Raw genomic sequence first — 115,343 nt, forward strand, 5'->3', positions numbered from 1 at the left:
GGTAGAAGAAGCTGAGTGGTTCGCCGTCGGCAATCGGCCGGATCGCCACCACGTGTCCGGCATTGGTGTCGAGGAAGGTGTTGGGAACACACGAGTGGTTCAGGAAGTGAAGGTTGTCAGGGTCGAGATGCTCGTCGCGGGAGACCTGGACGCTGTACACCGTGGGTTCCCCGGTTCTGACGTTGCCGGTCAGCGGGGAGACGATGTCTCCCACGCTCAGGGCGCGTCGGGAGTTGTACCCCTTGCCTCCGGCATGGAACGCCGTTTCCTGTACCAGGATGTCATGCCCCATTTGCTCCACTTGATCCTTCCTGCTCCCAGCGGCGGACGATGAGTACCGCGTTGTGCCCGCCGAATCCGAATGAGTTGCTCATCGCGACGTCGGTGTCCCATTTCTGGGCCACGGCCGGTACGAAGTTCAGCTGGTCGTCTTCTGGAATCTCGCAGTTGAGCGTAGGTGGTACGACACCGTTGTGAATCGTTTTCACGGACGCGATCAGTTCGACCGCACCGGTGCCCGAGATCAGGTGGCCGGTCATGGATTTGGTGGAGCTGATCGGGATCTGCAGGGCACGGTCGCCCAGCACGTCTCGCAGGGCCGCAATCTCACTCGTGTCGTTGAGTGCGGTGCTCGTGCCATGGGCGTTGACGTAGTCGACGTCGTCCGGCTGGAGACCGCCCGACTCCAGGGCGATCCGCATGGCTCGCTTGGTACCCAGCCCCTCGGGGTGAGGGGCCGTGAGGTGGTAGGCGTCGGTGGTGGCTCCGTATCCGACCAGCTCCGCGAGAATGAGGGCGCCTCGCCGTTGGGCGTGCTCGGCCTCCTCCAGGACCAGGACACCCGCCCCGGCCCCCATGACGAACCCGTCCCGGTCCTTGTCGAACGGGCGGCAGGCCCGGTCGGGTTCGTCGTTGCGACGGGACAGCGCCCGACAGGCCGCCGCAGCGGCGATGTTGAGGCGGGTGACGGGTGCCTCGGTGCCACCGGCCACCATCACGTCGGCCACGCCGAACTGGATCAGCCGCATCGCCTCGCCGATGGAGGTGGCGCCCGACGCGCAGGCGGTGGTCAAGCTGGCCGACGGCCCGCAGGCGCCGAGCCACAGCGAGATCTCCCCGGCCGAACTCTCGGAGCTGCTGGTGGCGAAGAAGAACGGGCTCACGGCGCGAGCGCCCCGTTCATGGAGCTTGATGGTGGTGTCGTAGTTCATCGTGGCGGGGCCGGCCGAGGAACCGACGTAGACGCCAACCCGCGGCGCCAACTCCTCGTCGACTTCCAGTTTCGCCTGTTGGACCGCTTGCATCGCCGCCGCCACCGCGTACTGCGTGCTGACGTCGATCCGACGGGACACCTTGTGCGGCATGTACACGCCGGGGTCGAATTCCTTGACCTCTGCACCTATGCGCACCGGTAGATCGGAGGCGTCGAAACCTTCGATGTCCGAGATTCCGCTGCGTCCGTCGACGAGCGACGCCCAGAACTCGTCCACCGTGAGCCCGACCGGAGTAATTGCTCCGTAGCCGGTGATGACTACCCTTCGTCGGTCCTGCGGTTCTGATCTCACCTGGAATCCCATCGGTAAGAACCCTTTCCGTGAAGCACGTTGGTCATATGGGAAGGGCGTCTGCGGCTTCTTCTTTCTCGTCGACGGCGGAGTCCGCCAGCCTCTGGATTCGGCGCGCGTCAGTCTTTCCGTTGTGATTGAGCGGGAATCTTTCGACCACAACAACTCTGTTCGGCTGCTCGTAAATCGGAAGGAGTTCGCAGATGCGCTCGCGCCAGTACTGCGAAGCACGCCCCTCGGGGTCCTCCACCAGGAATACGAGCCGAGTTCCAAGACGTTCGTCGGGCAGCGGGATGACCTTCAGCGGGGCGCCGCACTCGGCTGCCTTGCGCTCGATGATGTCGGGATAGAGGGTGTATCCCATGCGGTGCACCGCGGACTTACGCCCCAGCACGAAGAGATTTCCGTCGCTGTCCATCGAGCCGAGGTCCCCGGGGTTGTACCACTCCGGCATCTCGGGGACGACCTCCCCGCCGGGGCTCAGATATCCGCTGAAGGAGTCGGGTGTACGGATGCGTAGTTCGCCGATCGCGCCCGGCGGCAGCGGTGTGGCATCGTCATCGGTGATCTGCACCTCGATGCCGTGGAACACCTGGCCGACACCGACCGGGTTCCCGGGCGTCGCGGCGGCGATGTTGCCCATCTCGGTGCTGCCGTAGCCGTCGAGCAGTGGCAGTCCGAACGCCTTGGCGAACCGCTCGGCCGCCGAGCGGTCCAGTGGAGCACCGCCCGTGCAGTACATCCGCACCCCGCTCAGGTCCACAGCCAGCTCCGGCCGGCGTTCGACCAGGTTGAGCAGGCTTCTGTGGGTCGCCGGCGTGGCGTCGATGATGGTGACCCCGGCCTGTCCTGCCATCCGCACCGCACGGTCCAGCCGCCGGTACGGGGCGACCACCAGCGAGGCGTCGGCCACCCAGGCGATCAGGAGAAGGGACAGCCCGTACTGGTGGGAGAAGGGGAGCAGCGGTAGCAGCACGTCATCCGTGCGGTAGTTCATGAACTCGATGGTTCGTCGCAGGTTCCGCAGCACCGATTGTCCGGACTTGACTATGCCCTTCGGTTCTCCGGTCGAGCCCGAAGACCAGGTGATCAGCGCGTCCGGCAGCCGTGACCAGGTGTCGAAATGGATCCGTTCGTCCGTGGGCTGCCGTTCTGCCGCTGCGGCAAGCAGTTCATATACGAAAAACTGCCGCGCCCCAGGGACCGGAGGCGCCTCGTCGTCGACCACCGCAAGTCGGCCCCCGGCCTGGGCGGCGGCCCGGCCGCTCTCCTCCGCCCGTTGATGCTGATCGAGCAGGGCGACGGACGCCCCGATGTGCATCAGCCCGAGGAGGACCGCAACGAATCCGGCGGAGTTGCCGGCTTTGAGAATGACCCGGTCTCCGGCGGACACCCCGCGCTCTCTCAACACATCGGCAACACGCAATGCCGTGCATTGCAACTCGGACCGCGTCTGCACGGAGTCCATGGATAAAAGCTTTGCTGGCATGTGCTTATTACTGTCCCTTCCCGTGTGCATGTCGAGTAGGAGCTGGCACGGCCGGGAACGGAAGGATGAGTCCGGAGGCAGCTCTCTGGCCTACCCGAAGCCCATAAGCAAGTCGGACAATTGGCGTGAAATTGCACACTGCGGAGCGAGTTTCTCCACTCGCTCCGACAGAGCGACATGCCCTTGCCTTCGATGAATCCCCGTTGGGCAGCTTGAGCACCCCGTGACGAGGGCTCGAATGGCTGCTCTGGGTGAAACCCTACAAAGTTCAACCCGACTGCGTCAACGCAATTCCCGCTGTGTAGATCTGGAGTGATCCCATCCGGATTTCTGGAGTGATCCCATCCGGATTTCCGGCCGGATGATCATTTTTGCAGTTGCTTGACACACTCTCAGTCCTGTGCTTGGCTCCATGAATTGCATTGCCGACGAGATGAACACGGTCACTGCGCTGGCCGAATCAGTCTCGTCGCAACGGGGAATTCACGGGGTTGAGCGTACCAGGCCGTCTTATGCGAATCCTGGTCCGCAGCGGGGGATTTGCGGCACCACTCGCGACGTGTCTGTCGCCGTCTGCTGGAAAATCAATTGTCTCGGCACGATGCGGAACAGGTGCATCCAAATCGAGCCGATATCACACGGGGGTAGTGTCTTTCATGACGGGACGCACAACTCTGGTCAGCGGAGGGAATCGGGGAATCGGTCTCTCGACCGTGCGGGCGCTGTCCGAAGCCGGCGAGCAGGTGGTGGCCACGTACCGGAAGGATCCCCCACCTGACGGGTTCCACGCGGTGCGGTGCGACATCACCGATCCCGAACAGGTCGAGCGGACATTCAAGCGAGTCGAGGAGGAGTTCGGCCCGGTCGAGGTGCTGGTCGCCAACGCGGGGATCACCCGGGACGGCCTGCTGGTCACCATGTCCGACGACGATCTCAGCGCTGTTGTGGAAACCAACCTGCTGGGAACGGCGCGACTGGTCCGCCGGGCGCTGCGGGGCATGATCCGGCGTCGCCATGGGCGCGTCGTACTGATTTCCTCCGTCTCCGGTCTGTCCGGTTCCGCCGGACAGACCAACTACGCCGCCGCCAAGGCCGGCTTGATCGGCCTGGGACGCTCGCTGGCCCGCGAAGTGGGCGGCCGGGACATCACTGTGAACATCGTGGCGCCGGGCTGGATCGACACGGCCATGACCGCGGCCCTCCCTGAAAAGACGCGGCAGGAAGCCGCCAGTCAGGTCCCTATGCGCCGCTTCGGCTTACCGGACGAGGTGGCGGCTGCCGTCCGCTTCCTGGCCAGCCGCGAGGCCGGCTACATCACCGGGGCAGTCGTCCCGGTGGACGGCGGAATCGGAATGGGGCACTGATGGGGCTGCTGACCGGAAAAACGCTGCTGATCACCGGGGTCATCACCGAGTCCTCGATCGCCTTCCAGGTCGCCCGCGCGGCCCAGGAGCAGGGGGCGCAGGTCGTCCTCACCGGGTTCGGCCGACTGTCCTTGGTCGAACGCATCGCCAAACGGCTGCCGGTGCCGGCTCCGGTGACAGAACTCGACGTCACCGACCAGGAGCAGCTGTGCACCCTCTCCGACCGGGTCGGCGAGCACACCGACAGGGTGGACGGGGTGCTGCACTCGGTCGCTTACGCCCCGCCCGGGGCACTGGACGGCAAGTTCCTGGACACCACCTGGGAGGAGGCAGCCACCGCCTTTCATGTCTCCGCCTACTCCCTACAGGCGCTCACCACCTCGCTCCTACCGATGATGGACCGCGGCGGCTCGGTGGTGGGCCTTGACTTCGACGCGAGCCACACCTGGTCGGGCTACGACTGGATGGGCGTGGCCAAGGCGGGCCTGGAATCGTGCGCCCGCTACCTCGCGTCGCATCTCGGGCAGCGGGGGATCAGGGTGAATCTCGTCGCGGCCGGACCGCTGAGCACCCTGGCGGCGCGCAACATCTCCGCGGGGGACGGCTCCGGCACCTTCGACGGCGGCTGGTCCGAGCGGGCGCCGCTGGGGTGGGATTCCCGGAACTTCCAACCGGTGGCCAGTGCCTGTGTGGCTCTGTTCTCCGACCTGTTCCCGGCCACCACCGGAGAGATCATCCACGTCGACGGCGGAGCCCACGCAGTCGGTGACCGCCCCGCACACATTCCGGCCGTCCGGTGACGCCCTTGTGCCCGACGCTGGACCAGCTCGCCGAACACATCGGCCCGCTGGGGTACAGCGGCTGGCGTCACATCAGCCAGCACCAGGTGGATCTCTTTGCCGAGGCCACCGACGACTACCAGTGGATTCATGTCGATCCGGTCCGGGCCGCCGAGGGCCCGTTCGGGGCCACCATCGCGCACGGCTTCCTGACTCTGTCGCTGCTGTCCGCGCTCACCTCGGAGGTGCTGCAGGTCAGCGGTGTCGTACAGGCCGTCAACCACCGGGTCGAGCGCGTACGGTTCCGAGCCCCCGTACCGGTGGGTGCCAAGCTCCGTGCCTCGGTGAACCTGCTCTCGGTGCGGCCTCGGCCACGCGGCTTCACGGAGGCCGTCGTCGCGGTCGCCATTGAGTTGGAGGACCAGCGCATCGCGTGCACCGCCGAGCAGACCACCCTCTATCTGGACGGGGCGTAGCCGGCGGTGGGCAACTGGGCGGCGGCCGGGCCGGGAAACACGGCCAGGACCGGAGTGTCATCGTTGGTACTCCTCGAAGTGGCAGCCACGGCCTCCACCTGTGCCAACGGGCTGGTGGCCCTTGCCCTGCCCTGGCTGGTCCTGGAGCGGACCGGTAGCCCCGCCGACGCCGGCCTGGTCTCCGCGACGGTCACGTTGCCGCTGCTGGCGGGTGCTCTTTTCGCGGGGACCATCGTCGACCTCTTCGGACGCCGTCGTACGGCTGTCGGCTCCGACCTGCTGTCCGCGATTTCCGTGGCGGCCATACCACTGGCCGATGCGACCCTCGGATTCACGTTGTGGTGGCTTGCCGCACTGGCGGTCCTGGGTTCGGTTTTCGACCTGTCGGGGGTCACCGCCCGCAAGACCATGCTCCCGACCGCCGCCGCCCGAGCCGGGTGGCGGCTGGAGAAGGCGAATGGCGTCCACGAGTCGGCCAAGGGCTTCGCGTTGATGGCCGGCCCCGGACTGGGCGGCTTGCTGATCGGTGTCGGAGGAGCGGTGGCGCCGCTGTGGGCCGCCGCGGTTCTCTCCCTGCTTGCCGCCCTCATCCAGGCCGGGCTGCGCCTGCCGTCGCCCCAGCCGGACGGTGAACTGGTCGAAGGCTCATCCTGGCGTGCCGTCAGGCGCGGCGCGGCGGAGGGCCTGACGACGGTGTGGAACGACAGGCTCCTGCGCGTGGTGGGTCTGCTGGGCAGCGTGCTCTTCATGATCTACCTGCCGATCTCGGGGATCGTCCTGCCCGCCTACTTCCACGAGCAGGGCACCCCCCAGCGCCTCGGCCTGCTCACCGTCGCCATGACCGTCGGCGGTATCGTCGGCGCACTGGTCTACGGATTCCAGGGACATCGGCTGCCGAAGCGGGCCCTGTTCACCGCCGCGATGCTGACCGCTTCAGCAGGACTCTTCGCCATGTCCTGGTTTCCGCCCTATCCCCTGCTGCTGTTCGCCGCTGTGGTCGTCGGCGTCGCCTACGGGCCCATCAGCCCTCTGATGAACCTGGCCACGCAGCTGCGCTCCACGGAACGGACCAGAGGCCGAGTCATGGGGATCATGACCTCGTGCGGATACGTGGCGGGCCCCATCGGGTTCTTGGTCGGCGGGCCGTTGGTCGAACGCCTTGGCCCCGGGCCGTCTTTCGTACTGCTCGCCTCGGTGCTCTGTGTGCTGGTCACGGGTGCGTCATTGCTCCCCGGTCTTCGTGAGTTCGACGGCCTGTCCGACGCACCGCCGCAAGTCGAACGCTCCGGTCACGCCGTTGAAGGCTGAGCACGCCCTGTGGCGCACGTCCCCATCAAACCAAAGCATGTCCAGAAATAGGTTGAAAGGTAAATGAAATGGCTCTTCAGTACGACGAGGTTCTTGCCGCCATCGCCGAGATCGTGAACGAGATAGCCGGCATCCCGACCTCGGACGTCGCCCCCGCCAAGTCCTTCACCGACGAGCTCGACGTGGACTCCCTGTCCATGGTCGAGGTCATCGTCGCCGCGGAGGAGCGCTTCGGGGTCACGATCCCGGACGACGATGCCAGGAACCTCAAGACGGTCGGCGACGCGGTGGAGTTCATTGTGCTGGCCGGTGACGCCTGACCGTGCGGGATTCCGTCTCCCTCCAACCGTCGACCGAAAGAGAGGTCCGCACAAATGGGGTCCGACAACGCCCACCTCGGCCAGGCGCACTACCGGTGCGTCGGGGTCGGGGCGGGGCCCGCGAACCTGAGTCTGGCATCGCTCCTGCACAGCCACCCCGAGATGACCAACCTCTTCTTTGACCGGAAGGCCGCCTTCAGCTGGCACGACAGCCAGCAGATACCCGGTACGACACTCCAGGTGTCCATGTTCAAGGACCTGGTCAGTCTCGCCGACCCGACGAACGCCTTCTCCTTCCTGTCGTACCTTCACCAGCAGGGCCGCGTGTACCACTTCCTCAACGCGCAGTTCTCCGAGGTACCGCGCCAGGAGTTCCGCAACTACCTGGACTGGGCCAGCAGACGCAACGAGAACGTCGTCTTCGGCGAGCAGGTGCAGGAGATCGACTTCGACAGCCGCGGGGACGGCCGCTACGTCGTGCGTACCGACCAGCGCCGGGCGACCGCCGACAACGTGGTGGTCGGGGTCGGCACGCGGCCGTGGGTCCCGCCGCAAGCGCGGGCGAAACTGGGGCAGGACCACTTTCACGTCAGCGAGTTCCTGGAGAAGGCCGGCGATCTGAGCGGCAAAAGGGTCGCCGTGATCGGTGGCGGCCAGTCAGGTGCGGAGGCGTTCCTCGACCTGATCTCGCGTCCCGCCGGTGGGCAACCGGGTTGGATCTCCTGGTTCTCCCGGCGGCGCAATTATCTGCCACTCGACGACTCGCCGTTCACCAACGATTTCTATATGCCGTGCCACTCGGACCACCACTACAACCTGCCGTCCGAGGCCCGGTCCGCCTTCAACGTCGAGCAGCTCCTCAGCAGCGACGGCGTGTCCGAGGCGACGCTCCGTCAGATCTATCAGCAGCTCTACCTCATGTCCTTCGTGACCGGGGCACCCGGCCTGGCCAGGCTCTACCCCAACCGCGAGGTCACCGACGTGACCGGTGGCGGCACCGAACCGTGGCACCTCACGGTCCGGCACAAAGAGGAGCCGGGCGCCGTCGAGCACGAAGGGGCGGACGTCGTCATCTGGGCGACCGGCTTCCGCCCCGCCCCGATGGACTTCCTCGCCCCCATCGCCGACCGTCTGGAGCGCGAGGGCGACGAGCTGCGCGTCGACCAGGACTACGCGGTGCACTGGGACGGTCCGCTGAACCGCAGGATCTTCGTGCAGAACGCCGTACGCGAGCAGCGTGGCCTGGCCGACCCCAACCTCAGCCTCAACGCTTGGCGGAGCCGGCGCATCGTCGACCGACTGCGCGGGGTCCGGACGGAAGAGCAGCTTCCATCCTTCGTCGCGTGGTCGTCGAAGGCGTCCGCCGAGCAGTCCCGGACCGCGTGAACAGGACGGAGACGACCATGAAGAAGAGGTACCGGACGTGATCATCAGTGTCTACGAGGGGAACGCCCAGTACGAAGCGTTCGGCATCGGGCTGACCGGCGTCGAAGGGCTGGGCGTGGGTGCCGACTGGGGCAGGGTCGTCCCGGGCGGCAAGTCTCTCTCCCACCGGCACGACGAGACCGAGATGTTCGTGATCGTTCAGGGACATGGCGAGCTGGTCGTCGACGGAGTGCGTCACCCGGCCGTGCCCGGCACGCTCGCGCTGTTCGAGCCCTTCGAGTCCCACGTACTGGAGAACACCGGGGACACCGACCTGGTCTTCCTGACCCAGTACTGGAGGGACGCGGACCGGGCGCTGGTCTCGGCCCGGTCGACGGACCGCTTGAGCTTCAGCGGCCGTCCGGTCTTCGTGTGTTCGCCGCCGCCGACGCCCAACGGTGATTTGCACCTTGGACACCTGTCGGGTCCGTATCTCGGGGCTGACGCCTATGTGCGCTTCCAGCGCATGAACGGTGCCGAAGCCTGGCACGTCACCGGCAGCGACGACTTCCAGAGCTATGTGCAGGCCGCCGCGCGCGGCGAAAGCCGGGACCCGGCCTCGACGGCGGCCCATTACAGCGCCGAGATCGCCGCCACCCTCGCCTTGATGGACATCCGGGTGGACCAGTACACGGTGCCCCACCAGGACGAGTCGTACCGCATCGGTCTGCGGGAGTTCTTTTCCCGTCTGGTCGACACCGGTGTGGTGGCTCCGCGGGAGAGTGAGGCACTTTTCGACTCCGAGACCGGCGAGTACCTTTACGAGGTCGATGTCACCGGGTGCTGCCCGTCGTGCGCCAGCGCGACCGGCGGCAACATGTGCGAGCAGTGCGGTGAGCCGAACACCGTCGTCGATCTGGCCGAGGCCGTCTCCACGCGGTCGACTGCCGAGCCGCGTCGCGGGCCGATCACCCGGTTCTCCCTGCCGCTGCACGAGTTCCACGAGACCGTGATCGATCACCACCGTCTCGGCCGTGTGCCGGCCCGCCTGCGCGAACTCGCCGCCCGGGTCTTCGACCGTCCGGCCCTGGACCTGCCCGTCAGCCATCCCTCCTCGTGGGGCGTGGCGCCCGCCGAGGGGCACAAGGACACCGATGGCCAGGTGATCTGGGCCTGGCCGGAGCTGTCCTACGGATTCCTGTACGGCATCCAGGCCCTCGGCAGTCGGCTCGGCAGGAACTGGCGCGCGTCCGCGCCGGATCAGGATTGGAAGATCGTCCATTTCCTGGGCTACGACAACAGCTTCTACCACTCGGTGCTCTCCCCTGTGCTCTACAAGTTGGCCTTCCCCGAGTGGGGCCCCGACATCGACTACCACGTCAACGAGTTCTATCTGCTGGAGGGCAGCAAGTTCTCCACCAGCCGTCGCCACGCCATCTGGGGCAAGGAGATCCTCGGCCCGGACAGCGTCGACGCGGTCCGCTACTTCCTGTCGAGCACCCGGCCGGAAGGGCTCCAGACCAACTTCGCGAGCGTGGAGTACGACACGGTGGTGCGTGACACGCTCATCGGGACGTGGCAGGAGTGGCTCAACGACCTCGGCGAACGTCTTGGCAAGGGCTACGACGGCGTGACCCCGGATGCCGGGAACTGGACACCGGAGCATTCGGCCTTCCTGGGCTCTCTGGGAGGCCGGCTGGCCGCGGTGACCGCCGGCCTGAGCCCGGACGGTTTCTCCCTGCGACGGGCTGCGGCCGAGCTGAACGGCATCGTGGAGGACACCGTCAGGTTCTCCCGCCAGGAGAGGCCGCTGGCCGCCACCCAGTGGTCCAACGACAACCGGACCGTCATCGTTCTGGAACTCGCCGCGGCCCGCCTGCTGGCATACGGAGCGGCGCCCCTCATGCCTCGCTTTTCGGCTCGGCTTGGGAAGGCATTGGGCCTGGGTATTCCCTCGCACTGGCCCAAGACGGTCGAACTGCTGCCTCCCGGCACCCAGGTCGACCTTGCCGGCGAGGTGTTCTTCACACCCTCGACGCAGGGACCCGGCCCGTCCTCCCCGCTCCGGTCGTGAGCCCGGTCTCCGTCGACGTCGTGGTGGTCGGCGCGGGGCTGGCGGGGGCGGCCACCGCCTGGCAGCTGGCCGGGCGCGGGCTGGTGGTCGCGGTGGTGGAGGCGTACCGGACCGGGCACCAGCGAGGCAGCTCGCACGGCAGCTCACGGATTTTCCGGCGGTCCTACGCGGACCCGTTCTACGTCGGTCTGACGGGCCGGGCCGCGGAGTACTGGCGGGAGCTGGAGACCGATTCCGGTACAGTCCTGCGGCGCCGGACCGGTGGCCTGGACATGGGTGCCGGGAGCGCACCGGAGAAGCTGGCCGGGGTCCTGGCGGGGGCCGGGGTGCCGCACGAGCTGCTGACGGCAGGGGAGGCGGGTCGGCGCTGGCACGGCCTGTGTTTCGAGGGGCCGGTTCTGTATCACCCGGAGGCCGGGGTGGTGGACCCCGCCGCCACCGTGGCGGCCTGTCTCCGCCGTGCCGCGGAACTGGGGGCAAGGGTGCTCACCGAGACCCGGGTCACCCAGGCCGCGTACCCGGCGTCGGGCGGTGTCCGGCTCCTCACGGATACCGGCGCTGAACTGTCCGCCGGGCGGGTGGTGGTCGCCGCGGGGGCGTGGTTGCCGGAGCTGGCCGGGGTCTTCGACATCCCTGTGCCTCCGCTGGCGGTGACCCAGCAGCAGATTTTCCATTTCCGCCAACATAAGCCTGACGCCGACTGGCCGATCTTCTTACACAAAGGCGAGATCCAGCTGTTCGGCCTGCCTTCCGGCTCCGACGCTGGCCCGACGCCCGCGGTCAAAGTCGCGGAACTCGGCAACGGCACCCCGACTGCCCCCGACACCCGCTCCGGGGTGCCCAACCCGGTCTCGCGCGCCACCGTCACCGAGTTCGTCAGGAAATGGCTGCCCGGACTGCGTGCCGAGCCGGTGGCGGAGGGCACCTGCCTCTACACCTCCACCCCCGATGAGGACTTCGTCCTGGACCGCCACGGCCCTGTGGTGGTGGTCTCGCCCTGTTCCGGCCACGGCGCCAAGTTCGCACCACTGATCGGAGCGATGGCCGCCGACCTGGCCCTGGGCCGGACCAGCCCGCACCCCCGCTTCTCTACGCACCGCTAAGCTTGACTCTGTCGGGGATCTTGGTTGCGCCGTGAGGCGCTGTTGGTTCGAGTGGAGGTGAGAGACCTTCGCCAACGTCCTGTCGCAGCAGGGTTGTTGAAGCTGAGGGCAGTCTGATCCGGGTGGTGCCGGAAAGGGCGGGAAGCGGCCCTGACAAAGCCGGGACGTGCCAGTACTGCCAGATGGTGACGGCGGCCGTGGCAAAGTCCAGGTGTGCGGCCTGGCCGAGTCCAGGCTGATGGCCACCGGAATTGGCTCTTCCAAGATTCTCGTGCAGCCGATCATGTGGCTGTCGCGGTCGTGACCCTGTGTGGTTGTCGGCCGGCGGCGACGAGCAGGACGCTCTTTCTCAGCAGGGGAAGCCCGGCGCGTCCTCCCATCTGCCGCTTGATTGCCTTGATGTCCGTCACGCGGCCCTCAACTACCCCAGAGCTCCAGGACGTACTCAGTCCTCGGATGACAGCCTCCAGATCGTTGCGCAGATTGCGGGCGAAGCAGCCGAGCGATGCAAGCTCGCTGGCCTGCACGGATTCGATCCAGTCCGGCAGGCGCCGGCCTTCGAGCTGGGTGAGCATTTTCGCGAAATCCTCGATGCGGACGGCGGCCTCGGCCATTTCGGGGCAGCAGCCCAGCACCCGTTTGCGGGCGAGTACTTGCTCGGCGTCGAGGGTGTCGGGGTGGCGGGTGAGCAAGTTGGTGGCTTGCCGGACGGTCGGGGTGGCGGGGACCAGCGGCGCTGTGCGGCCGGCGGATCGGAGGGGTTGCAGGTGACGACGGACGGTCCGGGCACTGCCCAGGTAGCCTCGCTCGCGGAGTTCCGCGTGGAGCTGCTTGGCTTCGGTGCAGCCCTCGTTCCAGCGTTTGTGCAGGTAGGAGAGATACGGGCGGATCGCCGTGTCACGATGCCCGTCACCGACGGGGATGTCTTCGACGCAGGCAGCCGCGCGCGTACTTCTGGACCGTCTTATGGTCCAGCTGTAGCTCCTTGACGATGGTGTAGATGCCCACGCCCTTGTCGTAGAGCGCGTGGACCGCGGCATGACGTTCCCGCCGCTGCATCTCACGGCGCCCTACCGGCGCGGCCTCCACCGCTTCGGGATCTGCCTCGGGGACCGAAACGTCAGGCTCGAGTACGGCGTTGAGCAGGCAGGATCGGTGCGCGGAGATGTCCTTCTCGACGGCTTCGCAGAGGTTCTTCCACAAGTGAAAGCGGTCTGCGACCTGCAGGGCTTCGGGTGCAGCGGTGCGGGCCGCGGGTTGGCATAGGCCGTCGCCCTGTCCCGGCAAATGATCTCCGGGTCGGAGCCATCCTCGGCCCCGGCCCCCTGCTCCGGCGCCCCCTGACGCCGGGCTGTCTCCGCCACCCCCGGGGCGGAGACCCCCGAAGACCGACCCTGAGTCGGACTCGGGGTACTACTGGCTCCGCCAGGAGCAGCCCGTCCGAACGCCTGCCGCAAACGCCCCATCAACGTAAGGGACTTCGCCGGCGGCGGCTCATCGGGAGTGTGGTCGGGGCGGTACGGGGCGTGCGTCACGGGCGGTTCTCCAGAAGGGGGCGAGGCAGGGGCGTCGGCAGGCAAGGGCGGGCTGAGTGCTGGTGGTCAGCGCGCCGTCCACGGGTGTGGATGAGCGGCCAACGAGCGGAGCGGCGGCCGGCCGACTGGCCGGGGTGATCGGAAGGGGTTCCGGTCACCCCTGCAGGGATTCCGGTCAGCCGCTGTCGGGACCGGTCTCGGCGGCGGCTTCTATGTCGGGCCGGAGGATCTCCATGACCTCGGTCTGCCGTTCACTGCCGATCGTCAAGTTCCTGTCCTTAACGGCCTTCCGGAGAAGGGAGCGGCTGAGTGTGCCGTGCTCAGCGAGGGAGATCCGGCCGATCTCCACGAGCTCCGCGAGCGTGGCCTTTGGTGGACGGCCACCGCGTGGCTTGCTCTCCGAAACCATGGGCTGCGGTTCCGGCGGCTGGACGGATCCGGCGACCGGAAGTTCAGTGAGCTGGACCGCATCGGCCGGTAGCTCGGCGTGCTTGTCGGTCGACGTGCCCGGACGTATCGGCGTCTGGACGGGTGCGGGGTCCGAGTGGTCGGTGGGTCGGTCGACGAGCTGGTGGATCTGCCGCATCAGGACGCCGAAGGCCAGCAGAGCGGCGGTCGGGGGAACCGCGGCGACCACATAGTCGAGCACAGGCACGGTGCCTGCGTTACCCGTGCCGTTGACCCCGGCCACGTTGAGCGCGATGGAGCCGAACGATCCGGTGGCGGTGAGGGCGATGGCCCATCCGTCGGTGACGCGGCGCAGGCCCGCGCGGAGCATGAGGAGTTCGCCCGCGACGATGAAGGCGTCCAGGGTTGCGGGCCAGGCCCACTGGCGGACCGGGGGGCTCTTGAGGCCGTGCTGTCCGGCGACCTCGGCGAGGTGCGCGTAGGAGAGCCAGAACCCGCCGGCGGTGAGTGCCACGATGACGGTTCCCGCCGCGACGAGCGCGTACCGCTCTGCGGTCTGTTTGGTCGTCATCGGCGGTTCACCCAGGAGAACGGTGAGCTGCTCCACCCCGCCAACGTCACACGGCGGTTCGTCGAGTTGTACGAGGAGATCGGTCTCCCGCCGGTCCGGCTTCACGACCTTCGCCACGGTGCCGGACCCTCGCCCACGCGGCCGGGGCCGATCTGAAGGACATCCAGGAGATGCTCGGCCACTCCTCGATCACGATCACGGCCGACACGTACACGAGCCTGCTCCCCGAGGCGGACCTGGCGATCGCCGAGGCCGCAGCCCGGCTCGTACCGCGCGCCCGCGCCACCTCCGAAAACACCGCCCCCGAAGCGGCGGCCGAGCTCGACGGCGCGGAGGATCCCGGCCCGGAGTATGTGCCGGATGATGCTGATCCATTGGGCGATATTTGGGAGATCAACTCTCCGTCCGCTCACGCACCGCTCACGCAAACGGCCCCGGACGAGGAGTCCGAGGCCGAGTAGAGCGCCTCCCTGGGAGGTAAACCCCAGGTCAGCGGCGCAATGCGTTGTGCCCCCGGCAGGATTCGAACCTGCGACACCCGCTTTAGGAGTTTTCCCTGGGCGGGGCTGTGACCTGCGGAAACGTGAACCGCAGAGCGGTCGGCCTGGGAAAACACCCCTCCGTAGTTCTCGCGTGTTCGCGGGGTTTCCCGTCCTCATGTGTGCTGAATCCGTTCCGGGGAGGCGTCCGTCTGGCGGGGAGTCAGCTGCTTGCGTCGCTGCACAGCAGGCGCAGATCCACTCGGAGCTGTGTCTATGCCCGCGCCGTGAAACTTCCCCCCGAATGGGTTGCAGGAGGCGCGTTGGGCAGCGTCCGGAGCGTTTCCGAAGTCTTCAGCCGTGACAGTGAAAGCGGCTCTGCGGACGCGAAGCCCGAGCCCGCCCAGTTGGGCCCGAAACCTGCATGAGCACGACCTACATGCGCCCCGGGTGACGTTATGAAAAGACCCCGGCAGGCCGAGCGCTTCCGCGTATCGCGCCGCCGTCGACTGTTGCTCTCGGGGCCCGATCCTCGGTGGCCGTGGTCCTGTCGGTGGTGGTCTATTACCTGGTGCCGCTGGACCAGGGGCTCGACATCGGTACAGCGATCGCGCTGGCCGTAAGTCTCGTGCTTTTCGCCGGTGTGGTCGCCTGGCAGGTCCGGACCGTCACGCGATCCGACTATCCCCGGCTACGAGCCATCGAGACCCTGGCCACCGCCGGGCCGATCTTCCTGATCATCTTCTCGGCAGCGTATGTGATCCTTTCCCAGAACCAAGCAGACTCCTTCTCGGAGACGTTCGGGCGCACCGATGCCTTGTACTTCACCGTCACCGTGTTCGCCACGGTCGGCTTCGGGGACATCACCCCGGTCACCAGGACGGCACGGGTTCTGACCATGGTGCAGATGCTGGCCGACGTGGTCCTGGTGGGAATGGTCGCGCGGATCCTTCTCGGCGCTGTCCGGATCGCAGAAGATGCCCGGTCGGCGGGCTCCGGCGAGCCACTGGGCCCGGAAGAATCCGGTTGATCAAGGGTGACGAGTCGGAGTTACCCGCATGGGCGGCGTTGAAATGCCCGTATGGGAACGGCGTGCCAGGCTCGGAACCGCGCCGCCGGCTTCAGGTGGCGGGGCGTTTCAGGTTCGCTGAAAGCGACCGGTGAGACCACCGAAGGGGTCCGCGTAGCGAGGAGACAATGCGCATGCCGGTCGCCGAGGCTGGACCCGAGGCCGCGTCACCCCCAGACCCGCAGACCCTTCTTCGGAGCCGCGAGTACCTGGTGCTCCTGGTACTGGCCGCGCTGATCGGCGTGCCGGTGTCCGCGGCGGCGTTCGGCTTCCTCGCACTGGTCGGCGAACTTCAGCCACTGATCTACACGGATCTGCCCAAGTCGCTGGGGTTCGACGGAACCCCACCGTGGTGGCCGCTGCCGCTGCTCGCCGTAGGGGGACTGCTCGCGGGACTGACGATTCAGTACCTGCCGGGACACGGCGGCCATGAACCGACAGCCGGGTTCAAGGCCGCCGGTGCGCCCACACCCATCGAGCTGCCCGGCATCTTTTTCGCCGCCCTGGCGACGCTCTGCTTCGCGGCTGTCCTCGGGCCCGAGTCCCCTCTCCTGGCGCTCGGCGGCGGACTCGGCGCCGGCGCCGTGCGCATGGTCAAACGCAATCCCCCGGAGCAGGTGAGCGCGGTGTTGGGCGCGGCGGGCAGTTTCGCGGCCGTCAGCTCGCTGCTCGGGTCACCCCTGCTCGGTGCATTCCTCCTGATGGAAGCCTCGGGGTTGGGTGGGCCGATGATGGCGCTGGTGTTGGTGCCCGGCCTGCTGGCCGCGGGCATCGGCGCACTCATCTTCGTCGGACTGGGAAACTGGACCGGGCTGGGAACCTACTCGCTGGCACTGCACGACGTACCCGAGGCCACGCACCCGACAGCGGCGGAATTCGTCTGGGCTCTGGTCATCGGACTGTCAGCCGCGGTCATGGGCGTGGGAATCCGATGGCTCGCCGTCCGGCTCAAGACGCAGGTCGAGCAGCGACGGGTGCCGGCCACCGTGCTCATGGGCCTGGTCGTGGCGGGGCTGGCAATCGCCTACGCGGAGGGCACCGACAAAGAAGCGACCGACGTGTTGTACTCGGGGCAGGCGGCGCTGGACCCACTCCTCACGCACAGCGCCGCGTATTCGGTCGGGGCGTTGTTGTTGCTGGTGTTGTGCAAGAGCCTGGCCTATTGCGCATCGCTCAGCAGCTTCAGGGGAGGCCCGATCTTTCCCGCGATGTTCGTGGGAGCGGCGGGCGGCATCCTGTTCTCCCACCTGCCAGGGCTGAGCCTGGTCGCGGGGTTCGCGATGGGTATCGGAGCGATGAGCGCCGCGATGCTGAGACTTCCGCTGGTCTCCGTCCTGCTCGCCACGTTGCTGATCGGGTCGCAGGGGCTCACCGTCATGCCGTTGGTGATCGTCGCGGTCGTGGTCTCGTACGTCGCGACGGCGAGGCTCACACCTCCTCCTGCCCCGGAGGCGGGGCAGGAACCGGGGCCACGTCGGCAGTAGCCGCGAGCCCGCTGAGAGACCTCGCCCGTCCGCACGCTCGCTGCCGGCCTGGGGTGCCGGCTGGTTCGTCCGCCGGAGCGAGGCGAAGCCGGCGAACCTTACGAGCGGTCGGGGCCTGGACCCGGAAACCAGCCTGCGGTGTGTATCGCCGCGCCGGTTGCCGCACCGGCTCGGCGCTTTTCGCGACCTCGGCGTCAAGGACCCGATCGGCATGCGCGCAGAACGCGCGCAGGGCGCTCTCACGGCGATCGCTCCCGTCGAGCACCGCCCGCATCGCCCCGGCCATGGGCAAGATCCGCGAGGCCGCTCGCCCTGTCCTGGACGGGAGCAGCGATATCTGAGGAGCGGTGTACGGGCGGACGGATTCACCCGCACCGGGTGGTGTGTCCGCCTCGGACCCGGCGCGGGCCGGGAATCCGGAGTGATCATGAGGAACATGATGAATGCCGTGAATCTGGCCTGCGACTATCCGTTGCTAGGCGCATTCTGGACAGTCGCGCTGATCACGCTGGGCGTGATCTGGCTGGTGCTTCCTTTCCGCGTCAGGGGCGATATCTTCCGTGACCGGCACATGCCACGGCGGCACCGGCCGCGGTGAGCACGGCACCGGTCCTGACGAGCCGGGTGTCGATGTCGATCGTCCGAGAAGACTGGTGGTGCTGGTTCATGACTCCACCATCCGACGGGGGAACCACCTCGCGTCCCGACCAGCGGCTCACGACGCCGTACGCGATCGGATGCGAATCGCCTGGATGACCGTCGGCACGCCCTGGACGACGCGGACCGCGGGCCCTGGCTGCTTACCCTGGCTTCGCATGCTCGCGCCAGTCGTGAACCTGACCGCGCCCACCGTGCTCCCTGGGCGCGCGGCGGCGAGGTTGGTCCAAGTCGTCGGGAGCACCGTCCGGAGATAGGTTGCAAGTGGATGCGCCTATTTCATTCGGCGGGGCCGGAGTAGCACCGTCACCGTCCGCTGTGGCAGCGACCCGGCCGGTTCCGCGCTCGACGTCAACGGCGAGGCCCACGGCCTCGGCGACCTCTATGCAGTCGGCGTGAGCTTCCGCCCCGAGCATCGGAGCAGTCGATCCGTTCCTGACGGCCATGGCCAACGCCCTGCGCGTCGGCCACCACATAGTGGAGCGTCCGCGATGAACGACAACCATCTCTCCGGCGACCAGACACGGCACCTCACCCCGCAGGATCGGGTCGCCCGCGGCAAGGCCGCGCGGGCCGACGTACCCCGGTCCAGCCACGCCGAGTTCAGGCCCCCGCCGAAGCGCCCTGACCCGGTGGAGATCATCGAGAAGCAGTCCGCGACGCGGGTGCCAGAACTCGTACCGATCCGCTACGGCAGGATGAGTGAGGCGCCGTTCCGCTTCTACCGCGGGGCCGCCGCCATCATGGCCGCGGACCTCGCGGAGACGCCGCGCAGCGGGATCAGGGTGCAGTGTTGCGGCGACGCGCACATGTTGAACTTCCGGCTGCTGGCCTCACCGGAACGCCGCCTGATGTTCGACATCAACGACTTCGACGAGACCCTGCCCGGACCGTGGGAATGGGACGTCAAACGCCTGTCCGCCAGTCTGGTCATCGCGGGCCGGGCGAACGGCTTCAGCGCCAAGGAACGTGCGTCGGTGGTGCGGGCGGCCGTCGAGTCCTACCGCGAGCGCATGCGGAGCTACGCCGGACTGGGCAATCTCGACGTCTGGTACACCAGCTTCGACGCGGACGAGCTTGCGCAGCAGTTCGCCCCGGTACTGAGCGCCGGGCAGCGCGATCGCTGGGAACAAGCCCGGGAGCGGGCCCGCGCGCACGGCACGCTGCAGGTCTTCGACAAGCTCACGCACGTCATCGACGGGAGGCGCCAGATCGCTCCCGATCCGCCGCTGTTGGTCCGGCTTCAGGATCTGCTGCCGGACGCCGAACGCGGCAGGCTGGAGCAGGAGATCAGCCGGCTGATCGAGCGCTACGGCCAGACCCTGCAGACGGACCGCCGGTTCCTGCTGGAGAGCTATCGCCTCGCCGACATAGCCCGCAAGGTTGTCGGCGTGGGCAGTGTGGGAACCCGCTGCTGGATCATCCTGCTGCTGGGCAAGGACGACGAGGATCCGCTGTTCCTCCAGGCCAAGGAGGCCGACGAGTCGGTTCTGGCGCCTTACGTCGGAGGCAGCGCGTTCGGTACGCAGGGCGAGCGCGTCGTCGCCGGCCAACGCCTCATGCAGGCGACCAGTGACATCTTCCTGGGCTGGGAACGTGTCACGGGCATCGACGGCAAGCGGCGGGACTTCTACATACGCCAGCTGCGGGACTGGAAGGGCATCGCTGTGGCCGAGAACATGTCGCCGAAGAGGATGGGCCTGTTCGGCCGGCTGTGCGGTGCCACGCTGGCACGCGCCCACGCCAGGTCCGGGGACCGGATCGCGATCGCCGCGTACCTGGGCGGCGGCGACGTCTTCGACCGCGCGCTGGCCACGTTCGCCGAGCTGTACGCGGACCAGAACGAGAAGGACCACCAGGCCCTGGTCGATGCCATCCAAGCGGGACGGGTCCCGGCCGAAGCGGCCTGACGGGCAAGGGGAGGACGATCGTGAGGACCAGCCATCCCGTCTTGGCCCAGCCGCTCATGGAGTCGTCGCGGAAGATGTCGACGACGACGCGGAAGAGCAGGAAGATCCACATGATCCAAAGGAAGACCCACATGAGCGTCCAGAAGGCTCCGAGAACCGGGAAGTCGTAAGCCAGGTTCACCTTGGTGTCCATTGGTGGGCCGGGCGTCAGTGCTCTTCGTCCGAGGGGAGTTCCAGCCCGAAGGCGTCGCCGATGGCGCGGGCGGCGGACACGACCCGGGCGCTGCCCACCACGGGGGCGATCGCCACGAGCGTTCCCTGGATCTTCTCCAGCGGCACACCGGCTTCCGCTGCGGTGCCGATGTTGAGCAGATACGAGGGGGCGGAGGCGTCCATGGCCACCAGAGCCGCTATGCGTGCCAGCAGATACGTCTCCTGATCCAGCCCGGACCGCTCGAACGTGTCGAGTGTCATCTGGACGAGCGTCTCGAACACGGGTGCGTTTGCTTCGGCGAGGGCGGCGACGTCGCCCGCCCCTGTCTGTTGCTCAGCCATCTCAGGCTCCTTTTCCGGTGGTTGGGGTGAGGTATGTCTTCGGGGAGAGCCCCGGCACGCGCTGGACGGCATCACCCAGGGCGGATGACCGGCGCGTCGCCTGCGGCCGGGCGTTCGGCTGTGCCGGAGGCCGCGGCGAGGATTCCGAGAAGGACCAGCACGAGAAGGACGATGCCGAGGACGAGCGCCACGGCGCCGGGGGTGGGGTAGTTCCACAGCACCAGGGCGAGCGCGCCGCCGGCGATGGCGATACCGGTGGTCCACTTGCTGCGCGTGCCCAGCCAGCGGCCGGTGGCGCCGGTGCGCAGGCCGTGTCGCGCCATGGTCCGGCCTGTTGCCCCGGTTCCGCTCGACGCCGCCCGTTTGACCCAGCGGGCACCGCGTCCGGGCCCGTACAGATAGGCGGCCAATGCGGTGATCACGGCGATGACCAGGACCGTGCGCGTGCTGTTCTTCAGGAAGCGGAGGAAGGTGTCGAAGATGTCGGCCGCGGTGTTCTGCGGCAGTGCGGTCGTGGGGACGGAGTCCAGATAGACCTGGCGCATCACGGCGAGACCGACGAGCAGCACGATCATCATGACCCCGACGCCGATGGCCGTGCTCATCAGCGCGACGCGGTGCGCGGGCGCGCTCCAGATGGCCAGCGCCGCCAGGACCAGGACCAGGACCGGGAGCCAGGTGCCGATCACCTTCAGCAGTCGCATGGCGTCCTGGGCCTCGTTCAGTTTGTCGGTTTCGAGCAGGGTGACCGTCTTGTCGATGTCGGGGATCTTCGAGGCCTGGTCGAAACCGGCGTCGACCAGCTTCTGCTTGACGTTGTCGACGACGGTGCCGAGGTTCAGGTCGATGCTGCCGTCGCCGGCCTGGACGGTGCTGCTGCCTTCGCCGGTGAGGACCTTGACCACGGCGGCGTGGGCCTGTCGGTTGGCGTCGTCCCAGACTTCGGCGAACTGGTCGCTGGTCACCACCTTGTGCACGATGTCGTGGACGGCCGAGTTGAGCGCGCTCGTCAGCGGGCCGGTCAGTGCCTCGGCGCCCTGGACCACCGGAGGGGGCGCCCCTTCCCGCTGCAACGTCCGGGCGACGGCTGTGGTGAAGGCGGCGACGTCGACGTTGTCGACCACACGCTTGGTGAGCCGGTCGGTCAGGGTGTTCTGCACGGAGGGCTCGGTGGCGATCGGGGCGACGGTCTGGACGTACCGGTCGGTGTCGGAGACCTCGGAGTCGACCCAGGCCGCGACCACGGCGAGCGGAGCCAGGAGGAAGGTCAGCACCAACAGTACGGAGGCGGTCGCATAGCGCAGTCGTCGGTGACGCACCCCGGCCGCGTTGCGCAGCCGTTCGTACTCGGCCCGTTCGGCGGCGCTCAAAGGAGGGCTGTCGGCGACCGGACGGTCAGGACCTTCGGAAGCTGACGACGAACCACCAGACGAACCACCTGAGGAATCCATGGGGGTGTTCCTTCGGCTTGGGGAGAGACGATGTGTGGAACAGGGCGACGCGGGGGCCAACACCACCGCGGTCGGCCGGCTCCGGCAGGAGACGCGTCACTCGTCGGGGTATGGGTGTGAGTTCGCGGCATGCTCGCGGCGGGTCGGCGGTCCGGACGTCACTCGGAGGCAGCACATGGTGGAAAAGACGCGGTATCGCACTTCCCTGAGCGCTTCACCGAACTCGCGGAACGCCCGGCTGTGACGGCTGAGGGTGTCCTGATGTCTGACCACCAAGGCCGGCGCCACCGGATATTCGAAGACCTTGTACGCGCTCAGTACGCCAACGCCGGTGCGGCAGGGAGTCGTTGGGGGAGGGGCGGTCCAACACGCCTTCGCCGGCCGCCTCGGTGTCCGAGACCGGGGCTCCGCACTGCGCGGGGCGGGCCTCCTGCGGTGACGGCTGATGCGGTTACGTTGCCGGCCGCTCCATCACCGACCACGGGCCCGTCAGAGACGCGTTCTTGTGTTCTCCCTTCCTGTCAACCATAACCAGGGGGTCAGGACAGCGCATTGCCAAGCGGTGGGTCGTCCCGCCTGCCACCCAGCCCGTCTCACCGGAAGGCGGGGCGGTGATGACTTCGAGCCGGGCCCCGCGCCCCGTGGCCGCCGCGAGCAGTTCTCCGCGCACCAGTTCCAGCCCCGCTTTCCGGAGGCATGTTCGAGCTGTGTCCGGAGCCGCCCACACGAGAGGGCGCGCGAGGGAGGAGCGGGCGCCCAGGCGGCGGGCAGCGGGTAACCGGCGTCATGCGGTAGGGCGTCACGGTCGCGGCGATCGTCGGGAACGCGGCTGGGAGAATCCGGGAAGCCCCGCAGATGCCCGGATCTCGCCGGTCGTCACCGCTCGCCCTCCTCCCCGACCGTCCCACCGTGGTCATCACCCGGGGAAGCCGTCGGCTTCCCCACCGCACTCGCGAGGTGATGGGACCGCTACGTGGCCCTGCCACGGACTCCCCACCCGTGGCGCCGCGGGGCCTTCGGGTGCCCCTGGCCTGTGGCGGCCTCGGCAGGGGGAGAACCGCCGACCCCGACCAACATGCGCCGCCCCCAGGTTCTCGGCTACGCGGTCAAGTCCCGTCCTCTGGCGCTCAATCCGGCCGTCGGGGTGCCCCCCCGAAGGCGGCCCCGACCGACCACGTCTACCTCGACGACATGCAGGTCGACGCTCTGGCCAATGCAGCAGGCGCCTATCGCGTGTTCATCCTCCTGCTGTCCTACACAGGTCTGCGCTGGGGCGAGGCGTCCGCGCTGAAGGTGGGCCGTGTCGACCTCGACGCCTGCCGGGCGCACATTGTCGAGGCGTACGTCGAGGACAACGGCAAGCTCTACTTCGACACCCCCAAGAACCACGAGCGTCGGTCTGTACCGATCCCGCGGTTCCTGGCCGAGGAGCTGAAGCCCCACGTCCAGGGGCGGGACGACGAGGCACTCCTCTTCACCACCCCGCAAGGCGGACCGCTGCGGGCCCGCAACTTCCGTCAGCGGTTCTTCGCGCCGACGGTCGTGAAGGCCGGACTGGGGCACCTCAAGGTCACCCCGCACAAGCTGCGCCATACGGCGGCCTCGCTCGCCATCGCCAGTGGCGCGGACGTCAACGTCGTACAGACGATGCTGGGCCACAAGTCCGCGACGCTCACCCTGGACACGTACGGGCGCCTCTTCCCGGAGCGTCTGGACGAGGTGTCCAAGAAGATGCACAAGCGGCGTTCCAAGCAGTTGGCCAAGGCGAAGGCCAAGGTGGAGAAGGCGGAGCGGAAGTCCCGCGAGGCCGCCGAGACGGTGGCCGCCCTGGAGGAGGTCGACGCCTCGTTACAGATCTACGCCGACGACCTGGGGCTGTCGCTGGGCACGGTCCGCGGCTATCGGTTCGCCGCCCGGTGCCGACCCGCAGAGCAACGTCGTCACGGCGTCTCCCACAGAGCCGAAGGGGACGATGATCCGGGCGGTCTTCGTCGTGTCGTCCGGCTTCGGGCGCAAGGCCGCCGACCTGCGCGTGTACAGCGACGCCGTCAGAGATTGGCGCGCGTCTCACGCCGAAGCCCGGTGGCGCACACCCCTCTTCCGGGATCTGCGCCACCGGGCTCCGTACAGCAGTAGTCGGATACGGCGTCTGCGGTAAATCAGTCATTCAGCGACTCTGGCTTGATCAATGTGTCCGTTCGCTGTCCGCTGATCAGGACCATGGTGACGAGGGCGGCCGCGAGCGCGCACAGTCCGACGATCAGGTAGCCGAGCGAGTAGGCGCTGCCCAGGGCGTGGAAGGCGGTCTCCTTCAGCGGGTTGAACGGAACCGTCGAACCGTCGGGCAGGGGGACGGTCGCGGGTACGGCGTTGGCGCCGAGCGGGCCGGAGTTGACCGCCCCGATGGCGCCCTCCAGCGCCTCCTGCTGGCCGCTGGGGGCGTTCGCAGCCGAGGAGTTGAAGGCGTCCAGTGCCTGGCTCAGTGCCGGGGTGGACGCGACCTTGTCGCTGATCTCGTGTGCCGCCCGGCTGAGGGCGATCGCTCCGACCACGGCCGGGCCGAGGGTGAATCCGAAGTCACGCAGCAGGCTGGTCCATCCGGCGGCCATGCCGGAGAGGTGGTTGGGCACGGTGTTGATCACGACGGCGGTGACGGCGGACAACGCGAACGCCACGCCGGCGCCGGCTACGACGAGTGGAGGTATGAGGGGAGTGATCGACTGCTGGCCGATCGGGATCGCCGCCATCCAGAAGTCCCCCACCGCGATGAGCAGAAGACCGCCGCCCAGCACCCACTTGGGGTTGTACCGTTCGATGAGGCGGGAGGCGATCGGGACCTGGATCAGTGCCGAAACCCCGTTGAACACGATGAACGCGATGGAGGCCTTGAGCGGGGTGAAGCCCTGGATCGCGGTCAGGCGGATGCTCGTGACATAGCCGGTGCCGAGGTAGGCGAACATGCCGACCACGGTCACCACGGCAGCGATCGTGAAGTTCCGGTCGCTGAACAGGTCCAGGCGCAGCAGCGGGGACGCCGAGCGCCGCTCGACGAGGACGAAGGCCACGAGGAAGACGGCCGCGCACACGAATCCACCAATCACCTCCGTGCTGCCCCAGCCGCTCGTCGGCCCCTGGATCACCGCGAAGAGCAGGCCGAGCACGCAGAGGGCGATCGTGATCTGTCCCGGCCAGTCGAGCGAACGGCCTTCGGGCGACGACGAGTTCTGAGCCAGGAGGAAAGCGAGCACTGCCGACACGCCGGCGAGCACGACGACGACGAGGAAGGCCCACCGCCATCCCGAGTACGGGTTCGAGTCGAACTGCCACTGGGCGGTCAGGCCGGCCGCCAGAGGCGACAGCACGCTTCCCAGGGACAGCGCTGCCGCCCACACCGAGATGGAGCGGGCGCGTGCCCGAGGTGTGTGCGTGCCCGCGGCGATCATGGCCAGGGTGGTCGGAATGACCGCCGCGGCACCGATTCCGGTGATGATCTGGCCGGTCCACATCACGATCAGCCGAGTCGTGTGATCAGTGCCGGATCCGGGTGTGAGGACGCAGATCGCGCACCCGACCGCCACCAGTACGGAGCCGCCGACCAGCAGCCGGCGTCGTCCGAACAGGTCGCCGAGCAGTCCGAAGGTCAGCTCCAGGACGGTGACCGGGACCAGGAAGGCGGCGCTGATCCAGGTCAGCTCCGACGCCGACGTGTTGAAGTCCTGCTGGAACAGACCGTTCAAGCCCGCAGGCACGGTCAGTGCGAACTGGGCCATGAAGACGCACAGCGCAGCCGCTATGAGAGTGCCCCGCGCCAGAGTGTCACGGTCGTGCTGCTGGAGCCCGTGCTCCGCCTTCTTCAGGCTTGAAGCGGAACCGGCGCTGTCTGCGCCGGTGCTGGATCTGGCCATGTGTGGGTTCCTTCCGAAATGCGTGCATGACGTCATGACGTGACCGGTCGATGGCGGTCGTGTGGCAGGCCCCGAGATGGAGGGACGACGAAAAGGCCAGGCGCCCGTTCCGGTGGAGACCGGCCTTGTCGAGCGCCCCGCGGGCAGTCGTGAATCTGTGCGATCACGGCTTCGATCCCAGGAAGGCTGGGTCCTGTTCAGCAGCCGGCGCGAGTCGATAGGCGCGTCACGGACGTCAGCCGACGAACGCGCGTATCGCCGCCATCGGCGGTCGTGTCCCGCAGTTCGCGGGACAGAGGGCCGGTGAACACGTGCTCAAGCGAGGGTTGGCCTCACGACGCCCGTGCGATCAGCGGCCCACCGCGCGGCCGGCGGTGGACTCGCCGACGAGCCGACGAAAAAGATGCGGAGCCTCTGGATGCCCCTCTGAGGTGAGCACCGTTTCCAGGTGCGGACCTGTCGTAGCCCCGCCTGTTCGGTCAAGATGCCGTTGACACCGGCAATGGCCGATTTAACGGGCCACGCCGGAGGCGATCGGGACGGTGGCGAGATTGCTCGGGCAGACCTGACCGGGTCGGCGCTTCTCGACGATCCTCAAGCTCGCTCAGCCGTGGCGGCTGCAGTTGAGATTGTATGAGGTCGAACGGAATCAGGTGATCTATTGCCGGTGTGGGTGTGCTTGCTCCCTGCTTCCGCCATGAGATGAGGGGGCTGCGGCTTACCCGGGTCGCCTTCCGGGTGGTGAAGCCCATGTGACGGCGTCGCGCTCGGCGTGGGAGCGCCGACCGTCGAGGTTTCGCGGCCGTGACGCCCCTCGGCCAGGCGAAGCATGCGATGACCTCATCGAATGCCTGCCAGGGGAGTCGCTCCCGGCGCTGTTCTTCCGAACGGGAACAGGCACAGCTGTGCGGCACGAATCTTGTGGCCTGGAAGGCGGGCCCGCGAACGCAGCCAAGGTCCATCGTTCCTCACAGCTGATGGGGGGCGTCGTTGGCCCTCGAGTGATGCGGAACTGGTCGGAGAGTATTGATTAGAGTTCCGACCGTCAAGGGTCATACGATCTGTTGGAAACAGTCACTTGATTTGATCTTCAACCTCCGTCTGCGCCGTGATCGCAGACGGAGATTCAGACGGCGTTGAACCGGTTGGCGATCTTTCAAGGTTGTGGACGCCTGTCCGATATGGCGTTCTGCTGGGCTCGGGCCAGGACGGTGACGGCCTGGGCGAGGTGGCTGTCGGCGGGCAGGGGGCGGTGTTCGGCGGGGGCGGTGCAGGACGGGCTGGGCCGGGACGTGCTGAGGTGCGTGCTCCACGGGGCCCGGGTCTCCATCCCGCTCGCACTCCCGCCGGTGGCCGTATCGCGGCTGGTCGGCGGGCTGCTCGGGGGCCTGCGCCGGGTTCCTCGGGCGGTGGGTGGACGAGACCGTGATGCGGATCGTGGACCTGGTGTTCGCCTTCCCCGCCATCATCCTGGCGATGGTGGTCGCCGAGCGCGGCCCCGCGCTCGGCGCTGGCCTGTTCACGTTACGTGATGGCGATTGGCTCGCTGGGCCGTTCGTGGTACCGGCACACCACCGTGTGCATGCTCGCCATGACCTTCTCGGTCGCCGACCGGAGCCGGCCAATACCCCCGCAGCCGTCCACACGCGGCCTCCGACCGTGCACGAGATTCGCCGCCTGTACGACCGGATCGTCCTCGCCCCCATCCGCACCGCACGTGGCTGGCAACGCACTGGCACCGCTGGGGCATCCGCAACCAAGTCCGGGCCCGCATCAGCCACCACCGTGCCCGAGCCGCACGTGCTCACTCACCGTGAAACAGCCTGCTGTAGTACTAGGGATGTTGACTCCGCGTGGACTCTAGTGGCACGCGTGTGGCACGCGTGTGGCACGCCTCGAACACAACGAAGGGCCAGCCTGGGAGGAAAACCCTCCCGAGCTGGCCCTTTTCCTGTGCCCCCGGCAGGATTCGAACCTGCGACACCCGCTTTAGGAGTTTCCCTTGGGCGGGTCCTTGACCTGCGGAAATGTCGACTGTGGGGCTTCTGCCTGGGCAAACACCTCTCCGTAGTTCTCACGTGTTCGCGGGGTTTCCCGACCTCATGTGTGCTGAATCCGTTCTGCTAGGCGGCCGAGTCGCCTGGAGATACCCACTCGTACGGCACCGATGCCGAGCTGGCGCGGAGGCTACGGGACAGCACGGCGCTCAGGGTTGTTCCGCAGTTCACCTCGTCCTGCGCCGTAGCGGGCGGAGCGAGTCCCAGAGCCCGGTAGAGCCGAACACGGTGAACAACGAAAAGGCCAGTCACGTGACGGCAGTACGTGTCGACGCCGGCCCGAAGAGAACGATGGGAGGCCCAGACAAGCAGTGCGCACGTCGCCACCCACAGCAGCCGTGGCAGCACGCCCGGGATCACGATCGCCCAGAGGGCGGCGGTAGCCGCACACACCAGACCCTGCACCCGGGCAAACACCCGGGTTGCAGCGGCGGTGAGTTCGTCTCGGACGGGTGTCTCCAGGGCCTTGACGAATGGGTCCCAGCAGACGGCGAGGTCGAGTCCGTACATGCGGCGTACTTCGGCCGACACCGAGACGAGCGCGTTGCCCATAGCCGTAGGGAGCAGGTGCTGGGGGTCGCTCACCCGTGGGTACCGCGCGTACGCGGCCCGCCTTCGTGTGGCGCGCCAACCGTTCTGGCTGTTCCAGGCATCCAGGTCTTCGTCGGCCAGACCAGCTGGTGGGGCATGACGCCAGGCGGCCAGGTCACTGCGGCGGGCGTGATGATGGGCCATGCGGTGCCGGGTGTACGCGAGCGCGATCCGTGAGGTGCCCCATCGGCCAGCGAGCACCTCGAGCACGAAGCCGGCCGACGCCGTCAGCGCCCACGCGGACATCACCACGACCGCGGTTGCCGCCGCCGTGAGGACGACAGGCCCCCACGGTCGCTGCGCGGCGATCGTGCACGGCACGTCGGCGGCGAAGTCAGGTGTGCGGCACAGGCGAGTGCCTGAGCCGCGCATCCACAGCATGATCAGTACGCCCGCCAGCCAGAACAGGAGGAGAGGGCCGCCCATGACTGCGCTCCATCGCTTCGCGATGGGCTCGAGTAGTCCTTTGACCAGGTCGCCCAACATTGCCGCCTAACCCAGGACGAAAGCGTTGCCGGGGTGGACCGGGCAGCAGTCGGCGTCGAAGGGGGAGTCCATGTCACCGTTTGCCTCTTCGGAGCAATCGGCCACCGGGCACGTCCAGACGAGGGCGGATGGATCCGGACCGGGGAGGCTCGCGAAAATCGGCAGCCGAAGCCCTGGGCCGTCGGTTGACGCCTCTGTGTCCGAGCTTGTGCCCCAGCGTTCCGGCAGCGTAGAGACAGCCGAGGACACGGAGTCCTCGGGCGGCGTTGTGTATCCAAGGCCCTGGTGGACAAACGCGGCCCAGTACGAAGGGTCTCCAGCCGGGGCTTTGGCCCTGGTCTTCTTCCCTCGGGTCCCCGCCCGGGCCTCCCTCAGAGCGCGCAGCTGCGCTGTGCGCAGTGCCTCGGCGGGCGGCAGCCCCTCCAAGTTGAGCAGCGTGTGGAAGTCCCGCATTAGTGCGGCGGTCGCGGCATCGTCCACCGCCCACAGCGACCCCACCACGGCCGCCGCGCCCGCCGATCCGAACGCTGTAGCCATACTCAACGCGCCGTCATAGTGAGCGCCAGGTACTGCCGTGGCACAGGCCGACAGGACGACCAGCGGGCCGAGGCTCGGCCCCTGGCTCGCCCAGCGGAGCCGGTCGAGGACCGAGGACACGCTGAGACGTTGTCCGTTTGCCAGCACGAGGTGCGACTCGGCGGCCAGAGCACGACTGCGCGCATGGCAGGCGAAGTGGGCCACGGGGTAGGCGGGCGCGGGGCTACCGACCGGGTCGCTCAGTGCCGACAGCACCGCTCGGGGTGTGGCGGGGACCGATCCGGGCTCGCCGGACCCGCCGAACCGCCGTCCTTTTGAGTAGTACCAGCGGTATAGATCCTCGCCCTCCTGTCGGGCATGCGGCAGATCCATGGTTGGGTCGACGACCACCACGCCGCTTCCCGTGAGCGGCAGGAATGCGCGCAATGTGTACCAGGACAGAGCGTGCGCCGAAGGCGCGTAGCTGAACGCTACTGATTCGATCGCGAAGCGGTGCTCCCACCCTCCGGGCGTCTTCGCACGGTGCCGGGCCGCGTGCCAGGGGACGAGGCCGAGGGTTCCAGACGGAATAACAACGACACGTGGAGTGTCCTCAATCCCCACCGCGGTGAGATGTTCGTAGAGCTCCCTGATTGCTGCCTTCCAGGCCCAATCGCAGACGCCGTGAAGCGCCTTCCGCCAGGACGAATCGGCCGGTGGATTGATAGCTTCGCCAACGCGTAGCTGCTCATTGTGCGCTGCCGTGAAGCTCAGCAACTCGGGTGCGTGCAGCAGAAGGAGGGGCAGCCGCAGCGAGGTGATATGCCCATTCCGGTGGACGATCAGAGCCCATCCGCAGTGCCGACCTGCCAGGAGGTGCACCACGGCATCAATGCCGAGGGAACCGCACCACTCGGAGATGTCTCCCGGGGTCGGTACGGAGGCAACGTCGTTGAAGACATCGCGCAAGGATTCTCGCATGCCTTCAGGCAAGGGCAGGAGGCGCTGTTCCCTGACGATCTCGGCCAGTTGGCGGTAAGGGACGCTGGACCCCGAGGCACTCCCGTCTGAGTAAACCGTTAGTTCGGTGTCTAGCCCTTGCCCGTGCAGTGATCGGAGTCCCAGCCGACTGATACGGGCCCCGAGAACGTCAGCTCCTGCCGCTGCCGCTGTCAGTACGGCTCGCCCCGACTCGACGACTTCCAGAGCGGCGTGGCGCTCACCGGCTTCCAAACACCAGCGAGCCAGTACGTCCGTCTCGGCGGCGACGAGTCGGGCCTGCTCAACGGGTCCGGAGCCGGGATGTCCCATCACCACCTCAACGACGCGGTGGTGCATTTCGTCGCGGATCGCCTCAACGTTGTTCCGAAGTTCGGCTGTCGTCCGCGGTCGACGAGGACGCCCGTGTGACGCGGCCCGCTCGTCGAGTACAGCGCGGGCACGGCGCCACACCTCGGTCTCGGTGCTTTGGCCGTAGTCCCTTTGGCCACGTCGCTCGGCACGAGCCATGCGTTCCGTGGCCAGCGCCACGGCTCGCTCCAAGAAGCTGGCGGCCCGCGTCTTGGCTCTCTCGTGGAAGCGGGGGTCGACCAATACGTCGATGAGAGCCATCGCTGCCGTATCGAGGGCATGGACGCCGTGAGGGTCGTCCTCGTCGTGGGCAGTTGCCGGAAACGTCCGTAGGTCGTGCGCCGTCAGTAGGGCACGTCCGTACTCGACGGTCTGCAGCGCCAGCGTTTCGGAGGGCTGATCGGACCACAGTAAGCAGTGCTTGAGCAGATCGGCGGCGACCGTTGCGTCGGCCGGTGCGCGCAGCACGTCGGCACGGGCGAGCAGGCACTGGGCGAGTTCGAAGGCCGCCGGAAGGTGCGCCCCGTCCGGTCCCACGGCGGCGCGCACCGCTGCGACGGCGGTCAGGACCGCGTCGTCCAGAGCGCGCAGGTCGCTCGCGCGCAGGTACTCGGCGTAGTGTGCGGCGGCTAGCGCCGCGAAAGACCGAGCACGGCCGAGGAAAGCGCGAGCTGTGCGCAAGTCGTATGCGGCGTTGCTTATTTCAAAGCGCCACAGCAACGCCTCACCGAGCGTGCCGAGCCAGGCCATACGGGTCGGGCTCAACTCCGGTAGGGCGGGGGATTCCAGGGCGTGGGTGAGGACAGTGATCAGCCGTTCCAGACGGGTGAGGCTGCCCTGACGCTCGAAGCTGAGCCGAAGGGTCGTGACGAACGCCCCCGTCCACTCCGCCCATTCGGCCGGGTCGAGTTCACCGGAACCGGCCAGGGAGAGGGCATCATCGAGGGCGGCCGCCGCTCTGTCTAGGAAGTCCGGCTCGACCGAGCGTTCGTACATGGCGAGGCAGCTGTAACCGAGACTCGCGTACACCGCCGGTGGGATGGAATCGCCTTGGATGTCGTGCACATCGCGCGATGCCCGTGCGCGCGCGAGGCTGAGATGGGTCTCGTAAGCCCTGTCCAGGTAGGAACTCTCATCTGAGAGCGCGTAGTGATATCGCTGCAGAGCCCCGATCGCACACAACCAGCTTGTCCACACGCCTTGTTCGACGCGTAGTGACGTTGGGTTAGTGGTCTCCCATAGAGAATCGGCTGCGGCTTTGAGATCGCCGACGTCACCTTCAGCTTGGTACCGCATCCGCAGCGCGGCCCCGAGCACGCCCGTCCACACCAGGGACGCGTCGCGCTCACCGGCTCCTTGAGCGAGCCGGATGGCCGCCTGCGCGTTGTCGACCGCCCGGTCGAGGTCCGAAGATCGCCCAATAGCCTCGTAGCGCAGCAGCAGGGACTGAGCCAGATCGCCGAGGGTGAAGGTCCATGCCCAGGGAAGCGGCTCATCGGTGCTGGAATCGATGGCCGTCTGTAGCCTGTCGACTGCCTGGTCCAGTGCTCCGGTGTCGCGGGTGCTGACTGACCGGAGGAGTCGGGTACGGTCGAGGGCGGAGAGCTGGATGTGCTCGGCGGTAGGGGCGTCGTCGACCTCATCTGAGGACGCGTTCAGCGCGTCGCGGATCTGGCAAGTGAGGACTAGCAGAGAGAAACTAGGAATCTCGCTCTCGTAGCCACGGGCGGCTGCCAGGGCAGGCCGAGGAGCTCGATAGGCCGTTCGGTCCCCGCCAGTGTGCACGCGAAGCAGGTCACGCAGCTCGTCCAACCGGTCCCCATCGTGTTCGACTCGTCCCTGAAGTTCGGTGCTTCGGGGCACGGCATATGGGGCGGGCACGTCGGGGAGACGATCGAGCCGCCTCCGTAGGGCCGGAAGGTCCGAGCCGAGGGCACTAGCCGCACCGAGCGCCGCGACGGCGTCGAGGAGCGTGCCCTCCCGCCCCGCGCTCTCGTATGCGTCTAAGGCCCGCTCCCCGATGAGCCCTGCACGTCTCTCGAGCGGCAGCTCCCGCTCGTTCCCCCGGAGCCAACGGGCAGTCAACTGCTCTACGACAGCGACGAAATGCTGATGCTCTACCCGTGCCACTGCTGCCCCTCCCCGTACTGCTCCGGCAACAAGGGCACATTACTCGCGCCGGGGCGTCAGCGATGAGAATCGTCGGGAGACCGGGGCCACCGGCGCGGGCAGACTTGAACTGCCGACACCCGCTTTTCCCTGTGGAGGGTTATGACCTGTGGGGACGCCGGGTCCGTGGTCGTTGGCCTGGGCCGGGGAACCACTCGATTGCCGTGGCGTCAACTGTCTGTGATGCCTTGCTGGCTCTTCCTCTCTACTGCCGAAGAATGCTCATGATCTCGCTTGCCTTAGCGATCGCGGCCCTTGGGCCGTAAACCGCCATCGCCGTCAGCACTGCGGCACTGCCAGCGAGAACGAGATCGACACCTGCCGGAAGCCCCATCAGTACGCTGAGACAGAACGCTCCGGCTGCGGCAACGACGACTGCCGCCAGCCGAAGCCCTTCTCTGCTTGATACGGGAACCGCGCCGCGCAGGCTCTGCTCGGGCAGGAGCGTGCTCACCCTTCCAGCCGCGAACGCGTTTCCGATCTTTGCCAGGAGTGCGGCCAGGGTTCGAATCCCGGCGTCGCCTTTCGCATCCACTTGTGTCTCGGCCTGTTGGAGCTTGGCGACCACAAGTGCCGCGTGATGCTTGGCGTTGAGTTGCCGTGGAGACCCGCGACCGACACTGCTGGCGATTCTGTGAACGCGTAGCAGAGAGCGTCGGACGGTGGAGCATGTGTCGTCTAGGTGGCGGAGCGCTTGGTGCCTGTCACTCGTTCCGGCACTGGCCACAGCATCGCACGCCTCGATTGCGGCCATGATCGCCAGCAGCAGCCGGTAACCCGCGATGGCCTTGCTACGTTGGGCTGCCCACGTCAGGAGGGGCAGTGTCACAGCGGCCAACATGAGAGCTGATGGAGTTAGGCTCGGCTGCAACTGCTGCGTCTCGATCGTTTTGATCACGGCAATCAATAAGTCACCGGTACCGAGTCCGACCACGAAGGTGAGCAGCGAGTATCGGAGCTTCACGGACCCAGCTGTCTTCTGGCCGGCCTCACGGAACGACTGAATCGGCAGACCTGCCAGACCAAGCCGTTGCAGTGCCTCAGTTGTCGGTGTGATGTCTTTCTCGGAAGTTCTTGCATTCCAAGCCAACCACCACGCCTGAAGTGGTGGAATTCGGCGCGCGATCCAGGCGAGGGAGCGGTAGGTCACGACCACGAGGGCGGTAAGTATCACGCCACCGATCACCGACCGTTGAACCGCGGCTACACGCTCCAAGTCAATGTTCATGGAGCGATCCTGGCGTAACGCACTGACACTCACGGGCGATCCGTCCTACGTGGTGACCTTCGCTGAAGGCCAGCCATAGCCGTGGGCATCGACACCATGCGCGAACGTTCGACTTCGGAGGTTTCTCGGGGAACCTCACCGGAACGCGTTCGCATGTCCGGCGCCTGCTAGTCAGGCGCCGTCGGTACCTGCTCAACCGGCCTCGGTATCGCACGTGGCACATCCATCGCCGAACTCAGCCCTGTTCCCGGCGACGTCTACGCCGACTACGAAGAACCCGACGCCGAGTCAAGGACGAAGGACCCGCGCCTGGATGCTTACCGCTGTCGAGGGCCGTGTTCTCCGCCGCGCCCTGCGTCCTCGTCATCCACCTCCTCCGCACCGCCTACGACACCGAAGGACGAGCCGACGCGGGCTACGAGGAGATGGCGCCGCCCAATCCAGGGGACAGCCGTTACCGAGGCACTGTCACCGCCGTAAGTTTGCCGTCCCCAAGGTGGAGCCAGCCCCGGCCAGGAGTGAGAGGGCGGCCGACAACGGAGTCTCCCGTCTTGATGCCGATCCAATCACCAGCATGCCGTTCCTGAGGAGACAGCAGGAGGCCGCGGTGGGCTCTCTTCGCTTTGCCCAGCCAGGGGTAGCTCGGCCCGAGCTTGTCTTCATCGCCTGCCAGGACCAGCGCTGTACCCTCTTCGAAGCCATGCTCTAGCAGGTTCCGCAGCACACGTCGGGCATCGCACTCTCCCAAGACCTCCGCGTCGTCCATCACGACAACTACCGGCTGCTCAGCGGACGCCACTGACAGGGCCTCCTCGAGTTCGTCGTGCCCGATGTCGTCTTGATCGAAGTAAGCAACCACGCCGTCCCGATCGGCCAACTCCCGTAGGGGCGACGGCCTGGGCGTGGCTAAGGCGAGTTGGGCGCCAGATGCGAGGAGAGAGCGTGCGATGTTCACCAGTGCCGTGGAGCGACCTGACTTTGCGGGCCCGGCGACAACGAACGCGGGAGCAGTGCCGGAGGCCAGATCAGGGCCATATGCGGCCAGGTTGTCGCCCCCGACACCCGCCAATGCCCACAACCTCGGTGCCTCCGGATCGCGCTTGGTCCACGCTTCATCGAAGCTGATGTTGGACGGCAAAGAGGCAGAGCGTTTCTGCGCCTCCAACGCGTCATGGGCTGCGTCCCACAGGCCGAGCAACAGGACGTGATCCTCTTGCGTCAGGCTCGCCATGTGGGAGAACGCGACAAGTGCCTCCCGCTCGGGCAGCTCATCGTGGGTGTACCAGCGGATCCACGCATCCGACGAGATCCCCGTCTGCTCCTCCATATCGGTGAAGGACCACTTGCGCTTCAGCCTGTGTTCATCAAGGCGGCGATGCAGCGTGACCAACTCCAGCCGCGCCGGGGAGCGGTCCACCTCGAACTCTCTGCTCTTCACTCCGTAGAACGTCGCGTTCGCCGGCCGTTGCTCCTCCGCGGCGTCAGCCATCCTGACGAAGCCTTCACTACGGCGAACTACACCAAGGAACACTCTCAACGCGTCCTTGTCGTGCCAAAGAGCCTGCGCCGCGTTGAGGATCAGTCCCTTCAATGACTCATGCGCGTAGTTGAACTGCGCAGAGTCTTGGCTGGCGTTGGTCGGTTCCTCCTTGCCGGCTGGTGGCTCTTCTGCTGCCTGCCCACTTGGGGCCCCGGTGTCCTGCTTCGGCAAGCCCTCGGAAGGGGCAGTCGCGTCGTTCACGTCACCGTCTCCGGCGGATGCTGTGGTATCTGCCGGAGGGTGTACGGATGCTTGGGCGACCGTTTCCCTGACGACCTGCTTCCACAGAGCCTTGAAACGATCAACTTGGGCGTCTACGTCGCTGTGTCGAGCGAATTCGGCCAGGACACGGGCGATCAACTCAAGGCGGCCCCACGGCGGTAAGTCTGGCTTCTGGAAAGTGTCCAACACTGCTTGGTGATTCACGATCCAGTAGTCTTGCGCGTCCTTCCCGACGCGGTCGCGAATAGTGCGGGCTGACGGGAGTCCCGCGTCCAGCCTCAGATCGTGGAGCTCGTCGTTCAGCTTCTTCAGGTCAGGCTGGTCAGCTAGGTCGGGCCTCTTCCACGGCTGAGCGACCACTATCTCTGCCTCCTCCTGGTGCTTCTGCATCGTTTCCAAATCAGGCGCGTTGGCGCCTGTACTCACGGGCGTCAGGATCTGTCATGCGTGTCATGCAGCGGCTGTTCTTGGCTGATGCTGTCAGCGATCGTCTTGAGCCGTCAGGGCCGTCCGGGAAGCACCCACGCTGGATGCACAATCCAGTCGGTGCCATTACGGAAGGTAGATCCTCATGGAACAGATCAGCGTGCGCCTCGTAGTCCTCCTGCTGGTCGGAGCCCTCGTCGTCGCCGTGACGCTGCATGCACCCGAAGTCGGCGCAGCCTTGGTGGGAGCCACTGCAGTGGTGGCACTACTCGCCCAACTCATGGGCCGCGAATGACTCTGCCAAGCGGAGAAGCTAGCAGCCATGGGCCACCTGATCTCCCAACCTGTGGGTCGATACCTTGCGGACGGCACCACCGAACCCAGAGCACATCTGCGGCTTCATGGAACCTGTGGTGGTGGGTATCAGCGTCGGTGGCGGTGTTCCTCAATGTCGGCCTGATTCAGCCAGTAGGCGATGTTGTTGCTGATGGTGGTGATGATGGGATGAGCAGGGTCTACGAGGCGTCGTGTGTCTGTGAGCATCCGAGTGAGAATGCGGACGGCTTCCCCGGGGTGGCCAGCGCGTCCGCGCCACATGGCGAGCTTGTCCAGTACCGACAATGTGGCGACGTGATCAGTGCCAAGGTGGCGTTCGATGTGGGTCAGCAGGGCCTGGTAGGTGTCGCTTGCCGTCTGTGCGTCGCCCGTTTCGCCCTGCCAGCGGCCAAGGCTATCGAGGGTCGTCAAAGTTTGGAGGTGGCCAGGGCCCAAGACGCGTTCCTGGTCGGGGAGGAGCTCTTGCAGTGCGGCGATGGCTGCCTGGGGTGCTCCTGCAAAGCCACGCATGACGGCGAGGCTGTGGCGGGTGCTGAGAATCTCTGCGCCTTCAGGCACGAGGCGGCGCTGCTGATCACGGAGGACGTCCTCCAGCGCTTGTACAGCTTTCTGGGGCTCTCCTGCCCGGCCCAAGCACAGGGCGTGGCTGTGTCGGGAGCTGAGTGTGTCGGGGTGGTGAGGGCCGAGGACTCGGGTTCTGTCGGCGACGACGGCGGCGAGGTTCTCGGATGCGGTGGCCGGATCGGTTCTTTCCTGCAAACGGGCGAGGTTGTGGCGCGCTGTGAGCAGCTCGGGATGATCTGGGCCCAGGACCTCACCCATGTCGGGGATCAGCGCCTGATATCCGTCGATGGCCTTATCCGTCTCGCCCGCTGCTCCCTGCCAGCGGGCAAGGCTTTGCCTGGTCGTCAGGACGCGCAGGTGCCGGGGCCCGAGCGCTCGTGTTTGGTCGGGTAGCAGCGCTTCGAGCAAGCTGACGGCCTCGGCAGCGTTGCCTGCTTCGCCCAGCCAGCGGGCCAGATTGTGGCGGGCGGTCAGGGTGCCATCGGCATCGGGACCGAACTCCTCTTCCATGAGGGGGATCAGCCTGCGGTAAGCGGCAGCGGCCTCTACTGCGTCACCCGCGACGCCCTTCCAGTAACAAAGGTTGTGGAGAGTAGCGAGTATCGCCCCACGGCTCGCTCCGTTGCGCTGCCGGACAGCGAGAATTTCATTGAGGGCCGTGATGGCGCCGCTAGTGTCGCCAGCCGCACCTCGCTCGATTGCAAGGTTGTGACGAGTCACGAGCGTCTCGGGGGCCTCGTAGCCGAGCAACTGGATCTGGTCCGTCTCAAGACTTTCCAGGGTCTGGATTGCTCCGGCATGATCTCCGGCTTGGCTTTGCCAGCGGGACAGCTCGCTTCGGGCGACAAGGGCGTGCTGGTGGTCGGCTCCGAGGTGCCGGTGGGCGAGGGAGCAGAGCGCGTCGAAATGGTCGCGTGCCCAGGAAATGTCGCCGGATTCACCCGCGCTGGTGCCCAGTCGGAAGAGGACGGTGTACGCGGTGTCGTCCTGCCACAGGGGGTGGCTCTCGCCGTCCTGGTCGTGAGTGGCCAGCGAGCGGGCGCTGGCCCGCAGCCGTAGTGCGTGGTCCTGGTCGTGCTCGGTGTCGGGCCAGATGTCAAGCAGGGCGTGGGCAGCCGCTGGCAGGACGGTGTCCCTACGCTGTGTCCGGACGTCGTGCGATGAGCCAGAAGGTTGCCGCTCGCGCACGGCACGCTGGATGAGCTGGTGCACGCGGACCAACCATGCGTCGTCACAGCCCTCGCCCGGGGTGTGATCGATGAGATGGAGTCGGTCCAGCGTTGCCAAGGTGTGCTCGGCATCCAGCTCGTCGACGGGTCGGTCTGTTCTGCTGCGCTCGGTCAGCCAAGCGCGGGCTGCGCCGCTGGTAAACAGCGGGGCGGGAATGCCGGTTGTCCCGTCGAGGACGGCGGCCAGTTCCAGCATGGGGCGAGCCAGTGTGCCGGTGTGCTGGTCGGCCTGGTCGACGGAGATGTCCCACAGCGCTGCCAGTGAGCTTGTCGTAGCACTGCCGCGCACAGCAGGGATCAGTCGTTCAAGGGTGAGCCGGCGGTCCGCGAGCAGGCTTCGGTATCGGGCGATGCTGCACGAGGCGTTGTAGTCGAGGTATGCGCCGGCCCGCGACAGCGCCAGGGGAAGATGACCAAGGTCATCGGCGAGCCCCGCCAGATCCGCGTCGGCATCGGCGGACACGGCCCGTTGCAGCGTGTTGCGCAGGTGGGTGAGGGATTCCTCGGCGGTGAAGACGCCAACCGGTAGGAATGGATGTCCACTTGCTGTGACGAGATCTCTTTCGCGGCTGCGCGTGGTGACGATGACCCTCCCACGACCAGCGGTGCGTCGAGGCACCCACAGTCCCTCAAGTGCACCGGGGGAGTGCACGTCATCGAGGACAATGAGCCAGCTGAGTTCGGTGACACAGAGCCAGTTGAGGAATTGCTCAGCGGCATACGTGGTGTTCTCACCGCTGGGTACCAGCTCAAGATCGCGGGCTGCCTGAGCATAGGCACCGGTCACGGCAGGCGTGTTGTTCGCCGTCACCCACATCAGCATGTCCACTCCACCGCCTGCCTCGTCAGCGGCGCGGCGGCAGTAGTCGGCGGCCAGGCTGGTTTTGCCGACGCCTCCGGCTCCTGTGATCACGCGCCCCGTAACAGCTGTGCTTGCTGCGTCCTCGATGTCACTGTCCTCGGGGCCATCCAGAGCGCGTGCCAGGGCATCGCGATGTCCCCGCTCGACGAGCACATCGGCTGGTTCGGGGACCAGACCTATGCGCAGCGGCTTTGCGCTGCGGGGCTTATCGGCAAGCTGCTTCTGCGTGCGGGTCCCGGACGCCGCAGTGTCGCGGCGGGCTGTGGTTCTGCTTTGCTCGGCCGCTCGGCGTAGGTTCTCCCACCGAGCACGGGACTGTGGCCCGGGCCTGCAACCGGCGCGGCTATCGAGGAGTTCGGTCAGGAAGGCGAAAGACGCCCCGGCCCGCGGAACATTCTGAGCGCTGAACCACGTGCTGAGACTGCTCTTGGTCAGGCCGACGGGAGGAGACTGCCGTCTGCCCAGCTGGATGATCTGACCGAACGTGAGCCCAGATGCTTGCCGCCTGGCCCTCAGCTCCTCGGCCAGGCGTGAGGCTGCCGCCGGGACGTCCGCCATGCCATTCCCCGTTCGTTCCGAACCTTCTACGAACCCTATTCCTTGCCTGTCTGACCACCACATACCTGTAGTTCGGCGGGAGTTACTGCTCGCCGAACCCCGATCCGAACAGGTCAGGTGACCTGTGACCGATCGCTTGGTTGGTCAAGTCCACGGATGGGATAGACAATGCGCATTCTCTGTCGTAAAGCGCGGTATGTGTGGCGAACGCCAAGGCTGCGGCGGCGGATCGCCACGCTCGTTGTGCGGTGGATTGTCGGAGCCGCGCTGCGGACACTGGCGGGCCTCTTGTGGGGGTGGTGGACCAGCTAGTGAAGGACTTCGGGGCCGGGTTGGTCGTCGCCGCTAGAGGCGGCGCGGGGTGGGGTCTGATCCAGCTGCGGCCCCGGTGTCCGCCGAATCGCTGAGAAAGGAGCTGGCGATCGACGTGGACAGATCGAGGCTGATACTCGAATCGGTACGGGCGAGCGGCAACGTCAGCGTCCGAGACCCACGTCCTTGATCCCGCGTTGGAGTACGGACTGTCGAGGTATCCACGGTCCGGCCGGGAGGGGGCAAAGAAAACGAGCTGGGCGCTGGAGCTGTGGGCCGGGGGCAAGTCTGAGCAAGTTAGCGGTTGGCGCGGATCATGACGGTGAGGACTGGCGACGCTGGTGAGGGTTGGCTTTGCCCGATGTCTTCGTAACCCCACGATTCGTAGAGCGCGTGGACTTTCCCCTCGCCAGCGGCCGGGTTGACCATGAGCGTGACGTATGGCTCATCGCGTGTGGTGAGGAGAGCGTCGTGGATGCGGCGGGCGGTGCCGGTCTTCCGCCAGGCTGGCCGGACGCCGATCTCCTTCAGGGCCACGGTCGGACGTTCGGTGTACTTGTCCGCCGGCGTCGGGCTGGTGCGCTGCCAGTAGCGGTCGCCGTGTTCGATGGTGTTGCCGTAGGCGTAGCCGACCGGGTGCCCGTCCGTGTACGCGAGGACGGCTGTGAACCCTGGCTCAGTGCTGTGCCGGTCGATGCGTTCGCCGAAGGCGGTGACTGCGTAGTTCGGCAGGTGGAGGAGCGGGGCGCGCACGTCGGCGTACACGTCGAGGAGGTCGCCGCGGGCGGTGTCGAGGGTGGTGAACGTGCGCAGTTCGATGGCGGGCGCCGTGGTCATGCGGCCATCCTCCAGGTGGCGGTGTGCTTGGTCCAGGTCTGCACGATGGAGTTGCCCGGCGCGGTGGCGCGCAGTGCGGCCCCGAACTCCTGCAGCATGCGTGTGACCCGGGCGTGCCGGGTGGCGGCTTCGGCGGGGACCTTTATTGCGGTGGCCGTGGCGGCGTCGGGGGCGCCCTGGGCGAGCTGGGCGTGTGCGAGCCGGGTGGTGGCGATGGCCCGGGAACGGATCATGTGGGGCCGGAGGGCGGACAGGCAGCGGTGGGCGTGGTACTCGGCGGTCGAGTAGTCGCCGAGCGCCAAGTGCGCGGAGAGGGCCAAGGAGTCCAGCTCGGCCTGGTCGTAGAAGGCGAGCATCCACACCGGCCGGTAGTCGGCGGGGTCTGCGCGCAGCATGGCGTCCTGCGACTGCTCGAAGGCACGGCGGGTGCCGGTGCGGTCCTGTGCCGCGCCGTAGATGGCGCCCTGGCGGGCCAGACCGAGGGAGGCGAACAGGGGGTCACGGCGGGTGAGGTGCAGGTTGCGGGCGACGTCGTTGGCGGCGAACGCGTCCGCCGGTCGGCCCATGTGGCGGTACATGGTGCCCGCGTGACTCCAGATGCGGAACTTGATGGCCTGGTCGCCGGACATCTCGGCAAGGGCCTGGGCCTCGCGCATGTGGGCCTTGGCGACGTCGTAGCGGCGGCCGTCGATGGCGGCCCACATCGCGGAGGAGCGGAAGGCGGCTGCGGAGGCGTAGAGGTTGCTGCGTACCCGCTGGGTGGCGCTGCCAGCGTTCTGGAGGTTGAGTGTCTCGTCGGCGAGGGCGGCGGCCCGCTGTTCGATGCCGAGTTGTCCGCCGTGGCGGTGGTCGCTGGCGATGATCTCGGCGAAGCGCTTGTTGAGGCGGTTGACGTCGCTCATGCCGATACGGCGCGGCGACGCGGTGCCGGGAGCGGCTGCTGCGGCGGCAGCCGCCGCGATGCTGCCGACGAGGGTACGGCGCTTCATGTCGGGGTCCTCCTGCTGCGGTGAGGCCGGGGTGGACGAAGGCCGGCTCCGTGGCACGAACCCTAAAGCGACGGCGGGCAGTCCGGTGACCTCCTCAAGTGCCTTGCGGGCGGCTGACTTTGGCCACGTGACCCGGCCCGCTTTCCATGCCCGGACCGATGAGCCGTCGAGTCCTCCAGGGCGCCCGGCCAACCGTTCAATGGCCCTGTTCACGGCCTCGGCGAGGCTGTTGGAGCTGTAGCCGTGTTCGGTCATCCACGCCTCAAGAACGGTGTTGCGGGTGGTGTCCATGCGGGCACGGTAGCCCGCGCGATCCTCACCCGCCAGGTAAAGGAGAGGTCAAAACGTCCTAGGCGGGTCCGTCGGCTGAGTGCCTGAACGTCCTAACCAACCTGCTGGGAAAGGGAGTTGTCTGGGTGCTGGTCGCTCGCCGCGCCCCACCGTGCGGGCGGCTGTTGACGGCCCGGCCCGCCCCTGAGGTTCCCCCGCGGGGGCGGGCCGGGCGCCGAGACGACACGAAGGCTCCACCCCAATGACGAGTCTGAGAACAACAGTTGAGGCCCTCTCCGTCGGCCATCCCACGTACAGCCAGACCTTCCCGTGCGAGCCGTCCACGGCCGAGATCGGCCGCGAACTCGTCCGAGACGTCCTCGGTGTGTGGCACCTCGACGGCCTCGCCGACCGTGCGGCGCTGATCGTCACCGAGCTGATCGCGAACGCCTCCAGGCACACTCCGTGTCCCGAGATCCGCCTCACGGTTGGGCGGCCGAGCGCGACCCGACTGCGTGTCGGGGTCGTGGACCAGGAACCATCGCGTCTGCCCATACTCAGCCAGGCGGCTGACGACGACGAGTCGGGGCGCGGGCTGCTCCTCGTCGATGCTGTCGCCGACCGCTGGGGCTACGACCTGCGCGGCTCGGACAGACGCCCCTGGGGCAAAGAGGTCTGGGCGGAACTCCGCACCGAGGGCGGCAGGTGAGCATCCCGGCCACGGCACCCTCGCCCCTTCCGGACCTCGCCCGGCTCCGGCCCCGCCAGCAGATGGCCATGGACTGCGCCCTCTGCGCCCGCCCACTGGGAGCGAGCGGTCGACGGCTGGGCGATCTACGCCACCGGGGCCTGCTGTTCCAGCTCTGGGCCTGCGCTCCCGACTGCCAGACCGCCAGATCGACCATCCCGACCAGCTGAGAAAGAGGACGTCCTTCCATGGAGTGGCCATGGATCACCGGTGATTGCTGGCTCGGCTGCGGGCGTACCGGAGTCCTGGTGATCTGGCTCGGCCCGGTGCAGTGGGACGGGCAGCACGCCCCCTTCTACGCGTGCGAGCCGTGCCTCGATCGCCTCAAGGCCCAGGCGCTCGCCTACTTCATGGAGCGGCGACCGGCATCCGCTTGATCAGACTCCCGGCACACGACTTCCCGGCGTGAGGCAGGCACTCCGCGAGGACTTCCTACGCGGAGCACGTCCCCTCATGCCGGGCGGCCAGGAGCCGTCCGAGGAGCAGCCCGTCCGGCAACGCTCCCGTGACGGCACCTGGTGGGCGCCCCAGCCCAGTAACACCACAACGATTAAGAGGAGTTGAAGCATGACGCGCAGCACCGTAGTTCCCAGCCGCACCGAAGTACGCCCGCAGATCCCGGGGGCATCGGACGGCTTCGACCTGGACGTCTCCCTCGTCGAGATCGCCGACCCGGCTGGCCTGGTCAACCTGACCGACGACAACTGCGGGTCCACCTGCGGCGCCTGCACCACCAACGTCGCCTGACCCGGCCCTCAGGTCACCCGGGGCTGGTGCCGCCGCGTCTCCGCGCGGCGGCACCAGCCGCCCGCCCCCTCACTTACGGAGGTACTTGGTGGTTGCTTCGCCCGCAGCGTTCCGCACTGGTTCCACTGCTCTCGTGCGCGCCGTGGCCCGGCCCTCGCTGCCGTTTCCTCCATGCCCTGACCTCGATGACCGCTCGCCCAGTGGTTCGTCTGCCCGTGTGGCGTGGCTACGGGCGGTCTGGGCGGACAAGGACGTCGCCGAGGCACTCCAGCACTCCAGCCCGGTCCTGGCCGAGCAGGTACGAGTCCTGTGTACGGCCGATCTCCGCGATGTGCAGCGCGCGACGGCGTCAGTGGCCCGTTACCTGCTGCGGGCTCTGCACCGGGCCACGCCCTTCGGCCTGTTCGCCGGCGTGGCCACCGCGAGGTTCGGCGCACAGGCGCGGGCCGACTGGGGCAAGGAGCACGTGGCCGTCAGCCGTGCGGGGGCAGAGTGGCTGGCTGCCGTGGTCGCACGGTTGGAGGCATGCCCGGACCTCCTCGAACGGCTGCCCGTCGTCATCAACAACACCGTGACGTACCGGGGAGACCGGCTCATCGTGCCGTTCCAGCCCGACGTCCAGGACGACCGGACTCGCGCGGTCGAGGCGTCTCTGGCCCTGACCGGACCGGTGCGCGCGGTCCTCGCCGCGACCCGACTGCCGATCCGGTTCGGCACCCTCGTCGACAAGCTCCAGGCGGAGTTCCCCGAGGCCGGTCCCGAGAAGGCGCGTCAACTGCTGGCGGAGCTGATCCGGCGGCGGGTGCTGATCACGAGCCTGCACGCACCGAGCACCGAGACCGACGCCCTCGGGTATCTGCTGGGCCAACTCGACGCGATCGACGCCGGAAACCTCGCCTCGGTCACGGAGACGGTACATGAGCTGCACGAGGTCCGGGCGGGCCTGGAGGAGTGCGTCACGCACGGGGGCCGGGACAGTGTCGCGGCGCGGATGCGGGCTCTCGTCCCCGGCCTGCGTCGCCATCCCGTCGCGCTTGACCTCCGCCTGGACGCGCAGATCGTTCTGCCGGCCGAAGTCGCCCGAGAGATCGAGCGCGCCGCTATCGCCCTGACGCGGCTGAGCACCCGCCCCTATGGGACCGCCGCGTGGAACGACTACCACCAGCGGTTCTACGAGCGATACGGCATCGGCACGATGGTGCCGCTCCAGGACGTCCTGGCGGACAGCGGCACCGGCTATCCCGACGGCTACCCGAGCGCTCCGGTCGACGCGCGTAGGCCCCGTATCTCCGCTAGGGATGACGTCCTCGTACGGCTCGCACAGGCCGCCGCGCTCGACGGACGCGACGAAGTGGTCCTCACGGAGGAGCTGATCGCGGCCCTGGACGCGGGTCCCGAAGAACCTCGTCTGCCACCGCACTTGGAGGTCGGGGTGCGCGTGCACGCCTCCAGCCTGGGGGAGTTGCAGCGCGGGAGGTTCCGGCTTGAGGTCATGAGTGTCTCCCGTGGCGCCGGAGTCTCAACCGGCAGGTTCCTCAGCGTGCTGGCCCCAGCCGATCGGCAGGTCCTGGCCGCAGAGCTCGCCGACCTCACGGCCGCAGACGGCAACACCGTGCCTGCGCAGCTGTCTTTCCCGCCCCTGCTCTCCGCGAGCGCCCACGTCACCCGCGCCCAGCAGGTCCTCCCCACCGTGATCAGCCTCCAGGAGCATCGCGCCCCGCAAGACGCCGTCCTCGCCCCGGAGGACTTGGCCGTGGGATGCGACGGCCGCCGCATGTACCTGGCCGCCCCGGAGCGAGGCCATCGAGTCGAGGCCGTAGGGATGCACGCCCTGAATCTGCACGCACACACCCCGCCGTTGGTGCGGTTCCTCACCGAGCTGTCCCGCGCGCAGTGCGCCCAAGTCACCGTGTTCGACTGGGGTGCCGCTGCGGCGATGCCGTTCCTGCCACGGCTGCGGTACGGGCGCACGGTGCTGGCCCCGGCCCGCTGGCGGCTGGAGGCTACCGAGCTGCCCGCCCGCGCCCGGCCTCGGGCCGAGTGGGAGGCCGCGCTCGCCGACTGGCGGGCTCGGCGGCGGCTGCCGCGCCGCGTCCAGCTCGTTGAGGACGACCGGCGCCTCTTCCTCGACCTCGACGAGGCCAGTCACCGTGCGCTCCTGCGCCGGCACCTCGACCGCACGCGCCTGGCCGTGCTGGTCGAGGCTCCTGGACCACGGGCGTACGGCTGGTGCGGCGGGCGAGCCCACGAGGTCGTGGTGCCGCTCAAGGCGACCCGACCTCCGAAGTGGCCGCCCCTGCCCGCACCCAGCCGGGCCCGTGCCCTCTCTGCGGCCCAGATGCAAACGCCCGCCGCTTCCTCGGTTCTTCTGGCCGCTCTGTATGGCGACCCTCGGCGTCAAGACGTGCTGCTCTCAAGGCACTTGCCCGTCCTCCTCGAACAGCTGGGCAACCCACCCTGGTGGTTCATCCGCTTCCGCGACCCGGACCAGCACCTCCGCCTTCGCATCGCCCTGCCCGCCCCGGACGCCTTCGCCTACACAGCCCGTACGGTTAGCGCCTGGGCCGACGAGCTGCGCGGCGCCGGCCTGCTGGCCGATCTGCGGTACCCCACCTCCTACCGGGAGATGGGCCGCTGGGGCTCCGACGCCGCGTGGGAGGCGGCCGAAAAGGTGTTCCGGGCGGACTCGCGCGCCGTCCTGGCTCAGCTCGCGCAGCCACAACGACCAAGCCAGCGCGCGCTGGTGGCGGTCCACACGGTGGCCATCGCCTCCGCCTTCCTCGGCACCACCGAGGCCGGCATGCAATGGCTGATCGACCACGTTCCGCCGACCGCGCCTGTGCCCGTTCCACGCACGCAATTCACCGAGGCCGTACAGCTCGCCGACCCGAGCGACGACTGGGCGGCCCTTCGCAGTGTCCCGGGCGGAGACGCCATCGTGTCCGGATGGGCCGACCGGGAGACAGCACTCGCCGCGTACCGGCCGCACCTACCCGGCCCGAACACCCAGGGCATCGCCATCGATGACGTCCTGACCTCCCTACTGCACGTCCACTTCGTGCGCCACGTCGCCGTGAACTTCCCGGAGGAAGAGGTGTGCCTGTACCTGGCGCGCGCCACTGCCCTGGCCTGGACCGCCCGCGCCAGGAGGAGGACCTCGTGACCACCCACCCCGCGCTCGGCTTGGTCGACGCCATCGCCGCCCAGCTCGCCGACCCTGACTCCGCGTCCCTCGGTCCGAGGATGCTGTCCTCGAACAGGCAACACCTTGCTTACGGCCCTCCCGGAATCGCGCTTCTGCACATCGAGTTGGCCGCGAATGGCCTCGGACCGTGGCAGCGCGCCCACGACTGGCTCGCCGCCGCCTCTCGGCAGCCGTTGACCAGCGGTTCGGACAGCCACCCCTTCTACGGGGCGCCGGCTATCGCCCACGCCATGGCCAGCGCCGCCGACAACCTTCCCGGCTCTTACCAGCGGGCCCTCACCACGCTGGACCGACAGGTCGCGGTTGATGTCGGACGCCGTCTCGACGCGGCACATCGCCGCATCGACGCCGGACGGCTGCCGCAGCTCGCCGAGTTCGACACCATCCGGGGGCTAACTGGCTACGGCGCCTACCTCCTGCGCCGGGACCCCGGCAGCCGCACAATGCGTGCCGTCCTCAGCTACTGCGTACGCCTCACCGAACCGATCACCCACCGCGAAGAGAGCCTGCCGGGCTGGTGGGCGCAGACAGGCCCATCGGGGAACCCTGACGACCGATTCCCCGGCGGACACGCCAACAACGGCATGGCACACGGCATCGGCGGCGTACTCGCACTCCTCGCCCTCGCCGCCCGCAACGGCACCCTCGTCGAAGGACACCATGCAGCACTGCGCATGATCCTGGCCTGGCTGGACCGATGGCAGGAGAAGACCGGTCATGGACCGGCCTGGCCGTATTGGGTCACCCGGAGCCACCTGCGTACGGGTCGCCTCGCCCCGTCCACACCCCGGCGGCCCTCCTGGTGCTACGGCACCGTCGGCCTCGCCCGCGCCCAGCAACTCGCCGCGCTCGCCCTCGGCGACACCCGCCGCCAGATCGACGCGGAGAACGCGCTCGTGGCCGCGCTCACCGACCCCGAACAGCTCAAGGCCATCACGGACAACGGCCTGTGCCACGGCTTCGCCGGTCTGGCCCACGTCGCCGCCCGTACGGCCGACGACGCCTACCTCTCGACCGCGAGCCAAGTCCGCGCCGCAATCCCGGCGCTGCTGACTGCGGTCCATCCGGCGGACAACGACCCCGAACTCGCCGTCGGCGGGCTCATCCAGGAGCAGGAATCTGGTCCCGGACTGCTCGACGGCGCCGCTGGCATAGCCCTGGCGCTCCTCGCGCCCAGCACCGCCGTACCGCCCCAAACCGCTTGGGACGCCTGCTTACTCATCGCCTGATCCGCTGACCGAAGGGCCTCCATGTCCCCCGACCGCTGGCAGCAGCACAACATCACCTTCATCGACCGCGAGAGTGCCCGGTGCGCCGCCGAGGAACGCATCGGCCCGGCGCTGCTGGCGGCCGAGAGCAAAGGGCAGTTCACCGGCTGGTGGTTCATGAACAAACAGCCCTGGCCACTGCGGTATCGCGCCGACGAACCCTCGCCCGTCATCGAGTCACTGCTGCGCGAACTCATAGAGGACGGCATGGCCACATCGTGCCTGCCCCATATCTACGAGCCCGAGGTGGACGCCTTCGGCGGGCCAGAGGCCATGGACGTCGCCCACGCACTGTTCCACAGCGACTCCCGCCACCTACTCGCCTCCCAGCCGAGCCGGGAACATCTGGGACGCAAGGAGACTGCCGTCCTGCTGGCGAGCACCATGATGCGCGGTGCCGGACTCGACTGGTTCGAACAGGGCGACGTATGGGCGAAGGTCGCCACTCTTCGGCCGCCCGCCACCCCTCTGCCACCCGAACAAGCCGCCGAACTGGTTCCGGCCATGAGGAAGTTGATGGTCGCCGATGCCCACGGCCTCTGCCGCCCGGACGGACCGCTTCACGGGCAAGACGAGTGGGTGACCGCCTTCGAACGGACCGGGGCCATGCTCGCCGACCTCGCAGGACGCGGCGTCCTCACCCGCGGCCTGCGCGCCGTCATCGCCCACCACGTGATCTTCCACGCCAACCGCGCCGGTCTCCTCCGGGACGACCAAAGCGCCCTGTCCCACATCGCACGAGAGGTAGTCATGGGAACGAGTGACCACACCGCGTCGCCCGACGAGGCAACAACCAGCGCCGATAGCGTCTGCGCGGTGACCACTGACACGATCGCCACGGCGGACGCCAAGCCCCTCCGCAACGCCCTGGTCGACCAGCTCCGCGCGGACGGACACGCCCGCACCCCCGCCGTCGAGACCGCGTTGCGGACCGTGCCACGCCACGTGTTCGTGCCCGACGCGTCGCTCGAAGACGCTTACGCCAACGCACCCGTGCACATCAAGTACGACACCGATGGCACCTCCATCTCCTGCGCCTCCCAGCCGGGCGTTGTCGCCCTCATGCTGGACCAGCTCGAAGCCCAGCCCGGCGAGCGCATCCTCGAACTCGGCGCCGGCACCGGCTACAACGCCGGTCTGCTCGCCCACCTAGTCGGCGAGAGCGGACACGTGACCACCCTCGACGTGGACGAGGACCTCGTGGAGGGTGCCCGCGCGCACCTTGCCGCAGCCAGGATCACCAACGTCCAGGCCGTGACCCGCGACGGAGCCCTCGGCTACGCCGAAGGCGCGCCGTACGACCGGATCATCGCCACGGTCGGCGCGCACGGCGTGCCGCACGCCTGGTTGCAGCAGCTCGCCCCCGGCGGTCGGCTCCTCGTCCCTCAGCGCCTCAAAGGCACGGTGTCCCGATCCATCGCCTACGAGCAGCGTGACAGCCGTTGGGTCTCCCTCGGCAGCAAGATGAACACCTTCATGCCGCTCCGACGGGGCATCGCCGACGATGACCGCCGAGCCATCCCGCTCAGCACGGACGGCACCGTCCGGCTTCAGGCCCCCGCCGGCCAGCACATCGACGCCGACGCCCTCACTGCCGTCCTGGATCAACCGTGCACCGAGGAGTGGACCGGCATGACGGTCCGCGCCATGGAGTCGCCGGAGTGGATGGAACTGTTCCTCACCTGCACCCTCCCCTCCGGTCTAATCCGGATGCTGTTCCCCCAGAGCGCCAAGGGCACTCTGCTCACCGAGGACCCCTACCCCTCATCGACCGCGGCCGTCGACAAGGGCGCCGTCACCTACCTGGCACGGCGCCTGTCGGAGGAAAAGACCCCCGAGGGCGGCAAGCTCTGGGAGTTCGGCGTCATCGGCCACGGCCCCGGCAGCGACGAGCTGACCGCGAAGGTCGCTGACGCCATCCGCGCCTGGGACCGCGACTACCGCGACCGCGAGGCCACGTTCGAGATCCAGCCCCTCGACGCCCCCGCCATCGAGCAGCGCCCGGGCCTCTTCGCCCTCGACACCCCGCTGAACCGCATCGTCGTCGACTGGCACTGACGCCGTACATGGAGGTGACGGTGCCCACCGGCCCACGGTCGGCGGCCACCGTCACCTCGGCAGTCCTCACTCTCGACCTGGGGGATCCATGGACCCGCACGGCCCCGTAGCTCAGCGCTTCCCGCTCGTCGCGCGATTCCGACCCGCCTGTCTACCCCTGCCTCAACGCGTACGCGCACTCGTCGACTTGGCCGACACCGCGGTGAAAGCGACCGACCAGGGGCTCGCATCGGCCGTCTACAACCAGGCCGCGCTTATCGCCTCCGACCTCGACCTCCCCGACCTCGCACGCGCGATGTGCCACAAGCACGCCGCCGCCTACCTCCACGCCTGTCCCCTGTCCGGCATGAGCGCGATCCGCGGACTGGAACCAGTCGTCAACCTGGCCCGCCTCCAGATCCGCGCCGGCCACGCCGATGAGGGCCGTCAGCGACTCCTTAACCTGTACAAGGCCGTCGAGTCGGGCACGGCCGCCCGCTCCGAGGGCGTCAACGTACCCGCGGACCTCACTGCGACTGACGAAGACCGCCAGGAGGTTCGCGCGTGGCTGTGGCGCGTTCTCCTCGCCGACGGCACGCGCACCCTCACCACCGAGGGGCGATGGGCCGAGGCCCTAGCGCACATCGAAGCCCACCATGGCATCGGAAAGCGGATGCTTGACGGACGGCAGGTCGCGGTACTTGCCGCCCTCGTCACGAACGACACGGCAAGGGCTGCTGATCTCCTCGCCGACACGGTGCCCGGCGATCCATGGGAGCAAGCTGTCACGGACTGCCTGACCGTTCTATGCCGCCGCGACGCCGGGCAGCCGATCGACGGCCACCTGGCGGACCTGGTGACGGCCTACTCTGGACGGGAAACCGAACCCGGGATGACCGTCTTCGACATCCGGCTCGGCCTTACGGTCCTCGACGCGATCGGCTCCGCCGAGGCGCCCGTCGCACACGTTGTCGAGGACCTCCACCGCAGGACCACGAACGCCGAAGACGGCTATGCGGCCCGCGAGAACCTGGCGCACCCCGTGTTCACCGCGATCGCCACAGACCGGCAATCAGAGGACTGCCGTGCGCTGGTTCGTGCCTGTTCGCTCAGGGCCGGAACCATCCCGCACAAGCTGCAAGGAGAGCTGACGGAGGCTCTGCGTGCCTGCGGCAGCGTGATCCGGGAAAGCCTCGAGACATCGAGCAACCGCGGGACCAGCTGCACACCTTTTTAGAAGGCGTCCCATTTGGTGAGAGGGCGCTTCAACATGGGCTGTTCAGCCTCACCGTGGGATGATCAAATCGGTGAGCTGCCCTGCAGTTGGCATCCGACCACGATTGAAGACGACCGCGACAAACAGCACCACTACCGGAAGCAGAGGGACGAGTGCAGCCTCGGGCAACCCGAGGACAGCCGCACAAGCCATAACTACCACGACCACGAGCCCCACGACTCCCATCCGCAATCGCTCCCGTGGCGCGGCCGGATCCACGCCGTCGAGTTGATCTGCGTCGAGAAGGTCGTCTATGCGGCCCTCGGCGTAGCGTTCGGCGATTGTCAGCAGCATCACGATCAGGTCCTCAAGGGCCCGACCCGGCTCGGAGTCCTGCCGCGCTTCAGCCCTTCGCAGCGCGCCCACTACCAGTGCGGCGTGCGCCTTGAACTGCCGCTCGTTGTGCCGTCTGGCTCTGGCGCGGCGGGTGCGGTGGGCCATCCAGATCACTTGCTCAACTGGTTGCACGGAAACCCGGGGTATCTGGCATTCCGGCTGGGTCTCCTCCCAGCGACGAAGAACTGTGGCGCACTGGGCTGCGACCGTCAATAGTGCCACGACAGGCCAACAACGGCGATATTCCATTCGCGCACTTTCTTTGTCCCGGGGCCCAACAAGGGTCTCGAGGTCATACGCGGCATGCGTCGCGCCGCTACCAGAGCTGGTCAAGTTTGTGCGCTTGAGAAGCCGTACTTCAGCGATCAAGATCAGGGCCCAGAACAGGAACGGCGCTGCTCTATCGACCAGCGAAAAGTCCCAGGCACGCACCGCCATCGGCACAGCCACGATGTTGCTGAGCAGTGCCTGCACCACGCCTGGCTGCGGTCCCGGATCCGCGCTCAACCGCAGACGGTCCCAGTCGGCCATGTTGCCGACGTTCGCCACGACGACTAGCAGCAAGCCAAACCGGAGCGCCTTGATCGGCATGGCCAGGGGCAGAGCTCGCCACCATCGCACGACATACTGAGGGGCCAATCCGTGGCCGTCGACTCGGTCCAGTATTTGAGGCGGCAGCAACAGTATCTGCATCAGAAGCGGGACAGCTCGACGCAACCCCGAGGCGACGCGGAGTCGCTCGAAGTCCTCCAAATACCCCAAACACCACCGCTGCACTGGTCCAGGAATGAAGAACAGCGCGATCGCGACCCCGAGCGCCAGCTCGCTACCCACAATGAGATAACCGATCAACACATCGGCAGTCTCATGTATCCCACTGCCAGCGATGCCTCGAACGCGATAACCCGACGGCCGCGCTGGCGCTTCGGCACGAACCTGATGCCCATGGCAGATCGCCTGCCCCGGACGCACCCAGGGCGCGTGGACCGCTCCTGCGGTACCTGCACGCGCCCCTTCTTCGGACTCACGGCAGCCTTATGCGCCACAGGCGACTCGTCCGCTTCACCACACAGGACGCGGTCTCATAGCCCGCTGTCCGGTATCAAGCGAAGGGGCTGTCGGCACACCGTGATCAGCGCTGACGTACCTGCGGCGGCTGTGGGGCTATAACAGCTGCGCCCTTGTGGACTTGAGCGTCGATGCGTTGTGCGGCAGCGCTGCGGTCCTGTGCTGCGCGGGCTCCTGCACTGGGGTCCAGCCGTGCGCTGAGGCGCTGGAGGCGCCAGGTCAGGACTCGTGCGGCGGAGTCGGCGTCATCCAGAGCGCGCTGGTCGGCGACCTGCTGGAGGAGCCATACCGGGTCGTGGCCAGCTGCTTCGCCTTGGGCGAGGGTGGTGGTGAGGGCGTCGAAGGCGGGGTCGTCGATGATCTGCTCGGCGTGGTCGGGTACGGCCTGGCGTAGGTGGCGGACGTGTCGGTTCACGGTCTGCTGGGGCGGCCGGCGCTGGGCGAGGGCGGCCAGGGGTGCGGCTGCTGCTTGGTCGTAGGCCACCCGAAGGTGGAGGAGGGTTTGGTGGGCGGCGGCGACCTGCTGGTCGTGATGGCGCAGCTCGTGCCAGCGGGCGGCGGCGATGACGACGAGGATCGCGGCGTCGAGGAACATCGCCAGAACGGCACCGTCCGTGGGGGCGGGCTCGCGGAGCATGGCACGCACGGCGCCGCGCAACGCGAGGGCATGGCGGTGTTCGGCCTGGAAACGAGAACGGGTGGCGCGTTCGAACACGGTCGCCGCGTCTCGGAGTTGGGGTCGGATGTCCTGTGGCGTGAGGATAGGGAGAGCGTCGAGGGCTTCACCGAAGGCCGCTATGTGAGCCTGGGAGGCTTGGTTGTCAGGCTGGTCGAGACGGTGCGGGATGCGTTCGAGTACGGCGGTGGCCTGGTGCCAGAGGGCGGGCCAGCGTCGGCCCGGCTGGGAGGTGGGCTGCAGGTCGATACTCGCCAGACGCTTTTGGATCTTGGGGAAGGACAAGTCCGGGGCGAGTTTGGAGCCGGAGTACCAGATGGGGTCATTGGCGTCGTCCGCGAGAGCGACCTTGTAGCCGCGCACGTCGCCCGAGGGGAAGTGAACGACCTCGGCGAGCACGCCGTCGACGTGGTGGAGCAGGTCGACGAACTCCTCCATGCTGGAGGCGGCAGCCACCGCGGTGCGGACGGTGGCGCGTAGTCGCTCAGGGGCGGTCTTGTCCTGTCCGGCGCGGCGGGCCTTCTCCTGCTCGGCGCGGGTGGGCCTCTTGGCGGCCGTGCGGTCCCCGCGTACGACTTGGAACAGTCCGTATTCCTTCTCGATGGCGGCGAGTTCGCGGTCGGCGGTGAGGTAGTCGTTCCAGTGGCGTGCTGTGCGTAGATCCGCCCGGACCTTGGTGGCGGCGATGTGGATGTGGTCGGGTGCGTGGCGGACGGCCACCCAGCGGCAGCCGTCCGGATCGCCTTCGGGTGCGATGCCGGTGGCCGCCACGACGCGGCGGGCGATGTCGGCCCACTCCTCATCGCCGAGGATGCGGTCACTCTCGGCGGCACGGATCGAGCAGTGCCACGTGTGCTTCTCGGGTGCGCGGCCGAGCCGCCGGGCCTGCTTGACGTGTAGGTCGAGGTCGGCCACCAGGAGCCTCTTCGTGGTGTCGAAGTCGTCGGCGCGTCCGGGGTCGGGGGCGAAACCGTCCCAGGAGGCCACCAGATGCGGGTCGGTGTGGTCCTTGGCCTTCTTCGTGTCGAACAGGTACCGGATCAGGCCGGCGGTGTCCTTCCCGCCGCCGATCTTCGCGATCATCAGGCCGCCTTCCTGTCGACAGCCTGGTTCGCGGCTGCCGCCACGTCCCGGACCGTGGCGCCGACGGCGGTCAGGGTGCGTTCGGCCTGGTCCAGGGCGGCGGAGTCCCCAGGGTGTGGATGGCCGCCGGAGTTGAGCTTCTTGGCGATCTGGTTGATGTTGTGGCCGATCATGGCGACCTGCTTGCGCAGGGCGGTCAGCTCGTCGATGTAGTCGTCGAGTTCGCTGCGTTGGCCGGGCAGGGTGAGGTCGCCGTGGACGTGTGCCATGACGACGGCGCCGACGTAGTGGGCGCCGGCGATGTTCAGCGACCGGGCCATGGCGAGGATTTCCGTCTTCTCGTCGATGCTGTAGCGGGCGTCGACGCGCTGCTTGCGCTGGCCGTTCGGGTCGGGCTTGCGGCGTTGGGCGACACGGTGCAGCGCGGCGGCTTCGGCAGCACGTGGGAGCGGTGCAGCGGTGTCGGCGGGCTGTTCCTGCTCGGGCGCCCCCTGGTGCCCGAGTGCCTCCGCCACTCCCGGGGCGGAGGCATCGCCGATGGGGCCGTCCTTGGACGGTCCAGCGGCATACCTTGCTGCGCGGTTGTCTGGGGCTGAGGTGGTGGGCGTCTGCTGTTGAGCTGTGGGGAGTTCGTGGTGCTGTTCGTGCATGGTGATGCTCCGGCGGTGAGGGGGCGGGGGCTGTGTCACGTGCGTCGCATCCGTCCCATGCCTGGTCAGGACAGGTACGGACACTCGGGAAGGTACGGAGAAGTCCGTCCCGGTGAGGACATCCGTCCCCGCGCTGACCTGCGCGGGGACGGATGCGACGCAGTGATACGGACCCAGCGGGAGGCGGGTCAGTGGGCGCGTTTGGGGCCGACGGGGCCGCTGGGCGGGCCGATGGGCAGCTGGCCCGCCGGGGCGGTGGGCGGCTTGCCCTGGGCCGGGGGCGCGGGTGTGGCGTCGTGCGTGGGGGCGGGCGCGGTCTCGGTGAGGTCGGGGCAGTGTCGGGCCCAGCTGTCGAGGAACCGGTTGCGGGCGTACCCCTTGGCCTGCCTGCCCTTGTCGAAGCGGTAGTTGGCCGGGCGGATGTCGAAGTCCCGGAGCATTCTGCCCAGGTGGTAGGCGTTGAGCCCGTTGGTGCCGTGCTCTGCCCAGGGGGCGTCGGGGTCCTGGAGCAGGGTGGTGACCAGATCCAGGGAGGACAGGGCTTCGGGGTTGCCGTGTGCCTCGAAGATGCGGTGGATGTCGCGCAGCAGCCGTGTCTTCAGGTTGGTCTGCTCGTCTTGGACGGCCTCGTACTGGGTCATCGCGACACAGGCCGCACGGGCACGGGTGGGCCAGTGGCCGCCGGCCAGGTCGGCGATGATGACCAGCGGTTCCCAGGTGTCTGCCGCCCGGTCCTCCACCGGCATGGTCGGCGCCATGCGGCCGGCCGTGCCGCGCAGGGGTCCCAGCCAGGCGGCCAGCTTGTCCCGCAGTGCGTTCAGTTCCGGTGTGGCGTAGCGCGAGCGGAACGGGGTCACCTTCTCGCCCGGCTTGCGCTTTTGCATGCGGAGCACGACCGCCCGGTCTGTGATCGTGTCGGGCAGGTCGCCGATCGAGGCCAGCGCGGCCATGGCGAAGGTCGGATACGGGGTCGGCTTGTGCTCCGGACCGGAGATGCGCCAGGCGGGCCGGTTGCGCTGGTGTCCGGCGTTCAGCAGGCCGCGCAGTTCCTCGTTGTCGCCGGCCTTGCTGAAGATGGTGTCGGCCTCGTCCACCAGGATCGTGCGCGGGTTCTTGCCGATGACGCGGAAGAGCACTGCCGTGGACATGTTCACCGTCATGATCGGCTGGTGGACGGTCTCGTGGAGCACGTCCAGAACCCGGGACTTGCCGCAGCCCTTCGTCGGGCCTACGACCGCCAGACGCGGCGCGTGCTGCAGAACGGTCTGGATGTGCGTGGCCGCCACCCACAGGGTGACCGCTGTCAGTGCCTCGTCACTGGGCAGTACGACGTACTTGCCGATCGCCGCCCGCAACTCATCCAGCAGTTCCGCACCGTCACCGGAACCTCGTTCCTCAGGGTTTGCCGGTCCCCGAGGAGGCCGGGAGCCGGTCCCGTGATCCGGTCCCCGTGCGTCGACGAGACCGGTCCCCTCCTGCTGGGCGGCTCCCGCCACGGGGTTGTCAGTCCCCAGCGACTGGCGGGGCCCGTGATCACGGTCCCCGTTGCGGTCCCCTGGTGCAAGTGCAGCCTCTTGGGGACCGGTCCCCGATTTCCCGCCGTTGACCTGCGAGTTTGCACTGGATGCCGATACGGGGACCGGGACGTGCGGGGAACGAGTACCGGGCACGTCGCGGGGACGGTCCCCAAGCACGTCGCGGGGACGGTCCCCAACAACGGCATCGGCAGGCGGCTGGGGACGGTCCCCGTGTGCTTCCGCCTCCGCCGGGTGTTCGGCGGTCCCCGACGCGGGGGACCGTGTGTCCTGCTGATCCTGGCGGCGCCAGGGGATGCCTTCGCCGGGGACGGCGGGAGTGGGCCAGCCGGTGGGGGAGGTGTTGGTGGTGCTGGGGGACGTAGAGTCCTCCATAGGCGTTCCTCTCCGGGGAGGGGCAGGACGGGCAAGGTCCCGCCCCTCACCAGCTCATTCGTTCAGGGATGGGCGATCAGTTGGGAAGTCTTCGGCCCTCGGCGGTGGCACGCCGGGGGCCGCTTCGTCGTCCGCGTCAGACGCGGGGTCAGGCCGTGAGGTCGTACGACGTCTGGGCATCCAGCCACGCGTCCACCTCCCGCCAGCGGTAGCGCAGGTGACGGCCGACCTTGTGGACGCTGGGGCCGATGCCCCGGTACTTCCACTGGTAGAGGGTCTTCACCGGCACCCCGAGATAGGCGGCGACCTCTGCAGGGGTGGCAAGCGGGCCACGCTGGGCAGCCGCAGCGATGGCAGGGGCGTTGGTGCTACGGGGAGGGGTCTTCGGCATAGGGCTCCTTTTCGGTTTTGAACAACGGGCTGGACAACACAGCCACCGCCCGGAGAAAAGTCCAGAGTTGGTTCTTAAACTCCTCACTACTTCTTTCGGTGTGGCCGGGGAGAGGGAAACAGTAAGGGTGGATCCCCGGTTGCCGAAATCGCTCCCGCCGGGCCCGAAATTTTTTTGCGGCGAAGCAACCGGTCGAGGTGCCGGAATCCGGTACCTCAGCAGCTCAGGGGTGACACCTGGCGGTCAGGGACGACGTGAATGACCCGCCGGGCATCATGGCTGATGTGTGTTTAAATCGCCCATCTCGAAAACGGAGAGGGAAGGTAACACGGCACCTCGGCCGAAACGCCTCGCGATGTTCCGGAATTCGACGAGACGAACACCACTTCGCCCCCGAACGACTTTTGGAGAGTTTTAGAGCTAACTCTTGCCATGCCGTCCGGATGCAAGTTAAAGCTATCTGTCATGCCCAACCGACCTGTCGAAATAGGCCCTGCCGGCCTCCACACCGCCCGCGCCATCGAGCACCTACGTCTCGCGCGCGGCCTGACCCAACACCAGCTCGCCGCCCGCTGCACCGCGCTGGGCCGTCCGATGGCCAACACCGCCCTCAGCCGCACCGAACGCGCCCGCCGCCGATGCGACGTAGACGACCTCGTCGCCCTCGCCGCCGCGCTCGGCGTTTCTCCCACGACCCTGCTCCTGCCGGTCCCATCGGTGTCCGGTGATGACCGGAGGGGGTGCTAGTTGGCGCGGGTCTGGATTGAGGACCGCACAGGGCACGCGGCGTACGTACGTGCCGTGGCGGAAGCCAAGAGTGCGGGGCGTACGCCGCCGGGGCGCTACCGCGTGCGCTGGTACGACCCCGACGGCAAGCCGAAGATGAAGACCTTCGCCCGCAAGGTCGACGCCGAGGCGGAGCGGACAAGGATGGAGTCGCGTCTCAACGACGGCTCCTATCGCGATCCCGCAGCCGCGCGGGTGAAGTTCGCAGAGGTGGCGGAGTCCTGGCTGGCGGCGCAGCTCCACCTCAAGCGCTCAACACGGGCTCGCTACCGCGGTGTTCTCGACGTCCACGTGATCCCCAAGTGGGGCACCACCCCGCTGGACCGCATCCACTTCGAGGACATCGCTGAGTGGCTCGCGGATCTGCTGTCCGGCGAGGCGACCGGCGGCAGGAAGCTCAGCCCCCGGTCGGTCCGCAAGGCGTATGTCGTCCTCAGCCGCGTTCTCGGCTACGCGGTCAAGGCCCGTCGTCTGGCGGCCAACCCGGCTGTCGGCGTGCCCCTGCCGAAGGTGATGCCCGCTGATCACGTGTACCTCGACGACATGCAGGTCGACGCGCTGGCTAACGCGTCAGGCGCCTACAGGGTGTTCATCCTGCTGCTGGCCTACACCGGACTGCGCTGGGGCGAGGCATCCGCGCTCAAGGTGGGCCGCGTCGACCTGGACGCCTGTCGGGCCCACATCGTGGAGGCGTACGCCGAGGACAACGGCAAGCTCTACCTCGACACCCCCAAGAACCACGAGCGCCGGTCCGTACCGATCCCGCGGTTCCTGGCCGAAGAGCTGAAGCCCCACGTCAAGGGGAGGGGAGATGACGACTTGCTCTTCACCGCCCCGCAGGGCGGGCCGCTGCGGGCCCGCAACTTCCGTCAGCGGCTCTTCGCGCCGGCGGTCGTAAAGGCCGGGCTGGGGCATCTCAAGGTCACCCCGCACAAGCTGCGCCACACGGCGGCCTCGCTCGCCATCGCCAGCGGCGCGGACGTCAACGTCGTACAGACGATGCTGGGCCACAAGTCCGCGACGCTGACCCTGGACACCTACGGGCACCTCTTTCCCGACCGCCTGGACGAGGTCTCGAAGAAGATGCACAAGCGCCGCTCCAAGCAACTGGCCAAGGCGAAGGCCAAGCTGGAGAAAGCGGAGCGGAAGGCCCGTGAGGCCGCCGAGACCGTGGCCGCCCTGGAGGAAGACGCCGCGTGATGTGTGCCTAACCCGTGCCGGGGCGCCGTAACCGAAGGGGGCACCCCACCGCGCTGATGCGGTGGGGTGCCCCCTTGCGTCTTCCTCGGATCAGGTCAGACGCGGCCCACGGCTTTCGTCCCAGAACCGGTCCATCGCAGCAGCGGCCGCATCCCCAGCCAACCGCTCGATCCTCTCGGGCACCTCGCGCTCGTCGAGGACGAAGAGCCTCCCGCCGACAAGGCGGGTGGTCGTCTTCCAGCCGAGACGCCGTCCCGCCTCCCTGGCGGCACGCCGGACGTCCTTGAGCTCGCCCATCTCCGCAAGATCGTCAGCGCCAAGGATCAGCTGCCCGTAGTACCCCTCGTATTCCGGCTTCAGCGCGGCCAGCATCATCGACTTAAGTCGGTCGATCAGCCTCTCGTGCCGGCGGCGAGCCAGCTCGTCCTTCGCGGGCATATCGCACAGCTCCCCACCTCCGCCCGCAGCCGCATGTGTGCCATATGTGTGCTGCGAGTACGAAGGCCCTCCCGCCCGTTGGACGGAAGGGCCTCTGACCAGGCGTTTTGCTGTGCCCCCGGCAGGATTCGAACCTGCGACACCCGCTTTAGGAGAGCGGTGCTCTATCCCCTGAGCTACGAAGGCGGGGCTTGTGCGAAACCTTGCACGGAACTCGTGGACAGAACGTGCCCTGGTCTCCCGGTCAAGCCCTGAGCGATCTGGATCATGCCGCTACGGTGATGAGGCGCGCGGTAGACCGCGTGACACGCCGCAGCGCCCGCCAGGAACGCTCGATCCACAGGGTACCGGATCGGGGCTCAGGCGGGCGCTGGTGTCTGGAGGCTGGGCGGGGTCGTCAGGCTGCGGGGGTGAGCAGGGAGGCTCCTTCCTCATGCAGCGCGCGGCTGGTCGAGTTCTGTGCGAAGGCGAAGCCGAAGGTCAGTAGTTGCTGTGCTTCGACTCCGTAGGAGATGAGGCGTCCGTTCCACAGGGAGGCGTCGAGTTGTGCGTGGCCCGATTCTGCGTCGCTGCGGTAGGGGTGGACGAGTTGGTGGGTGCGGGTGAATTCGGGGATCTGCTGCAGGTGCTCGGCGCGGTGGAAGCCGCGTTCCTCGTCGCTGTCACTGGCCGGCCGGCCGTTCGCCTTTGCGGCTGGTGGCGCCGACGTTGACCCGGTATTCGTGGACGCCGTGGCGGCACGGGATGGCCTGACGGAAGGAGGCACACCTTCCCGATGGATCGATCGATGGGTCATCGAGCAAGGCCGACGTTGCACCGTCGGTCGGGAAAGCGCGCCCGTGCTTACGGTAGTCAACGAGGACGGCACCACGCCAAGCGGCAGCTCGCTGCTGGATGAGATCGTCCGGGAAGGCGTCAGGCGGATGCCGGCCGCCGCGCTGGAAGCCGAAGTCAACGCTTATATAGCTGAGTTGTCCCACGAACGGGGCGGTGACGGGCGTCGGCTGGTGGTTCGTGACGGCTACCAGCAGCCCAGAGAGGTCACCGCCTCGGCCGGAGCCGTCCAGGTCAAGGCGCCGCAGGTCAACGACGCCGGCGCTGCTTCGCAGGTGTCCCGGGACCACGTCGAAGGAGAGGAATGCCTGTTGCTTGTCGTGGGCGCTCCTCAGCGCCGTCGCGACATCCTGTTCCGAGAGGCGTGCCGCCGCCGATGGGCACGGTTCCGGGGCCGAGCGGCACCATTGCGGCTGCCCTGGCGGCCGGTGACCATGGCGTTCCGGCCGCCCGGGGCAAACGCTTTCGTGAAGACTCCGCTCCGGCGGTGAGGTCAGGGCCAGTGCCACCGAAACAGCCCGGTTCCCAGGCGCAGGGCAGCGATACGTCTATCCGGAACGGGAGGCGGCGGCAGACCTCCGGGCCTGGGCGCGGCAGGTCGTGTCGCGCCCTTCGGCGCTCCAAGGGCTCTTGGCGCCTCCCACGGTGGCCTTGATGACCACCTCCACCGATACGACGTCCGGGTCTTCGGCGCGGCGGGCGCCGGCGGCCGTACAGACCACCTGGGCGAGGGCGTCCCCGGTCAGCGGCTTGAAGGTGGCGGGGAAATCCGCGGGGTCGTCGAAGCGCAGCTCGATCGACACCTTGGCGCCATCGGCCCGGACCGTCGGATCCTTCTTCAGCTTCCGCAGCAGGCTGCTCGTGCCCACGCTCAGTTCGGATCTGGTCGGGCCCTCGAACAACAGTCGTACGGCCGCTTCGACGCTGGGCCGCTGGGGGATCCTGCGGGGGGCCGCGACCAGGCCGCCCTCGCCCGTGAAGTAGAGCGTGATGGTCGACCGGGCGCCGGTGGCGGGTTCCCCCGAGCCCACCACACCGGTCGTGGGGATGCCGCAGGCGCCGAGCAGGAGCGCCCCCGCGAGAAGAAGCAGCGCGGGCCGGACGGCCCGGTGGACAGGGCTCACTAATGGCTCCCCTCGGCCGGTTCGGCCGGTACTGGTGGTGGCTCGTCCTGTCGCAGCGGGAGCTCTACGGTGAAGACGGCGCCGCCGTGCGGACCGTTCGCCGCCTGGATGGTGCCGCCGTGCAGGTGGACGTTCTCCGCGGTGATGGCGAGACCGAGGCCGCTGCCCTCGGTCCTGGTGCGGGCCGTGTCCGATTTGTAGAAACGGTCGAAGACGTGGGGCAGGACGCTTTCGGGGATGCCCGGTCCGCTGTCCAGCACTTCGATGACCGCCCGCCGCCCGTCGTCGGGGTGTTCCCACTCGAAGAGGCGCAGCCGTACGGGGCGTCCGCCGTGGCGGAGGGCGTTCCCGACCAGGTTGGCGACGATCACGTCGAGGCGGCGCGGGTCGAGGCTGCCGCGGAGTGTGCCCGGCGGTGGAAGCCGGGTCTCGACCGTCTCCAGCCAGGCGCGGGAGGCGAGGGTGCGCCGGATGGAGTCCGCGAGGTCGATCTCGTCCAGGTGCAGACTGGCCGCGCCCGCGTCGAAGCGGGACATCTCCATGAGGTCCTCCACCAGGCGGGCCAGCTTGACGGTTTCCTCGCTGATGAGCCGTACGGCGGTGGCGGTGTCGGGGTCGAGCTGGGCCGCGTCCTCGTCGAGGATGTCGGTGACCGCGGACATGGCGGCCAGCGGAGTGCGCAGTTCGTGGGAGACGTCGGCGGCGAAGCGGCGGGCGCGGGTCTCCATGCGGCGCAGTTCGGCGACCGACTCCTCCAGGGCGGCGGCGGTCTCGTTGAAGGTGTGGGAGAGGTCGGCGAGTTCGTCGGAGCCGTTGACGGTGAGCCGGGTGTCGAGGTGGCCCTCGGCGATGCTGCGGGTGGCCCGGCGCAGCTCGCGTACCGGCCGCAGTACGCCACGGGCGGCCAGCAGTGCGAGCAGGACGGCCAGGATCAGCGCGGGCACCGTGGCGCGCTCGACGGCGGGGACCAGGGCCTGGACGTAGGCCTGTTCGGTGGTCTGCGGCACTGTCAGGAAGACGTCGAGCCCGGACGGGTCGGACGTGGGCCGCTCCGCGGTGCCGAAGGTGACCGGCAGGCCGACGACGAGTGCGGGGCTACCGTGTCTGGTCACCCGCTGGAAGACGGTGTTCTCGCCGGAGGCCACGGCCTTGCGCAGGTCGGGCGTCAGCTGCTCGAACGGGTCCTGCGGTGAGGAGGTGGCGCTCAGGTCGCCGTAAGTGGCCAGCACGCGCCAGTTCTTCAACGGTTCGGAGCGCGCCAACTGCTGTGCGAACAGGTTCAGTTGGTTCTGGTCCGGGGGAAAGTCGAGGTCGGCGGCGAGGGTGTCGACATGGTCGCGGAACTGCCCGATCACCCCGTCCTGGCTCTGCTGGAGCACCCCCGTGCGCGCTTCCCGGAACGTCAGGGCGCCGGTGGTCAGGGTGGAGACGCCGGCGACCAGAAGGAAGGCCACCAGCAGTCGGACGCGCAGGCCGCGCAGCGGCGGGGGCGCCTTCACCGTGACCGGAACTGGTAGCCGAAGCCGCGCACGGTCTGTATGTAGCGCGGCTGTCCCGGGGGCTCGCCCATCTTGGTGCGCAGCCGTTTGACGCAGGCGTCCACGAGCCGTGAGTCGCCGTGGTAGCTGTGTTCCCAGACGGCTTCCAGGAGCTGCTGCCGACTGAACACCTGACCGGGCGAGGCGGAGAGGGTGAGCAGGAGCCGTAGTTCGGAGGGGGCGAGGGCGACCGGTGCGCCCTGGTGTGTGACGGTCAGCGCGGCCCGGTCGATGGTCAGTTCTCCATGGGTTTCTGTCTTCGGCGTGGTTCCGTCGGAGGATGTGCCGCCGACCCGTCGCAGGACGGCACGGATACGGGCTTCGAGCACGCGTGCCTGGACGGGCTTGACGACGTAGTCGTCGGCTCCCGCTTCGAGTCCGACCACGATGTCCACGTCGTCGCCCCGGGCGGTGGCCATGATGATCGGAACCTGGTCGTCGGCCCCGCGGATGCGACGGCACACATCGAGCCCGGACATGCCGGGCAGCATCAGATCGAGGACGACGACGTCCGGCCGGAACGACCGCAGCTGTTCCAGCCCGTCCTCACCCGTCCCGGCGGCGGCGACGTCGTGCCCCTGGCGGCGCAGCGCGAGTCGGACACCCTCACGAACAGCGCGGTCGTCTTCGATGAGCAGGACACGTGGCATGTGCCCAGTATCCGTACAACACCAGGCCAGGCCGGTGCTGTTACCGGACGATCACATACTCGCGGGCGAGCGGACCCGGCGTCCTGTCGCCGCCCATCGGCTGTTGCCGTTTGATCACACTCCGGGCCAGTTCCCATCACACCGCGGGTCCAGCCTCATCCACCATGAACTCCCACACGAACATGCCGAAGAGGGTCCGCGTCTCCGTGGCCACCGTCCTGGCGATCGGCCTGCTGCCGCTCCTGGCCGCCTGCGGCGGTTCGAGCGACAAGACCGGCGCGAGCTCCGATTCCGCGGCCGGCGGCGGAGCGAACGCAGCGAACGACAGTACGACGAACGCCGACGGGGCAGTGCAGCTCACCGTCCCGGACGGCGCGGACGCCGAGACCAAGAAGACGTACATCCAGGAGAACACCATCGCGGCCTGCATGAAGAAGCAGGGCTTCATCTACACGCCGCACGTGGCGGCGGCCGGCGGCGACGCTGCCTACGTAGGGCTGGACGCGGAGGACTACGCGGCGGCGAAGAAGTCCCGCGAGAAGTACGGGTTCGGCAACTACGCCGCCGCCGTCTACCCCGACGACCCCAATGCCCCCTTCAGCAACCCCGGAGGGAAGGCGGGAGCAAAGCGGACCGACGCCGTCGCCGACGACGACGAGAAGGGGTTCACCCCCGCCCAGCAGAAGGCGTACCAGGAGGCGCTGGCGGGCCCCCCGGCCAAGTCCAAGGCGGACGAGAAGATCGGCGGCTGCGAACTCAAGGCGTCGATAGCCGTGAACGGACACGCGCTGAGCGCCGCCGAGCAGAAAAAGGCGGACAACGCCAAGGCGGAGGCGAACCGCGCGAACGGTCTCGAGCTGAACGGTGACACCCAGCTGGTGCAGCTCGCCCAGGGGTACGCCACCTGCCTGAAGGCGCAGGGCATCCCGGTCAGCACCACCCAGCCGACCGGTATGTCCAACATGGTGCGGCTGGAGCAGAACGTGCCGGAGAACCACTTCAGCATGTCCAAGGCGGAGGCGCTGCCGCTGCTCACCAAGGAGATCGACCTCTCCCTGAAGGACCTGGAGTGCGGCAAGAAGTTCCGGGCCGCGTACTTCCCCAAGGAGAAGGCCCACCCGTACTACGGCGACAACGCATGAGCCGGTTCAGCAGCCGTAAGCACCTGGGCGCGCTGGTCGGCGCGGTGGTCCTGGTCGGCGCGGGCGGCTGGATCGCCGGCACGCAGGTGCGCTCGCCCGCCGACGCCGCCGCCGCGCACACCGCGCCGAAGGCCGGCCCGGTGACCGTGGCCGTCCAGCGGCAGTCCCTCACCGCGACCGTGGTGGCGTCGGGGTCCGTCGAGTTCACCTCGCCGCGTCCGCTCGCGCTGGCCGGCGCGGTCGGCACCGGAGCGTCCGCGACCGCCGGCGGCGAGGGCGCGGAGCAGCGGATCACCAAGGCACCGGTCGCCGGTACCAAGGTCAAGGAGGGCGACGTACTGATGGCGGTCAACGGCCGTCCGGTGCTCGCGCTGAGCGGAACCGTACCGATGTACCGGGCGCTGGGCCCAGGTGCCTCCGGCGACGATGTGAAGCAGTTGCAGAAAGCGCTGCGGCGGCTCGGCTTCGATCCCGGGTCGATCAGCGGCACCTACGGTCAGGGCACCGCGTCGGCGGTCACCAGCTGGTACACGAGCAAGGGGTACGAGGCCCAGAAGCCCAGCGCGGAAGACGAGCAGCAACTGGGCCAGCTGCAGCAGGCGGTGTCCGCCGCACAGCAGACGCTGCTCACGACCAACAGCGCGAGCGGCAGCGGCGGCGAGACGGAGACAGGGACGGAGGCAGGGACGGAGTCGGGGACGGCGGCGAGCGCGAGCGGCAGTACGAGTTCGCCGAACCCGCAGTCCAGCACGGACGCACAGATCCACCACCTGCAGCTCGAATCCGCGAAGAAGGCGCTGAACATGGCGAACGCCGCGCTCAGCACCTTCCAGGCCTCCTACGGGACGAAGGTCCCGGCCGGTGAGGTCGTCTTCTTCCCGAAGCTGCCCGTACGGCTGAACAAGGTGACGGTGAAGACGGGGGACACCGCGTCCGGCCCGATCGGCACCGTGACCAGCTCCGACCTGGAGGTGCAGGCGGTCGTCCCCGGCGCGGACGCCGAACTGCTGCGGAAGGGCATGGCCGTCGAGCTGACGACGACGGACGGCAAGAAGGCGGCGGGTACCGTGTCGGCGCTCGGCGCCGACGCCGCGTCCTCGACGACCACGGCGACGGGCTCGGACGGGGACAGCGAGGGATCCACCGGGACGACCTCGGGGGACACCGGGAGCGAATCCGCCGGCACCTCCGCCACCGACTCCTCGGCCCCGGTCCAGCTGCGGATCTCCGTGCCCAACTCCGGCGAACTGGCCGACGAGGCCGAAGCCGCGGTGAAGGTGACCATCAAGATCGGCGCCTCGGACGGCAAGGTGCTGGCCGTACCGCTCGCCGCGATCCGCACCTCGTCCGACGGAGACGTCCGGGTGCAGGTCGAGCGCGGCGGCAGACTGAGCGACGTCCATGTCACCGTCGGGCTCTCCGCGGCCGGTCTCGTCGAGGTCAAGCCGACCAGCGGCACGCTGGAGCAGGGCGACAAGGTGGTGGTGGGCGAATGACCCCGGGCACCGCCCCAGCCGCCATGGTTCCGACGACCGAGGGTGCCGCACCGGAGGACGACGGCGGTGACCCGGACGCCGTCATCGAACTCACCGGTGTGGAGCGGACCTTCGACTCCGAACCCCCGGTGCACGCGCTGCGCGGTGTGAACCTGACCGTTCGGCGCGGCGAGCACCTCTCGATCGTCGGCCCTTCCGGCTCGGGGAAGTCGACGCTGCTCAACACGCTGGGCCTGCTCGACCGTCCCACCTCCGGTACGTACCGGCTCGACGGCGTCGAGACCACCGGGCTCGGCGATCTGGAACGTACCGCGCTGCGCGGCAGTCGTATCGGGTTCGTGTTCCAGTCCTTCCACCTCCTGCCGTACCGCACCGTCGACGAGAACGTCATGCTGGCCGAGGCGTACCGCAGGCCACGCCCGGGGCTCGGCCGCGGTACCCGTCTGGCCCGCGCCCGGGAGGCGCTGGACCGGGTCGGGCTCGGGCACCGGTCGGGCTTCAGGCCCGACCGGCTCTCCGGCGGCGAACGCCAACGCGTCGCCATCGCACGGGCGTTGATCAGCGATCCCGCGCTGCTGCTCTGCGACGAGCCGACCGGCAACCTGGACAGCGAGAACACCCTCTCCGTGCTGGAACTCTTCGACGACCTGTGCGCCCAGGGCATGACCCTGGTGCTCATCACCCACGACGAGACGGTCAGCCGCCGCGCGGGCCAGCGTGTCCGCATCACCGACGGCCGCCTCACCCAGGAGCCCGAGTGAAACTCGCGACGAGGGCGCTGGGGAGGGCACGGACGAAGGCGACACCGGCCGGGACCCGCATCGAACGCCCCTGGATGGACCCCCGGGACCTGTGGACGGAAGCTCTCGCGGGCGTCATGGCCCGCCCCGTACGGTCCGCCCTGACCACACTCGGCACCGTGCTCGGCATCACCACGCTGGTCATCACCATCGGGGTGGCCTCCACGGCCGGCAACCAGATCGTCGGCCGGTTCGACGCGCTCACCGCGACCTCGGTGACCGTGACCGTGCCGCCCGCGCCGGCCGGTTCGGACGACGGGCCACTGGTGGACTGGTCGGGGACCGACGCGGTCCGGCGGCTGGCCGGCGTGGACTCGGCCGCCGCCCTCGCCGACTCCCCACTGACCAACAGCGTCCAGGTGCGGTCCAACGACGTGAAAGCGCCCGGCGACGTCTCCGGCCAGACCCTTGCCGTGGTGGCCGCCTCGGCCGGCCTGCCCGCCGGGGTACGCGGTGCGATGACCTCCGGGCGGTTCTACGACGCCGGCGACATCGCCCGGCACGCCCAGGTGGCGGTCCTCGGCGACCAGGCGGCACGGCTGCTCGGCATCAAGCGGGTGGAGGACTCCCCGGCGATCTTCTTCCAGAACCAGTCGTACACCGTCATCGGCATCCTCGGCGGCATCAGGCGCGAGCAGCGCCTGTCCACCGCGGTGATGCTTCCGCCCACCACCGCGGCGGACCGCCTCGGCCTGGAGGACGTCACCCAGGTACTCATCAACACCGCGCTCGGCGCGGCCCGGCAGGTGGCACGCCAGGCTCCGATCGCCCTGGCCCCCGGGCAGCAGAACTCCCTCGCCGTGGCGGCGCCGGCCGACCTGTCCAAGGCTCGAAACGGTGTCCAGAACGACGTCAACGGCCTTTTCCTCGTCCTCGGCCTGGTCTCGCTGGTGGTGGGCGCGATCGGCATCGCCAACGTCACCCTGGTGACGGTGATGGAGAGGGTCGGCGAAATCGGGCTGCGGCGCGCGCTGGGCGCCTCGCGACGGCAGGTGGCCGGCCAGTTCCTCCTGGAGTCGACGACGATCGGCCTGCTCGGCGGCATCGTCGGCGCGGCTCTGGGCATCGCCGTCGTGGTGGGCGTCTCCGTCGTCAAGGACTGGACCCCGGTCCTGGACCTGAACCTCGCCCTCGGCGCCCCGCTCGCCGGAGCTCTCGTCGGCCTGCTCGCCGGTCTCTACCCGTCGCTGCGTGCCGCCCGGATGGAACCGGTGGACGCGCTCCGGGCACCTTCCTAGACCGGCACCCTCCCCAGGTTTGTCAAAGCCGAATGGCCGAGGCAGAAAAAGAAACACCGTGTTCAGTTCGAGAAAAAGAAAAGAATGAGGAGAATTTCCATGGCTATCAGCAAGATCATCACCCCCGCGGCGGCTGCCAGGCGCGCGGCGGAGGCGCGGCGGAACGCCGTCCTGGAGGGCAAGCAGCGGGCGGCCGCCCGGGCCCGCATGCTGCAGGCCGCTCGCCGTCGCCCCATCGGCGGCTGATGAATTGACACCGGAGGGCGGGCCTTCGGCATTGCGCCGGGGCCCGCCCTTGGTGGTTGCGCGGATTCCGCAGGCAGCGAAATGGAATGAGGGAAGAAGGTTGACCATGCTCGGAGACCAGCCGACCGTGCAGTTCCGCGTGGTCGAACCGGAGCCCGCCCGGTCGACCGGGCGGCGCGGCGGCTCCTCGCGCAGCCGTGTGCACGGCCGTCACCGGCGCCCCGTCATGGACAGCGTCGACCACGGTGGGGGCGACCGTGACGGGACCGAGCACGACGGGGTCGGCCACGGCAGTGCCTACGAGACCGTTCCGGATCAGGAACAGACCCGGGCGGAGCCGGCGGTCCACACCGGCGTCCCGGTCCGCCAGGCGGTCAGCCGTTTCTGGCCGCTGACCAAGGGGGACCGCGCCTGGCTGGTGGTGATCTGCGTCTGTGTGGTGCTTGCGGCCCTCGCCGAGACAGCGTCGATCCTGCTGTTCAGCGAACTGACCGACAACGCGCTCCAGGCCGGTTCGCTCTCCGCGTTCTGGGCCCCGGCCGGCATGTGGTTCGCCGCGGCGCTGTTCGGCGCGTTCGTCGGTTACATCGGCAACTCGCTCGCGGTCTGGACCGCCGAACGCTTTGTGATGCGGCTGCGGGAGAAGGTCTTCGCCCACGTTCAGACGCTCCCGCCCGACTTCTTCAGCCGTCACCGCACCGGCGATCTGGTCGAGCGTCTCACCGGGGACGTCGAGGCGATCGAGCAGATGGTGGTCTCCGGTGCGGTCGGTACCGTCTCAGCCGTCTTCAGCACGGTGTTCTTCTCCGCCGCCGCGCTCTATCTGCGCTGGGATCTCGCGCTGGCCACCTTCACGCTGGCCCCGCTGTTCTGGCTGGCCGCCAAGCGGTTCTCCGGTCGCATCAAGATCGTCGCCCGGCAGGAGCGGGTCGCCGACGGTGCGATCACCTCGGTGGTCGAGGAGTCACTCGGCCACATCGTCCTGACCCAGGCCTACAACCGCGGTCGGGCCGAGGAGAAGCGGCTGCGCCGCGAGGCCCGCGCCTGGATGCGCGCCTCGGTGACCGGCGCCCGCCTCAGCGAGCTCTACGAACAGCTCGTCGAGGTCGTCGAGACGCTCTGCGTGCTCATCGTGATCGGGCTCGGCGCCTGGGAGATCTCCAAGGGCCGGATGACCATCGGTCAACTGCTGGCCTTCGCCGCTTTCCTGGGCTACCTGTACCCGCCGATCCGTTCCCTCGGCCAGCTCGGCCTGACCCTGACCGCCGCCACCGCCGGCGCCGAGCGGCTGCTGGAGATCCTCGACGCCCGGGCCGCCGTCACCGACCCGGCACCCGGCAGCGCGGTCGAGCTGCGCCGGGTACGCGGCGAGATCGAGTTCCACCAGGTCGGCTTCCGCTACCCCGGCGCTGCCAAGGACTCCCTCAGCGCGGTGTCGTTCACGGCCCGTCCCGGTGAACTGGTCCTGATCACCGGCGCGAGCGGGGCCGGCAAGTCCACCGTCTCCAAGCTGCTGCTGCGCTTCTACGACCCGGCTGCCGGGCTGGTCCGGCTGGACGGGGTTCCCCTGGACCGGCTGCCGGTGGAGTTCCTGCGGGAAAACGTCGCCCTGCTGCCTCAGGAGACGCTCATCCTGCACGACTCCATCCACGAGAACATCGCCTGCGGCCGGCCGGGCGCCTCCGACACCGACGTCGTCCAGGCCGCCCGCGACGCCGACGCGCATGAGTTCATCGCCGCCCTCCCCGACGGCTACGGCACGCCGATCGACCCGCACACCGCGGAACTCTCCGGCGGCCAGCTCCAACGCATCGCCATCGCCCGCGCGATGCTCCGCGACGCGCCGGTACTCGTCCTCGACGAGCCCACCACCGGCCTGGACGCGCCGACCGCGCGCCGGGTCGTCGAACCGCTGCGCCGCCTGATGCGGGGCCGTACCACCATCATGATCACTCACGATCTGAACCTCGCCCGGGACGCCGACCGTATTCTCGTCCTGGACCACGGTCGCCTCGTCGAAGCCGGCACCCACCACGAGCTGATGGCCCACGGCGGCTCATACACCTACCTCCACCGCTCGCAGGACAACAGCACCGGGCAGCTCACGGAGTCGCGGTAGCCCTTTCCGTCCGTGGGCGTCCGGTGGCCGGTCGGCTGGGAGGGGAGCCTCCTGCGAGGAAGGACAACGGCGGGTCAACGCCAGTCGGGAGCGCCCGACGCGGGTGACAGGCCGCTCTCGATCTTTGTCCGGATCTCCCGCATGACCGCGACGACCCGGGCCTCGTGTTCCGCGTCGAGCCGGGCCACCGGCACCGAGCAGCTGATGGCGTCCATGGCCGGTGAGTCGTACCGCAGGGCGAAGCCGAAGCCCGCGATGCCGGTCACCGTCTCTTCGCGGTCGACGGAGTGGCCGCGCTCGCGCACCTCCGCCAGGTCGGCGAGCAGGGCGGCGCGATCGGTGTGGGTGTTCTCCGTGAGGGCGGCCAACGGCCCCTCTGGGAGCGGGAGTTCGTCGTCGGGGCGCTCGGCGAGCAGCGCCTTGCCGAGGGCGCCCGCGTGGGCCGGGATCCGGCGGCCGACCCGGCTGATGGTGCGTAGGTACTCGTGGGACTCGCGGGTCGCGAGGTAGACGACGTTCGGGCCGTCCAGCCGGGCCAGGTGGATCGTCTCGCCGAGCGCCTCCGAGGCCTCGTCGAGATAGGGGCGGACCGCGCGGACGTGCGGGTCGCCGTCGAGGTAGCTCGTGCCGGTGAGCAGCGCGCTGATCCCGATGCCGTACAGGGAGCCGGTGGTGTCGGAGCGCACCCAGCCGCGGTCGACGAGGGTCTGCAGCAGCTGGTACATGCTGCTGCGCGGTACGCCCAGCTCCTCGGCGAGCTCGTCCAGGCGGGCGGGCCGGTCGCCGCGCGCGGCGAGCAGTTCGAGCAGTTCGACGGTACGGGCCGCGGACTTCACCTCACGGACGCCCGAGACCCCTGTACGGGTCCGCGGCCCATGGGCCCCTCCGCTCGGCGCACCCTCGCTACGCACCCCTCCGCCGTGCCCGCCGTGCACCTCTTCGCTCTCCGGCATGGGGCTCATCGTAAATCCGAGGTGTCGCACCCATTGACCCATCGCGTTCACCAACTTAACCTCCATCTCCATACGTAAACAGCATCTGCATATGGAGACAGCGTTCATGACAGGGATCAGCGCGGAGGCCGAAGGCACTGTCCAGCGGCTGCGTGACGGCATGGCGGGCGGGGTGCTGTCCTTCCCGCTCACGAGCTTCCACAGCGACGGCGGCCTCGACCTCGACTCGTACCGGACCTACCTGACCGGCCAGTTGGCGGCCTCGCCGGGCCCGGGCGCGGTCTTCCCCGCCTGCGGCACCGGTGAGTTCTTCTCGCTGGACGAGGAGGAGTACCGCGAGGTCGTCCGGGCCACGGTCGAGATCGCCGCCGGCCGGCTGCCGGTGGTCGCGGGCATCGGCTACGGCTGGGCGCAGGCCCGCCGCTTCGCCCGGATCGCCGAGGAGGCGGGCGCCGACGCCCTCCTCGTACTCCCGCACTATCTGGTGGCCGCCCCGCAGGACGGACTCGTCGAGCAACTGCGCCACATCGCCGCAGGCACCTCGCTCCCGCTGATCGCGTACCAGCGCGGCCAGGTCGCCTTCACCGCCGAGGGCCTGCGCCGGATCGCCGAGATCCCGACCGTCGTCGGCCTCAAGGACGGTCACAGCGACCTGGACCGGCTCCAGCGCCTCACGCTCGCCGCGCCCGACGGCTTCCTCTTCTTCAACGGTGCCTCCACCGCCGAGATCCAGGCCCGCGCGTACGCCACCGTCGGCGTCCCCGCCTACTCGTCGGCCGTCCACGCCTTCGCCCCCGAGATCGCGAACGCCTTCTTCAGGGCCCTGCACACCGACGACCACGCGACGACGACCAAGCTCCTGCGCGACTTCTACGTCCCCCTCGTGGAACTCCGGGACCGGGTCCCGGGCTACGCCGTCTCCCTGGTCAAGGCAGCCGCCCGCCTCCGCGACCTCCCGGTGGGCCCGGTCCGCGCCCCCCTGACGGACCCGACCCCGACCGACCTGGCGGCCCTGGAAAAGATCCTCGCCACCGGCCTGGCCCTGACAGGCGCCCGCTGACTGGTGCCTTTAGGGGCGCGAGGAACCGCGCACCCAGCCCCCACCCACCCCCACCCATCAAGCCACCTAAACCGCCCCCCCCGCGGAACCGGCGGAGCCCCCCCACAAGCGCCCAACAGTTCAAAGGGGAACTGTCCATGCCTCTCCTCGTAGTAGGGATCAGCGTCCTGATCCTGCTGCTCCTGATGACCCGCCTGAAACTCAACGGCTTCGCCGCCCTCCTCCTCGTGGCGATAGGCGTAGCCGTGGTCCGCGGGATACCGGTCGCCGAGATCCCGGACGTCCTCTCGGAGGGCATCGGGGGCCAGATCGGCGACACGATGCTCACCATCGGCCTCGGCGCGATGGTCGGCCGGGTCATGGGCGACTCGGGCGCGGCCCAGCGCATCGCGGGCAAGCTCCTCGACGCGTTCGGCCCCCGCTGGGTCCAGGTCGCCATGGTGGTCACGTCGATGCTCATCGGCGTGACCATGTTCTACGAGGTCGCCTTCATCATCATCGTGCCGATCGCGTTCACCCTGGTCAGGGTCACCGGAGCGAACCTGCTCTGGGTCGGCCTGCCGATGTCGATCGCGCTGTCCACGATGCACAGCTTCCTGCCGCCGCACCCCGGCCCCACCGCCGTGGCCGCGACCTTCCACGCGTCCGTCGGCCACACCCTCTTCTACGGCCTCTTCATCGCCGTACCCGCCGGTGCGATCATCGCGCTCGCCTGGCCGCGGCTGCCGTTCATCAAGCGGATGAACCCGGCCATCCCCACGGGCCTGGTCAGCGAGCGGGAGTTCGCCGACGAGGAGATGCCCGGCATGGGCTGGTCGCTGTTCGTGGCCCTCTTTCCGGTGGTGCTGATCGCGGGCGCCGCCGTGACGGACATGGCCACGTCCGGCGAGAGCCCGTTCCTGAACTTCGTCGCGTTCATCGGCTCGGCACCGATCGCGCTCATGCTGACGCTGCTGCTGGCGATCTGGGCGTTCGGACCGCGGATCGGCCGCAGCATGGAGGAGGTCAGCGCCTCCTGCACCTCCGCCGCCAAGGCGATGGCGATGATCCTGCTGGTCATCGGGGCGGGCGGCGCCTTCAAGAACGTCCTCGTCGAGGGCGGCATCTCCGACTACATCAAGGACGCCACCGACGGCTGGTCCATCTCGCCGATCATCCTGGCGTGGCTCATCGCGGTCATCCTCCGCGTGGCCCTCGGCTCGGCGACGGTCGCCGTCGTCACGGCCTCCGGCGTGGTCCTCCCGCTCCTCGCGGGCAGCGGCGTCCACCCCGAGATCATGGTGCTCGCCGTGTCGTGCGGGTCGATCGCCTTCTCCCACGTCAACGACCCGGGATTCTGGCTGTTCAAGGAGTACTTCAACCTCTCCGTCATCGAGGCGATCAAGGTCAGGACCACCTACACGACGGTGCTCGCGATCATCGGCCTGGGCGGCGTCCTGGCGCTGGAGTGGGCCCTGGACGTCCTCAGCCTGTGAAGTCCTCGACCACCGGCCCCGACCACCACCACACACAAGGGACTTCGACCCGTATGAGCCAGCCGACCGTCACCCACCTCGCCGTCTATCCCGTCGCCGGCCGTGACTGCATGGAGCTGAACCTCTCCGGCGCCCACGGCCCGTACTTCACCCGCAACATCGTCGTCCTCAAGGACTCCGAGGGCCGTACGGGACTGGGGGAGGTGCCCGGTGGCGAGAAGATCACCCAGACCCTCCGCGACGCCGAGTCCCTGGTGGTCGGCGCGAAGGTGGGCGACTACAAGCGGGTCCTGCACGAGATCGGCGCCCGCTTCGCCGACCGCGACTCGGGCGGACGCGGCGCTCAGACCTTCGACCTGCGCACCACCGTGCACGCGGTCACGGCCGTCGAGTCGGCGCTGCTCGACCTCCTCGGCCAGCACCTCGACGTCCCGGTCGCGGCCCTGCTCGGCGACGGCCAACAACGCGACTCCGTACGGGTGTTGGGCTACCTCTTCTACGTCGGCGACCCCGACCGCACCGACCTGGAGTACGTCCGCGAGCCCGACTCGGACGTCGACTGGTACCGCGTCAGGCACGAGGAGGCCCTGACGCCGGAGGCGATCGTCCGCCAGGCCGAGGCCGCCTACGACCTGTACGGCTTCCGGGACTTCAAGCTCAAGGGCGGGGTCCTGGCGGGCGCGGAGGAGGTCAAGGCGGTACGCGCGCTCAAGGACCGCTTCCCCGAGGCCCGCATCACCCTCGACCCCAACGGCGCGTGGTCACTGAGCGAGGCGATCGAACTCTGCAAGCCGCTCGTCGGCACCCTCGCCTACGCCGAGGACCCCTGCGGGGCGGAGGGCGGCTACTCGGGGCGCGAGATCCTGGCCGAGTTCCGCCGTGCCACCGGGCTCCCGACCGCGACGAACATGATCGCCACGGACTGGCGTCAGCTGACCCACGCCCTCGCTCTCCAGTCGGTCTCCATCCCGCTGGCCGACCCGCACTTCTGGACCATGCAGGGCTCGGTGCGGGTGGCCCAGCTGTGCAACGCCATGGGGCTGACCTGGGGCTGCCACTCCAACAACCACTTCGACATCTCGCTCGCCATGGTCACCCACTGCGGCGCGGCGGCTCCCGGCGAGTACAACGCCCTCGACACCCACTGGATCTGGCAGGAGGGCCTGGAACGCCTCACGGTCACCCCGCCCCGCATCACCGACGGCGAGATCCGCGTCCCCGACGCTCCCGGCCTGGGCCTCGACCTGGACATGGACCGCCTCCTCGCCGCGCACGAGCTGTACAAGGAGAAGGCCCTCGGCGCGCGGGACGACGCCACCGGGATGCAGTACCTCGTCCCCGACTGGCAGTTCGACCCCAAGCGGCCTTGTCTGGTCCGCTAGGAGGAAGGCGAGGGTCGTCGTACATGTGCGGGCCGGCCCCGACGGGCCCGCAGACGCACAACAACCCGCACCTTCCACCCCTCAACGCGACCCCGCAACCACCACCCCGGCCCTCACCCCCGTCTCCTCCCACTCGACCTCGTCTCCGCCCACCGACCCCCCGCTCGCGATCGGAATGCCCGACAGCACCTCCGCGGGCAGGTCGAAGGCGTCCACCAGGGTCATGAGATGGGGGGCGAGCTCCGCGACCACCGTGTCGACGGCCTTCGGCAGGGCCCGTACGTGATCCGGCGTCAGCCGCCCCTCGGCGAGCAGGTCCCCCGTGTGCTCGCCGAGCTGCCGCAGCAGGAACAGCCGGCACAGGCTCCGCATCAGGAAGCCGGCCCGGGGGTTCCGCGCCCGGGCCGCCGCGGCGAGGAACGCGTCGGCGGCCTGGAGGCGGGCGTGTGCGGAGACCATCTCCAGGGCGGCCTCCGAGGTCACGTTCCAGCGGCCGACCGGGTCGCCCGAGGGGCCCTCGCGCAGGGCCGTGCGGGCCCGGTCCTGCCAGATGCGCTCGGTCTCGGCCAACAGGTCGCGCAGGAAGGGGAGTTCGGTGAGTTCCCGGCCCTCGGGATCGCCGGACTCACCGGCCCGTACGCCCTGGTGGCCGAAAACCATCTCGGAGGCGGCCTTCACCCAGATCACCAGGTTGTCGCCCTCGGCGGTGATGCCGCCCTCGATGTTGAGGGGGAGGTCGGCCAGTCCGTTGGCGGGGAACAGGCCCTGGGCGCCGCAGCGTTCGCGACACTCGGTGGTGATCGCGCGGGCCTGCCAGGTGATCCAGCCCTTGGCCACGGCCACCTCGCGCTCCACCTCGCCCCGCTCCTCGTCCGCGTGCGCGGCGAAACGGCTCACCAGTGAGCGGTGCAGGAACGTCATCGCGTACGCCGTCGCCAGCGCGTGCAGCAGCCGGCCGTGGTGGCTGCGGTGGGCGGCCAGCGGAACGCGCTCGCCCGCCTTCGGTCCGGACAGCAGGCGGCTGTGGGCGTACCGCACGGCGATGGTCAGCGCGGCGCGCGACATGCCCAGGGTGCCGGCGCTCATGCACAGCTTGCCCATGGTGACGCGGTTGATGGAGCGCAGCAGCCGCTTGCGCCGGTTGCCGAGGGTGCTGGCCAGCGTCCCGTCGGCGCCGAGCCGCCCGTGCTCGGCCTCAAGGAGCGCCTCGCGAGGCAGCCACACCCGGTCGAACGAGGTGAGGCAGTGGTCGACCGGGGTGCCGGTGCGCTGGGGGAGCGGCCGGACCCGTACACCGGGCAGGTGGCCGTTCTCGTCGCTGAGCGGGGTCAGGAAGAGGAAGGTGCCCTGGTCCTCGCCGTCGACGACGAGGTGTGCGGCGACCACCGCCGTCTTGGGGCCGCCGGTGAGGCTGGTGTTGGGCATGAACTTCCGCGCGCCCGGCGTCGGGGTGGTGAGGTGGAAGCCGCCCGTCGTGCGGTCGAACACCGCGACCGTCTCCATCGAGGCGACATCGTTTCCGTGCTCCAGCTCCGTGCAGAGAAACGTTCCTGTGCGCCGGAGTGAGGTGAAGGCGGACAGGTCCCTGTCCCGGCCGTCGTCGTGGTCGAGGACGCTGCCGAGGAACAGGTTGTAGTGGATGCTCGCGAGCGTGGTCAGCCCGCCGTCCACCGGCCCCGTCCACTCGTGCAGCCCGGCGAGACGGTACGGATCGGCCGCCAGCTCCACCGGATCACCGGCCGCGTCGTTGAGGAGCCGCAGCCGCTCGTACGAGAGGGCCGTCCGCTCCTCGGGCGGCAGTCCGGGGCGGTACGCGAACTCCTTGCCGGAGACGAGCCGACGCCAGGCCCCGTGCACGCGTTCGCGATCGGCGCCCTCGAAGAGCAGCTGGGCCAGCTCGTCGGCGACGGGGTGGGTCTTGATGTGTGCGGGCACGGCCATCGAACTCCCCTGGGTGTGGGAACCGGTCAGGTACGAACCACTGCGCACCGAAGATACGTACCAACCGGTTTTGTTTTCAAGGCGCTCAAGGGTGCTCGGAGGGGCGGAGGCGCTCACTGGGGGGAGCCCTAGGGGGCGCTCATGGCGCGGCCGACGCGTCCGCGCAGCTCATCGCGGGGGCCGCCAGTTCCATGTGGGTGAATCCTTGAGAAACCGTTCAGCTGGTTTTATTCTTGCCGCGAGGTCGCAGCTGCCCAGTACGGACCTCATGGTCTCTTTTCCCGATGTGCGGGATGGTACGGAGGTTGTTCGTGGCGCGGCAAGAGCGGGCCATTCGGACGCGGCGGGCGATTCTCGTCGCGGCGGCCGAGGTGTTCGACGAGGTCGGATACGAAGCGGCGACCATCTCGGACGTCCTCAAGAAGTCGGGCATGACCAAGGGCGCCCTCTACTTCCACTTCACGTCCAAGGAGGAGCTCGCCCAGGCGGTCCTCGCGGCACAGGTCGATTCCCTGCCGCGCGTACCCGACCAGGACCTGAAGCTCCAGCAGTCGCTGGACGAGGCGCTGCTGCTCGCGTATCTGCTCAAGCGGGACACGGGCGATCCGATCGTCCAGGGCAGCGTGCGGCTGACCGTCGACCAGGGGTCGCCCAAGGACCACCTGAACCGGCGGGTGCCGATGCGGGCCTGGCAGGACCACACCCAGGCCCTCTTCCAGGAGGCCAAGGCCAGGGGCGAGGTCCTGCCGCACGCCGATGTGGACTCGCTCGCGAAGCTGTTCGTCGGCGCCTTCACCGGCGTACAGGTGCTGTCGCGGATCATGACGGGCCGCGCGGACCTGGCGGAGCGGGTGGCCGACCTCTACCGGCATCTCATGCCGTCGATCGCGGTGCCGGGGGTGCTCGTCCGGCTGGACTTCACACCGGAGCGGGCGGCGCGGATCCACCGCGAGGCCATGGAACTGCGCGAGACGGAGGCGGAGGCGGAAGCGGCCGAGGGGGAGAGCGAGGCGGAGGCTGGCCCGGTGGGCGGCCCGGGGGTGGGCATCGTGACCGGCCCGCAGGCCGGGATCGGTGACGGAGCCGGAGTCGGAGCCGGAGCGTCCGCGGAGGCCGCGACCGCCGTTCAGTGAAGCGCCCTCGCATCGGGGGCGTGCCGACGACCGACCGAACGGAGTGCACGGATGGACATGTCTGCTTGCCCGTACGCGCTGGACGTGACGGGGCGCGATCTCGCCTCGGAGGCAGAGAAGCTGCGCCCGAGGGGGCCGGTCGCCGAGGTGGAACTGCCGGGCGGGGTGGTCGCCTGGGCGGCCGTACGGCAGAAGTACGTCAAGCAACTCCTGCTGGATCCAAGGGTGTCGAAGGACGCCCGGCAGCACTGGCCCGCTTTCGTCGAGGGGCGGATAGGCCCCGAGTGGCCGCTGTATCCGTGGGTTGCAAACGAGAACATGCTGTTCGCCTACGGAGATCACCACTCCCGGCTGCGGCGGCTGGTCGCGGGCGCGTTCACCGCGCGCCGGAGCGAGGCCCTGCGACCGCGGATCGAGGAGATCACGGCCGGGCTGCTGGACGACCTGGCCGCCGTGCCCGCCGGTGAACAGGTCGATCTGCGGGCCGACTTCGCCCGGCTGCTGCCGATGCGGGTCATCTGCGAACTGTTCGGGGTGGCGGAGGAGGCCCGCGAACCCCTGTGCGCCGCGCTGGAGTTGGTGTTCGGCACGGCCGTGTCCGCCGAGCGGATGGCCGCCGCGCAGATCGAGGTCTTCGGGATGCTGGCACAACTGGCCGCCGGGAAACGGGCCGAACCCGGCGGTGACCTGACGTCCGCGCTGATCGAGGCCCGCGACCAGGACGAGGGCGGCGGGCTCACCGAGGAAGAACTCCTCGGCACCCTCTACCTCATGATCGCCGCGGGCCAGGAGACGACCTGCACGCTCATCACCAACGCCGTCGCGGCCCTGCTCGCCCACCCGGAACAGCTCGCACACGTCCGCGCCGGCCGGGCCGGCTGGACGGACGTGGTGGACGAGACGCTGCGCGTGCACAGCCCGGCGGCGTACTCCCCGATGCGGTTCGCGGTGGACGACATCGCGCTGGGGGACCTCGCACCGGCCGACAGCGAGTCCGCCGACGACTCCGGCAGCGGGTCCGACGGCGTACTGATCCGCAAGGGCGACCCGATCCTGGTCTCCTTCGCCGCCGCGTCCGGGGATCCGGAGGCGTACGGGGACGACGTCGCCGTCTTCGACCTGCTGCGCCCGGGCCGCCGCGAGGACCTGGCCTTCGGGTTCGGGGTGCACCGGTGCCTGGGGGCGCCGCTCGCGCGGATCGAGGCGAGCGTGGCGCTGGAGGGGCTGTTCGACCGCTTCCCCGGGCTGTCCCTGGCGACGCCGGTGGACGGCATCGAGCCGGTGGAGTCCTTCATCGTCAACGGCTACGGGTCGCTGCCCGTGCTCCGCGACCAGCAGGAGCAGGAGCAGGCGCAGTAACAGGAGTAGGGGCACGAGCAGTAACAGGCCCTGTGGCGGTAGCAATTGCAATGACGCGACAATAGAAACCGCCCGTGCGGTTTGTTATCGTGAAAGCGCCTCTCTGGCACGCCCCTCGCAGCAACGGAGCGCTCTGATGGCCCAGCAGGAACGCGCGGTACGTACGCGCAACGCGTTGATCGAGTCGGCGGCCGAGCTCTTCTGCAAGGACGGTTTCGACGTCGTGTCCCTGTCCACGATCAGCGCGCGGGCCGGGGTCAGCAACGGCGCGCTGCACTTCCACTTCGCCAGCAAGGCGGCGCTGGCCTCGGCGGTGTGGGAGGCGGCGGCACAGCGGCTCCGGCGCATCACCGCCGAGGGCCGGGCGAGGGGCGAGGTCGCCGCGACCGCCAGGGGTACCGGGTCCGGTGGGGTCGGCGGGCCCGTTGTGCCCGGCGGTGCCATGCAGGTGCTGGTCGACACCACGCACGCGCTGCTCCGGGGCCTGCGGCACGACGTGATCCTGCGGGCCGGGTTCGATCTGAGTGAGAGTCCGGTGCCCGTGGCGGCCGGGGCGGATCTGCGGCGGCGGTGGCAGACGTGGGTGGAGAGCGTACTGGCCGAGGCGGCCCGTGAGGGCGCGCTGGCGCGTGACGTGTCGCCGCAGGACGCGGCCCATGCCGTGGTCGCGGCCACCGTGGGCTTCGGGGCCCTGGGCAGCCGGAACGCGCAGTGGCTGTCCCAGTCCATGCTGACCCGCTTCTGGGCACTGCTGCTGCCGCGGCTGGCCACGGAGGTGGCGCTCAAGGGGCTGGTGCCCTCTGGGCGGCGGGACGGAACGGCGGGGGTCGACGGAGTGCCCCCGCCGTTCCGCGTCACGGCCCGCTCGGGAGCGTGACGACGTCGATGTTGAAGACGTGGCTGCCCAGGCCTTCCGCGATGCCGATGAAGAGCAGGGCGAAGTGCTCCTGACCCCGTGCGGTGCCGATGCCGCCGAGGTCCGGCCGTGAGGCCGCGGACCGGCCGAGGCCGGTGAGCGACTGGTCGGTGAGCCGCTCGGCCGCTCCGCTGTCACCGGACAGGAAGACGGTGCTGCGGCCCTCCAGCGCGTCCGGCCGCACCATCACCGACGCGTCCAGCGTGCACAGCGTCTTGACCTCGGGGGGGCTCAGGGGACGCCTTCGGGATCAGCGCTCCCAGGAGCGTCTTCCCGGAGAGGGCCGCCGCCCCGACCGGGCCCAGCAGTTCCACGGACACCGTCCCCGGCGTCGCGTCGACCACCACCTCCGCGTCCGTGGCCGCCGCGTCGAGCCCCACGACGGTGAAGCCCGCCCCCGTCACCTCCGTTCGCTCCTCCGGTCTGCGTGGGCCGAGCACGACGTAGTGCCCCGCGGACCAGGTGTCACCCCGCCGGCTAGGCGACCGGCACCCGGGCGAACCGCCCCGCCACCCGGAGGTCCCCCTCGATCCGCCCTGCCGTCGTGGCCAGCTCCGGCAACACCTCGCCCACACACTGCTCAACGGTCCGCCGAGAACTGTGCATCGCCACGTTCACGGCCGCCACGACCTGCCCCGTACGATCCCGCACCGGAACCGCGATCGACCGCAGGCCCTCCTCCAACTCCCCGTCCACCAGGGCGTATCCGGTCTCCCGGACGCGATCGAGGACGGCCGTGAGAGCATCCGGGTCCGTGACCGTGTGCGGGGTCAGCGCGTGCAGGCCGGTCAGGAACGGGCCCCGCTCGGCCGCGGCGAGGCCGGCGAGCATCACCCGGCCCAGCGAGGTCGCGTAGGCGGGGAAGCGCGTGCCGGCGGTGATGTTGACGCTCATGATGCGGCTGGTGGCGACGCGTGCCGTGTACTGGATCTCGTCGCCCACCAGGACCGCGAGGGACGCCGAGTCGTGCAGCCGGTCGGCGAGTTCGGCGAGATGCGGGGCCGCGATCTGCGGAAGCGTCGTACGGGACAGGGGCGGGAAGCCGAGCGCCAGGACGCGCGGCGTCAGCGTGAACGTCCGCCCCTGGGCGGCCACTTGACCCAGGTGCTCCAGGGTGATCAGCGCCCGCCGGGCCGTCGCCCGTGCGAGCCCGGTGGCCTGCGCGACCTCGGTGAGTGTCAGCTCGGCCCGGCCGTCGCCGAACGCCGTGATCACGGTCAGCCCGCGGGCCAGCGACTCGATGAACTCCCGGCCCAGTTCCTGCTTGGAGGCTCCGGTCCAGGTGGCGAGCCCCGCGGGCACGGCGGGTGTGGCGGGCTGCTGGGCGGGGGCGTCCCGCAGATCCCGTTCCATCGCGCGCACGGTCGCCCGCAGCCGGGGCAGCAGGGTGTCCCGCAGGGAGCCGGCGGTGTGCCGGCTGGTGTGGCTCACGACGCTCACCACACAGGCGATACGCCCACCGCGATCCCGTACGGGGACGGAGACCGCGACCAGGCCCGGCTCGATCAACTGGTCGTCGAGCGCCCAGCCACGGGCCGCCGCCTCACGCGTCCGCTCCTCGAACCCCTCGAACTCCCCGTCCCCGGTGGGGTGTTCGCGGGGCGGCACGGCGGGAAAACCGTGGTCCCCGGGATCGGCGGCCCGCCGTTCGCGCCAGCGCGTCCAGTCCTCGTCGGTCCACTCCGTGGCGAACAGCGGGCCGGGCGCGGTGCGTTCGGCCGGGAGCAGATCGCCGATGCGGAAGCTCAGCGACATCGCGCGCCGCCGGGTCGCCTGGTGGATGAAGCGGATACCGTCCCGGTCGCCGACCGCCAGCGACACCGACTCGTCCAGTTCGTCGGCGAGCGCGTCGGCCCGCCCGTCCAGCAGCCGGGGGAGCCGCAGCGCGGCCAGATAGGCGTTGCCCAGCTCCATCAGCCTCGGCGTGAGCACGGCGTCCCGACCGTCGAGACGTACGTATCCCATGCGGGCCAGCGTCGCCGCGATGCGGTCCACCGTGGACCTGGCGAGGCCGGTGGCCTTCTCCAGGGCGCTGAGACTCGACGTGCCGCCCGCCTCGGTGAGCCGGAGCAGCACGGTGATGCCCCGCATGAGCGGGGCTACTGCCTCGACGGGTGCGACTGCGGGGCCGACTGCGTCGGGCTTGGCAGGGGTGAGGTGGGTCGGTGGCATGGGCTCCCCATTACGGTGTGCGGACCACGGTAATGAATCCGGGGGACAGTCGTGCAGAAGCTGCGGGCCCGCTGTGGCTGGGGTCGCGCAGTTCCCCGCGCCCCTGAAGGGGCACGGCCGCCTGAAGGGGCATGGCCGTCCGAAGGAGGGCGAGCCCGCCCGCCGGGCCGCGCCTTACGAATCCGCCTGCCGGTCCCGGGTCACGTACACCTGGTGGTTGCCCTTGGTGTCGATGCCCGCGACGGTGATGCGGATGCCGGTTCTGAGGTCCTTGAAGTACTGGCCGGGGGAGAAGGTCGCGTCGGAGAGCTCGGCGTGGACGTTCGGGCTGCGGGTGCAGCCGCCGCTGTCCTTGGTGGAGTCGATCACCGTGACCGGGCCCCGGCCGGTGTCGACGTTCGCGTCGACCTTGTAGATGAGCACGCCCGTCTTGCAGACCGCCTCGTCGTTGCCCGTCCGGGTGCGCAGCTCGACGGCGTACCCCGTCTTCGAGTCGACCGGGACGAAGACCAGTTTGCCGCCGGCGCCGGGCTCGGCCAGCGGGGTCAGGACGTGCTCGGTGGTGCCGGCCGCGGACGCGCAGCCGACCTGGGAGTCGTCGAGCCAGCCGAGCTTCCACTTGTGCCAGCCCAGCAGGTCGTTGTCGGCCCCCCAGTCCTCGCTCATGATGTCCCAGTGCCCGACCGCGGCGCCCCCGTCCTGGGTGTAGAGGTCGGGCAGCCCGAAGACATGGCCGTTCTCGTGGGGGAGTACGCGATAGCCGGTCTCGTCGTACGAACCGGAGCCGTCGTCCTGGCGGCTGTAGACGAAGGACGCGTTGGCGACGGGCACCCCGTCCGCGACCGGCGCCTCCGTGTTGCCCGCGAACGTCACCGACAGGACCGTGTCCAGGGCGGAGGGACCGGCGTTCGGGGTCATCAGGACGTTCAGCAGGTCGTACTCCCTGAAGTCCACCTTCGGATCGGCCGCGGCCACCAGGTCCTGGACGAGCTCGCGGTAACCGGGGTCGAAGGGGGCCCCGCGTTCTATCCCGTACTCCTCGAAGGACTTGGGCATCCGCAGCCAGCCGCCTATCGGGGCCTCGGGACGGTAGTCGAGGCGGCCGTACGAACTGGTGCGGAACCAGTTGGTGGTCTGCGGGAAGAACTCGCCGAACCGGTCGAGCGCGCTGCCCTCGCCGGGAGCGTCGGAGAAGTCGACCATCAGGTTCAGGGCGCGGACGGTGCCGGTGGAACGCGAGTAGCCGGCCGGCGTGGGGATGCCCTCGGACATCTGCACGCCCATCGAGCCGCTGATCATGCAGGGACCGAGGGGGGAGGAGCGCGCCAGCGCGACGGGTCCCGCTGCCGTGGGGGAACCGGTCGTCAGATGTCCGGTCCCGGCCGAGGTGCTGACCGCCAGGGTGAGGACGGTGACCGAGGCGAAGGCTGCGGCGCGGCGGCGCGGGGATATCCGACGGCTGGGCGGCTGCATGCAGGGGCCTTTCGCTCCAGGCAGCCGGCCGGTGTGGCTGCACCCTGTTCGATCACCCTGTGCCGCCGGATGCGCGGGCGCGCGCTGGAGGAGCCCGATCGTGGGTTTCTCGCTCGCGGGAGCCCCGAGAAGGGTGTGACGCGGGTCACATGAAATCTCTTCGAGGTTCGGAAATAACCGGGGATCGTTTCCCCGTTTAGCCATGTGTCCGAGCGAAACGGGGAGTGGATCCCCGGATCGCACCCACCGGCTCAAGGAGTACGCCGTGGAGACCGCAGTCCGCGTTCAGCACAAGGTGACCCGGCCGCGCGCCGACGCCCTGCGCAACCGGGAGCGGATCGTCACCGCCGCCCGCGAGATGTTCGTGGAGTTCGGCCCCGACGTGCCGCTCGACGAGATCGCTCGCCGGGCCGGCGTCGGCAACGCCACGGTGTACCGCAACTTCCCGGACCGGGACGCACTGGTGCGGGAGGTCGTCTGCTCGGTCATGGACCGTACGTCGGAGGCGGCCGAACTCGCGCTCGCCGAGACGGGCGACGCGTTCGAGGCGCTCTCGCGCTTCGTGCACGCCTGTGCCGACGAGCGGCTCTCGGCCCTCTGCCCGATGATCTCCAGCACCTTCGACCAGCACCACCCGGACATGGAAGCGGCGCGTGAGCGGATCGAGGATCTGACCGAGCGGCTGATGGAACGCGCCCGCGCGGCCGGACAGCTCCGGCCCGACGTGGATGTCGGCGACATCATGGTCGCCGTGGCCCAGCTCAGCAGGCCCCCGGCCGGCACCGGATCCCTGTCCTTCGACCGCTTCGTCCACCGCCACCTGCAGCTGTTCCTGGACGGTCTGCGGGCCCCGGCCCCGTCCGAACTGCCGGGCGTGGCCGCGACCATGGAGGACCTGCGCCGACCCTGACCGATGACTTCCGCCCCTCGCGGCGGTCCTTACCAGCGACGACCCGACCAGCGCTCGCGTAACCCCACTTACGCCCCGAACCTTCCGTTACGTACCGAGCCTTCGACCACGTACCGAGTCTCCCGGCCGTCACCGACGACGTGCCGCGCCCTCTCACTGCCTTTTTCGATCCGAAGTCCCGAAGTGGGTACCTCCATGTCTGAAACAGCCCAGGCCACCGCCGGAACGGCGCAGGCCCCCGATTCCAACCGCTGGAAAGCGCTGACCTTCATCGCGCTCGCCCAGCTCATGGTCGTGCTCGACGCGACCATCGTGAACATCGCGCTGCCCTCGGCCCAGCAGGACCTGGGCATCTCCGACGGCAACCGGCAGTGGGTCATCACGGCCTACGCCCTCGCCTTCGGCGGACTCCTCCTCTTCGGCGGCCGGATCGCCGACATCTGGGGCCGCAAGCGCACCTTCGTCACCGGCCTCATCGGCTTCGCCGGCGCCTCCGCCCTCGGCGGTGCCGCCACCAACGAGGCGATGCTGCTCGGCTCCCGCGCTCTGCAGGGTGCCTTCGGCGCACTGCTCGCGCCCGCCGCGCTCTCGCTGCTCGCGGTGATGTTCACCGACTCCAAGGAGCGCGCCAAGGCGTTCGGCATCTACGGTGCGATCGCCGGTGGCGGTGGCGCCGTCGGCCTGATCCTCGGCGGCTTCCTCACCGAGTACCTGGACTGGCGCTGGACGTTCTTCGTGAACATCCCGTTCGCGGTCGTCGCCGCGGCCGGTGCGTACTTCGTCATCCGTGAGCCGTCCGGCAGCCGCAACCGCTCGCCGCTCGACATCCCGGGTGTCGTCCTGTCGACCCTCGGTCTGGTCTCGCTCGTCTACGGCTTCACCCGCGCCGAGTCCGAGGGCTGGGGCGACTCCATGACGATCGGCCTGTTCGTCGCGTCGGCGGTGCTCCTCGCGGCCTTCGTCCTCGTCGAGTCCAAGGTCAAGGCCCCGCTGCTGCCCCTGCGCGTCATCACCGAGCGCAACCGTGGCGGTGTCTACCTCTCGCTCGGTCTCGCGATCATCGCGATGTTCGGCCTGTTCCTCTTCCTGACCTACTACCTGCAGATCGTGAAGGGCTACTCGCCGGTCAAGACCGGTTTCGCCTTCCTGCCGATGATCGCGGGCATGATCACGGGCTCCACGCAGATCGGCGCCCGGCTGATGAACCGCCTCCCGGCGCGGCTGCTGATGGGCCCGGGCTTCCTGGTCGCCGCGGCCGGCATGCTGCTGCTGACCCAGATGGAGATCGGTTCCTCGTACGCGGCCCTGCTCCTGCCGGCGATGCTGCTGCTCGGCCTCGGTATGGGTACGGCGTTCATGCCGGCCATGTCCCTGGCCACGCTGGGCGTCGAGCCGCGTGACTCCGGTGTCGCCTCCGCGATGGTCAACACCTCGCAGCAGGTGGGCGGCGCGATCGGTACGGCTCTGCTGAACACGATCGCCGCGTCGGCCACCACGGCGTACGTCAAGGACCACATCGCCGGTGCCACCACCCAGCCCCAGCAGCAGCTCGTCCAGCTGCAGGCCCAGGTGCACGGCTACACCAACGCGATCTGGTTCGCCGTCGGCATCCTCGTCGCGGCCGCCGGAATCGCCTTCACCTTCATCAACGCCGGCAGCCCCGACGCCACGGCAGCGGCCGCCGGCTCCCTCGAAGGCACCGAGGACGACGTGAAGGTCCCGGTCATCGCCCACTAGCGCGACACCGGACCCGCATGGGGTCACCCACTGACCTCGTACGTATGCAGGGGTGGGGACGCCTTCATACGTACGAACCGGGATCTGCCCCGGCTCCGAGAGCGGTGGAGCCGGGGCAGATCCATGCCCGGGGCCCGCGTGAGCGGCTTTCAAGGGGCGCGGGGAACCGCGCAGTCTTTTAGGGGCGCGGGGCTGTATCGATGTGCGGCTCCTCCCCCACTCTCGGCTTCGCTCGAGCGGGGGGACCCCCATCGTGGGCGCGACCTGGCCACGACCAACCCGCACGCACAAGGAACCCGGCGAAGCCTTACCGAAGCCAGGGCAGGTCCGCCCCCGTACCCTCCGGCTGCAGCCCCTCCGCGATGATCAACATGGCCTCGCCGAGAGCCTTCTGCTGATCAACCGTGAGCCGGTCGAAGAACGCCTGCCGAACCGCGGCCACATGTCCGGGCGCACTCCGCATCAGAACCTCGTGCCCCGCGTCCGTCAGCACCGCGAACTGCCCCCGCTTGTCCGAGGAGCAGTCCTCCCGCCGCACCCACCCGTTCTTCTCCAGCCGCGCGATCGCGTGCGAGAGCCGGGACCTGGTGATCTTCGCCTTCATCGCCAGCTCGGTCATCCGCAGCCGCCGGCGCGGGGCCTCTGCGAGACCGACGAGCAGGCCGTAGTAGATGTGAGGCATGCCCGCATCACGCTGCAACTGGCGGTCGAGATGGTCGTCAAGAAGTGTGGTGGCATGAATGTACGCACGCCACGTGCGCTGTTCCTCGTCACTGAGCCAGCGCGGCTCGTCAGCGGATGCCGTGTTCATGCATCTACTGTACGAGACTCCTCCTTGAATGTTAAACAAATGGGGAGTAACCTCACTTTATAGAAGTTGAGACTTCAAGCAGATGGCCCGGCCGGTGCGGCCGAGCCGGTCGAACGAGTGCCCAAGGGAGCCGCCGCCATGTCCGCCGCCACCGAGGAACGTGCCGTCGTGGAGCGCATGCCCGCCCTCTACCTCTCACACGGCGCCCCGCCACTGGCCGACGACCCGGTCTGGCCCGGCCAGCTCGCCGCCTGGTCCGCGGACCTGCCGCGCCCCAAGGCGATCCTCATGGTCTCCGCGCACTGGGAGGAGGCCCCGCTCGCCCTCGGCGCCACCGAGACCATCCCCCTGGTCTACGACTTCTGGGGCTTCCCCGAGCACTACTACAAGGTGCGGTACGAGGCTCCCGGCGCCCCCGAACTCGCCGAGTCCGTACGCAAGTTGCTGCGCGCCCCCGGCATGCCCGTCCAGGACGTCCCGGACCGCGGCCTGGACCACGGCGCGTACGTACCGCTGGTGGAGATGTTCCCGGCGGCCGACATCCCGGTCCTTCAGGTCTCGATGCCCACGCTCGACCCCGTCCGCCTCATGGAGATCGGCCGCAAGCTGGCGCCCCTGCGCGACGAGGGCGTCCTCATCGTCGGCTCCGGCTTCTTCACCCACAACCTGGCGGCCCTGCGACAGGGCGGGATCCCCGGCTGGTCGGCGGAGTTCGACGAGTGGGGCCACCGGGCCCTGGACTCGGGTGACATCGACGGCCTCCTCGACTTCCTCCACAGGTCCCCGGCGGGACAGCTGGCCCACCCGCGCACCGAGCACTTCGCCCCGCTGTTCGTGACCCTGGGCGCGGCGGACGCCACCGGCGAACTGGACGCCCAGCGCTCGGTGATCGACGGCTTCTGGCTGGGCCTGGCGAAGAGGTCGGTGCAGTTCGGGTAAGGCTTCTCCACCGGTTCCGGCCACGAGTTTCCTCCGACTCCGGTTGTTTTCCTCACCGTTGGGACGGGGTTCCTTCTACGCTTGTCCGTGTGACGGAACGGGGCGCGGCGGACAACCGGATCAGTGACACCACCGCTCACGGGCCGGTGATCCAGGCACGGACCATCGAGTCGTTGGTGATCAACACCCAAGCGGCACAGGCACCTTTGGCCGGCACACCCGAGGCGACGCCTCACCGGTGGGCGAGCGAGGTCGAGGCCTCGCGGCTCTGGTCGCTCCTGCCGGATGGGCCTGTCGTGGGCGAAACGCTCGCGACGGCACGGGGCATCGCGGCCGAACTCGGAGTGCTGCACGACGACAGCGAACGGGAACTCCTGGGCGACCCTTGGTGGGACCGGGAGTTCGCCTCGCGGTTTCGCTTCCACGCCGACCATGTGGTGTGCGACAAGACGGACGCGGACTGGGGCTTCCATCCCGTCGAGGTCATGCTGCTGACCCTCGCTCCGTATCTGTCCCAGACGCTCTGGATCCGCACCGCCGCGGGGCGAGTCCATGTCGGCCCCGCCGAACTCGGGGAACGGGGCGGAGGCGGGGCACGAGCCTCCTTCGAGAAGTTCTGCGGTGACGGGTACGAGCGGCTAGTGCGTCGCGCGACGCTGAAACTGCCCGGTCGCCAGCTGCCCGGTCCCGGCGGTGCCCAGTCGGACATCGGCTGGTGGCTGTTCCACCAGTGGCTCGACCACGGCCTTCGTGGCAGGGAGGACCACTGGACCGCGTACGCCGACCTGGTCGGACGGCTGACGTTGCGCGAACCCCACGTGCAGGACGTGTTCGACCAGCACAGGACCGGTCAACTCCTCTACGGCCTGCGGCTGCCCCTGTCGGAGATGTGCCGGCCCGAGCGACTGGGGCGCTTCGGCACCTCGACCACCGTGGGCGACGGCCTGCACGTGCCGCAGAAGCTCCGCCTGAAACGGCTCGTGTCGCTCCTGGGCGTCGCCCGGGCCCGCGCCCTGGACGTCCCCGCGCTGCCGGACGACCTGGTGGAGAACCTCGGAATCCCGCACCCGGTGGACCTGGAGCAGCTGCGCAAGACCGTGCGCGGGGCCCTCTGGGACAGCGACCACGGCCCCATGGTGCTCCAGGCCACCTGCCATCACGAAGCGGTGGTCGAAGCGCTCCGGCAGCACGTGGAACAGGTGGACGTGCTTCTGGACGACGTGCACCGGGCGGTCCGTGCCGACGGGGGGATGAAGCCGCTGCACCTGCTGCCGATGCGCGCCTCCGCGGAGGGCTTGAGCGCCGCGCCCCGGGCGGACGGGACCCCGACGTTCGAGAGTTACAGCAAGTTCCGGGTCGACCCGCGGCGGGTGCAGAACCTGCTGATGGGGGACCAGCTGTACCGCAGCCCGGCCCTCGCGATTCGCGAGCTCTACCAGAACGCCCTTGACGCCTGCCGCTATCGCAAGGCCCGAACCGAGTACCTGGGCGAGGAGCCGCGCCAGGAGGGCATCGACCGTGAGGAGGAGCGCTGGCGGGGCCAGATCCGCTTCACTCAGGGAGTGGACGGCGAGCGCCCCTACCTCGACTGCTGGGACAACGGCATCGGCATGGGCGAGTCCGAGCTGACCCGCGTCTTCGCCCGCGCCGGAACCCGCTTCACGGACCTGACGGACGTGCGCAACGAGCGCGGCAACTGGGAGGCCGCGGGCATCCGCATGTACCCGGTGAGTCGCTTCGGCATCGGCGTACTGAGCTACTTCATGATCGCCGACGAGATCGAGGTCGTCACACGCAAGCTGAAGGAGGACGGCGGCACCGGCGACTGCTACAAGGTCGCGATCTACGGCCCCAACCAGCTGTTCCGCATCGTGCCGGGCAGCTTTCGCTCGAAGGCGGGCACGACGGTGCGGCTCCATCTGCGGGCCGGGGCGCCGTCGTGCGTCCAGGAACTGACACGGCTGCTGGGCTTCACCGACTTCGACACCTCGGCGAGTCACGCGTCGATTTCGGCGAAGTGGAAGGCCGGGACGTTCCGGCTGCGGAAGGACCCGCGAGCACAGGACAAGGATTCACTGCGTGCTTTCGGTACACAGGTGACAGGGCCGCCGGAGGCGGACAGCGGCGTGCCCCGGGTGGTCTGGTGCGAGGAGGGAGGCGGTGTCCTGGTCGACGGGATCCTCACCCGGCCGACGCGGCGGCGGGGGGTGCTGGCGGACCTTCGCGGTGGCGCGGCGCGGATGTTCAGGGTCTCCAGGGACGAGGGCCTTCGTGGAGCCGTCGTGAACCTGACGGGAGAACTCGTCCCCAAGCTCTCCATCGACCGCCTCCAGATCCTCGACGACGTGTCGGACGACGTGGAGAAGCTGCTGTGCGCGGCGGCGGACGAACTGGCCCGCTCCGGGTCCGAGCTCCTGAACTACGACTGGATCAGCGAGGTGGCCGGTGCCAGCCCCAAGGTGGCCGACATCATCGCCCGAGCGGTCATGGATGCCGACCTGGAGCTCGAACTGCCCGACGGCCGCCCGTTCAGGCCGGCCGACGTGGGCATTCTGCCGGAGGACCAGCAACTCGTCGCCTGGACCACCGGTCATGATCGCTCCACCTCCGTGAGTCACGTACCGGATCACATTCTGCTGTGGCGAACCCTCGCCCACGCCCGGGCGGAACGGCTCGTCGAACTGGTCCCCGAGCTGGCGGAGGTGGGCCCGCTCCTTCCCGCGCTGCCCTCGGACACGGCCGTGTTCAACACCAATGGGAGCTGGTTGAACGACGAGAACTGGACGAAGCCCGGCCACGTTCTGTGGGTCGCCGTGCGGACCGGCATGACTCCGCGGCAGGTCGTCCGGCGCGCGGCGGACCTGCGTATCGCCACGTTGCCGACCGAGCGCTATCTGGACACCGACCCGGATCCGCTCGATCTCGCGCTGCTCAGCCTCGACGGGAGCGCGGAGCCGGGCTGGCACTCCACCGACCTGCCGGTGCCACTGGGACACTTCATCGAGGCTTATCTGCGGCACGGTGTGAGTGTCCGGGAGACGGCCGCGCGCATGGAACGTTACGGCTTCGTCGTGACCCAGGCCGCGGGACTCCCGGACCGGCCGGATCCACTCGACCTCAGCCTGCTGAGCATGGACGGGGAGGGGGAGGGCGACGAGGAGTGGTGGGACACCGACAGCCCCGTTCCGCCGGGACACGCTCTCTCGATGGTCGTGCGCACCCCCGACCTGTCCCCCGCCGACGTGTGCACGAGGCTGCGTCGGTACGGGCTGACCGTCGCCGACCTGCCTGATCTCCGGGGACCCCACGATCTGCGCCTCCTCAGCCGGGGCCTTGACGCGAAGCCCGGCTGGATCGGCCATGAGGAGACAGTGCCGTACGGCCACCTCATGGCGGCCGCGAGGTCGTGCCACATGGAAGTCGCCGACGTGGCCACCGTCCTCGAAGCCTATGGACTGCGTGCACAGACGACTCCGTCAGCTGATTGGTCGGCGTCGGACCGGATGCTGCTCGGCACCGACGACGACACGGAGTTCCTGTGGTCACCCCGCACCGAAGTCAGTTGCCAAACGCTGTGGGAAGTGGCCGAGGAGTTCGAGATGCCGCTGAGAGCCGTGGTGGAAAGGCTGCGCGAGCTCGGTGTGCACACCTCGCTGACCTTTCCCGAGGAACTCACGGAACTCGACGAGGCGCTCCTGGACATTGACCTCGACCTGTGGGAGGACCGCTACACACATGACACGGACGTGTCGGTTCCCGAGCTGTTGCTGACCGCACGTCGGCTCCGGACGAGCCCGAACCGCATCGCGGCCCGGCTGGACACGTACGGACTGCGCACTCTCCGGTACGACCGGCCGGAGTCGGACGACATCCGTGACGACCTGATCCTGCTGAGCCGGGACCTGGACGGCCGGGCGTCCTGGATCAACGACGACGGACCGGTCCGCCTGGGCCACCTCGCCGCGGCCGCGCAACGACTCGACATCACGATCGTCGACGCCGCGGAACGATTGCGCCGCCTCGGCCTCGACGTACCCGACGTCAGGGACATGATCCGCGCCGCGATGGCGAAGCTGCCCAGGCCCCGGTACGAGTAGGGAGCGGCCCTGCCTACAGCTCCTTCTCGTACCAGGCCACGTCCCAGTACCGGCCGAACTTCCGGCCCACCTCCTGGTACGTGCCGACGTGCCGGAAGCCGAACCGCTCGTGCAGTCGTACGGACGCCTCGTTGGGCTGGGCGATCCCCGCGTAGGCCCGGTGCAGGTCCTCGTCCGCGAGGGCCGCGAACAGGGCCTTGTAGAGCAGTGTGCCGACGCCCCGGCGGCCGGTGTACGGGGCGAGGTAGATCGTCACCTCCACGGACGTCTCGTACGCGGGCTTCGGCCGGAAAGCGCTGGATGTGGCGTAGCCCAGAATCTCCTGTGAGTCCCCGGCCGTGGCAACCATCAGCCGATGTGGGCCGTCTTCAGGGTGAGAGAGCAGCCAAGGGCGGCGCTCTACCGGAGTGAAGGTCGCTGTGTCGAACGTGATCGGCGTCTCACGCACGTAGTGGTTGTAGATGTCCGTCAGGGCGTCGAGGTCGCTCTCGACTCCCGGCCTGACCTGCACCTCTGTACGTTCCGACGACATCTGCCCTCCCTCGGTGGCCGCACAGGGTACTGCAAGATCAGAAAAATCGAGTGGCAGGTTGGGAATTCTGTCCGGATTCCAGTCGTTGTTTCCATCGGATGCAGGGCACCCGGGAGGGTGTCCGAGCCACCACCAGAACCACCAGGACCCGCAAGCCCACCATCGCAAGGGAGCACGCATGGCAACCCGTGCCGTCGCCCGTCGTAAGTCCGCCTCAGGCGGAAGCGACGCGGCACGCAGTGTTCGCGTCGTAGGCGGCGAGATCGCCGACCGCGACCTGGTCGGCATGTATCTCGACGAGATCGCGCGCACACCGCTGCTCGACGCCGCCAAGGAAGTGGACCTCTCCCAGACCATCGAGGCGGGCGTGTACGCCCAGCAGATCCTCGACGGCGAGGTCTCCGACACAAAGGTGAAGGCCTCCCGCGAGGAGCTCGAAGCGCTGGTCGCCGACTCCGAGCGGGCCAAGGACATCTTCATCCGGTCGAACCTCCGCCTGGTCGTGGCGGTCGCCCGCCGCTACCCGCGCAGCGGCCTGCCCCTCCTGGACCTGATCCAGGAGGGGAACGCGGGCCTGGTCCGAGCCGTCGAGAAGTTCGACTACCGCAAGGGCTTCAAGTTCTCGACGTACGCGACCTGGTGGATCCGTCAGGCCATCACCCGTTCCATCGCCGACCAGTCCCGCACCATCCGCCTCCCCGTCCACCTGGTGGAGGAGCTGGGCCGGATCCGCCGTGTGCAGCGCGAGTTCAACCGCGAGCACGGCCGTGAGCCGGAGCCCTCGGAGATCGCCGCGGAGCTGGACACGAAGCCGGAGCGCGTGGTCGACGTGCTGGACTGGGCCCGTGACCCGGTCTCGCTGAACATGTCGGTGGACGACGACGGCGACACCCAGTTCGGCGACCTGCTGGAGGACACCTCGGCGGTCTCGCCCGAGCAGTCCGTGCTCACGCTGCTGCGCAGCGAGGAGCTGGACGACCTCATCGGCCGCCTCGACCAGCGCACGGCCTCGATCATCAAGATGCGGTACGGCATCGAGGACGGCCGGGAGCGCACGCTCACCGAGGTCGGCAAGGAGCACGGCCTCACGCGCGAGCGCATCCGCCAGATCGAGAAGCACGCGCTGCTGGAACTGAAGAAGCTGGCCCGCGACACGGGCTTCGACGCCGCCGCGTAGGCCGCCCCCCCCGGCGGCCGGGTGGTCCGGCCGCCGGCGGCCTGCCGCGTGGTGGGCCGTTTCCGGCCGGGGCGCGTATCGCGCGCCGGGCGATTGTGACCGGTTTCGCGGGGCCGGGTGTGTACTGTCTGCCGGAAGCGGGCGGGACGCCTCCCGCGCCGACAGCGGGACCTCTCCCGGGCGGGCGGTCCCGGGCGGTGAAACTCACTGTCGTCGGGAGGATTGGCCTCGCTCAGCCGGGGCAGACGCGCTTCTACCCGGCCATGTGCCTCGGACCCGGGTCGACCGTGCCTGGCTGGGCGGCCGGGTCAGGTCTCGAACAAAGTCGTACAGAAGTCCGTTTACCGCCGCTTCAACACATCGGCCCCGGGGCACAAGACTCCAGGGCCCACAGAGCCGAGTCCCGACGCACACCCCCCCCGGCGCCGGGACTCTCCCAGAGCCGAGCTCCGGCGCCTCCCCCCCCCTGGCGCCGGGGCTCGGCTCCATCTTTGGGGGGTGCGGGTGTGTTGTGGGTGCGTGGGCATGGTTGCCCGGGCCACCCCGGACCTGAACCCCGGGGTGACCCGGGTGGCACATTGTGCCACCCGGGCGAACTGCGCCCTCACGGGTGCCGACAGCGGGCTTTTCTCGCCCCCGCCGCACCTACCTATTCCCGTCCCTTACTCAGGGGCTCCGCCCCCGAACCCCCGCTCCTCAAACGCCGGAGGGGCTGAAATACCGCCGGACGGGCTGACATGCCTCAGGGCCGGGACACCTAGGGGCGCGGGGAACTGCGCACTCCAGCCACAGCGAGCCCGCACCTCTCAGCTCGACGCCGTCGCCCGGCTCAGGCGGCCACCCAACTGCCGTACATACTCGACGAGTTCAACCGGCTCATGCACAGTGAACTCGCAGTCCACCATCGCGAGCCGCACCGCCAGCCACTCCACGGCATCTCCGGAGGAACTCCGCAGCCGACAGCTCCGGTCGTCGACCGGTTCGGGCACCCCGAGCCACCCCGGCAGCCGCGCCGCGATGAACTCCGCGGGGGCGGCGAACGTCACCGCGAACTCGTACGTCTCCTGCCGCCGGTGCATCGACTGCCGCAGATACTCGGCCGCGTCCCCCGTCGGCAGCTCGCGCGGTGTGAAGCGCGCCCCGGTCGCGAACGGGTCGGCCACCCGGTCGACCCGGAACGTACGCCAGTCCGCGCGGTCGAGGTCGTACGCGACGAGGTACCAGCGGAGGCCGGTCGAAACGAGCCGGTACGGCTCGATCCGGCGTCGGCTCTCCGCCCCGTCCTTCGCCCGGTACGCGAACCGCAGCAACTCCCGCCCCGCGATCGTCGAGGCCATCACGGTCAGCGTCTCGGGCGCGATGCTCGCGCCGTCACCGCTGGTCAGGGGAGTGGTCGCGGCCTGCAGAGTGGAGACACGATGCCTCAGGCGGCTCGGCAGGACCTGTTCGAGCTTGGCCAGCGCCCGTACGGAGGCCTCGTCCACGCCCTCCACGGCGTGCCCCGCACCGGCCCGCAGCCCGACCGCGATCGCCACCGCCTCCTCGTCGTCGAGGACCAGCGGCGGCATGGCCTTCCCGGCGACCAGCCGGTACCCGCCGTCCGCGCCCATCGTGGCCTGCACCGGATATCCCAGCTCCCGCAGCCGGTCCACATCCCGCCGCACGGTCCGCCGCGAAACCCCCAGCCGCTCGGACAACTCCCCACCGGGCCACTCGCGCGGAGTCTGAAGGAGGGACAGCAACTGAAGGAGCCGTGCCGGGGTGTCGGTACTCATGGAGTCTCCCTCTCCTGGTTCCTGCTTCCGGGTTCCTGCTTGTTGCCTTCTCGCTTCCTCCGAGGATGCTCCACCACTAGGACAAGACCTGGCCTACATCCCCCCTACCTTCAAAGCATGACCTCTTCCAGCAGCACTCTCCCGTCCCCCCGGCCGGAGGCCGACCGCCGGCGCTGGTTCGCGCTCGCCATCGTGATGACCGCGGCCTTCATGGACCTGGTCGACGTCACGATCGTCAACGTCGCGATCCCGTCGATCCAGCGGGACGAGGGCGCGTCCTTCAGCCACATCCAGTGGATAACGGCCGGCTACGCGCTGGCCTTCGCGGCCGGCCTGATCACCGGCGGCAGGCTCGGTGACATCCACGGCCGCAAGCGGGTGTTCCTCATCGGCATCGGCGGGTTCACGCTCGCGTCCGCGCTCTGCGGCTTCGCGGTGAACCCGGACATGCTCGTCGCCTCACGTATCCTCCAGGGAGCCATGGCCGCGCTGATGGTGCCGCAGGTGCTGTCGATCGTGCACGCCACGTTCCCGGCGCACGAGCGGGGCAAGGTCTTCGGGATGTTCGGCGCGATCGTGGGTCTCGGGGCCGTGTCGGGCCCGATCCTGGGCGCGCTGCTCACCGAGTGGAACCTGTTCGGCCTGGAGTGGCGGCCGATCTTCCTCATCAACCTGCCGGTCGGCATCGCGGGCCTCGTCCTCGGCCGGAAGTTCATCACCGAGTCCAAGGCCCCGCACGCCCTCAAGCTCGACCTCGTCGGAGTCGTCCTCGTCACCCTCGGCCTGCTGATGCTGCTCTACCCGCTGACCCGCGGGCGCGAGCTGGGCTGGCCGGTGTGGGGGTACGTCGTGATGGCCGGCGCCCTTGTGGTCTTCGCGGCGCTGGTGGCGTACGAGAAGAGGAAGGCGACGCGCGACGGTTCCCCGCTCGTCGAGCTCTCCCTCTTCAAGGTGAAGAGCTTCGCCGCGGGTATCGCCGTGCAGACGGTCTTCGGGGTCGGCCTCGGCATCTTCTTCCTGGTCTGGACGCTCTACATGCAGGTGGGCCTCGGCTGGAGCGTGCTGCGGGCCGGTCTGACCGGTGTGCCCTTCTCGATCGCGGTCTCGGCGGCGGCGGGCGTGTCGGTACAGATGCTGGTGCCGAGGTTCGGGCGGAAGGTGCTCCAGGCGGGCGCGCTGACCATGGCGGCCGGCGTCCTGCTCTACATCTGGGAGGCCGAGCGGTACGGCATGTCCATCGCCTCCTGGCAGATGGCGCTTCCGCTGGTCGTCATGGGAGCCGGCATGGGCCTGATCGTGGCCCCGCTGACGGACGCGATCCTCTCCGAGGTGCCGCGTGAGCACTCCGGTTCGGCGTCCGGTCTGATCAACACGGTTCAGCAGATGGGCAACGCCCTCGGCCTGGGCCTGGTCTCCGTCGTCTTCTTCGGCACGATGTCCGACCACCTGCCCCGACCCGAGGTGGGCCCCGCCTTCGTCGACGCCTTCCAGACCGCGCTGATCTGGGTCGCCGTGGTGATGACGGCCATCTTCCTGCTGATGTTCGCCCTCCCGAAGCGGCCCGCCCAGCACGTGGAGGGGGCGGAGACCGCCGAGACCCCGGAGGCCCCGGAGACTGCCGAGACCCCGGAGGCCCCGGAAACCCCGCTCGGCAAGGAGCCCGAACTCGTCGGCTGACGACAGCGGTTGACGGCAGTACCTGGCGGCAGCACTTGGCGGCAGTCCTTGACGGCGGCGGCCGACCGGATCCGGCATCGCGAGGCCCGACCCCTGGAGAGCACCCAGGGGGCCGGGCCTCGCCGCATGCCCGGCCCCATGCCCGGCCTGATGTCCGTTCATGCCCACATCCATGCCCGAGCTTGTTTACTTTGTGGAAATCTGGGCGTAGCCTCACGCTGAAACCACAGGTTCGGGCACAGAGCGGAGGCGAACGGACATGTACGCACCGGAGCGACAGCAGGAGATCCTCCGACTCGCACGTGACGGCGGCCGTGTGGATGTCGTGTCGCTGGCCGAGGAGTTCCAGGTCACGGCGGAGACGATCCGGCGGGACCTCAAGGCCCTCGACCGGGCGGGACTGCTGCGCCGGGTGCACGGCGGTGCCATCCCGGCCGGGCGGCTCGACTTCGAGCCCGACCTCGCCGAGCGCGAGACCACCGCGGCCGACGAGAAGGACCGCATCGCCAAGGCGGCCCTGGCCGAACTGCCGGACAAGGGCACGATGATCCTCGACGCGGGCACGACCGTCGCCCGCCTCGCGGGGGCCCTCCCGCTGGAAGCGACGCTCACCGTCGTGACACACAGCCTCCCCATCGCGGCCCGCCTCGCCGACCACCCCGGCATGCAGCTCCACCTCATCGGAGGCCGCGTCCGGCACCGTACGCGCGCGGCGGTCGACGCCTGGGCGCTGCGGGCGTACGGAGAGATCCGCGCGGACGTCGTCTTCCTCGCGGCGAACGGCTTCTCCGTCGAGCACGGCCTGACCACCCCCGACCTCGCCGAGGCCGCAGTGAAGCGCGCTGCCCTCGCCGCCGCGCGCCGCGTGGTGCTGCTCGCCGACTCGGCCAAGCACGGCCAGGAACACTTCGCGCGCTTCGGCGACCTCAGCGAGGTGGACCTGTTGATCACCGACAGCGGGCTGAGCCCCGAAGACGCGACCGCCATCGAGCGCGGCGGCACGGAAGTAGTGCGCGCATGATCCTCACCGTCACCCCGAACCCGTCCCTGGACCGTACGTACGAGGTCCCCTCGCTCGACCGCGGCGAGGTCATACGGGCCACCGGCGAGCGCATGGACCCGGGCGGCAAGGGCGTCAACGTCTCGCGAGCCGTCGCCGCGGCCGGCCGGCGCACCGTCGCCGTGCTGCCGCTCGGCGGAGCGCCCGGCGCGCTCGTCGCCGACCTCCTCGACGCCCAGGGCATCGAGGTCGCACCGGTCCCGGTTGCCGGAGCGACCCGCTCGAACATCGCGCTCGCCGAGGCCGACGGCGTACTCACGAAGATCAACGCACCCGGGCCCGAACTCACCTCCGCCGAGGAGGAGTCGCTCCTGGAGACCGTGCGCGAGCAGTCCGGCGACGCCGACTGGATCGCCTGCTGCGGCAGCCTGCCGCGCGGCCTCGCCCCCTCCTGGTACGCCGAACTGGTCGCCCGCGCCCACCGGGCGGGCACCCGTATCGCGCTCGACACCTCGGGACCGGCGCTCCTCGCGGCCCTCCGCGAACGGCCCGACGTCGTCAAGCCCAACGCCGAGGAACTCGCCGAGGCCGTCGGCCGCCCCCTCGCCACGGTCGGCGACGCGGTCAAGGCCGCCGAGGAACTGCGCGAGCTGGGCGCCCGCGCCGTGCTCGCCTCCCTCGGCGCCGACGGGCAGTTGCTCGTCAGCGAGGACGGCGCGTGGTTCGCGAGCGCGCGCGTCGACGTCGTACGCAGCAATGTGGGCGCGGGCGACTCCTCGCTCGCCGGATTCCTCGTCGCCGGCGGCAGCGGTCCCGACGCACTCGCCTCCGCGGTGGCCCATGGCGCGGCCGCCGTCCAGCTTCCGGGCAGCGTGATGCCGAGCCCGGCGGACCTCGACCCGTCCGCGGTGACCGTCACCTCCGAGCTCCCCGTGGACCGCGCGCTGACGGAGCCGGTGTCATGACCGGCCGCCGACTCCCGCGTACGGGCTGCCGAACCGGCCTCCGCGCAACCCCCGAACCGGCCCTGGTGCGGCGGGGACTCCCCTTACCAGCCGCAGCCGCAGGTGCTGTCGCAGCCGCCGCACGGAGGTGGGGCTTCCCCGGCCTTGACCCCGGCCCCGGCCCCGGCCCCGTTTCAGCACACCCCGTAGTTCCCGTGACCGCCGCGGCTTTCGACCGCGGTACCCCCGTCCCCACCCTCGCCCACAACTCTCCCCGGGCGATACGCGTGCGAAGGAGCCCGCGATGAGCGAGATGATCACCGCGGACCTGGTCGATCTCGACCTGTCCGCCGATACGAAGGAAGCGGCGGCGCGCGCCCTCGCCGAGCGCATGGTGTCCCTGGGCCGGGTGACCGACCTGGACGGCTTCCTCGCCGACGTGGCCGCCCGCGAGGCCCAGATGCCGACCGGCCTCGACGGCGGCATCGGCATCCCGCACTGCCGCAGCGAGCACGTCACCGAGCCGACACTGGCCTTCGGGCGCAGCACGGCCGGGATCGACTTCGGAGCGCCGGACGGCCCCGCCGACCTGATCTTCCTGATCGCCGCCCCGGCCGGCGCGGACGACGCCCACCTCACGATCCTGTCGTCACTGGCCCGCCAGCTGATGAACGCCGAGTTCACCTCGGCGCTGCGGTCGGTGGGCGACGCGGCGGGGGCTGCCGCCCTGATCCGCGGCGAGGAGCCCGAGGCCGCACCCGCACCGGTGGATGCGACTACGGCTGCGGCTGCCGAGCCGGGTGCCGACGGGTCCTCCGAGGGTTCCGGTGACTCCTCCGTCGACTCCGAGGCGGCGCCCGCGACTGCCTCTGCCGAGGCCGGCGCCGGCACTGCCCCGGCCCCTGCATCCGCTCCGGCCGGTACGGACGGCGAGGGTGCCGCCGACGAGAAGGGCGGGCGACCGTTCCGTATCGTCGCCGTCACCTCCTGCCCCACCGGTATCGCGCACACCTACATGGCGGCCGAGTCGCTGGAGAACGCGGGCCGTGCCGCCGGTGACGTCGAGGTCGTCGTCGAGACGCAGGGCTCGGCCGGTTTCACCCGGCTCGACCCGGCCGTCATCGCCGCCGCGGACGGCGTGATCTTCGCGCACGACATGCCCGTACGGGAGAAGGACCGGTTCGCCGGCAAGCCCACCGTGGACGTCGGCGTGAAGGCGGGCATCAGCAAGGCCGCCGAGCTGATCGCCCAGGTGCGTGGCAAGGCCGAGCGCGGCGAGGTCACGGCGGCCGCCGGGCCCCGCGGCGGTACGCCGGTGGAGCGGGCCGGCGAGCCCGGTGAGGGTTACGGCACGAAGCTCCGCAAGTGGCTGATGTCCGGCGTGAGTTACATGGTCCCGTTCGTCGCCGCGGGCGGTCTGCTGATCGCTCTCGGATTCGCGATCGGCGGCTACCAGATCAACGAGGCCAAGCCGGTCACCGAGGTCTTCAACTGGGGTCAGGTCGACAGCTGGGCCGCACTGCTCTTCCAGATCGGCGGCGTCGCCTTCGGCTTCCTGATCCCCGTCCTCGCCGGCTACATCGCGTACGGCATGGCCGACCGGCCAGGTCTCGTGCCCGGCTTCGTCGGCGGAATGATCTCGGCCAACATCGCCGCGGGCTTCCTCGGCGGACTGGCCGCGGGGCTGCTGGCCGGTGGGGTCGTCCTCGCCATCCAGCGGATCAGGATCCCGCCGGTGCTGCGCGGCATCATGCCGGTGGTCGTGATTCCACTGATCTCCTCGATCGTCGTCGGCTTCCTGATGTTCATCGTGATCGGCAAGCCCATCGCCGAGGCGCAGAAGGCAATGACGGACTGGCTCTCCGGCCTCTCCGGCACCAACGCCGTCCTGCTCGGTGTGCTGCTCGGCCTGATGATGTGCTTCGACCTCGGCGGCCCGGTCAACAAGGTCGCGTACGCCTTCGCCACGGGCGGCATCGCCGTCCAGGACCCGACCGGCTCCGCGATGAAGATCATGGCGACGGTCATGGCGGCCGGCATGGTCCCGCCGCTGGGCATGGCCCTGGCCACGACGATCCGCAGGAAGCTGTTCACCACGGCCGAGCGGGAGAACGGCAAGGCGGCCTGGGTCCTCGGCGCCTCCTTCATCTCCGAGGGCGCGATCCCGTTCGCGGCGGCCGACCCACTGCGGGTCATCCCCGCCTCGATGGCGGGCGGCGCGGTCACCGGCGCCCTGACCATGTCCTTCGGCTCGACCCTGCGCGCCCCGCACGGCGGCATCTGGGTCACCTTCCTGATCGGCAAGCCGTTCCTCTACCTGCTCGCCATCGCGATCGGCACAGCGGTCACGGCAGGCCTGGTCATCGTCCTGAAGGGCATGCGCAGGACGACCCCGGAGGGCGACGAGGACAAGGCCCCGGAGGCTCTGACGGCCACGCAGAAGAAGGAACCGATAGCAGCCTGAACGCTCCGCTGAGAGCGACAACGACGGGCGCCAACGACGGGCGACAACGACGGGCGCCAACGACGGTGGGCCGGGACTGAGAAGTCCCGGCCCACCGTCACGCTCTTCAGAGTCGCGCGTGCTGCCTGTTCAGGCGAACAGCGGTCTTTTCAGGGAGCGGGGTTGCCTTTCAAGCGCGCGGCGCCGACAGCGACCCTTCAGGGGCGCGGGGAACCGCGCGACAGGCCACAACGAACCCGCGGACCACCCACCGGCCTCGCTACCCTGCTGAACCGCCGGATGCCCGCCGTTCCATGGCCGATCGCGCATCCTCTTCCGACGGATACACCTCACACATGTGCCGCCCATCGGGCGTGGCCGTGTGCTCGACCTCCCACAGGGACAACTCCCGCCCGTCGTGGAGCAGGAACGCGTGCTCGTAGAGCGAGAAGCACATCCCCCGCTCACCGGCCCGGCACGGCCGCCCGAAGGCCTGGGTGATCTGGTGCGCGAACGCCGACTGCAGCAGATCGGCCATGTCCTCGCCCGGCCGGTCCGAGTTCTCCGCGCGCCGCAGCAGCCGCCGCCCGTGATCCGCGGAGTCGTCGGGAACGTACGCGTGCAGCGGCTCGGGGACGTGCGACACCCGCACCAGCACCGGCAGTTCGAAGTCCGGCGCGTCCGCCGGGAGCGGCAGACGCCCCGTCGCGGTACGCAGCTCCTCCTCGTCCTCGTACACCTCGTGCTGCGTGTCGCGGCCCGGCGCGGTGTTGTGGACGAGCTCCCAGAGCGTGAGCGCGCTCCCGTCGGCCAGCAGCCAGGTGTGCCGGTACGTCTCGCGGTGCAGCCCCGCGCTGTGGTGCGCGGAGTGCAGCGAACTGTCGTGGGCCAGTGCCCGGTCCAGCCGCCGTATCGTCTCGTCCGGCAGCTCGAAGGAGTTCAGAGCACGGCCGAGGAGTCGCTCGAGATGCTCCTCCGGAGACTCGGGCGACTCGGCTGGCTCGTACGCTGCCGTCTCGTACGGAACGCTCAAGGCTTCTCCCGGCGTTGCTGCATGTCACCTTGTGGGTGCATACCGTAGCCCCTCGGGTGGACATCATGTCCGGGAACCGAGAAAACGTACGCCCGGAAAACGCCGGGGCCGTGTGAGGAGTTCCCACACGGCCCGCCGAGAGCTCAGAACCCCTTGGTCAGAGGGCACTTCCCGCGATCCAGGCACTCCATGCCATGTTCCAGCCGTTGAGACCGTTGTCCGGCGCGACCGTCTTGTCGGGGGAGTTCTTGACGGTCACGACGTCCCCGACGAGCGAGTTGTCGAAGAACCACTTGGCGACCGTGTCGCCGTTGGCACCCTGCACATCCGCCATCCCCACGCAGCCGTGGCTGGTGCCCTGCTTCCCGAAGGGCGGATCGGCCTTGTTGTACCAGTAGTTGCCGTGGATGAAGGTCCCCGAGGTCGTCAGCCGCATCGCGTTCGGCACGTCCGCGATGTCGTACTCGCCGCCGTAGCCGACCGTCGACCCGTTCATCCGCGTCTGCCGGAACTTCTCCGAGATCACCATCTGCCCGTTGTACGTGCTGTTGTCCGGGCTGCCCGCCGAGATCGGGATCGTCTTGATGGTCCTGCCGTCCCGAACGACCGTCATGGTCTGGGTGTTGACGTCGACCGTGGACACCTGGGAGCGCCCGACCGTGAAGGTGACCGTCTTGTCCTGCACCCCGTAGACATCGTTCGCGCCCTCGACGCCGTCCAGGTCGATCTTCATCGTGACCTTCGAACCGGCCTTCCAGTACGCCTGGGGCCGGAAGTCCAGCCGCTGCGCGCCGAACCAGTGCCCGACCACCTTCTGCCCGCTGCTGGACGTGACGGTGATGTGCGACTGCACGTCCTTCTTGAACTTCCCGTCACCGATCGCCTTGTCGAACGTGAACGACACCGGCATCCCGACGCCGACCGTCGTGCCGCCGTCCGGTGTGTACGTCCCGATGAAACTGTTGCTCGTGGACACCGTCGTGAAGATGGAGTTGGCCGCCGCCGGCTTCCCGTCGCCGTCCTTCGCGGTGGCGGATATCTGGTACTTGGTCCCCCGCTCCAGCTGCTCCTTCGGCTTCCAGCTCTTCCCGTTCGCCGCGATCGACCCCGGAACGGCCGCCCCCGTGGCCGACTCCTTCATCGCCACCTCGGTCAGCCTGCCGTCGCTGACCTTCACCCCGGTCGAGTTGATCGACGCCGCCGTCGAACCGTCCTTCGCGGAGATGAGGATCCTCGCCACCGAGGACTTGGTGTCGCCGTTCTTGTCCTCGGACTTGTTGTCGGCCTTGGCGTCGCCGCCGCACGCGGTGAGAGTCAGGGCGCCGACCATCAGGGCGGCACAGGCCACCAGCGCGCGCCTCGCTGTTGTGTCCGGCGTTGTCACGGGCTGCTCCAGTTATCGCGGTTGTGGGTGATCCGCTCAGTTCCGTGGAGAAAGAGCTGATCCATGGAGAAGGAGGGAAACATCACCCGCCCGGGTTCCCACAGCCCGCCATCAACACCATCACGTGACAGATTCGGGACAATCGCCTTATGCGGCGGGGGCCTTGCGCCGAGGCGGCCTTGTCCGCGCTGCGCAGGGCCTCCCCTCCCCTCCCACCCTCCCCTCTCCGCCCATCTCCTTCCGCTACCGCCGCCGATCTCCTTCCGCTACCGCCGCCCGTACAACTCCCCGTACGCCGGCCACATCCCTCCCGGTCCCTCCACCGGCTCGGCGGCCCGGACCGCCCGGACGATCGCGCGCGTCACCAGGTCCGCGCCGGCCGCGAGGATCTCGTTGAGCGCGAGCGGGTTCTCCTCCGCGAGCGGACGCGCCCCCGTGGCGAGCGCGAACACCGTGTCGCCGTCGTGGAGGAGATGCACCGGCCGGACGGCACGCGCGATGCCGTCGTGCGCCGTGCCCGCGAGCTTCTGGGCCTGCGCCTTCGACAGGTCGGCGTCGGTGGCGACCACCGCGAGGGTGGTGTTCAGCGGGGGAAGGTTGTTCTTCGCCGCCTCGGCGAGCCGTGCCCGCGCCGCCTCGTGAACCTCCTCGGCCGGACAGCTCAAGAGCCCCTGGACCAACTCCCCGTACAACGCCCCTGTCTCCGGCTCCACCACCGACCCCGCCGCGTTGGCCACCACCAGCGCCGCCACCGTGACACCCGATTCGAGCACGGCACTCGCGGTGCCGACCCCTCCCTTCATCCTTCCGACGGCTGCCCCTGTCCCGGCGCCCACGGACCCCTCCTGAACAGGCGCGCCCAGCTCGCTCGCCGCCGCGGCCTCCACCGCCTCGCGGCCGGTCGCCGCGTCCGGCCTGGCCCGGAAGTCGCCGCCCCGACCGAGGTCGAAGACACAGGCCGCCGGCACGACGGGGACCACGTGCAGTGGGTCGGGCCCGACCCACACCCCGCGCCCTCGCTCCTCCAGCCAGGCCATCACACCGGTCGTCGAGTCCAGCCCGTACGCGCTGCCACCGGTCAGTACGATCGCCTCGACCTTCCGCACCAAATTGCGCGGATCGAGCGCGTCGGTCTCCTTGGTGCCCGGCCCGCCACCGCGCACGTCCACCGCTGCGACCGCGCCGCCTTCCGGGGCGAGGACGACCGTCGTACCGGTGAGCCAACCGTCACCGATCTTCGTGGCGTGCCCCACACGCAGCCCGGCCACATCTGTCAGAGCGTCAACTGTCATGCGCCCAGTGTCGACCCGACCTAAGCGGCAGGGGCGCCGGCCGCCTCCTCCCGCGCGGCCATCCGGGCGGTCAGCGTCACCCCCACGACCACCGCAAGCGCCGCCACCACGCCCGCCGCGAACACCGCCCAGTCACCCAGGAACGTGCACAGGACCACCGCCAACGCCGTGACGGGCAGCACCAGTTGCTGCGCCGTGCCCACCTTGTAGTGGCGGGCGTGCAGCACCCAGACGGTCAGCAGGAACAGCGCCGTCGGAAGTGTCACCGCGGCCGACGCCGCCCACGTGGAGATGTGCGCCTTGCCGACCGCCTGCTCCACCGCGACCTCAAGACCGGCGCCGATCGCCGCCGCCGACGTGAAGATCACGTAGTGGCCGTACCCCCACAGGAACGCCTTCCTGCTGGAGCTGAGATGGCCGTGGATCGGTACGACGAAGTAGATCCACCACGCGGCGAAGATGATCAGCAGTCCGCCCGAGGCGATCGGGAGGAGCTCGCCCAACGCGTCGTTCTCGTCCACCCCCACCTTCACCGCGATCGTGGCCGCGGCGATGGTCTCGCCGAGGACGATGATCGTGAAGAGCCCGTACCTTTCGGAGATGTGGTGCGGATGCCAGACCGTGCTGAACTCCCTCTCCGCCACGAGCGGGACGCACATCTCGGCGATCGCCATCACCAGGAACAGCCACGGCCGGCCGGACTCCGGCAGGAGCACCAGCCCCACCCAGCCGACCTGGCACACCAGGACCCCGCCCGCGTACCGCAACGCCGTCCGCCGTTCGGCGCCGTCCGCGTTCCGGGCCACGCGCAGCCACTGCACGGTCAGCGCCATCCGCATGATCACATAGCCCAGCAGGACCAACAGGAAGTCGTGGTCCTCGAACGCCTGGGACACCCCGGCGGCCAGCACCAGCACACCGGCGATCTGGATCAGCGTGACGATCCGGTACAGCGCGTCGTCGTTGTCGTAGGCCGACGCGAACCAGGTGAAGTTCATCCACGCCCACCAGATGGCGAAGAACACCATCGCGTAGTTCAGGATGCCCTCGGCCGCGTGCGCCTCCGCGACGGAGTGCACCAACTGCACTCCCGCCTGGGCGATGGCCACGACGAAACACAGATCGAAGAACAGCTCCAGCGGCGACGCGACCCGGTGCGCCTCGTCGCGACCGCGTGCGGTCATCCTGCGCAGCGGCCGAGGTGAGGGCACGGTTCGGGAGCGGCGCGGAGCAGATTCGGAAGAGGCATCGGGCGTCATGCGACCAAGCACAGCAGAAACGCCCCAAAAATCCAGAAGCACACCCAGAAGCATGCCGAGACCCGCACGCAGAGTCCGGACAGTGCCCGCACCCCGGACCCGGCCCCTGCTCAGAACGGTGCCCGCACCCCAGGTCGGGCCCCTGCTCAGAACCGTGCCCGTACCCAGAGTCCGGACCGTGCTCAGAACGGTGCCGACCCCCACAGACCAGACCGTGCCCAGGGCCGTGCCCGCGCCCAGAAGCCAGACCTTGCCCCGATGCCAGACCCTGCCCAGAGTCCGGACCGAGCCCGGAGCCGGACCCGTACCCTGGACGCATGAGCGCTACCCCCGCCCCGACCCCTGCCCCCGACGCCGAACCACGCGCCCCGAAGGCCGCCCTGGTCTTCGACGACCCGCTGAGCCGGCCGTCCGCCGACGACACGGACCGCGGTTGGGGCGAGCGGCCCGCCGGCGACAGCGCGGCGGACCTGGCCCGCTTCCTGGACGAGAAGCCGCCCCACCACATCTGACCCCCGCACCACCACCGGGCCCACCGGGCCGCGGTCGCCAAGCGGCCCCGACGGACGGCTGCCGCCAGGGCACGGACAGCCACCAGCACGGCGGATACCGCGGACACCGCGGCCAGTACCGCGACTACCGCGCCTACTGCTCGTTGTGCCCCGAGCCGCGCTGGGCCACCAGGGCGTCGCGGATCTCCTTCAGAACCTCCAGCTCGCTCACCTCGATCACCTCCTGCGTACCCTCCTTCGCCTTCTGGCGGGCCGCCTGCTTGGCGAGGTACTTGGACATCGGCAGCACCATCAGGAAGTAGACGACGGCCGCGGTGATCAGGAAGGTCAGCGTCGCGCTGAGGACCGTGCCCCACATGATGGGGATACCGCTCGTCGCGGTCCCCGTCGCCTCGTCGAACCGGCACGGGTCCTTCAGACACGAGCTGTACTGGTTGAGATCCTTGGTGCCGAACGCACCGACCAGCGGATTGATCACGCCCTTCACCACGGAGTTGACGATGTTGGTGAAGGCCGCGCCGATGACCACCGCGACAGCCAGATCGACAACGTTCCCGCGCGTCAGGAAGGCCTTGAAGCCGTCCCAGACGCCCGGTTCCTTCTTCTTCTCGCTCACCAGGGAGCCCCTCTTCAGCCGCACAAACTGTGGAATCAACAGCTCCGCAACCTACGTCAGGGCGTGGCAGCGCTGTCCAATTCCGTAACTCCAACGAGGGACTTGACAGCCTGACGGCAGCCATCCTGGCCATGGTCAGCACAGGGTCACCGCCAACCGTGAGGTCGCGCCGGCCCCGGCCAGCAAAGTCGCCGTCCGCCGCGGCACGGACAGGACGACCAGCGCCCCACCCTCGGAGACGCTGTCCGGCGACTCGGGCACCTTCGCCACCCGCGCCCCGCGCGCGACCACGTGAGCGTCACCCGGCCCCACCGCACCCTGCTCGGCCGCGACGACGTCGACGCGGTCACCGGCCCTGAGCAGCCGCACGGTCGCACCGTCGGCGATCCGCACCGGCGCCGTGACCATCTCGACGGGCCGCCGCTCCCGCACAGAATCCACCACCGGACGCCCCCGAGCCTCCGTATCCCTCTCCCTCGGCCCCGCCGCGACGAGCGCCACCGCGGTCACCGCGAGACCGACCGCCAAGGCCCGCCTCCGATGCCGAACGAGCCGCCGCGCCTGGTACCTCCCGCCACGCACCCGCACCGGAGCGAAGTGCGGAACCTCACACGTACTGGGCACATCCGTGCCCAACGGACGCGGAAAGGAGGAGAGCTGCGACACGGGTACCACCACCTGTGGTCGAAAGATCGGCTTGCGACCCCAGCCTGCGCCCTAACCCGAAATCCCGCCGAGCCCAGTGGACGACCCCCCAGTTGTGGACAACTCCCTCACCCGAAGGAACAGTTCCACTCAACCGCGCCCACACACAACGCCCCGCCCGCGCACCCGAATACGCAGGGGAGCGAGCCATACCGCACCCGCAAAAAAACGAGAGCGGGCCATACCGCACCCGCAGAACAAACGGGAGCGGGCCGTGCCGGTACGTCGAAAGCCCGCCGCGTAGGGCTCCTCCCAAAAGCAAGACATTCAAACCGCAGCAGTACACCCGGAAGCGGCGGGCTCGACGTACCGGCACGGCCCGCTCCCCACGGCCCGCCTGCCCACGGACAACGCAACGCGCACGGCAGCACCACCTAAGGCACCGCAACGCGCACCGCACCACCCCACCTACGGCAACGCAACCCCCGGATCCATCCCACCCAACGCACTCGCACACAGACAATCCCGCGACGCGGCGGCAGGCAGCCCCGCCACCGCATCGAACAGAACACCCCGCAGCCGATCCACATTCGCCGCGAACACCTTGAACACCTCGTCGTGCGAGACGCCCTCCCCGCTCTCGGCCCCCGCGTCGAGATCGGTGACGAGGGTCAACGACGTATAACAAAGCTCCAGTTCACGAGCGAGCGCCGCCTCCGGATGCCCGGTCATACCCACCACGGACCACCCCTGAGCCCGATACCAGAGCGACTCCGCACGGGTCGAGAACCGCGGCCCCTCGATCACCACCAGCGTCCCGCCGTCCACCGGCTCCCAGTCCCGCCCACGCGCCGCCTGCAGAGCGACCTCGCGCCCGGTGGGGCAGTAGGGATCGGCAAGGGACACGTGTACGACGTTCGGCACGTCACCCCCGGGCAGCGGCAGCCCGTCGAAGTAGGACTGCGCCCGGGACTGCGTACGGTCCACGAACTGGTCCGGCACGAGGAGCGTCCCCGGCCCGTACTCGGGCCGCAGCCCGCCCACCGCGCACGGCCCGAGCACCTGACGCGCCCCGACGGACCGCAGCGCCCACAGATTGGCGCGGTAGTTGATGCGGTGCGGCGGCAGATGGTGACCGCGCCCGTGGCGGGGAAGGAAGGCGACCCGCCGCCCGGCGATCTCGCCGAGGAACAGCGAGTCGCTGGGTGGCCCGTACGGCGTGTCCACCTGTATCTCGGTCACGTCGTCGAGGAAGGAGTAGAAGCCCGACCCGCCGATGACGCCGATCTCGACGTTCTCCGCGTTCACCATCTCCGTGTTCACCATGAACGGCACCCTAACCGGGGCCCGGAAACGCCGAAGACCCTGCCGTCGTACGACGGCAGGGTTCGTGGGCGAAGAACCGTTGTGCGCGAGAGCGTTACGCGGCGTTGCTGCTGCCGGAGGACGAGCTCGTGGACGACGACTTCGAGTCCGAGGACGACTTGGAGCCCGACGAGGACGAGGAGTCCGACGTGGACGACGTCTTCGAGTCGGACGATCCGGTCGACGTCTTCGTGGCCGGCGCCGGGCTGCTGCTCGACGACGAACCGCGGCTGTCGTTGCGGTAGAAGCCTGAGCCCTTGAAGACGATGCCGACCGCGGAGAACACCTTCTTCAGGCGTCCGTCGCAGCTCGGGCACACGGTGAGGGCGTCATCGGTGAACTTCTGCACCGCCTCGAGGCCCTCGCCGCACTCGGTGCACTGGTACTGGTAGGTCGGCACTTGTCTTCCTCCTGGCACTCTCACTCAGTGAGTGCTAACGACGGTCCATAGTGACGTATTCCTCGGGATCAGTCCACTGCCACCGGCACTCGGTGACCCACGCCACGTGCGACGGTCCGGCTCACGACCCGGGGCGAGAGCCGTGAACGCAGGGTCACGAGGGTCGCCAGGGCCAGCAGCGTGCCGCCCATCGGGACGAGGAATCCGGCACCGTCCCACAGGCGGTCCTCCAGTTGCCCGGCGACCGTGACAGCGACCGCCTGCCCGAGCGCGACCGCACCGGTGAGCCAGGTGAAGGCCTCGGTGCGGGCGCCCGCCGGCACGAGTCCGTCGACGAGGGTGTAGCCGGTGATCAGGGCGGGAGCGATGCACACGCCGACGAGGAGACCGACCCCCGCGAGGACTGCGACCGACTGGGCGGCCCACAGCCCGGAGGCGGCCACGCCCAGGGCGGCGTACGCGACGACGAGGCGGCGGCGCGGGGCCACCTTCCAGGCGATCGCGCCGCAGACGACCCCGGAGAGCACGTTGCCCGCGGCGAAGGTCCCGTACAGGACGCCGTTCAGGCCGGGCTCGCCGATGGACTCGCTGAACGCGGCGAGCGAGACCTGCATGCCGCCGAACACGGCGCCGATGCCGAGGAAGGCCACGAGCAGCACCCGCACACCGGGGACCGACAGTGCGGAGGCGTGCTTCACGCGCGCGTGCCCGTCGATACCGGCGTCGGCACCCACGGCCGGCTGGGTGCCGCGCTGGGCGGCGAACAGCAGACCGCCGACGAGGGTCAGCGCGGCCTCCGTGAGCAGGCCGGCGGCCGGGTCGATGGTGGTGCACAGCGCGGTGGCGAGCAGCGGCCCGAACACGAAGGTGAGTTCGTCGGTGACGGACTCGAAGGCCGCCGCGGTCGTCATCAGCGGTGAGTCCTGGAGCTTGACGCTCCAGTGGGCCCGCACCATGGGCCCGATCTGCGGCACCGAGGCGCCCGTCGGCACGGCGGCCACGAAGAGGGCCCACAGAGGCGCGTCCGAGAGCGCCAGCGCGGTCAGGGAGAGCCCCGCCAGCGTGTGGACGAGGACGCCGGGCAGCAGCACGGCCCGCTGGCCGTGACGATCGGCCAGACGGCCGGTGAAGGGCGCGAACAGTGCCAGGGAGACGCCGGTCACGGCGGCGACGGCACCGGCGGCCCCGTACGAACCGGTGGTGTGCTGGACGAGCAGCACGATGGAGATGGTCAGCATCGCGAACGGCTGCCGCGCGGCGAAGCCGGGAAGCAGAAACGTCCACGCGCCGCGCGTACGCAGCAGTTGTCCGTATCCCGGGCGGGAGGAGACAGGAGTCCCGGGGGACTCCGAGGTGACCGTGGATGCCACGGCCCGTGCCTTTCTGCCGCCTGGTAGCGCGGCCCCTTGTACGGGGCCGGAGGCGCCGAGAGCTGTCCTCTTGCGCGGAACTGCGGTAGATGCCGGGCCGCCCGCGAAGAGGGCACCGCGGCCGCCATACGGTCGCGCCAGCTCTGCGTCAGGCAGAGTTGGTTAGATCAAGATGCGCCTTGATGATACAGGTCCAAGCGCCTCTGCCCCTGTGAAACCTGGCACTCTCCTGTTCGGGGCCTGCGAATGCTCGCCGGCCCCGAAGAAACCACGAAACACAAACCACGAAACTGAAGAGCCGCGAAGCCGCGAAGCCGAGAACCTTGAGGAGCCGTGAAGCCGAGCCGCCAAGGCTCAACTCTCCGCCCCGTTCCCGCCCGTCCCCAGCCACCCCGCCAGCTTGCCGCCCTGGCCGACCGCGCGCAGCCGCTGTTCGGCGGCGTCCCGGACGGGATCGGTGGCCACCACGAGCAGCTCGTCGCCGCGCCGCAGCACGGTCGTGGGAAGCGGAACGAACGATTCTCCACTGCGGACGACCAGCGTGACGGCGGCACCCGCGGGCAGCCGCAGCTCGTTGATCTCGACGCCGTGCATCTTCGAGCCCTCCGGGATCGCGACGGACAGCAGATGCCCGCGCAACCGCTCCAGGGGCGCCGACTCGATCCCCAGGTCGGCGGTCTCCGAGGATGCCTTGGACACGCCCAGCTTCCGGGCGAGCCAGGGGAGCGTGGGCCCCTGGACGAGGGTGTAGACGACCACAAGGACGAAGACGATGTTGAAGATGCGACGGCTTTCCTCGACGCCGCTCACCATCGGGATCGTGGCCAGGATGATGGGCACCGCGCCGCGCAGCCCGGCCCACGACATCAGGGCCTGCTCCTGCCAGCGCATACGGAAGGGCGCCAGCGCCGCCACGACGCTCAGGGGTCGCGCCACCATGGTCAGCACCAGCCCGATGACGAGCGCGGGCCAGATGTCGTCGCCCATCTCGTGCGGCGTGACCAGCAGCCCGAGCAGCACGAACATGCCGATCTGGGCGATCCAGCCGAGTCCGTCGGCGAAGCCGCGCGTGGCGGGCCAGTGCGGCAGCTTCGCGTTGCCCAGCACCATCGACGCCAGATACACGGCGAGGAATCCGCTGCCGTGGGCCAGCGCCCCGCCCGCGTACGCGGTGACCGCGATCGCCATCACCGCGATCGGGTAGAGGCCGGAGGCGGGCAGCGCCACATGCCGCAGCCCGAAGGAGCCCAGGAAGCCCACCGCGAGACCGATGGCCGCGCCGATGGCCAGTTCCATCGCTATCACGCCGAGCAGGTGGTACCAGTGCTCCACCGGTCCGGCCATGGAGAACGAGACGACGAGAATGACCACCGGGGCGTCGTTGAAGCCGGACTCGGCCTCCAGGATGCCCGTCACGCGCGCGGGGAGGGGCACTTTCCGCAGCACGGAGAAGACCGCCGCCGCGTCCGTCGAGGACACCACCGCGCCGATGATGAGCGCCTGCCGCCACTCCAGCCCGATCAGGTAGTGGGCCGCTGTCGCGGTGATGCCGACGCTCACCGAGACGCCGACCAGCGCCAGCGAGGAGGCAGCCGGCAGCCCCGGCTTGATCTCCTTCCACTTCGTGCCGAGGCCGCCCTCGGCCAGGATCACGACCAGGGCCGCGTACCCGATGACCTGGGTCAGTTCGGCGTTGTCGAAGTGGATGTCGCCGATGCCGTCCTGGCCCATGGCGACGCCGATGCCCAGGTAAACGAGCAGGCTGGGGAGCCCGCTGCGCGACGAGATCCGAACCGCTGCCACCGCGACGAGCAGAACGAGCGAGCACACGAGCAGGAGCTGGTTGAGGTGGTGGACAGTCAGCGGCTGTTCCCTTCTCGCCGTTCCGGGTGGATCAATTTGACCAGTTGGACCGCTTTGATCGGCTGGATCACCTTGTTCGGTGCAACCGTGGCCGGTTCAGCCGGCTCGATGGTTCAACTACTTCGTTACCTTACCTAACTCTTGACGCTTTCTTGACACTCGGCAAGGCAAGATCGAACTCCCGTCCGCCCGGGTTCCCGACTCCGCGTCAAGTCCGAGTTGGCCCTGCGCCTATGGTTGCTCCAGCGCTCAGTCAAATGGACAAGCCCGCCTGCCGCTCGCG

General features: G+C 69.0%; 92 protein-coding genes, 1 tRNA gene and 2 pseudogenes (1 of these 95 only partly in view). 48 read left to right on the forward strand and 47 right to left on the reverse strand.

Going from position 1 to position 115,343, the window contains the following annotated elements:
- The 3 genes in view from ACH4YP_RS39250 to ACH4YP_RS39260 are tightly spaced (at most 31 nt apart) and all read right to left on the reverse strand, a layout consistent with a single transcriptional unit that may run on beyond the window.
- On the reverse strand, positions 1-292 hold the 5' portion of the coding sequence (locus ACH4YP_RS39250) for an SET domain-containing protein-lysine N-methyltransferase (protein ID WP_361071575.1). It extends 182 nt beyond the left edge of the window; 292 of the gene's 474 nt are visible here — the first part of the coding sequence; the start codon lies at positions 290-292; the stop codon falls past the left edge of the window.
- Positions 282-1,577, reverse strand: coding sequence for a beta-ketoacyl-ACP synthase II (gene fabF, locus ACH4YP_RS39255; protein ID WP_398495834.1), 1,296 nt, complete (start codon positions 1,575-1,577; stop codon positions 282-284). The genes ACH4YP_RS39250 and fabF overlap by 11 nt, the downstream gene beginning before the upstream one ends.
- A 31-nt stretch (positions 1,578-1,608) precedes the next feature.
- A complete protein-coding gene (locus ACH4YP_RS39260; protein ID WP_361071581.1) occupies positions 1,609-3,084 on the reverse strand; it encodes a class I adenylate-forming enzyme family protein in 1,476 nt (491 codons plus the stop codon).
- Between the two features lie 626 nt (positions 3,085-3,710).
- Here ACH4YP_RS39260 and fabG point away from each other — a divergent pair.
- The 8 genes from fabG (at position 3,711) to ACH4YP_RS39300 (ending at position 11,843) form a co-directional block, all read left to right on the forward strand.
- A complete protein-coding gene (fabG, locus tag ACH4YP_RS39265; protein WP_361071603.1) occupies positions 3,711-4,418 on the forward strand; it encodes a 3-oxoacyl-ACP reductase FabG in 708 nt (235 codons plus the stop codon).
- Entirely contained in the window at positions 4,415-5,218 is an 804-nt protein-coding gene (gene fabI / locus ACH4YP_RS39270; protein WP_361071606.1) for an enoyl-ACP reductase FabI, read from the forward strand. The genes fabG and fabI overlap by 4 nt, the downstream gene beginning before the upstream one ends.
- A gap of 5 nt (positions 5,219-5,223) precedes the next feature.
- Positions 5,224-5,673, forward strand: a complete 450-nt coding sequence (locus ACH4YP_RS39275) for a MaoC family dehydratase (protein WP_361071584.1) — start codon at positions 5,224-5,226, stop codon at positions 5,671-5,673.
- 54 nt (positions 5,674-5,727) lie between these two features.
- Positions 5,728-6,981 carry an MFS transporter gene (locus ACH4YP_RS39280; RefSeq protein WP_398495835.1) on the forward strand — a complete coding sequence of 418 codons (1,254 nt, stop codon included), beginning with the start codon at positions 5,728-5,730 and terminating at the stop codon, positions 6,979-6,981.
- 68 nt (positions 6,982-7,049) lie between these two features.
- Positions 7,050-7,301, forward strand: coding sequence for an acyl carrier protein (locus ACH4YP_RS39285; RefSeq protein WP_361071591.1), 252 nt, complete (start codon positions 7,050-7,052; stop codon positions 7,299-7,301).
- Between the two features lie 54 nt (positions 7,302-7,355).
- A complete protein-coding gene (locus ACH4YP_RS39290) occupies positions 7,356-8,687 on the forward strand; it encodes a SidA/IucD/PvdA family monooxygenase (protein WP_361071594.1) in 1,332 nt (443 codons plus the stop codon).
- A 37-nt stretch (positions 8,688-8,724) separates the two neighbouring features.
- On the forward strand, positions 8,725-10,740 hold the full coding sequence (locus ACH4YP_RS39295; RefSeq protein WP_398495838.1) for a class I tRNA ligase family protein: 2,016 nt from the start codon (positions 8,725-8,727) through the stop codon (positions 10,738-10,740).
- A complete protein-coding gene (locus ACH4YP_RS39300) occupies positions 10,737-11,843 on the forward strand; it encodes an FAD-dependent oxidoreductase (protein WP_361071600.1) in 1,107 nt (368 codons plus the stop codon). The genes ACH4YP_RS39295 and ACH4YP_RS39300 overlap by 4 nt, the downstream gene beginning before the upstream one ends.
- Positions 11,844-12,124: 281 nt before the next feature.
- On the opposite strand, the gene ACH4YP_RS39305 is transcribed toward ACH4YP_RS39300, so the two are convergent.
- The 3 genes from ACH4YP_RS39305 to ACH4YP_RS39315 all read right to left on the reverse strand — a co-directional run bounded on the left by ACH4YP_RS39305 (position 12,125) and on the right by ACH4YP_RS39315 (position 14,357).
- Positions 12,125-12,811 (reverse strand): transposase, encoded by a 687-nt coding sequence (locus tag ACH4YP_RS39305; protein ID WP_398496015.1) that lies wholly within the window; start codon positions 12,809-12,811, stop codon positions 12,125-12,127.
- Positions 12,753-13,130 carry a hypothetical protein gene (locus ACH4YP_RS39310; RefSeq protein ID WP_398496035.1) on the reverse strand — a complete coding sequence of 126 codons (378 nt, stop codon included), beginning with the start codon at positions 13,128-13,130 and terminating at the stop codon, positions 12,753-12,755. The genes ACH4YP_RS39305 and ACH4YP_RS39310 overlap by 59 nt, the downstream gene beginning before the upstream one ends.
- Positions 13,131-13,553: 423 nt before the next feature.
- The gene (locus ACH4YP_RS39315; RefSeq protein WP_398496017.1) at positions 13,554-14,357 is read right to left on the reverse strand and encodes a DUF2637 domain-containing protein; all 804 of its coding nucleotides are present in this window, start codon (positions 14,355-14,357) and stop codon (positions 13,554-13,556) included.
- A 170-nt stretch (positions 14,358-14,527) separates the two neighbouring features.
- On the opposite strand from ACH4YP_RS39315, the gene ACH4YP_RS39320 reads away from it, so the two are divergent.
- The 5 genes from ACH4YP_RS39320 to ACH4YP_RS39340 all read left to right on the forward strand — a co-directional run bounded on the left by ACH4YP_RS39320 (position 14,528) and on the right by ACH4YP_RS39340 (position 19,956).
- Entirely contained in the window at positions 14,528-14,818 is a 291-nt protein-coding gene (locus tag ACH4YP_RS39320) for a hypothetical protein (RefSeq protein ID WP_398496037.1), read from the forward strand.
- A 559-nt stretch (positions 14,819-15,377) separates the two neighbouring features.
- On the forward strand, positions 15,378-15,866 hold the full coding sequence (locus ACH4YP_RS39325; RefSeq protein WP_361051754.1) for a potassium channel family protein: 489 nt from the start codon (positions 15,378-15,380) through the stop codon (positions 15,864-15,866).
- 173 nt (positions 15,867-16,039) lie between these two features.
- Positions 16,040-17,389, forward strand: a complete 1,350-nt coding sequence (locus ACH4YP_RS39330) for a chloride channel protein (RefSeq protein ID WP_398495840.1) — start codon at positions 16,040-16,042, stop codon at positions 17,387-17,389.
- A 436-nt stretch (positions 17,390-17,825) separates the two neighbouring features.
- Positions 17,826-17,987 carry a hypothetical protein gene (locus ACH4YP_RS39335; protein ID WP_398495842.1) on the forward strand — a complete coding sequence of 54 codons (162 nt, stop codon included), beginning with the start codon at positions 17,826-17,828 and terminating at the stop codon, positions 17,985-17,987.
- 550 nt (positions 17,988-18,537) lie between these two features.
- The gene (locus tag ACH4YP_RS39340; protein WP_361051760.1) at positions 18,538-19,956 is read left to right on the forward strand and encodes a DUF2252 domain-containing protein; all 1,419 of its coding nucleotides are present in this window, start codon (positions 18,538-18,540) and stop codon (positions 19,954-19,956) included.
- Between the two features lie 7 nt (positions 19,957-19,963).
- On the opposite strand, the pseudogene ACH4YP_RS39345 reads toward ACH4YP_RS39340, so the two are convergent.
- The 3 genes and pseudogenes from ACH4YP_RS39345 to ACH4YP_RS39355 form a co-directional block, all read right to left on the reverse strand.
- Positions 19,964-20,149 (reverse strand): annotated as a pseudogene (locus ACH4YP_RS39345) (SHOCT domain-containing protein); the annotation flags it as partial.
- A 14-nt stretch (positions 20,150-20,163) separates the two neighbouring features.
- Positions 20,164-20,511 (reverse strand): carboxymuconolactone decarboxylase family protein, encoded by a 348-nt coding sequence (locus ACH4YP_RS39350; RefSeq protein ID WP_361051763.1) that lies wholly within the window; start codon positions 20,509-20,511, stop codon positions 20,164-20,166.
- 71 nt (positions 20,512-20,582) lie between these two features.
- Positions 20,583-21,881, reverse strand: a complete 1,299-nt coding sequence (locus ACH4YP_RS39355) for a hypothetical protein (protein WP_398495844.1) — start codon at positions 21,879-21,881, stop codon at positions 20,583-20,585.
- Between the two features lie 1,272 nt (positions 21,882-23,153).
- Between ACH4YP_RS39355 and ACH4YP_RS39360 the strand changes: the two genes are divergently transcribed.
- The gene (locus ACH4YP_RS39360) at positions 23,154-24,098 is read left to right on the forward strand and encodes a site-specific integrase (RefSeq protein WP_361051769.1); all 945 of its coding nucleotides are present in this window, start codon (positions 23,154-23,156) and stop codon (positions 24,096-24,098) included.
- Positions 24,099-24,121: 23 nt separating this feature from the next.
- Here ACH4YP_RS39360 and ACH4YP_RS39365 read toward each other — a convergent pair whose 3' ends face one another.
- The 6 genes from ACH4YP_RS39365 to ACH4YP_RS39390 all read right to left on the reverse strand — a co-directional run bounded on the left by ACH4YP_RS39365 (position 24,122) and on the right by ACH4YP_RS39390 (position 36,452).
- Positions 24,122-25,867 carry an MFS transporter gene (locus tag ACH4YP_RS39365; protein ID WP_361051772.1) on the reverse strand — a complete coding sequence of 582 codons (1,746 nt, stop codon included), beginning with the start codon at positions 25,865-25,867 and terminating at the stop codon, positions 24,122-24,124.
- A 1,156-nt stretch (positions 25,868-27,023) separates the two neighbouring features.
- Positions 27,024-27,197 carry a hypothetical protein gene (locus tag ACH4YP_RS39370; protein ID WP_361052071.1) on the reverse strand — a complete coding sequence of 58 codons (174 nt, stop codon included), beginning with the start codon at positions 27,195-27,197 and terminating at the stop codon, positions 27,024-27,026.
- Positions 27,198-27,990: 793 nt separating this feature from the next.
- Complete coding sequence (locus tag ACH4YP_RS39375; protein ID WP_398495847.1) at positions 27,991-29,001, reverse strand: hypothetical protein; 1,011 nt, start codon at positions 28,999-29,001, stop codon at positions 27,991-27,993.
- Between the two features lie 6 nt (positions 29,002-29,007).
- Positions 29,008-32,679: a CHAT domain-containing protein gene (locus ACH4YP_RS39380; protein WP_398495849.1), complete on the reverse strand. Its 3,672-nt coding sequence runs from the start codon at positions 32,677-32,679 to the stop codon at positions 29,008-29,010.
- A 562-nt stretch (positions 32,680-33,241) separates the two neighbouring features.
- Complete coding sequence (locus tag ACH4YP_RS39385; RefSeq protein WP_398495851.1) at positions 33,242-34,264, reverse strand: hypothetical protein; 1,023 nt, start codon at positions 34,262-34,264, stop codon at positions 33,242-33,244.
- 454 nt (positions 34,265-34,718) lie between these two features.
- The gene (locus ACH4YP_RS39390; RefSeq protein ID WP_398495853.1) at positions 34,719-36,452 is read right to left on the reverse strand and encodes a hypothetical protein; all 1,734 of its coding nucleotides are present in this window, start codon (positions 36,450-36,452) and stop codon (positions 34,719-34,721) included.
- Positions 36,453-36,597: 145 nt separating this feature from the next.
- Here ACH4YP_RS39390 and ACH4YP_RS39395 point away from each other — a divergent pair, with 145 nt between their 5' ends.
- Positions 36,598-36,747: a hypothetical protein gene (locus tag ACH4YP_RS39395; RefSeq protein WP_398495855.1), complete on the forward strand. Its 150-nt coding sequence runs from the start codon at positions 36,598-36,600 to the stop codon at positions 36,745-36,747.
- 128 nt (positions 36,748-36,875) lie between these two features.
- On the opposite strand, the gene ACH4YP_RS39400 is transcribed toward ACH4YP_RS39395, so the two are convergent.
- From ACH4YP_RS39400 to ACH4YP_RS39410, 3 genes are all read right to left on the reverse strand, one after another.
- Positions 36,876-40,001, reverse strand: coding sequence for a tetratricopeptide repeat protein (locus ACH4YP_RS39400; RefSeq protein ID WP_398495857.1), 3,126 nt, complete (start codon positions 39,999-40,001; stop codon positions 36,876-36,878).
- 609 nt (positions 40,002-40,610) lie between these two features.
- Entirely contained in the window at positions 40,611-41,150 is a 540-nt protein-coding gene (locus tag ACH4YP_RS39405) for a GNAT family N-acetyltransferase (protein WP_398495859.1), read from the reverse strand.
- Entirely contained in the window at positions 41,147-42,430 is a 1,284-nt protein-coding gene (locus ACH4YP_RS39410) for an XRE family transcriptional regulator (RefSeq protein WP_398495861.1), read from the reverse strand. Before ACH4YP_RS39410 ends, ACH4YP_RS39405 begins: the two co-directional genes overlap by 4 nt.
- Positions 42,431-42,671: 241 nt before the next feature.
- Between ACH4YP_RS39410 and ACH4YP_RS39415 the strand changes: the two genes are divergently transcribed.
- The 8 genes from ACH4YP_RS39415 (at position 42,672) to ACH4YP_RS39450 (ending at position 51,651) form a co-directional block, all read left to right on the forward strand.
- Complete coding sequence (locus ACH4YP_RS39415) at positions 42,672-43,118, forward strand: ATP-binding protein (protein WP_398495863.1); 447 nt, start codon at positions 42,672-42,674, stop codon at positions 43,116-43,118.
- The gene (locus tag ACH4YP_RS39420) at positions 43,115-43,327 is read left to right on the forward strand and encodes a hypothetical protein (protein WP_398495865.1); all 213 of its coding nucleotides are present in this window, start codon (positions 43,115-43,117) and stop codon (positions 43,325-43,327) included. The genes ACH4YP_RS39415 and ACH4YP_RS39420 overlap by 4 nt, the downstream gene beginning before the upstream one ends.
- A gap of 18 nt (positions 43,328-43,345) precedes the next feature.
- Positions 43,346-43,534: a hypothetical protein gene (locus ACH4YP_RS39425; RefSeq protein ID WP_019759144.1), complete on the forward strand. Its 189-nt coding sequence runs from the start codon at positions 43,346-43,348 to the stop codon at positions 43,532-43,534.
- 190 nt (positions 43,535-43,724) lie between these two features.
- Positions 43,725-43,904, forward strand: coding sequence for an FxLD family lanthipeptide (locus tag ACH4YP_RS39430; protein ID WP_016825826.1), 180 nt, complete (start codon positions 43,725-43,727; stop codon positions 43,902-43,904).
- A 217-nt stretch (positions 43,905-44,121) separates the two neighbouring features.
- Positions 44,122-47,067: a lantibiotic dehydratase gene (locus ACH4YP_RS39435; protein WP_398495867.1), complete on the forward strand. Its 2,946-nt coding sequence runs from the start codon at positions 44,122-44,124 to the stop codon at positions 47,065-47,067.
- The gene (locus ACH4YP_RS39440; RefSeq protein ID WP_398495869.1) at positions 47,064-48,338 is read left to right on the forward strand and encodes a lanthionine synthetase C family protein; all 1,275 of its coding nucleotides are present in this window, start codon (positions 47,064-47,066) and stop codon (positions 48,336-48,338) included. Before ACH4YP_RS39435 ends, ACH4YP_RS39440 begins: the two co-directional genes overlap by 4 nt.
- A gap of 21 nt (positions 48,339-48,359) precedes the next feature.
- Positions 48,360-50,435, forward strand: coding sequence for a methyltransferase, FxLD system (gene fxlM / locus ACH4YP_RS39445; RefSeq protein ID WP_398495870.1), 2,076 nt, complete (start codon positions 48,360-48,362; stop codon positions 50,433-50,435).
- 88 nt (positions 50,436-50,523) lie between these two features.
- Complete coding sequence (locus ACH4YP_RS39450) at positions 50,524-51,651, forward strand: hypothetical protein (RefSeq protein WP_398495872.1); 1,128 nt, start codon at positions 50,524-50,526, stop codon at positions 51,649-51,651.
- 48 nt (positions 51,652-51,699) lie between these two features.
- On the opposite strand, the gene ACH4YP_RS39455 is transcribed toward ACH4YP_RS39450, so the two are convergent.
- From ACH4YP_RS39455 to ACH4YP_RS39475, 5 genes are all read right to left on the reverse strand, one after another.
- Positions 51,700-52,881 (reverse strand): hypothetical protein, encoded by a 1,182-nt coding sequence (locus ACH4YP_RS39455; RefSeq protein WP_398495874.1) that lies wholly within the window; start codon positions 52,879-52,881, stop codon positions 51,700-51,702.
- A gap of 277 nt (positions 52,882-53,158) precedes the next feature.
- The gene (locus ACH4YP_RS39460) at positions 53,159-54,853 is read right to left on the reverse strand and encodes a relaxase/mobilization nuclease domain-containing protein (protein ID WP_398495876.1); all 1,695 of its coding nucleotides are present in this window, start codon (positions 54,851-54,853) and stop codon (positions 53,159-53,161) included.
- Complete coding sequence (gene mobC / locus ACH4YP_RS39465; RefSeq protein WP_398495878.1) at positions 54,853-55,503, reverse strand: plasmid mobilization relaxosome protein MobC; 651 nt, start codon at positions 55,501-55,503, stop codon at positions 54,853-54,855. The genes ACH4YP_RS39460 and mobC overlap by 1 nt, the downstream gene beginning before the upstream one ends.
- A 188-nt stretch (positions 55,504-55,691) precedes the next feature.
- Entirely contained in the window at positions 55,692-56,858 is a 1,167-nt protein-coding gene (locus ACH4YP_RS39470) for a DUF3631 domain-containing protein (protein ID WP_398495880.1), read from the reverse strand.
- A gap of 703 nt (positions 56,859-57,561) precedes the next feature.
- The gene (locus tag ACH4YP_RS39475; RefSeq protein WP_398495882.1) at positions 57,562-57,804 is read right to left on the reverse strand and encodes a helix-turn-helix transcriptional regulator; all 243 of its coding nucleotides are present in this window, start codon (positions 57,802-57,804) and stop codon (positions 57,562-57,564) included.
- Positions 57,805-58,269: 465 nt separating this feature from the next.
- On the opposite strand from ACH4YP_RS39475, the gene ACH4YP_RS39480 reads away from it, so the two are divergent.
- Together ACH4YP_RS39480 and ACH4YP_RS39485 are read left to right on the forward strand one after the other, a co-directional pair.
- Entirely contained in the window at positions 58,270-58,551 is a 282-nt protein-coding gene (locus ACH4YP_RS39480; protein WP_398495884.1) for a helix-turn-helix domain-containing protein, read from the forward strand.
- Between the two features lie 54 nt (positions 58,552-58,605).
- Complete coding sequence (locus ACH4YP_RS39485; protein WP_398495886.1) at positions 58,606-59,790, forward strand: tyrosine-type recombinase/integrase; 1,185 nt, start codon at positions 58,606-58,608, stop codon at positions 59,788-59,790.
- Between the two features lie 90 nt (positions 59,791-59,880).
- On the opposite strand, the gene ACH4YP_RS39490 is transcribed toward ACH4YP_RS39485, so the two are convergent.
- The 3 genes from ACH4YP_RS39490 to ACH4YP_RS39500 form a co-directional block, all read right to left on the reverse strand.
- Positions 59,881-60,228, reverse strand: a complete 348-nt coding sequence (locus ACH4YP_RS39490; protein ID WP_398495888.1) for a hypothetical protein — start codon at positions 60,226-60,228, stop codon at positions 59,881-59,883.
- A gap of 113 nt (positions 60,229-60,341) precedes the next feature.
- A tRNA-Arg gene (locus tag ACH4YP_RS39495) sits at positions 60,342-60,414 on the reverse strand.
- 211 nt (positions 60,415-60,625) lie between these two features.
- Positions 60,626-60,994 (reverse strand): hypothetical protein, encoded by a 369-nt coding sequence (locus ACH4YP_RS39500; RefSeq protein WP_398495890.1) that lies wholly within the window; start codon positions 60,992-60,994, stop codon positions 60,626-60,628.
- 73 nt (positions 60,995-61,067) lie between these two features.
- Here ACH4YP_RS39500 and ACH4YP_RS39505 point away from each other — a divergent pair, with 73 nt between their 5' ends.
- Positions 61,068-61,553: a hypothetical protein gene (locus tag ACH4YP_RS39505; RefSeq protein ID WP_398495892.1), complete on the forward strand. Its 486-nt coding sequence runs from the start codon at positions 61,068-61,070 to the stop codon at positions 61,551-61,553.
- Positions 61,554-61,610: 57 nt separating this feature from the next.
- On the opposite strand, the gene ACH4YP_RS39510 is transcribed toward ACH4YP_RS39505, so the two are convergent.
- From ACH4YP_RS39510 to ACH4YP_RS39520, 3 genes are read right to left on the reverse strand one after another with little or no spacing between them, the layout of a single operon-like run.
- Positions 61,611-62,186, reverse strand: a complete 576-nt coding sequence (locus ACH4YP_RS39510; RefSeq protein WP_398495894.1) for a hypothetical protein — start codon at positions 62,184-62,186, stop codon at positions 61,611-61,613.
- Positions 62,186-63,685 carry an ATP-binding protein gene (locus tag ACH4YP_RS39515; RefSeq protein ID WP_398495896.1) on the reverse strand — a complete coding sequence of 500 codons (1,500 nt, stop codon included), beginning with the start codon at positions 63,683-63,685 and terminating at the stop codon, positions 62,186-62,188. Before ACH4YP_RS39515 ends, ACH4YP_RS39510 begins: the two co-directional genes overlap by 1 nt.
- Complete coding sequence (locus tag ACH4YP_RS39520) at positions 63,682-64,374, reverse strand: response regulator (protein WP_398495898.1); 693 nt, start codon at positions 64,372-64,374, stop codon at positions 63,682-63,684. Before ACH4YP_RS39520 ends, ACH4YP_RS39515 begins: the two co-directional genes overlap by 4 nt.
- Positions 64,375-64,538: 164 nt before the next feature.
- Here ACH4YP_RS39520 and ACH4YP_RS39525 point away from each other — a divergent pair, with 164 nt between their 5' ends.
- The 6 genes from ACH4YP_RS39525 to ACH4YP_RS39550 all read left to right on the forward strand — a co-directional run bounded on the left by ACH4YP_RS39525 (position 64,539) and on the right by ACH4YP_RS39550 (position 71,415).
- Positions 64,539-65,516, forward strand: a complete 978-nt coding sequence (locus ACH4YP_RS39525) for a hypothetical protein (protein ID WP_398495899.1) — start codon at positions 64,539-64,541, stop codon at positions 65,514-65,516.
- Positions 65,513-67,012 carry a peptidoglycan-binding protein gene (locus tag ACH4YP_RS39530; protein ID WP_398495901.1) on the forward strand — a complete coding sequence of 500 codons (1,500 nt, stop codon included), beginning with the start codon at positions 65,513-65,515 and terminating at the stop codon, positions 67,010-67,012. Before ACH4YP_RS39525 ends, ACH4YP_RS39530 begins: the two co-directional genes overlap by 4 nt.
- A gap of 23 nt (positions 67,013-67,035) precedes the next feature.
- Positions 67,036-67,773, forward strand: coding sequence for an ABC transporter ATP-binding protein (locus ACH4YP_RS39535; protein WP_164323869.1), 738 nt, complete (start codon positions 67,036-67,038; stop codon positions 67,771-67,773).
- Positions 67,770-69,050 carry an ABC transporter permease gene (locus ACH4YP_RS39540; protein ID WP_398495903.1) on the forward strand — a complete coding sequence of 427 codons (1,281 nt, stop codon included), beginning with the start codon at positions 67,770-67,772 and terminating at the stop codon, positions 69,048-69,050. Before ACH4YP_RS39535 ends, ACH4YP_RS39540 begins: the two co-directional genes overlap by 4 nt.
- 99 nt (positions 69,051-69,149) lie before the next feature.
- The gene (locus ACH4YP_RS39545; protein WP_361051796.1) at positions 69,150-69,296 is read left to right on the forward strand and encodes a hypothetical protein; all 147 of its coding nucleotides are present in this window, start codon (positions 69,150-69,152) and stop codon (positions 69,294-69,296) included.
- Between the two features lie 106 nt (positions 69,297-69,402).
- A complete protein-coding gene (locus ACH4YP_RS39550) occupies positions 69,403-71,415 on the forward strand; it encodes an ABC transporter ATP-binding protein (RefSeq protein ID WP_398495905.1) in 2,013 nt (670 codons plus the stop codon).
- Between the two features lie 74 nt (positions 71,416-71,489).
- On the opposite strand, the gene ACH4YP_RS39555 is transcribed toward ACH4YP_RS39550, so the two are convergent.
- Complete coding sequence (locus tag ACH4YP_RS39555; RefSeq protein ID WP_398496019.1) at positions 71,490-72,251, reverse strand: IclR family transcriptional regulator; 762 nt, start codon at positions 72,249-72,251, stop codon at positions 71,490-71,492.
- 223 nt (positions 72,252-72,474) lie between these two features.
- On the opposite strand from ACH4YP_RS39555, the gene ACH4YP_RS39560 reads away from it, so the two are divergent.
- The 3 genes from ACH4YP_RS39560 to ACH4YP_RS39570 are packed head-to-tail and all read left to right on the forward strand — an operon-like array spanning position 72,475 to position 76,285.
- Positions 72,475-73,428, forward strand: coding sequence for a 5-dehydro-4-deoxyglucarate dehydratase (locus tag ACH4YP_RS39560; protein WP_361051802.1), 954 nt, complete (start codon positions 72,475-72,477; stop codon positions 73,426-73,428).
- A gap of 56 nt (positions 73,429-73,484) precedes the next feature.
- Entirely contained in the window at positions 73,485-74,903 is a 1,419-nt protein-coding gene (locus ACH4YP_RS39565; protein WP_398496021.1) for a gluconate:H+ symporter, read from the forward strand.
- A gap of 53 nt (positions 74,904-74,956) precedes the next feature.
- A complete protein-coding gene (locus ACH4YP_RS39570) occupies positions 74,957-76,285 on the forward strand; it encodes an enolase C-terminal domain-like protein (protein WP_361051808.1) in 1,329 nt (442 codons plus the stop codon).
- Between the two features lie 81 nt (positions 76,286-76,366).
- Here the strand turns inward: ACH4YP_RS39570 and ACH4YP_RS39575 are convergent, their stop codons facing one another.
- Positions 76,367-78,226 (reverse strand): acyl-CoA dehydrogenase, encoded by a 1,860-nt coding sequence (locus ACH4YP_RS39575; protein WP_398495906.1) that lies wholly within the window; start codon positions 78,224-78,226, stop codon positions 76,367-76,369.
- Between the two features lie 311 nt (positions 78,227-78,537).
- On the opposite strand from ACH4YP_RS39575, the pseudogene ACH4YP_RS39580 reads away from it, so the two are divergent.
- The 3 genes and pseudogenes from ACH4YP_RS39580 to ACH4YP_RS39590 all read left to right on the forward strand — a co-directional run.
- Positions 78,538-79,209: pseudogene (locus ACH4YP_RS39580) on the forward strand (ScbR family autoregulator-binding transcription factor); the annotation flags it as partial.
- Between the two features lie 201 nt (positions 79,210-79,410).
- Positions 79,411-80,718 carry a cytochrome P450 gene (locus tag ACH4YP_RS39585; RefSeq protein WP_361051817.1) on the forward strand — a complete coding sequence of 436 codons (1,308 nt, stop codon included), beginning with the start codon at positions 79,411-79,413 and terminating at the stop codon, positions 80,716-80,718.
- A 136-nt stretch (positions 80,719-80,854) separates the two neighbouring features.
- Positions 80,855-81,595 (forward strand): TetR family transcriptional regulator, encoded by a 741-nt coding sequence (locus ACH4YP_RS39590; RefSeq protein WP_361051820.1) that lies wholly within the window; start codon positions 80,855-80,857, stop codon positions 81,593-81,595.
- Here ACH4YP_RS39590 and ACH4YP_RS39595 read toward each other — a convergent pair.
- The 3 genes from ACH4YP_RS39595 to ACH4YP_RS39605 form a co-directional block, all read right to left on the reverse strand.
- Positions 81,573-81,821 (reverse strand): hypothetical protein, encoded by a 249-nt coding sequence (locus tag ACH4YP_RS39595; RefSeq protein ID WP_398495908.1) that lies wholly within the window; start codon positions 81,819-81,821, stop codon positions 81,573-81,575. The genes ACH4YP_RS39590 and ACH4YP_RS39595 overlap by 23 nt on opposite strands.
- 290 nt (positions 81,822-82,111) lie before the next feature.
- Complete coding sequence (locus tag ACH4YP_RS39600) at positions 82,112-83,806, reverse strand: IclR family transcriptional regulator C-terminal domain-containing protein (protein WP_398495910.1); 1,695 nt, start codon at positions 83,804-83,806, stop codon at positions 82,112-82,114.
- Positions 83,807-83,980: 174 nt separating this feature from the next.
- Positions 83,981-85,279, reverse strand: a complete 1,299-nt coding sequence (locus ACH4YP_RS39605) for a M6 family metalloprotease domain-containing protein (RefSeq protein ID WP_398495912.1) — start codon at positions 85,277-85,279, stop codon at positions 83,981-83,983.
- Between the two features lie 265 nt (positions 85,280-85,544).
- Here ACH4YP_RS39605 and ACH4YP_RS39610 point away from each other — a divergent pair, with 265 nt between their 5' ends.
- Together ACH4YP_RS39610 and ACH4YP_RS39615 are read left to right on the forward strand one after the other, a co-directional pair.
- On the forward strand, positions 85,545-86,189 hold the full coding sequence (locus tag ACH4YP_RS39610; RefSeq protein ID WP_398495914.1) for a TetR/AcrR family transcriptional regulator: 645 nt from the start codon (positions 85,545-85,547) through the stop codon (positions 86,187-86,189).
- A gap of 195 nt (positions 86,190-86,384) precedes the next feature.
- Complete coding sequence (locus ACH4YP_RS39615) at positions 86,385-87,926, forward strand: MFS transporter (protein ID WP_361051833.1); 1,542 nt, start codon at positions 86,385-86,387, stop codon at positions 87,924-87,926.
- A 307-nt stretch (positions 87,927-88,233) separates the two neighbouring features.
- Here ACH4YP_RS39615 and ACH4YP_RS39620 read toward each other — a convergent pair whose 3' ends face one another.
- Positions 88,234-88,737, reverse strand: a complete 504-nt coding sequence (locus ACH4YP_RS39620) for a MarR family transcriptional regulator (RefSeq protein WP_361051835.1) — start codon at positions 88,735-88,737, stop codon at positions 88,234-88,236.
- Between the two features lie 138 nt (positions 88,738-88,875).
- Between ACH4YP_RS39620 and ACH4YP_RS39625 the strand changes: the two genes are divergently transcribed.
- Positions 88,876-89,676, forward strand: a complete 801-nt coding sequence (locus ACH4YP_RS39625) for a class III extradiol ring-cleavage dioxygenase (RefSeq protein WP_361051838.1) — start codon at positions 88,876-88,878, stop codon at positions 89,674-89,676.
- A gap of 89 nt (positions 89,677-89,765) precedes the next feature.
- Entirely contained in the window at positions 89,766-93,773 is a 4,008-nt protein-coding gene (locus ACH4YP_RS39630) for a hypothetical protein (protein ID WP_398495917.1), read from the forward strand.
- 13 nt (positions 93,774-93,786) lie between these two features.
- On the opposite strand, the gene ACH4YP_RS39635 is transcribed toward ACH4YP_RS39630, so the two are convergent.
- The gene (locus ACH4YP_RS39635) at positions 93,787-94,305 is read right to left on the reverse strand and encodes an N-acetyltransferase family protein (protein ID WP_361051844.1); all 519 of its coding nucleotides are present in this window, start codon (positions 94,303-94,305) and stop codon (positions 93,787-93,789) included.
- Between the two features lie 178 nt (positions 94,306-94,483).
- Between ACH4YP_RS39635 and ACH4YP_RS39640 the strand changes: the two genes are divergently transcribed.
- Positions 94,484-95,482, forward strand: a complete 999-nt coding sequence (locus ACH4YP_RS39640) for a sigma-70 family RNA polymerase sigma factor (protein WP_361051847.1) — start codon at positions 94,484-94,486, stop codon at positions 95,480-95,482.
- 806 nt (positions 95,483-96,288) lie between these two features.
- Here ACH4YP_RS39640 and ACH4YP_RS39645 read toward each other — a convergent pair.
- Complete coding sequence (locus ACH4YP_RS39645) at positions 96,289-97,257, reverse strand: WYL domain-containing protein (protein WP_361051850.1); 969 nt, start codon at positions 97,255-97,257, stop codon at positions 96,289-96,291.
- 117 nt (positions 97,258-97,374) lie between these two features.
- On the opposite strand from ACH4YP_RS39645, the gene ACH4YP_RS39650 reads away from it, so the two are divergent.
- The 4 genes from ACH4YP_RS39650 to ACH4YP_RS39665 all read left to right on the forward strand — a co-directional run bounded on the left by ACH4YP_RS39650 (position 97,375) and on the right by ACH4YP_RS39665 (position 103,342).
- Positions 97,375-98,934, forward strand: a complete 1,560-nt coding sequence (locus tag ACH4YP_RS39650) for an MFS transporter (RefSeq protein WP_398495919.1) — start codon at positions 97,375-97,377, stop codon at positions 98,932-98,934.
- 259 nt (positions 98,935-99,193) lie between these two features.
- Positions 99,194-99,955: a DeoR/GlpR family DNA-binding transcription regulator gene (locus tag ACH4YP_RS39655; protein WP_361051856.1), complete on the forward strand. Its 762-nt coding sequence runs from the start codon at positions 99,194-99,196 to the stop codon at positions 99,953-99,955.
- Positions 99,952-100,899 (forward strand): 1-phosphofructokinase, encoded by a 948-nt coding sequence (gene pfkB / locus ACH4YP_RS39660; RefSeq protein ID WP_361051859.1) that lies wholly within the window; start codon positions 99,952-99,954, stop codon positions 100,897-100,899. The genes ACH4YP_RS39655 and pfkB overlap by 4 nt, the downstream gene beginning before the upstream one ends.
- 283 nt (positions 100,900-101,182) lie before the next feature.
- A complete protein-coding gene (locus ACH4YP_RS39665; protein WP_398495921.1) occupies positions 101,183-103,342 on the forward strand; it encodes a fructose-specific PTS transporter subunit EIIC in 2,160 nt (719 codons plus the stop codon).
- Between the two features lie 259 nt (positions 103,343-103,601).
- Here the strand turns inward: ACH4YP_RS39665 and ACH4YP_RS39670 are convergent, their stop codons facing one another.
- The 4 genes from ACH4YP_RS39670 to ACH4YP_RS39685 form a co-directional block, all read right to left on the reverse strand.
- A complete protein-coding gene (locus tag ACH4YP_RS39670; RefSeq protein ID WP_361051865.1) occupies positions 103,602-104,354 on the reverse strand; it encodes a DUF6227 family protein in 753 nt (250 codons plus the stop codon).
- 157 nt (positions 104,355-104,511) lie between these two features.
- Positions 104,512-105,738 (reverse strand): Ig-like domain-containing protein, encoded by a 1,227-nt coding sequence (locus ACH4YP_RS39675; protein WP_361051868.1) that lies wholly within the window; start codon positions 105,736-105,738, stop codon positions 104,512-104,514.
- A gap of 266 nt (positions 105,739-106,004) precedes the next feature.
- Positions 106,005-107,030: a P1 family peptidase gene (locus ACH4YP_RS39680; protein WP_398495924.1), complete on the reverse strand. Its 1,026-nt coding sequence runs from the start codon at positions 107,028-107,030 to the stop codon at positions 106,005-106,007.
- A gap of 20 nt (positions 107,031-107,050) precedes the next feature.
- The gene (locus tag ACH4YP_RS39685) at positions 107,051-108,289 is read right to left on the reverse strand and encodes a low temperature requirement protein A (protein ID WP_398495926.1); all 1,239 of its coding nucleotides are present in this window, start codon (positions 108,287-108,289) and stop codon (positions 107,051-107,053) included.
- Positions 108,290-108,606: 317 nt separating this feature from the next.
- Between ACH4YP_RS39685 and ACH4YP_RS39690 the strand changes: the two genes are divergently transcribed.
- Entirely contained in the window at positions 108,607-108,801 is a 195-nt protein-coding gene (locus tag ACH4YP_RS39690) for a hypothetical protein (RefSeq protein WP_361051876.1), read from the forward strand.
- A 133-nt stretch (positions 108,802-108,934) separates the two neighbouring features.
- Here the strand turns inward: ACH4YP_RS39690 and mscL are convergent, their stop codons facing one another.
- The 6 genes from mscL to ACH4YP_RS39720 all read right to left on the reverse strand — a co-directional run bounded on the left by mscL (position 108,935) and on the right by ACH4YP_RS39720 (position 115,096).
- The gene (gene mscL / locus ACH4YP_RS39695; protein WP_361051879.1) at positions 108,935-109,417 is read right to left on the reverse strand and encodes a large conductance mechanosensitive channel protein MscL; all 483 of its coding nucleotides are present in this window, start codon (positions 109,415-109,417) and stop codon (positions 108,935-108,937) included.
- 135 nt (positions 109,418-109,552) lie between these two features.
- Positions 109,553-110,095 carry a hypothetical protein gene (locus ACH4YP_RS39700; protein ID WP_398495928.1) on the reverse strand — a complete coding sequence of 181 codons (543 nt, stop codon included), beginning with the start codon at positions 110,093-110,095 and terminating at the stop codon, positions 109,553-109,555.
- Positions 110,096-110,530: 435 nt separating this feature from the next.
- Positions 110,531-111,373: an S-methyl-5'-thioadenosine phosphorylase gene (locus ACH4YP_RS39705; protein ID WP_361052047.1), complete on the reverse strand. Its 843-nt coding sequence runs from the start codon at positions 111,371-111,373 to the stop codon at positions 110,531-110,533.
- 109 nt (positions 111,374-111,482) lie between these two features.
- The gene (locus ACH4YP_RS39710) at positions 111,483-111,827 is read right to left on the reverse strand and encodes an FmdB family zinc ribbon protein (RefSeq protein ID WP_361051885.1); all 345 of its coding nucleotides are present in this window, start codon (positions 111,825-111,827) and stop codon (positions 111,483-111,485) included.
- Between the two features lie 68 nt (positions 111,828-111,895).
- Positions 111,896-113,197, reverse strand: a complete 1,302-nt coding sequence (locus tag ACH4YP_RS39715) for an MFS transporter (protein WP_398495930.1) — start codon at positions 113,195-113,197, stop codon at positions 111,896-111,898.
- Between the two features lie 354 nt (positions 113,198-113,551).
- Complete coding sequence (locus tag ACH4YP_RS39720) at positions 113,552-115,096, reverse strand: potassium/proton antiporter (protein WP_398496023.1); 1,545 nt, start codon at positions 115,094-115,096, stop codon at positions 113,552-113,554.
- Between the last annotated feature and the right edge of the window lie 247 nt (positions 115,097-115,343).

It is taken from the genome of Streptomyces sp. NPDC020747, assembly GCF_044334695.1.
Classification (GTDB): domain Bacteria; phylum Actinomycetota; class Actinomycetes; order Streptomycetales; family Streptomycetaceae; genus Streptomyces.

Coding starts and splice junctions, on each gene's coding strand:
- fabF (WP_398495834.1), bottom strand. CDS start 1,577: ATGGGATTCCAGGTGAGATCAGAACCGCAGGACCGACGAAGGGTAGTC.
- ACH4YP_RS39260 (WP_361071581.1), bottom strand. CDS start 3,084: ATGCACACGGGAAGGGACAGTAATAAGCACATGCCAGCAAAGCTTTTA.
- fabG (WP_361071603.1), top strand. CDS start 3,711: ATGACGGGACGCACAACTCTGGTCAGCGGAGGGAATCGGGGAATCGGT.
- ACH4YP_RS39285 (WP_361071591.1), top strand. CDS start 7,050: ATGGCTCTTCAGTACGACGAGGTTCTTGCCGCCATCGCCGAGATCGTG.
- ACH4YP_RS39290 (WP_361071594.1), top strand. CDS start 7,356: ATGGGGTCCGACAACGCCCACCTCGGCCAGGCGCACTACCGGTGCGTC.
- ACH4YP_RS39315 (WP_398496017.1), bottom strand. CDS start 14,357: ATGACGACCAAACAGACCGCAGAGCGGTACGCGCTCGTCGCGGCGGGA.
- ACH4YP_RS39320 (WP_398496037.1), top strand. CDS start 14,528: ATGCTCGGCCACTCCTCGATCACGATCACGGCCGACACGTACACGAGC.
- ACH4YP_RS39330 (WP_398495840.1), top strand. CDS start 16,040: ATGCCGGTCGCCGAGGCTGGACCCGAGGCCGCGTCACCCCCAGACCCG.
- ACH4YP_RS39335 (WP_398495842.1), top strand. CDS start 17,826: ATGATGAATGCCGTGAATCTGGCCTGCGACTATCCGTTGCTAGGCGCA.
- ACH4YP_RS39340 (WP_361051760.1), top strand. CDS start 18,538: ATGAACGACAACCATCTCTCCGGCGACCAGACACGGCACCTCACCCCG.
- ACH4YP_RS39350 (WP_361051763.1), bottom strand. CDS start 20,511: ATGGCTGAGCAACAGACAGGGGCGGGCGACGTCGCCGCCCTCGCCGAA.
- ACH4YP_RS39360 (WP_361051769.1), top strand. CDS start 23,154: ATGCAGGTCGACGCTCTGGCCAATGCAGCAGGCGCCTATCGCGTGTTC.
- ACH4YP_RS39365 (WP_361051772.1), bottom strand. CDS start 25,867: ATGGCCAGATCCAGCACCGGCGCAGACAGCGCCGGTTCCGCTTCAAGC.
- ACH4YP_RS39370 (WP_361052071.1), bottom strand. CDS start 27,197: ATGGAGACCCGGGCCCCGTGGAGCACGCACCTCAGCACGTCCCGGCCC.
- ACH4YP_RS39375 (WP_398495847.1), bottom strand. CDS start 29,001: ATGTTGGGCGACCTGGTCAAAGGACTACTCGAGCCCATCGCGAAGCGA.
- ACH4YP_RS39385 (WP_398495851.1), bottom strand. CDS start 34,264: ATGAACATTGACTTGGAGCGTGTAGCCGCGGTTCAACGGTCGGTGATC.
- ACH4YP_RS39395 (WP_398495855.1), top strand. CDS start 36,598: ATGGAACAGATCAGCGTGCGCCTCGTAGTCCTCCTGCTGGTCGGAGCC.
- ACH4YP_RS39400 (WP_398495857.1), bottom strand. CDS start 40,001: ATGGCGGACGTCCCGGCGGCAGCCTCACGCCTGGCCGAGGAGCTGAGG.
- ACH4YP_RS39405 (WP_398495859.1), bottom strand. CDS start 41,150: ATGACCACGGCGCCCGCCATCGAACTGCGCACGTTCACCACCCTCGAC.
- ACH4YP_RS39410 (WP_398495861.1), bottom strand. CDS start 42,430: ATGGACACCACCCGCAACACCGTTCTTGAGGCGTGGATGACCGAACAC.
- ACH4YP_RS39415 (WP_398495863.1), top strand. CDS start 42,672: ATGACGAGTCTGAGAACAACAGTTGAGGCCCTCTCCGTCGGCCATCCC.
- ACH4YP_RS39425 (WP_019759144.1), top strand. CDS start 43,346: ATGGAGTGGCCATGGATCACCGGTGATTGCTGGCTCGGCTGCGGGCGT.
- ACH4YP_RS39430 (WP_016825826.1), top strand. CDS start 43,725: ATGACGCGCAGCACCGTAGTTCCCAGCCGCACCGAAGTACGCCCGCAG.
- fxlM (WP_398495870.1), top strand. CDS start 48,360: ATGTCCCCCGACCGCTGGCAGCAGCACAACATCACCTTCATCGACCGC.
- ACH4YP_RS39450 (WP_398495872.1), top strand. CDS start 50,524: ATGGACCCGCACGGCCCCGTAGCTCAGCGCTTCCCGCTCGTCGCGCGA.
- ACH4YP_RS39460 (WP_398495876.1), bottom strand. CDS start 54,853: ATGATCGCGAAGATCGGCGGCGGGAAGGACACCGCCGGCCTGATCCGG.
- mobC (WP_398495878.1), bottom strand. CDS start 55,503: ATGCACGAACAGCACCACGAACTCCCCACAGCTCAACAGCAGACGCCC.
- ACH4YP_RS39475 (WP_398495882.1), bottom strand. CDS start 57,804: ATGCCGAAGACCCCTCCCCGTAGCACCAACGCCCCTGCCATCGCTGCG.
- ACH4YP_RS39480 (WP_398495884.1), top strand. CDS start 58,270: ATGCCCAACCGACCTGTCGAAATAGGCCCTGCCGGCCTCCACACCGCC.
- ACH4YP_RS39490 (WP_398495888.1), bottom strand. CDS start 60,228: ATGCCCGCGAAGGACGAGCTGGCTCGCCGCCGGCACGAGAGGCTGATC.
- ACH4YP_RS39520 (WP_398495898.1), bottom strand. CDS start 64,374: ATGCCACGTGTCCTGCTCATCGAAGACGACCGCGCTGTTCGTGAGGGT.
- ACH4YP_RS39525 (WP_398495899.1), top strand. CDS start 64,539: ATGAACTCCCACACGAACATGCCGAAGAGGGTCCGCGTCTCCGTGGCC.
- ACH4YP_RS39530 (WP_398495901.1), top strand. CDS start 65,513: ATGAGCCGGTTCAGCAGCCGTAAGCACCTGGGCGCGCTGGTCGGCGCG.
- ACH4YP_RS39535 (WP_164323869.1), top strand. CDS start 67,036: ATGGTTCCGACGACCGAGGGTGCCGCACCGGAGGACGACGGCGGTGAC.
- ACH4YP_RS39545 (WP_361051796.1), top strand. CDS start 69,150: ATGGCTATCAGCAAGATCATCACCCCCGCGGCGGCTGCCAGGCGCGCG.
- ACH4YP_RS39550 (WP_398495905.1), top strand. CDS start 69,403: ATGCTCGGAGACCAGCCGACCGTGCAGTTCCGCGTGGTCGAACCGGAG.
- ACH4YP_RS39560 (WP_361051802.1), top strand. CDS start 72,475: ATGACAGGGATCAGCGCGGAGGCCGAAGGCACTGTCCAGCGGCTGCGT.
- ACH4YP_RS39570 (WP_361051808.1), top strand. CDS start 74,957: ATGAGCCAGCCGACCGTCACCCACCTCGCCGTCTATCCCGTCGCCGGC.
- ACH4YP_RS39575 (WP_398495906.1), bottom strand. CDS start 78,226: ATGGCCGTGCCCGCACACATCAAGACCCACCCCGTCGCCGACGAGCTG.
- ACH4YP_RS39585 (WP_361051817.1), top strand. CDS start 79,411: ATGGACATGTCTGCTTGCCCGTACGCGCTGGACGTGACGGGGCGCGAT.
- ACH4YP_RS39590 (WP_361051820.1), top strand. CDS start 80,855: ATGGCCCAGCAGGAACGCGCGGTACGTACGCGCAACGCGTTGATCGAG.
- ACH4YP_RS39595 (WP_398495908.1), bottom strand. CDS start 81,821: ATGGTGCGGCCGGACGCGCTGGAGGGCCGCAGCACCGTCTTCCTGTCC.
- ACH4YP_RS39600 (WP_398495910.1), bottom strand. CDS start 83,806: ATGCCACCGACCCACCTCACCCCTGCCAAGCCCGACGCAGTCGGCCCC.
- ACH4YP_RS39605 (WP_398495912.1), bottom strand. CDS start 85,279: ATGCAGCCGCCCAGCCGTCGGATATCCCCGCGCCGCCGCGCCGCAGCC.
- ACH4YP_RS39615 (WP_361051833.1), top strand. CDS start 86,385: ATGTCTGAAACAGCCCAGGCCACCGCCGGAACGGCGCAGGCCCCCGAT.
- ACH4YP_RS39620 (WP_361051835.1), bottom strand. CDS start 88,737: ATGAACACGGCATCCGCTGACGAGCCGCGCTGGCTCAGTGACGAGGAA.
- ACH4YP_RS39625 (WP_361051838.1), top strand. CDS start 88,876: ATGTCCGCCGCCACCGAGGAACGTGCCGTCGTGGAGCGCATGCCCGCC.
- ACH4YP_RS39635 (WP_361051844.1), bottom strand. CDS start 94,305: ATGTCGTCGGAACGTACAGAGGTGCAGGTCAGGCCGGGAGTCGAGAGC.
- ACH4YP_RS39640 (WP_361051847.1), top strand. CDS start 94,484: ATGGCAACCCGTGCCGTCGCCCGTCGTAAGTCCGCCTCAGGCGGAAGC.
- ACH4YP_RS39645 (WP_361051850.1), bottom strand. CDS start 97,257: ATGAGTACCGACACCCCGGCACGGCTCCTTCAGTTGCTGTCCCTCCTT.
- ACH4YP_RS39650 (WP_398495919.1), top strand. CDS start 97,375: ATGACCTCTTCCAGCAGCACTCTCCCGTCCCCCCGGCCGGAGGCCGAC.
- ACH4YP_RS39655 (WP_361051856.1), top strand. CDS start 99,194: ATGTACGCACCGGAGCGACAGCAGGAGATCCTCCGACTCGCACGTGAC.
- pfkB (WP_361051859.1), top strand. CDS start 99,952: ATGATCCTCACCGTCACCCCGAACCCGTCCCTGGACCGTACGTACGAG.
- ACH4YP_RS39665 (WP_398495921.1), top strand. CDS start 101,183: ATGAGCGAGATGATCACCGCGGACCTGGTCGATCTCGACCTGTCCGCC.
- ACH4YP_RS39680 (WP_398495924.1), bottom strand. CDS start 107,030: ATGACAGTTGACGCTCTGACAGATGTGGCCGGGCTGCGTGTGGGGCAC.
- ACH4YP_RS39685 (WP_398495926.1), bottom strand. CDS start 108,289: ATGACGCCCGATGCCTCTTCCGAATCTGCTCCGCGCCGCTCCCGAACC.
- ACH4YP_RS39690 (WP_361051876.1), top strand. CDS start 108,607: ATGAGCGCTACCCCCGCCCCGACCCCTGCCCCCGACGCCGAACCACGC.
- ACH4YP_RS39705 (WP_361052047.1), bottom strand. CDS start 111,373: ATGGTGAACGCGGAGAACGTCGAGATCGGCGTCATCGGCGGGTCGGGC.